This window comes from Pseudomonas koreensis (genome assembly GCF_024169245.1).
GTDB lineage: Bacteria > Pseudomonadota > Gammaproteobacteria > Pseudomonadales > Pseudomonadaceae > Aquipseudomonas > Aquipseudomonas koreensis_F.
The window spans coordinates 1,771,029-1,886,371 of the sequence record NZ_JALJWP010000001.1 but is presented as its reverse complement, the minus strand read 5'-3'; the positions used below and the strand labels follow the sequence as shown (position 1 = coordinate 1,886,371).

Sequence of the window (115,343 nt, the reverse complement as noted above, 5' to 3'; positions counted from 1 at the left end):
GGGCCACTCAGGTCGAAGACCAGTCGCGTGTTGTCCGGCGCCCGCCACAGGCGCACGCTGTTGACCTTTGAATCGGCCACAGCGTTGACGGTTACTGCCATCAACATCAGTCCAGCGGCAGCCACCAACGCGCGAAAGCGCATACCAAACCCCATCATTTAATTGGATTCCAATGCCAAAGCGGCACACCAGGCCTCGCCGCGCGAGCCCTGGGCTAAAATTTTCAGCGAACGCCCGCTGTCTTGCGGGCCAATGGTAATGGTCAGGTCAGGCTTTGGCAAAAAGCCTGCACCTTTATCGGGCCACTCGATCAGACACAGGGCATCGTCTTCGAAGTAGTCGCGGATGCCGAGAAACTCCAGTTCCTCCGGATCGACCAGACGATACAGGTCAAAGTGGAAGGCGCGAATGTCACCGATTTCGTAGGGCTCGACCAAAGTGAAGGTAGGACTTTTTACCGCACCGACATGCCCCAGCCCACGAATGATGCCCCGCGACAGGGTGGTTTTGCCCATGCCCAGGTTGCCTTCGAGAAAAATCAGGCCATGGCCCTGGGTCACGCGGGCGATCCGTGCGCCAAAGTCGCTCATCGCCTGTTCGTCGGCCAGATACAGGGTTACTTCAGACACGGTGCATGCTCCTCCAACAACTGACGGATGGCTGGAATCAGATCACTGGCCGCCAGCCCACGGCCGAATTTCCCTTGTTGCACGCCGGCATTGGCGTGCAGCCAGACGGCCAGACTTGCAGCGGCGAACGCGTCCATGCCTTGCGCCAGCAACGCGCCGGTCAGACCCGCCAGCACATCGCCGAGCCCGCCAGTGGCCATCGCCGGATGGCCTTGATGACACAGGGCCAGACGCCCATCGGGATGGGCGATCAGACTACCGGCGCCTTTCAGAACCACTACCGCTGAATACTTTTTGCTCAACGCCAATGCAGCGGACAGGCGATCGGCCTGCACTTCAGCAGTGCTGATGCCGAGCAAGCGCGCCGCCTCGCCCGGATGCGGGGTGATCACGCAATCCTTGGGCAACTGGACAAAACCGCTGGCAAGCAGGTTCAACGCGTCAGCGTCCCACACCTGCGGCAACGCAGCATTGGCAGCTGCCGACAACAGGGCGCGACCCCAGCTTGCCTGGCCAAGGCCCGGCCCGACCACCAGCACTGAAACCTTTTCCAGCAGGCCCATCAGTTGATTGGCTGACGAGGTGCCGAGCACCATCGCCTCCGGCACCCGGGTCAGCGCCGGCGGCACATGCTCTGGGCGAGTCGCCAGCGACACCATGCCCGCGCCGCTGCGCAAGGCCATTTCAGTGCTGAGCAGAATCGCCCCGCCGAAACCGTGATCGCCGCCAATCAGCAGCACATGGCCAAAGCGGCCCTTGTGCGAGGTCGGCGCGCGGGGCACAAGTGCTGGAAGATTAGCGGCACTGAGGCGTCGAGCGCAGACAGGGATGTCACTGAAGGTTTCGGCAGTGGACTGCAGATCGTTGAAGACCAGTTCACCGACATGATCTGCCGCATCGCCGGTCAACAGCCCGACCTTCATACCAATGAACGTCACCGTGAGATCGGCGCGTACCGCGACACCCAGTTCCCGACCGGTATCGGCGCACAGCCCGGATGGAATATCGACGGCCGCCACCGGCAACCCGCTGGCATTGATGGCGGCGACGGCAGCGGCATACGGTTCACGCACTTCTCCACTGAGCCCCGTGCCGAGCAGGGCATCGAGGACGACACCGCACAGTTCGCTTTGCGCCTGCCAGCCCTGCACCACAACGCCTGCGGCCACGGATTCGGCATAGGCCAGTGCGGCATCACCCTGCAAACGTTGCGGATCGCTGACGGCGAGAACTCGCACCGCCCAACCGGCCCGCAGCGCCAACGCGGCGACCAGATAACCGTCGCCAGCATTGTTGCCGTGCCCGGCCAATATCGTCAGCTCGTTCGCTGTGGGCCACTTGCGCACCAGCGCGCGCCAGGTCGCGCGGGCGGCGCGCTGCATCAATTCGAAGCCCGGCGTGCCAGCGGCGATCAGCCGGGCGTCGAGTTCGCGCACCTGCGCGGCGCGGTACAGCGCGTCGGGTAATTCATCTTTCGTCTGCGGCATGCGTCTTCGGGCTCCGATGTCTGGCAGAATTATACGCACCTCAGCTCCGGTTTCTCTCGCCTCATGTCCGCCATCACCACAGACCTGCCTGCCCTCGCCCAATCGATCAAGGATTGGGGCCGCGAGCTGGGCTTCCAGCAAGTCGGCATCAGCGGTCTGGACCTGGCCGAGCACGAGCAGCATCTGCAACGCTGGCTTGAGGCCGGCTATCACGGCGACATGGACTACATGGGCGCCCATGGCAGCAAACGCTCGCACCCCGAAGAGCTGGTGCCGGGCACGTTGCGCGTGGTTTCCCTGCGCATGGACTACTTGCCGGGCGATACCGAAATGGCCAAACGCCTGGCTGAGCCGGAGAAGGCTTACGTGTCGCGTTATGCCTTGGGCCGCGATTACCACAAATTGATCCGTAAACGTGTTCAACAATTGGCCGACAGGATTCAGGCGCAGATCGGCCCGTTCGGTTTCCGTGCCTTTGTCGACAGCGCGCCGGTGCTGGAAAAAGCCATCGCCGAGCAGGCGGGACTGGGCTGGATCGGCAAAAACACCCTGGTACTGAATCGCAATGCCGGCAGCTACTTCTTTCTAAGTGAGCTGTTCGTCGACCTGCCGTTGCCGGTGGACGAACCACACAGTACCGAACATTGCGGGCGCTGCACGGCCTGTCTGGACATCTGCCCGACCAACGCCTTCGTCGGCCCGCACGTGCTGGACGCACGGCGTTGCATTTCCTATCTGACCATCGAGTTGAAGACCGCCATCCCCGAAGAGTTGCGCCCGCTGATTGGTAATCGGGTGTTCGGCTGTGATGACTGCCAGATCGTCTGCCCATGGAACCGCTTCGCCCGGCCTTCCGGAGAAAGCGATTTCAAGCCACGGCACAATCTCGACAACGCCGGGTTGGCTGAGCTGTTCATGTGGGATGAGGAAAAATTCTTGAGCAGTACCGAAGGCTCGCCATTACGACGGGCGGGGTATGAGCGCTGGTTGAGAAATCTGGCGGTGGGGCTGGGTAATGCGCCTTCAACGATCCCGGTGCTGGAAGCCTTGAAGGCGCGCCGCGATTTTCCTTCAGAGCTGGTGCAGGAACATGTTGAGTGGGCACTGAAACAACACGGAATCGGGTAACCCCTGTAGGAGCCTGCCGAAGGCTGCGATCATTTGATTTTGTTTTTAAGGGCAAGATCAAAAGATCGCAGCCTTCGGCAGCTCCTACACAGGGATCGCGTCACGGCGCGTCGTTGTAGACGAACTTGGGCATTTCCCAGTGAAAACGGATCGCCAGCAGGCGTAGCAGGAAGCCGCCAAACAGCGTAATCAGAATCGCTTGCTCGCCCGGCACGTTCAGATACAGGCACAGCATGTAGCACCACGCGGCGGCAAACGAGACGCTGGCGTACAGCTCGCGCCGGAAAATCAGCGGAATGTCATTACAGAAAATATCGCGAAGAATGCCGCCGAATACGCCGGTAATCACGCCGCTGACCGAGGCCACCAACATGCCATGGCCCATTTCCAGCGCGGTCATGCAGCCGATCAGGGTAAACGCAACCAGTCCCACGGCATCGAGCACCAGAAACAGCGAGCGCAAGTGACGCATCCAGCGTGCGGCAAACACAGTGAACATCGCCGCCACCGACGTCAGCACCAGATACTCAGGGTGTTTGACCCAGGTCAGCGGGTAATGCCCGAGCAGCACGTCACGCACCGAACCGCCACCCAGCGCAGTGATGCAGGCGATCAGCACCACACCAAACCAGTCCATGCCGCGTCGCCCGGCAGACAGCGCGCCGGTCATGGCTTCGGCGGTGATGGCGATCAGATAGAGCATCAGCAGCATGATGGCAGTCCAGGCAGGAAGGCGCGCAGTCTAGCCATTTCGGTCATGCGATCCAATGTAGGAGCTGCCGAAGGCTGCGATCTTTTGAATTTGATTTTAAACAAGATCAAAATATCGCAGCCTGCGGCGGCTCCTACACAGCGATCGCGTCAGAACTTGATGAAATGCTTGCGGTAGTGCTGCAGCTCGGCGATCGATTCGCGGATGTCGTCCAGCGCCAGATGGGTGCTGCCCTTCTTGAAGCTGTCGCGCACATCCGGCGCCCAGCGCGCGGCCAGTTCCTTGAGCGTGGAGACGTCGAGGTTGCGATAGTGGAAGTAGCTTTCCAGCGCCTTCATGTGGGTATAAAGGAAGCGACGGTCCTGGCAGATGCTGTTGCCGCAGATAGGCGACTTGCCCTTCGGCACCCATTGTTCCAGGAAAGCGATGGTTTCGGCCTCGGCCTCAGCCATGCTGATGCGGCTGTCGCGCACGCGCTGGGTCAGGCCCGAGTTGCCGTGGGTGCGGGTGTTCCACTCGTCCATGCGCGCAAGCACTGCGTCGCTGTGGTGGATGGCGATCACCGGGCCTTCGGCCAAGGTGTTGAGCTCACTGTCGGTGACGATGGTGGCCATTTCGATGATGACGTCGTTGTCCGGGTCCAGACCGGTCATTTCCAGGTCGATCCAGATCAGGTTCTGCGGGTTTTGCATATTCGGGCTCCTAGGCAATGCTGCGCAGTTTAGCCTAGGCCGGTGCCCGGGCGTGCTAAACTCGCGGCCGTTTTACCTAATCGCTGCATTCTTCAGACGGAACACCCATGGCCAAACGCCAACTCAATCGTCGTCAAAACTGGCGCATCGAAAAGATCCAGGGCGAGCGCGCCGCACGCGCCGCCAAACGCGAGTCCTCGGCGGTCGAAGCCCTCGAGGGCGGCGACCTTGGTCCTGAACAACACGGCCTGGTGATCGCCCACTTCGGTGTGCAGGTCGAAGTCGAGGCTGTCGACGGCGAACTCGCAGGACAAGTGTTCCGCTGCCACTTGCGCGCCAACCTGCCGGCGCTGGTCACCGGCGACAAAGTCGTCTGGCGCGCCGGCAACCAGGGCATCGGCGTGATCGTCGCGCAACTGCCGCGCAGCACCGAACTGTGCCGCCCCGACAGCCGTGGCCAGCTCAAGCCGGTTGCTGCCAACGTCGACATGATCGTCATCGTTTTCGCGCCGCTGCCCGAGCCCCACGCCAACCTGATCGACCGTTATCTGGTCGCCGCCGAACACGCTGGTATCCGCCCGCTTCTGCTGTTGAACAAATTCGACTTGATCGACGAGCAGAACGCCCCGGCGCTGAACGCGTTGCTGGCGGTGTACCGCACGCTGGGTTATCCGGTGCTGGAAGTGTCCGCCCACCACGGCAACGGCATGGAACAGTTGCAGCAGCAGCTCGACGGGCGCATCAGCGTATTCGTCGGCCAGTCCGGCGTCGGCAAATCGTCGCTGGTCAACAGCCTGCTGCCGGAGGTCGAAACCCGTGTCGGGCCGTTATCCGAGCTGTCCGGCCAGGGCACGCACACCACCACCACCGCGCGCCTGTTCCACTTCCCCGGCGGCGGCGAACTGATCGACTCCCCGGGCATCCGCGAATTCGGTCTCGGCCACGTCAGCCGCGCCGACGTCGAAGCCGGTTTCATCGAGTTCGACGACCTGCTCGGCACTTGCCGTTTCCGCGACTGCAAGCATGACCGTGAACCGGGTTGCGCGTTGCTCAAGGCCCTTGAAGACGGCCGCATCCAGCAGCAGCGGATGAACAGCTACCGCTCGATCATCGCCAGCCTGCCTGAAAACGGCTATTAAACAGTCGCGCCGGCAGCCCTTCGCCATGGGTTGCCGGTTGTCGGACTGCATCTGACTCACGCCTCTGCCTTTTAAACATCAGCTTCTTCTGTAGGCTTTTGCGCGACTGCTCGCAGGACCTTTCTGTTTTGTCGCGCAGACCTTGTAGGTCTTTGCCAGCGGCCTACATTCGTTTCCTCCTTCGCATACCGCGATCTCAGAGGAATCCAATGCAAAGCTGTCATTCATTCATCAGCCAATCGTCGCGTATCGCCCATGTGTGTAATCCGCACAGAATCGTCAGCGCGAACAGCCTGCTCACGGTGGTGTAACCATGCGCAAGGCACTGTTTATCGGCATCAATGACTATGCGCATATTTCCGGGCTGAGCGGCTGTTGCAACGACGCCATGGCCATGGCCTCGGTACTGAAAACCAACGCCAATGGCGACCCCAACTTCAAGAATGTCGTGTTGACGTCCGCCGAGGATTATCTCAGCCGGGAAAAGCTCGAAGACCAGATACGCGAACTGTTTTCCGGGGATTGCAACGTGGCTTTGCTGTACTTCGCCGGCCATGGCGGTTTCGATGCCGACACTGACGAAGGCATGTTGATCGCGCAGGATTACCGCAACGCTAAGGACGGCATCCGCATCAGCGACATCCTCAACTGGGCGGACAAAGCCACGCGGATCAAAAACAAGGTGATCATCCTCGACTGCTGCCAGAGCGGTTCAGCCGGCGAAGTCCGCGCCTTGCGCAGCGAAAGCAGCATGGTCAGCCAAGGCATGACGATCCTGACCGCCTGCAAAAAAGCCGAGCCGGCGATGGAGGGCGTGCAGCACGGTGTGTTCACCGGCCTGCTCCTGCAAGCGCTGCATGGCGGCGCAGCGAACATCCTCGGCAGGATCACTCCCGGCAGTCTGTATTCCTTCGTCGATAACGCTCTCGGTGCCTGGGAACAGCGCCCGGTGTTCAAGACCAATGTGTCGCAGTTCATTTCCCTGCGGGAAGTCTCGCCGCTGATCCCCAAGCAAATCCTGCGCAAATTGCCGGACTGGTTCGCCGAAGCCGAATCGGTGTTCCCCCTCGACCCCAGTTATGAGCCCACTGAAAAAGCGTTCGTGCCAGAACATGGCGAGGTTTTCGCCCAGTTGCAGAAGTGCAACCGCCACAGCCTGATCGAGCCGGTCGACGCCGAGCACATGTATTACGCCGCCATTCATTCGACCGGCTGCCGCCTGACGGCACTCGGCGCCTATTACCGCGAACTCGCCCTCAAAGGACATTTCTGATGCCAGTCTTTATCAGCTACCGCCACCTGGATCGCGCGCATGCGATCGCCATCAATACCCGTCTGACCCAGGCGAAGATCAGGACTTACCTTGATGTCCTCGACCCGGAATCGCAAACCACCGATGACATTACCGGAGTGATCACCCGCAACATCACCGAGTGCACGCACTTGCTGGCGGTGGTGTCGGAGAAGACCGCGCTGTCGTGGTGGGTACCATTTGAAATTGGCGAGGCGACGATCAGTAACCGGCGGATCTGTACGTTCAAAACCGGGCCGGCCGAACTGCCGATCTACCTGGACAAGTGGCCGAAGCTGAGCACGGCCAGTGATCTGGATTTTTTCATCGATGCGTATCGGGATGAGGTGTCGAACCAGCGCTCGATCACACTGGACTCGTTCAGCGACTCGGTGAAAGGGGCTTACAAGCGCGATGCAGAGATGTTTCATGAACAGCTGAAGAACCGGATTCGTCGCGGGTTCTAGAACGTCGTCACTTTCGAAAGGCCCCTCACCCTAGCCCTCTCCCAGAGGGAGAGGGGACTGACCGTGTCGCGTTCAAGAATAACGCCGACTTGAAATTACTCAGTCGAACTCAGGTTTTGGCCCCCCGGAAAATCGGCTCCCTCTCCCTCGGGAGAGGGCTGGGGTGAGGGGCAGAGGTCTGTCTGGCAACACAACTCTCAAGCCGAAAAAAAATCCTGACAAAAAAGCCAACATCACTGTCGGCTTTTTTGTCACTTACTGCTTCGGCGCAGGCGCTGGCGCGGCCCCACCCGGCTCAGCCGGCTTCGGCGCGGCGTCATCGAACAGATTCAAGCGTTCGCGCAACTCATGCGCCGGCACCGGCTGCCTGTCCGCCGGCAACGCATTCGGATCAACCGGGGCTGCCGGAGCAGCACCGTTCTGACCCTGATCCGCCGGCTTCGCCGCCTCAGGACCCTGCGCACCTTCAATCGCCGCCTGGGCTTTTTTGGTCAGCACGACAATGTCGATCCTGCGGTTCACCGGGTTGAACGGGTTTTCCCGGTCGAACAACGCCGAGGAGGCATAACCGACCACCCGCGCCACCTGTGCATCCGGATAACTGCCAGCGACCAGCGCGCGACGTGCCGCGTTTGCGCGGTTGGCCGAGAGCTCCCAGTTGCCGTAATCGCCAGTGCCGATGTATGGCTTGGCGTCGGTGTGGCCGCTGATGCTGATCTTGTTCGGCACCGCTTTGATGGTGTCGGCCATGGCCAGCAGGATGTCTTCGAAGTACGGTTTCAGGCGCGCGGAACCGGAGTCGAACATCGGCCGGTTTTCGGCGTCCATGATCTGGATGCGCAAGCCGTTCGGAGTGATTTCGAAGAGGATCTGATCCTTGAATTTCTGCAGCTGCGGGTTTTCGTCGACCTTGTTCTGCAGTTCTTGCAGCAGCAGTTCGAGACGCTCCTTCTCCACCTGCTCGGCCATGCCTTCCACCTGTTCAGTGTCGACCGTGACCTTGTCCGGTTGCGGCTGCGATTTCACTTCCGGGTTGAGGGTGTTTTCCGGCGCCAAGGTCGGCGTGCCACCGAGATCGATGATGTACGGCGTGCCGCTTTCGGAAAAGCCGACCGGGTCCTTGAAATAACCGGCGATGGCGATCTTCTGTTCTGGCGTGGCGGTGGACAGCAGCCACAGCACCAGGAAGAACGCCATCATCGCCGTGGCAAAGTCGGCGAAGGCGATTTTCCACGCCCCGCCGTGGTGCCCGGCGGCAATGCGCTTGACGCGCTTGACGATGATCGGCTGATTATTTTCCATGACTTAACGACCGCGAACCGCTTGTTCCAGCTCGGCGAAGCTTGGACGGTGCGCCGGGTACAGAACCTTGCGGCCGAACTCGACCGCCAGCGACGGCGGCATGCCGGACGCGGAAGCCACCAGCGAGGCCTTGATGGCTTCGTAGACGTTCAGCTCTTCCTTGGCATCGTGCGCCAGGGAGTGCGCCAACGGGCCGAAGAAACCGTATGCCGCGAGAATACCGAAGAAAGTACCGACCAGTGCCGCACCCACGTGCAGACCGATCGACGCCTGGTCGCCCTCGCCCAGCGAGGCCATGGTCACCACGATACCGAGTACCGCCGCGACGATACCGAAACCGGGCATGCCGTCGGCGATGCCGTTGACCGCGTGCGATGGGTGCTCGAGGTCTTCCTTGAGGCTGTACAGCTCCATGTCGAACAGGCCTTCCAGTTCGTGCGGAGCCATGTTGCCGGAGGACATGATGCGCAGGTAATCGCAGACAAACGCGGTCATGCGTTCATCCTTGAGCACCGCCGGGTACTTGGCGAAGATCGGGCTCGCGGCGGCATCTTCGATGTCGCCTTCAATGGCCATCATGCCTTCGCGGCGGCTCTTGTTGAGGATCTCGTAGATCAGCCCGAGCACTTCCAGGTAGAAGGTGTGGGTGAAGCGCGAACCGAACATGCTCAGGGATTTCTTGAGCACGTGCATCGTCATGTAACCGGGGTTGGCCTGGAGGAATGCACCGAGGGCCGCACCGCCGATGATCATCACCTCGAAGGGCTGGATCAGGGCGGCAATCTTGCCGTGGGAAAGCACGTATCCGCCGAGCACGCTCGCGAATACGACGATGATGCCGATAATTTTAGCCATAGGTAGAAGGTACTTGTTTAAGTCGGGTTCAAGGTCATATTCGGAAGTTAAAAAATCTCTTCTTCTACTTATCGGCAAAACTGCGCCAGACTATAGCCAGTTCAGGCGAAAAGCCAATTTAGCCCATGCCGGGCGCGTCTACAGTCAGTGAAGATCTCGTCCAGACATGGCTAATGAAACGAACGTCCCACACGCACAACCGACCACCCTCGACGGCTGGGTCAAGCTTCTCGACAGCGTCCTCCTGCCCGTGCCGCAAGAGGCTCACGACAAGGTCTGCCGGGCGATCCGCGACAATCGCAGCTCGCTGCGCGACATCGCCGACCTGATGCAGGACAGCCCGGCGCTGGCCTTGAGCATCATTCGTGAGGCGAATCGTCACACCCACGGCACCATGGCTGCGCCGGCGGAAAATCTTGAGGTAGCGATCAATCGCCTCGGCCTTGCGCGTACCGAAGAATTGCTCGCGCGCCTGCCTGCAGAACCGCACAGGCAGATCCCCAAGGCCTTGCGCCAATTGCAACTGATCAGCCAACACGCGACACAACAGGCCAACGGCTTTTTTGCCAGTCGCCTGGCGCGATTGTGGCAGGACATTCATTGGGGCAGCCTTCTGTTCTTGTCGCCGCTGTGGCCGTTGGCACTGACCTGTCCACAGTTGCTCGAAGAATGGGAACTGCGGGTGATCCACAAGGGCGAGTCGGCGCGTTTGGTCGAAAAGCAGTTGTTCGGCGTGCGCCTGTTGAGAATTGCCGAAGCACTGGTGCATGCCTGGCATTTGCCGATCTGGGTCGAGCAAGGCTACAAATTGCTGCTCAGCGAACAACGCGAACTGGTCAAGGTATTGCGCATCGCCCGTGACAGCGAACACCCGCTGCGCCAGCAGAATCGCCTCGACGATGACCCGACGCTGCGGCGCTGGCTCAATCAGCCGGCCAATACCGTGCTGCTGGCCAACGGCCTGGCGCTGTCGGCGCAACAGGCCTGGGACAGTCCGCACAGCAAGCGCTGGCAATACCTGACCAGCCTGTATTTGCAGATTTCCATGGACGAAGTGCAGCAACAGTTGCACCAGCAAGCCGCGAACAGCGCGCGCCAGCATGCAATGCCTGATTTGTGGCATCCGGCGGTTTCGCTGATCTGGCCGTGGGGCAGCCGTCGTTTGCCTGCCGGAATGCTGCCGGCAGCGGCACCGAATGTCGAAGATTTGAGCCAGTGGCGTCGGCAATGCGCCGAACTGCTCGCCGAGCCCAGTCGCTTCACCAATGCGATGAGCCTGACCGTCGCTGCCCGCGAGGCACTGGTGGCCAGCGGCATGCGCCGGGTGATGATTCTGATGGCTGACCGCACGCACTCGACTCTGCGCGTACATCAAACCGCCGGCCTGCCCAAGGACGCGGCGGCTCTGAGTTTTGTCGTCAGCCAAAGCAAGGTACTGCAACGCCTGCTCGCGCAGCAGGCGCAGGTGCGCATCACGCCAGAGAACAACGCGCAGTTCTCTGCCTTGTTACCCGCGAGCCTGCGCACACTGTTTCGCGGCGAGCATCTGTTCCTGCGGTCACTGGTCAACAACGGCCGGGTGATCATGATCGTCGTCGCCGATCAGGGCGGCGGGCCGTTTGCCGACATCACCGTGCAAGCCTTCGGCAAGACCGCGCAGTGCATCGAAAAAGCCCTGCACAGCTTTAGCAGCCGTGGCCAATGAGCCTGCGCTACAATCCTCCCCTTTGTGCTCTGGAGACCTCACATGTCTGACTTCTCTGGCTTGCCGCTCGTCATCGAGCCGAGCGACCTGCTGCCGCGTCTGGAGTCCCCGGAACTGATTCTGGTGGACCTGACCAGCCCTGCCCGGTATGCCGAAGGTCACTTGCCCGGCGCACGTTTTGTCGACCCGAAGCGCACTCAGCTCGGCCAGCCACCAGCGCCCGGGCTGATGCCGGCGAAGGCCGATCTGGAAGCGTTGTTTGGTGAGCTCGGTCATCGCAAAGATGCGGTCTACGTCGTGTATGACGATGAAGGCGGCGGCTGGGCCGGGCGCTTCATCTGGCTGCTCGATGTCATTGGCCACGACAAGTACCACTATATAGACGGTGGCCTGCCGGCCTGGCTGGCGGACGGCATGCCCATGTCGATTCAGGTGCCGGCCCCGGTCGGTGGACCGGTCTCGCTGACCCTGCACGACGAACCGACCGCCACCCGCGAATACCTGCAAAGCCGTCTCGGCGCGGCCGATCTGGCGATCTGGGATGCGCGCGGGCCGCTGGAATATTCCGGCGAGAAAGTTCTCGCAGCCAAGGGCGGCCATATTCCTGGCGCGGTCAATTTCGAATGGACCGCCGGCATGGATCAGGCACGCCAGTTGCGCATCCGCACCGACATGCCGCAGATCCTCGATAACCTCGGGATCACCAAGGACAAGGAAATCATCACCCACTGCCAGACCCATCACCGGTCGGGCTTCACTTATCTGGTGGCCAAATCCCTCGGTTATCCGCGGGTCAAGGGCTACGCCGGTTCCTGGGGCGAATGGGGCAACCACCCCGACACGCCTGTCGAGATTCAAGCTTCCAAGGACAACTAATGAAAGAGCGTCTGTTTATCCTCAGCCAATACCTGCTGCCGCATCACCTGCTGTCGCGCCTGGCCGGCTGCATCGCCGAATGCCGCGTGCGCTGGTTCAAGAATGCCTTCACCCAATGGTTTGCCAAGCGTTATCAGGTGGACATGTCGCAAGCACTGGTCGAAGACCTGACCGCTTACGAGCACTTCAACGCCTTCTTCACCCGCGCCCTGAAAGACGGCGCGCGTCCCCTGGACGAAACTCCGGGCGCGATCCTCAGCCCGGCCGACGGTGCGGTCAGCCAGCTCGGCCCGATCGAGCACGGCCGCGTGTTCCAGGCCAAGGGTCACAGCTTCAGCGTCCTCGAATTGCTCGGCGGTGACGCGGCAAACGCGGCGCCGTTCATGGGCGGCGACTTCGCCACCATTTACCTGTCGCCAAAGGATTACCACCGCGTGCACATGCCGCTGGCCGGCACCCTGCGGGAAATGGTCTACATCCCGGGACGAATTTTCTCGGTGAATCAGACCACCGCCGAAAACGTTCCCGAGCTGTTCGCCCGCAACGAGCGTGTGGCGTGCATTTTCGACACCGAGCGCGGGCCGATGGCCGTGGTGCTGGTCGGTGCGATGATTGTCGCTTCGATCGAAACCGTATGGGCCGGTCTGGTCACGCCCCCGAAGCGCGAGCTGAAAACCTTCCGCTACGACGAAGCCGCCCGCGCACCGATTCACCTGGAAAAAGGCGCGGAACTGGGGCGCTTCAAGTTGGGCTCGACGGCGATTGTGCTGTTTGGCCCGGATCAGGTGAAGTGGGCCGAAGAGCTGGTGGCCGGCTCGCCAGTTCAGATGGGCCAGGGTCTGGCGCTGCCGAAAATGTGACGGTCTTTGCGGAAGCGGCCAGTGCTGCTTCCGCAAACTGCGGCATTTGCTGCTATGGTTTGGGCATGAGCCAGACCCTCTTCTCTCCCAAGTTACGCGCTCCGACTCCTACGCAAACACGCCTGTCGTTTTGCGACGCCAGCCCGCGCGACCTCAAGCGCTGGATCGCCGGCCTGCCCAAGGCCAACATCGGCGAAACCGCGCGCCTGCTCTATCAGGGCCTGGGCGAACTCAACCTGCTGCTCACCCCCAGCGATAATCGCCTGCAACTGCTGGAGTTGCTGCGGCCCGAGGTGTATTTCGTCTGCCTGCATCTGGAACGGCATTTCCTGCATCAGGCGATCATGCTCGACGAGCGTTCGCGTAAGGTCAGCAACCTGTGCCAGGCGCTGCAAGGCCAGTTGGCCATCGGTTATAAGCAGATCGTCCTGCGTATCCTGCCGAAATACAGCAAGGACCGCGCGACGCTGGTCAGCACCGCCTTGCAGCGCGCCGCGCATGCCCTGAAGGCGCAACTGGTACGCGCCACGCAGCTGTACAGTTCACCGCCGGAACACGTGTGGCTCGAATTGCATCAGTTGTATCGCAGCGCTGCGCAATTACAGCTGCAACAACGGCGGCTGCGCGATGATCTGGCGTTTTTGACCAGCGAACTGAGCGTCGAACAGACCTACATTGCCGCTCTGCTCTTGGGCAGCGCCCGTTGCAATCAGTTACGCCAGAGCCAGATTGCCAGACTCGCCGAGGTGATCGAGCCGTGGAGCGCGCTGCTCACGCTGTATCCCGATCGCGCCAATGACGGTCTGTTTGCGGTCAGCGCGGAACTCGATGTCGGCCCGCGTTACCGCAAGATGTTTCGCAGCGAACAACAGAGCGAGCTGATGGGCTTCGACCCGCAACCGCTGGTGAATAACCTCGAAGCGCATTTACAGCAGCAACCGACAACCACGCCGTTGCCCCTCTCTGCAGGGCTCAGCGTCGACACCCTGCAACATCTGCACGCCACCTGGGGGCAGGCCGCCGAGCGCAGCTTTCAGCGCAGCGCCGGCCAAGGCACGTTGACCGTGTGCGTCGGCATGAGCGCCCTGCACTTCTACCTCGGCGGCGAGCGCACCTTCAGCGAATTGCTTAAACATCCGGTGGCCCGCGCGGCGAATTTCAGCCGCGTCGTAGCCAACGGGGAAAAGGACAGCTGGAGCCAGGCATTCGACGCGGCACCGCAAAGCAACGATGAGCTGTTGCCGTACGAGGAAATCCAGTACGACCAATTGGTAGAAGACGAAAGCCCCGGCAACACGCCAAACTATCCGCTTTATGCCTTGCCCGTGATCAATCATAGCCCCGGCGGTTATTGCCTGGCCTGGCCGAGCGAGGTGCCCGCCGAATTGCAGGCCGGGGAAATGCTCGGCATTCAGGACAGCGAAAGCAGAGGCTGGAGCATTGCAGTGATTCGCTGGATCCGCCAGGTACGCGGCAGCGGCACGCAGATGGGCATCGAACTGGTCGCGCCACACGCCCAGCCGTGTGGGCTGCAACTGGTGCGTTCAAAGGACGATCACGGCCATTATTTGCGCGCTTTGCTGCTGCCGGAGATCAGCGCGATCGACGTGCCGGCCACCGTACTTGCCCCGCGCCTGCCTTTTCAGGAAGGCAACAAGGTTTTGATCAACACTCAGGGCGAGGAACACCGCGCGGGGCTGGATCGGCGGGTGGCGAGTACGCACAGCTTCAACCAGTTCGCCTATCGCTCGCTGGATACTGCGCAGAATGGCGGGGGTGAAGAGGATTTCGATTCGTTGTGGAATTCGCTTTAGACCGAGGTGCGGCCTTCGCGAGCAAGCTCGCTCCCACATTCAAATGCATTTCAAATGTGGGAGCGAGCTTGCTCGCGAAGAGGCCAGATCAGCTTATCGAGATCTTAGAGCTGCCCGTCGCGATCGCGGAAACCCAGAAGATACAACACACCATCCAGACCCAGCGTTGAAATCGCCTGCTTCGCCGATTGCTTCACCAGCGGCTTGGCGCGGAACGCCACGCCCAGCCCGGCAATCGCCAGCATCGGCAAGTCGTTGGCACCGTCGCCGACAGCAATGGTCTGTTCCAGGCGCAAGCCTTCCTTGTGCGCCAGCTCCTTAAGCAAGTCAGCCTTGCGCTGTGCATCGACAATCGGCTCGATCGCCACGCCGGTGCACTTGCCGTCGACCACTTCCAGCTCGTTGGCGAACACGTAGTCGATGCCAAGCCTGGCTTGCAGCTGCTTGGCGAAATACGTGAAGCCACCCGAGAGAATCGCGGTTTTGTAACCCAGGCGCTTGAGTTCGGCAAACAGGGTTTCAGCGCCTTCGGTCAGGCGCAGCGAGGCGCCGATCGAGTCGAGCACACTGACGTCGAGGCCCTTGAGCAGCGCCAGACGCTCCTTGAAGCTGGCGCGGAAATCCAATTCGCCGGCCATGGCGCGTTCAGTGATCTCCGAAACCCGATCACCTACGCCGGCCGCCTTGGCCAATTCGTCGATCACTTCCGCTTCGATCAGCGTCGAGTCCATGTCGAAAACAGCCAGACGGCGGTTACGGCGGAATAGCGAATCTTCCTGAAAGGCGATATCGACGTTCAATTCCTGCGCAACGCTGAGGAATTCGGCGCGCAGGGCCTGCGGATCGGCCGCTTCGCCACGTACGGAAAACTCGATGCACCCCTTGCCCTTGTCGGCCGGCGTGTCCAGCGGCATGCGCCCCGACAGACGGTCGATATGGTCGATGTTCAGGCCATATTTGGCGGTGATCGCGCTAACCGCCTGCAACTGGCCAGCGGTGACCTTGCGCGTCAGCAGGGTAACGATATGGCGTTTCTTGCCCTGATTGCCCACCCACTGCTGGTAATCCTCTTCGGACACCGGGGTGAAGCGCACTTGCTGATCCAGTTCATAACCCTTGAACAGGATGTCCTTGAGCACCGACTTGCCCTGCTCGGAATCGGGAATCTCAACCAGGATGCCGAACGACAGGGTGTCGTGGATCACCGCCTGACCGATGTCGAGAATATTCACACCACCTTGTGCCAGAACACCGGTGATGGCCGCCGTCAGACCCGGACGGTCGACTCCCGTGATGTTAATCAGGACGATTTCGCGCAACGCGCACCCCCGCAACTGGAAAAAAACCGCATTCTACCCACTTTCAGTGACCATCGGGCACCGCGAGCGCTTTGCCGGTCTGGGGCCTGTCGCTATACTGCGCGTCAACTTCACGGACAAAGAGCCGAGCTCAAGTGAACCGGCCCACGCCAGTCAAAACCGATAACTTCTTCCTGCTGATCTTCCGTGCACTGCGCCACCGCCGTGTACCGATTGCATTGCGCATTGCCAGCCACAACGTGATCCTGGTCGCTCTGGCCCTGGTGATCTATGCCGGGGTGATGGGTCTGCAGTTCAAGCAGGCCATGCACGAGCAGGCCGATGCGCTGGGCGAAAGCCTGACCACGCAGACCGCCACCTCCGCCACCGAGCTGCTGGTGTCCAACGACATCCTCAGCCTCAACGTGCTGCTCAACAACCTGACCAAGAACAAGCTGGTCGCTCACGCGGCGATCTACAGTGTCGACAACCGCATCCTCGCCGAGTCCGGTCAGCGTCCCAAGCACAGCCTGCTGGGCGAAGCCGAGGGCATGTACGAGAGCAAGATCACTTTCCAGGACGTGACCGCCGGGCAACTGCGCATCAGCCTGGACATGGATCAGTTCCAGCAGCCGATGACCATCAGCCTGCAGAGCATGGGCATTTTGAGCGCGATTCTGCTGGCACTGTCGCTGGCCCTGAGCTTGCGCATGGGTCGTTATCTGTCGACGCCGCTGCTGCAATTGCGCGTGTGGCTGCGCCGGATCGACGCACACACGCCGGGCATCGATCGGCAGGATGAAATCGGCGATCTGGCGCGTCAGCTGCACGCCAGCTACGCCCCGGAACCGGAGCCTGAGCCTGAGCCTGAACCCGAGCCGGAATTCGCCGAGGATGAAGACGAGCCGGAATTCGAGGTGCGCAACCTGCGCGATCCGAGCTTCGACGAAAGCCGCCCGCTGGCCGCGAAGAAACCGGCACCGCGCCACTTGGTCAGCACCGTCGAAGACGATGATGACGATGACGCCTTCGCCGACCTGCGCGACGAATCGCTCAACAGCGCCGCCCAACCGCTGGCGCGCAAACCGACCCCTGACGTCCCGCAGCACACCGCCGTACTGGCCGTGCAACTGGGCTCGCAGGAACAATTGCGCCGCTTGCCTCGCGCACGTCTGGAAGAATTGCAGGAACGCTATCGCGACTGCCTTGAACAGGCCGCTTCGCTGTATCAGGGCGAAATCGAAACCCTCAACGATGGCAGCACACTGCTGCTGTTCCACACCGAAGATTGCGGCGACGACTACCTGACCAATGCCATCTGCTGCGGCGAACTGCTGCGTGCGCTGGGTCATCAGTTGCAGATCGAGGTTGCGGACAGCGGCATTACCCTGCAATTGCAACTGGGCCTGACCTTGGGCGATGAGTTGTTCGGTTTGAGCCAGATTGATTTGCTGCTGACCGATTCTGCGCAGGATGCACTGGCCTTGTCGCAACACAGCCGCAACCTGCTCCTGGTCGAGCGCAAGATCAGTGACGACGCGCTGATCCGCCAGCGTGCGCGGATCCGGCCGATCGCCAGCCCTGAAGGCGCTTGCTGTGTCGAGCGGTTGATGGAGCCTTATCCGTCGATGCTCGAACGACAGCTGGCGCGGATGCATGAGCGCCGGGCGTAGGGCTTAGATCCGATACGCAAAAGCCCGCAGACGAGTGATGGTCTGCGGGCTTTTTTGTGCACGGCGTAATTGGAATCGTGTGCATCCCTGAAAAGCCCCTCACCCTAGCCCTCTCCCAGAGGGAGAGGGGACTGATTGGGAGATATTCCAGAGTTACACCGACTTGAACGTCCTGCTTTGAATCCATAATCGCCAAAATCTGTCAGGTCAATGTATAGCGAAAGACACCTCGGTCGGCTCCCTCTCCCAGAGGGAGAGGGGACTGATTGGGGGATATTCCAGAGTTACACCGACTTGAACGCCCTGCCTTGAATCCATAATCGCCAAAATCTTTCAGGTCAATGTATAGCGAAAGACAGCTCGGTCGGCTCCCTCTCCCTCCGGGAGAGGGCTGGGGTGAGGGGTTGCTTTGGATTTTTACGCGGCCCCAGACACAACAAAGCCCGCACAAGGCGGGCTCTGTTCTGACTCGTTCCAGGCTCAGAAGCGAAACACTTCCATATCCGTACGAATCGGCGAGGCCATCGGAATCTTCGGTTGCTTCTCGGCATCCGCCGCTGGCGCAGCAGGTTTCGGCGCGGCTTTGCGTGTTGCCTCCGCCACTGGCGGCTGGTTGGCCAGCGGCTTGAGCGCCACCGACAGTTGCTCGGCCAGACGCTGCAACAGGATCCCCTGTGCCTGCACCTGCGAAGCGGTGCTGCCTGCGTGCAATTCCTGCAGATGAATGATGCGGTTATCGCGCACCTTGCCCCGGCGATCGATCAAACGCCATTGCGCATCGAGAATGGCCGGTTGTTTCGCCCCGGAATCCAGACGGGTGATGGTCAGCAGCACCTGCACATCCGGTGTGAACCCGGCGGTCGCAGGCGCCAGCACCACTCGCTGGCTGTCCAGGTGGCCCGCGACCTGACGCATCAGCAACTGATCGATATCCGACGAAAGGCTGCCAGCCCAACGACCGTCGGTCGCCGCTTGCAGGCTGCCGTCCGGTTGACGTTGCAGAAGAGTCTCGCGCTGAAGGTAATCGGCAACCACCACCGGCCCCAGCAAAACCGCCATGCCCGCGCTTTGCGCAGGCTGAACCGGACTTCCGCTGTCCAGTTGATACAGCGACACCGGCTGGTGAACGCTGCAACCCGCCAAGCCAAGAACGCCGGCGAGCAACAAAATAAGGGGGCGTAGAGCAGTCATCATCCCGTCCAGGTGGCCGCCACAAGGCTGACCACAGTGAAAATACTCAATAAATATGAAGAACGCTCGACCACGCCGGCGCTTGAAAGGCCATATCATCCGTGAATATGCGTTCCGACTCCAGCGCCAAAGCGTCGATCTACGCGTTTAATCGCAGATCGAACGCTCTAGGGTGGCGTTCTCGCCTAATTGAGGTTTTCGACGAGCAGCGCATCCACTCTCTGGAAGCCCCTTGGCAACTTGTTACCACGGCGTCCTCGCTCACCTTTGTAATGTTCGAGGTCGTCGGCCTTCAGTGACAGGGTCCGCTTGCCAGCCTGCAACACCAGGGTGGCGCCTTCCGGCAGGACGGCGATGTCCGTGACATATTCTTCGCGGCTGGCCACCCGCTCACCGGAAATACCGATGATCTTGTTGCCTTTGCCCTTACCCAATTGTGGCAGATCGCTGATCTTGAAGATCAGCAGGCGACCTTCGGTCGTGACCGAGGCCAGCCAGTTCTGCTCACGATCGGCCACAGGGCGCGGCGCGATGACCTTGGCGTTGTTCGGCAGACTCAACAGAGCCTTGCCGGCCTTGTTCTTGGCTTGCAGGTCTTCGCCTTTGACCACGAAGCCGTAACCGGCATCGGAAGCGATCACGTACAGCGCATCGTCTTCGGGCATCAGCACACATTCGAACGAGGCGCCCGGTGGCGGCGTCAGGCGGCCGGTCAACGGTTCGCCCTGGCCACGGGCCGACGGCAAGGTATGCGCGGCGACCGAATAGCTGCGACCGGTGGAATCGATGAACACGGCAAACTGATTCGAACGCCCCGCCGCCGAGGTCTTGAAGCCGTCCCCCGCCTTGTAGGAAAGACCGGTGGCGTCGATGTCATGGCCCTTGGCCGAACGCACCCAGCCTTTTTCCGACAACACGACGGTGACTTTCTCGTTCGGCAGCAGATCGTGCTCGGTCAGCGCCTTGGCTTCGGCGCGCTCGACGATTGGCGAACGGCGGTCATCGCCGTAGGTTTCGGCGTCCTTGAGCAGCTCGGTGCGCACCAATTTCTTCAGCTTCGCTTCACTGCCCAGCAGGGCTTGCAGCTTGGCTTGTTCCTTGAGCAGTTCGTCCTGCTCGTCGCGCAGCTTCATCTCTTCCAGTCGCGCCAACTGCCGCAGACGGGTGTCGAGAATGTAGTCGGCCTGAATCTCACTGAGGGCGAAACGCTCGATCAGTTTGGCTTTCGGGTGCTCCTCGGTACGGATGATGTGGATCACTTCATCCAGATTGAGATAGGCAATCAGCAAGCCGTCCAACAGGTGCAGGCGACGCTCGACCTTGTCGAGGCGGAATTGCAGGCGGCGACGCACGGTCAGCACGCGGAATTCCAGCCATTCGACCAGCAGCGCACGCAGATTTTTCAGCTGCGGCTTGCCATCCAGACCGATGATGTTGACGTTGACCCGGTAGGTCGACTCCAGCTCGGTGCTGGCGAACAGGTGCTGCATCAGCGCTTCGTGATCGACGCGGCTGTTGACCGGGATGATCACGATGCGGCACGGGTTTTCGTGGTCGGATTCGTCGCGCAGGTCGGCGATCTGCGGCGCTTTCGACGGTTTGGCCTGCATCAGCGCGGCGATCTGCTCCAGCACCTTGGCCCCGGAGACCTGATGCGGCAGCGCGGTGACGATGATGTCGCCGTCCTCAACATGGTAAACGGCGCGCATGCGCACCGAGCCCTTACCGGTTTCGTACATCTTCAGCAGGTCGGCGCGCGGCGTGATGATTTCCGCTTCGGTCGGATAGTCCGGCCCCTGAATGTGTTCGCAGAGCTGCTCGACCGTGGCTTTCGGCTCATCCAGCAAGCGCACGCAGGCGGTGGCGACTTCGCGCAGGTTGTGCGGCGGCACGTCGGTGGCCATGCCCACGGCGATACCGGTGGTGCCGTTGAGCAGAATGTTCGGCAGGCGCGCCGGCAGCACCAGCGGTTCCTGCAGGGTGCCGTCGAAGTTCGGGCCCCAGTCGGCAGTGCCCTGGCCCAATTCACTGAGCAGCACTTCGGAATAACGCGACAGCCGCGCTTCGGTGTAACGCATCGCGGCGAAGGACTTCGGATCGTCCGGCGCACCCCAGTTGCCCTGGCCGTCGACCAGCGTGTAGCGATAGCTGAACGGCTGCGCCATCAACACCATCGCTTCGTAGCAAGCCGAGTCGCCGTGAGGGTGGAACTTGCCGAGCACGTCACCGACGGTACGCGCCGATTTCTTGTGCTTGGAGTCGGCATCCAGCCCCAGCTCGCTCATGGCGTAGACGATACGCCGCTGCACCGGTTTCAGGCCGTCGCCGATATGCGGCAGGGCGCGGTCCATGATCACGTACATGGAGTAGTTGAGGTAGGCATTTTCGGTGAAGTCAGCCAGCGAGCGGCGTTCTACACCGTCCAGGCTGAGATCAAGGGAGTCGCTCATGCGGGCCTCATCGGTTCGTTGTCTGGCGCAGCAGCATGGTGCCACCGCGCTGGGTAAATTCAAGTTTGTTCAGGGCGCTCATGCCGAGCAGCACCTGATCGCCATGCAGCCCCGGCGCCACCAGTGCGCGGACATCCCGCAGCACAATGTCGCCCAATTGCAGGCGGGCAATCTTCGTTCGATAACCCTGGCTCAGGCCATTGGCCGTGCTCAGGGTCACGCCGAAACCTTCTTGCAGCTTCAAACGCTTGGCCAGATCCGCCGGAATCGCCACATCGGTAGCGCCGGTGTCGAGCATGAACTCGACCGGCTCACCGTTGATCTGGCCGCTGGCGACAAAATGCCCTTGGGCATTGCTCGCCAGTTTCACCTCGATAAATCCTTCGCCCTGCTCCGACGTGACCACGATGTTCGGATTCTGCTGGCGCTGTTCCCACTGCCCGAAAAATTTCGTCGCGAGAAACAGCGCCGCGCACCAGGCGAGAACCATCAACACCCGACCGGCACGCTTGCCCGGCGGTTGCCGACTCATGGCCTGGCGCTCCAGCCACCGTCCGGTGCGGCGAAGCGCCAGACCACCGGGCGGGCCTCGCCGTCGGCACGCGGGCCGAAATTATTATCGACGCCGATCCACGCGCCCTCGGCGTCAACGATCAGCGCTTCTTCCAGCCCGTAGTTCTGCGAGTAGCGTCGTTTTTCCTGCAACAGTTCACCGGCATACGACCAGCATTTCTCGACCCTGGCCGTCTGTGCATCGCGACGACAGATCTCATAAGCATTGCGTTCAAGAGTAAACAGCTTGCCGTTGAACAATGAAATGTCGGAAAAGTCGCGATGAACCGCTTTCGCCTTGGGAAACTGTGGCGGCTGCATCTCCTTGCCGCCCTCACTGAGCAGCACGCAGCGACCGTCGCAATCCCACACCGTCTGCTGGCGCTTGATCAGCAGCAGGCCGCGCTTTTGCCGTTCAGCGGCCAGCCAGATCTGATCACCGGCCGGGTTGATCGCCAGGCCCTCGAAGATCGAATTGAACTTCAGCAGCAGGCCGCTCGCCCGCGCTTCGTGAACCAGCAGCGGCGAGATTTTCAGCCAGTTCGCCGGGCCGCTGACCGGCACCTGCAATACCGCCGCATGCGCTTCACTGACGATGTAGCGATTACCGGCACTGTCGCAACTGATGCCTTCGAAATCCAGATCGCCCCCGCGAATGAACGACGCCGCCCAGGTGCGCGAACTCAAGCCCCACGGCAAGCCACTCTCGGGCACGGGCGGCACGTCGATGTGCACGGTTTGCGCTTGCCAGACCGGATCGCGGGTATCGAGCCGGTAAATCTGCTCATCATCGCGATCGGACACCGTCCACAGCTCGTTGCCGCACATGGCCAGACCCGACAGGTTGCCGCCACGCATGCCCTCCACCGGGTGCTCGGAAAGCAGCCGCAACTCTTGCAGCGGCTCGGCCGACACGCTCAGCGCACTCAGCAGCAACGCACCCGCCAAGGCCCAGCCAAACTGCATCAGGCCAGCACCTCGGCGAGGTTGCCTTTGGATTCCAGCCAGGATTTGCGGTCGCCGGCGCGTTTCTTCGCCAGCAGCATATCCATCATTTCCGAGGTTTCGGCGAAGTCTTCGCCCAGCGTCAACTGCACCAGGCGCCGGGTGTTCGGATCCATGGTGGTTTCACGCAGTTGCGGCGGGTTCATTTCACCCAGACCCTTGAATCGGGTGACCTGCGGCTTGCCGCGCTTCTTCTCGGCCACCAGGCGATCGAGAATGCCGTCGCGTTCGGCTTCGTCGAGGGCGTAGTAGATCTCTTTACCGAGGTCGATGCGGTACAGCGGCGGCATCGCCACATAGACGTGACCGGCATCCACTAACGGGCGGAAGTGCTGGACGAACAGCGCGCACAGCAACGTGGCGATGTGCAGACCGTCGGAGTCGGCGTCGGCGAGGATGCAGATCTTGCCGTAGCGCAGCTGGCTCATGTCCGCCGCGCCCGGATCGACGCCGATGGCCACAGCGATGTTGTGCACTTCCTGGCTGGCAAGCACTTCGCTGCCGTCGACTTCCCAGGTGTTGAGGATCTTGCCGCGCAACGGCAGGATCGCCTGGAATTCCTTGTCCCGCGCTTGCTTGGCCGAACCGCCGGCGGAGTCACCCTCGACCAGAAACAGCTCGGAACGCATCGGATCCTGCCCGGCGCAGTCAGCCAGTTTGCCCGGCAGTGCCGGGCCCTGGGTGACGCGTTTGCGCTCGACTTTCTTGCTCGCCTTGAGGCGGCGACCGGCATTGTTGATCGCCAGTTCGGCCAAGGCCAGACCGGTTTCCGGGTTGGCGTTGAGCCACAGGCTGAACGCATCCTTGACCACCCCGGAGACGAACGCCGCCGCTTCACGGGATGAAAGGCGCTCTTTGGTCTGGCCGGAGAATTGCGGTTCCTGCATCTTCATCGACAGGACGAACGCGATGCGCTCCCAGACGTCTTCCGGCGCCAGCTTCACGCCGCGCGGCAGCAGGCTGCGGAATTCGCAGAACTCGCGCATCGCATCGAGCAGGCCCTGACGCAAACCGTTGACGTGGGTACCGCCCTGCGCGGTCGGGATCAGGTTGACGTAGCTCTCCTGCACCGCGTCGCCGCCTTCCGGCAGCCACAGCAGCGCCCAGTCGACCGCTTCTTTATTACCGGCGAAGGCGCCGCAGAACGGCTCGTTCGGCAGCCGTTCGAATTCGCTGACCGCATCCACCAGATAGGAGCGCAGGCCGTCTTCGTAATGCCACTCGACTTTCTCGCCGGTGCCCTTGTCTTCGAAGCTCACCAGCAAGCCCGGGCACAGCACAGCCTTGGCCTTGAGCACGTGCTTGAGGCGGCTGATGGAGAATTTCGGCGAGTCGAAGTATTTCGGGTCCGGCGCGAAGTACACGCTGGTGCCGGTGTTGCGCTTGCCGACGGTGCCGACGATTTCCAGCTCGGAGGCTTTGAAGCCGTCCTTGAAGGTCATCTGGTATTCGTTGCCGTCACGTTTGACCCGTACACGCACTTCCGTGGACAGGGCGTTGACCACGGAAATACCCACCCCGTGCAAACCGCCGGAGAACTGGTAGTTCTTGTTGGAAAACTTGCCGCCCGCGTGCAGCTTGGTGAGGATCAGTTCGACACCGGATACACCCTCTTCCGGGTGAATGTCGACCGGCATGCCACGGCCGTCGTCGCTGACTTCCAGCGAATGGTCGGCGTGCAAGATCACCTGCACCGATTTGGCGTGGCCGGCCAGGGCTTCGTCGACGCTGTTGTCGATGACTTCCTGGGCGAGGTGGTTCGGCCGACTGGTGTCGGTGTACATGCCGGGGCGTTTGCGCACCGGGTCGAGGCCCGAGAGGACTTCGATGGCGTCGGCGTTATAAGAACTAGCGCTGGGAGTGGCCATAAGGTCTCGTCGTCAGTCATTCATGAAAGAGGGGCAAGACTTCACAGCGTGATGAAATCGATTGCCTGATACATATCGGCAGCCATGCCGGCAAAACTCAGCAACGCCGGCAATTGCCCGGCAAAGCCCTGAAAACTGTGGTCGCCGCCAGCCTGGATGCGCAAGGCACAGGCGCGGTAATACTGTTGGGCGAGGCGATAATCCAGCGTTTCGTCGCCGGTTTGCAACCAGACTTGGTAACGCTGCGGATCCTGCGGTGGTGGCACTTCCAGTTCGGCCAATGCCGTTACGTGGTCGTGGGTCAGTTCCCAGGTTTCATCGGTGTAGAGGTTTTTCTGCGTGCCCAGATAACCATCGAACATCCGGTGCGGGCTGACCGCCGGATTGACCAGCAGGGCTTTCAGGCCATGGCGCTCAGCCAGATGAGTCGCATAGTAGCCGCCGAGCGAACTTCCCACCAGCAACGGCCGGCCCAGCTCGGCGATTGCCTGTTCGAGCTGACCGATGGCTTCGCGCGGATGGTGATGCAGCGCCGGCACGCGCAATTGCTCGCTCAAGCCCAGCCGCTCCATGACCGCGACCAGCTGACAGGCCTTCTTCGAGGCCGGCGCGCTGTTGAAACCGTGGATATAGAGGATCGAACCGGACATTTGAGCTCCCTGGCTGTCGGTTTGGGTTTGCGGAGTTTACAGGGAGAGAAGATGGGATTGGGGGTGGTTTCGAGAAATTGGTCATTCAGCGGGAGCGGCCCTCACCCTAGCCCTCTCCCAAAGGGAGAGGGGACTGATTGGGGGATATTGAAGAGATACACCGACCTGAAAGTGATTTGGCGAATCCATAATCGCCACCGCCGTTGCAGGTCGGCGGATCGCGAAAGACACCTCGGTCGGCCCCCTCTCCCTCCGGGCTGGGGTGAGGGGCTTTTGATTGTCAGTTCAGTAGCCGTTGGAGCCGTAGTCAATGGTGAACTCGAAATCAGTAACGCGCTCAACCCCGGTTTCCAGACGCCCATCCGGCAACAGCCGCAGCCAGCGATACCCCGGCGCCTGCTCGCCGACCTTGAAATCCGCACTCCCCGGCTCGAACTGGATGCACGTCGAAGGCGAGGCCATCAAGCGCACGCCATTGCGCTCGCAGTCGATTTGCTGATGCACATGTCCCCACAGCACCGCGCGAACCTGCGGAAAGCGATCCAGCACTTCAAAGAACGCTTCAGGATTGCGCAGGCCGATCGGTTCCATCCACGCGCAGCCGATCGACACCGGATGATGATGAAAGCACACCAGATGATGGCGCTCCGGCGCTTCACTCAGCGCCCGGGCCAGCAACTGCAACTGGTCGTCCTGCAGATACCCCGGCACCGAACCCGGCACGGCCGAATCGAGCATCGTCACCCGCCAATTACCGATATCGACCACCGGCTCCAGCAACGTGCTCTGCACCGCCGCCTCGGCCATGACCATCGGCTCGTCGTGATTGCCGGGAATCCACCGCGCCGGTGCATCGATCTGCGCGCTCAGTTGGCGGAAGGCCTGATAGGACTCCAGCGTGCCGTCCTGGGAAATATCGCCGGTGGCCAGCACCAGGTCGATCTGCGCTTGTTGCGCCAACACCAGGTCGATGACCTTTTGCAGGCTCTCGCGGGTCTTCATGCCCAGCAGCGTGCCGTCCACCTCGGCGAACAGGTGGCTGTCGGACAACTGCACCAGCAGCGCCGGGTCGGCGCTGGTCAATGTCGATACGCTGGACAAAGCGTTCTCCCGGGCTAAGGCACGCAATGAATGGGTGCGGCAATTATGCTGGGGGATGACACAAAGGGGAAACCGCCGAAGCGGACGCAGTTCACAACTAGCGAACGACTTCGTACTCGTGCCCCAGCGCCAGGCAATGACTCAGCCATTCGCCCAGGAACACATTGAGCTGGGCCTTCTCATCGGGCTGGTGCATGGCGGCGTTCGGGTAAGGATAGATGCCGCGAAAGCGTCGTGCATGTTCGGCGCTGACCACTTCGGCCATGCGCGCGTCGTGATAGACCTGCACTTCCAGCTGCGGCACCGGCAACCAAGGCAGGCTGTGCTCCTGGCGCACCTGCAACGTCGTGGTGTACGGGCAGGTCTGCAGCACTTCGAGGGCGAGCACGCCGAGCATCTGCTCGCCCTGGGTCACGGCGATACGCCGCGCCTCGGGTTCGTTGCGCATGTCCGGCAGCAGTCGCATCAGGCGCGCGTAGTTGGCCTCGCAGGCGGCTTGCAGCCCCACGAGGTCAACCCGATAACGATCGCGCAGCTTGTTTACGACCATAGCCCCCTCACTTCGGCGCGGTTCAGCGCCAGCCACTGCAAGGCGATGATGCTCGCCGCGTTGGCAATACGTCCGTCACGAACGGCCTGCAAGGCATCTTCGAATGCCCAGACCGTTACGCGAATGTCTTCAGCCTCTTCTTCCAGCCCGTGCAGACCGCCGACGCCGTCGGTGCTGCAACGCCCCAGATACAAATGCACGAACTCGTTGCTGCCACCCGGCGACGGAAAATACTTGGTCATCGGCCACAACGCCTTGATGTCCAGCCCAGCTTCCTCCTGCGCCTCGCGGTGAGCAACTTCTTCCGGTTGTTCATCCTTGTCGATCAGACCGGCGACCAGTTCGACCAGCCACGGGTTGTCGGCCTTGCCCATGGCGCCGACGCGAAACTGCTCGATCAGCACCACTTCATCGCGCTGCGGATCGTAAGGCAGCACGCAGACGGCATCATGGCGCACGAAGATTTCACGGTTGATCTCGCGGCTCATGCCACCGGCGAACAACTCATGGCGCAGGTGCACACGGTCGAGCTTGTAGAAGCCCTCGTAGCATTTTTCGCGCCGCACGATATCGACGGCGGTCGGAATGGCGTTGGCAAAGTCAGTCATAAGCATCCTCTTTACTGCACATCCATCACGAGGCTGCGTGCGTTACCGGCAACCTCGACTTCGCGCCATCCTAACGCGCCCGCACCGTTTGATGCAGCCCCTTTACCGTCAGCGGGATGGACGGTGACAGTGAAACCCACTCTAATTAGCTTAGTGGCGAACTGACTGCCTCGTTGAGAGTCGAAGCGGTAACTTTTCGCCTTCCCCTGCTTTCGAAAGGACGCCCATGTCGCTTTTCAAAATCGCCTCTGTGGCCGCTATTGCCCTGACTCTGGGCGCCTGTGCCAGCCTGTTCCAGCCCAACTATCGCACGCCGCTGGAAACCACCCGCGACGCCTCGGAACAACTCAAACCCGGCTGTTCCAACCCCGATTGCCCGTTGGTGAACATCGACACCCTGCGCTTCCCGGATGAGCCGGCACTGGACGGCATCATCGAAAAGCGTCTGCTGCAAATGACCCGCACCGAGAAGAACGCACCCGTAGCGCCAACCCTGGCCGCCTACCGCGAGCAGTTCCTGGCCAGCGCCGGCCCGCGCAACAGCAGCTACCTGCAAGCGAAAGTACGCGAGCAGCATGACGGACTGGTGATCATCGAGCTCTCGAGCTACCTCGACACCGGCGGCGCCCATGGCACTCCGGGTCGCGGTTTCATCAACTATTCGCGCCAGCAGCACAAGGTGCTGAACCTGTCGGACATGTTGCTGCCGGGTCAGGAAGAGGCGTTCTGGAAAGCCGCGCAAGTGGCGCACAACAGCTGGCTGATCAGCACCAAACTCGATCAGGAGGCTGAATTCGTCGCGAACTGGCCGTTCGTGAAAACCCCGCACGTGGCGCTGACCTACGGTGGCGTGATCCTCAAGTACGACGTGACCACCATCGCGCCTTACGCGCTGGGCCACGTCGAACTGAAGATTCCTTATCCGCGCCTGAACGGCATTCTCAAGCCTGAGCTGTTTCCCGGCCGTAACTGAAAGCCCGGCCCAGGATTAATTGCAGCAGCCCTGCCAGCACCAGCGCCGGCAGGGTGGCGCCGACATCCGGATACAGATTCGCCAGCAAGTGGTAAGTGCTGACCCCACCCAGCCACGCCAGCAACGCCGGCCAGCGCAATGCGGCTGAAGCGACCTGAGCACTGCGCTTGCGCAGGATGAAGTGATCGACCAGCACCACGCCGAACAACGGCGCAAACACCGAGCCGATCAGCAACAGGAAATTCTGGTACTGCGCCAATGGCGCCAGCAGAGCGATAAGCGTGCAAATCACGCCGATAGCCAAGGCCAGGTGCTCGACTTTCAGGCGCAACAGAATCCCGCTCGATACCGCTGCCGAATGAATATCGGCGAAAGCGTTTTCCGACTCGTCGAGCAGAATCAGCAACAGCGGAATGCCCAGACCGGCGCCAGCCAAGGCCAACAGCAGCGCGTTGACTTCACCGCTCGGCGCGAACGCCAGGGTGTAGGCCACGCCAAGGCTCATCAGCCAGAAGTTGCCGATGAAAAAACCCACCGCCGTGCCACCGAATACGTTCTTCGCACGTTTGCCGAAACGCGAGTAGTCGGCAATCAGCGGCAGCCACGACAGCGGCATGGCGATAGCAATGTCGAAGCCCACGGCAAACGGCATCGAACCGTCACCGGCGCGCGCCCACAGTGCCGCGAGGTCGGCTTTGGCGAACAGGTTCCAGGTCAGCCACAGGCACGCCGCGAGCAGCAGCCAGATGCCCCATTTGCGCAGAATCTGCCGCACGAACGTCAACGGCCCGCTCACCGCGAGCAAGGTCGCCAGCGCCCCGAAGAACAGCGTCCACAGGATCGGATTGGCCCACAGCGAGCCTTCACTGAAGGCACGGGTGCCGAGCAGGCTGGCAGCATCGCGCATGACGATGATTTCGAACGAGCCCCAACCGATCAGTTGCAGCAGATTCAGCAATGCCGGCAGGCTCGCGCCTTTGCGGCCGAGGCTGAGCTTCAGCGCCGCCATCGATGACAGGCCGGTGTCGCTGCCGATCACGCCGACTGCAGCCAGCAACAGCACGCCGACCAGCGTGCCGAGGAAGATCGCCAGCAAAGAACCGGACAGACCCAGACCCGGCGCGAGCAATGCGCCGGTCTGCAAAACCATCAGGCCGATGCCGAGGGAGAACCACAGGGAAAACAGATCGCGCCCGCCAAAGACACGCCGATCGGCGGGTACGGCGAGGTCGGGAGAATAGGTGCCGGGTTGAATGCTCAAGGGTGTTATCTCAGAGGGACAATTGTTGTTGTGTCGACCGCATTCGCGAGCAGGCTCGCTCTTACAGAGGAACGCGTTCCAAAGTGGGAGCGAGCGTGCTCGCGAAGGGGCCTTCTCAGGCCAGGTCAGATTTTTTTGTACAGCTGACTGCCTTCCTTCCTGAACCGCTCGGCCTGTTCCGCGAGGCCTTTGGCGACGTCCACGTCGACCGCATCGATGCGTTGGTTGGCCGCGTATTCACGGACTTCCTGGGTGATTTTCATCGAGCAGAATTTCGGCCCGCACATCGAGCAGAAATGCGCGACCTTGGCCGAGTCCTTCGGCAGGGTTTCGTCGTGATAGGAACGCGCGGTGTCCGGATCCAGGCCGAGGTTGAACTGGTCTTCCCAGCGGAATTCGAAACGCGCCTTGCTCAGTGCGTTGTCGCGAATCTGCGCGCCCGGATGTCCCTTGGCCAGGTCCGCTGCGTGCGCGGCGATCTTGTAAGTGATGATCCCGGTTTTCACGTCATCCTTGTTCGGCAGACCGAGGTGCTCCTTCGGTGTCACGTAGCAGAGCATCGCGCAACCGAACCAGCCGATCATTGCCGCACCGATGCCGGAAGTGATGTGGTCGTAACCCGGGGCAATGTCGGTGGTCAGCGGGCCGAGGGTGTAGAACGGTGCCTCGTCGCAGCACTCGAGCTGCTTGTCCATGTTCTCTTTGATCAATTGCATCGGCACATGGCCCGGGCCTTCGATCATGGTTTGCACATCGTGCTTCCAGGCGATCCTGGTCAGCTCGCCGAGGGTTTCCAGCTCACCGAATTGCGCGGCGTCGTTGGCGTCGGCAATCGAGCCCGGACGCAGGCCGTCGCCGAGCGAGAAGCTGACGTCGTAGGCCTTCATGATTTCGCAGATTTCTTCGAAATGGGTGTAGGCGAAGTTTTCCTTGTGATGCGCCAGGCACCACTTGGCCATGATCGAGCCGCCACGGGAGACGATGCCGGTCACGCGTTTGGCGGTCAGCGGCACGTAACGCAGCAGAACTCCGGCATGGATGGTGAAGTAGTCGACGCCCTGCTCGGCCTGTTCGATCAGCGTGTCGCGGAACAACTCCCAGGTCAGGTCTTCGGCAACGCCGCCGACTTTTTCCAGCGCTTGATAGATCGGCACGGTACCGATCGGCACCGGCGAGTTGCGGATGATCCACTCGCGGGTTTCGTGAATGTGCTTGCCGGTGGACAAGTCCATGATGTTGTCCGCGCCCCAGCGAATGCCCCAGGTCAGTTTCGCCACTTCTTCTTCGATCGAAGAACCCAGGGCGCTGTTGCCAATGTTGCCGTTGATCTTCACCAGGAAGTTACGGCCGATGATCATCGGTTCCAGTTCGGTGTGGTTGATGTTGGCCGGGATGATTGCGCGGCCACGGGCGATCTCGTCACGGACGAATTCGGGGGTGATGATTTTCGGCACGCTGGCGCCGAAGCTGTGGCCGGGGTGTTGCTGATCGAGCAGGCCGGCGGCGCGAGCCACTTCCAGCTTCATGTTTTCGCGGATGGCCACGAACTCCATCTCGGGCGTGATGATGCCCTGCCGTGCGTAATGCATCTGCGTGACGTTGTGCCCGGCCTTGGCGCGGCGCGGATTGTTGACGTGGGCGAAGCGCAGTTTGGTCAGCTCCGGATCGGCCAGGCGTTCGCGGCCGAAGTTGGAGCTCAGACCGGCGAGACGCTCGGTGTCGCCGCGATCATCGATCCACGCCGAACGCACATCGGCCAGGCCTTTGCGCACATCGATGATGACATTCGGATCGGTGTACGGGCCGGAGGTGTCGTAGACAGTGACGGGCGCATTGATCTCGCCGCCGAAGTCGGTCGGGGTTACATCGAGGCTGATTTCGCGCATCGGCACGCGGATGTCCGGGCGCGAGCCCTGAACGTAGATTTTTTGCGAACGGGTGAACGGCTTGACCGATTGCTCGTCGACCTTGGCCGAGTCACTCAGGTTGATCGCGTTTTTTTCTTTTGTTGTCATCACGGGCTCTCCAGACAGCATCCAGCAGTGGATTGTCGGAGCAGAACCTGAAAGGCACGGACGCACCAGGACCGGTGCTGTGCATTCGTCGAGCGTTCGATTGTCGAACAATATCCCGGACGAAGCACAAGAGGACTCGCCGGGTGACGAGAAATCTTGTTCCCTACGCAGGCGCTAACCTGATCAGGTTCAACGGGATCCGAAATTATTCGATCTCAGCCTCATAGCAAGGCACCCCGACAAGAACCCGGCCAGTCTAGACACAACCGCCGAGGAACGCCAACACCGCAGCGAACGCCATGATGAATGGCGTAAATACACAGACTTGCCCGATTGTTGCCGGAGCAATGCGCAACTACACTCGCTTTGCCCCGCTCAGCCTTGACGCTGTGCGGGCTGCGCCTTACCTTTGGCGCCCGGATTACTTCCATAATATTCATGCTAGGGATCGCCTCATGCTGCGCAAACTTTCACTGGCTGTTGCCGTGTCCTGTGCGTCCAACACAATGGCCTGGGCAGCGGAAGCACCCTTGTCGACCAAAACCGATCTGGTCAGCGTCTACCAGGAAGCGGTCGACAACAACGCCGATCTGGCGGCGGCTCGCGCCCAGTACGGTGCGCAGAAAGAAGTGGTGCCGCAGGCCCGCGCCGGTCTGTTGCCGAACCTGTCCGGTGGCGCCGAAGTCGCCGACGTGCGCACCTCGATCGACCAGCCCTCGGCCATTGCCAACCGCAGCGCGCACTCCTATCAGGCGACGCTGGCGCAGCCATTGTTCCGCGCCGATCGCTGGTTCCAGTACCAGGCCGCCAAGGACGTCAACGAACAGGCCGCGCTGCAGCTCTCGGCCACTGAACAGAACCTGATCCTGCAGAGCGCCGAAAGCTACTTCAATGTGTTGCGCAGCCAGGACAATCTGGCCTCGACCAAGGCTGAAGAAGCGGCGTTCAAACGTCAGCTCGATCAATCCAACGAGCGCTTCGATGTCGGCCTCTCGGACAAGACTGATGTGCTGCAATCGCAGGCCAGTTACGACACCGCACGGGCCAACCGCATCGTTGCCCAGCGTCAGGTCGATGACGCCTTCGAAGCGCTGATCACCCTGACCAACCGTCAGTACAACTCGATTCAGGGCATCGTCCATACGCTGCCGATCCTGCCGCCAGCGCCCAACGATGCGAAATCCTGGGTCGATACGGCGGCGCGGCAGAACCTCAATCTGCTCGCCAGCAACTACGCGGTCAGCTCCGCCGAGCAGACGCTCAAGCAGCGCAAGGCCGGCCACTTGCCGACCCTCGACGCGGTGGCGAGATACGAGAAAGGCGACAACGACGCACTGGGTTTCGGCAACCCGAATTCCTTCGGCGTGCCCTACGGCGGCAACGTCGAGCAGAGCACCCTGGGCCTGCAGTTGAACATTCCGATCTACAGCGGCGGGCTGACCAGTTCGCAAGTGCGTCAGTCCTATGCGCAACTGGATCAGAGCGAACAGCAGCGCGAATCGCTGCGCCGGCAGGTAGTGGAAAACACCCGCAATCTGCACCGCGCGGTGAACACCGACGTCGAGCAGGTGCAGGCGCGTCGCCAGTCGATCATCTCTAACCAGAGCGCCGTGGAAGCCACTGAAATCGGTTATCAGGTCGGTACGCGCAACATCGTCGACGTCCTCGACGCGCAGCGCCAGCTGTACACCTCGGTGCGCAACTACAACAACACGCGCTACGACTACATTCTCGACAACCTGCGCCTGAAGCAGGCGGCGGGCACGCTGAACCCGGGTGATCTGGAAGATCTGCGGCGCTATCTGAAAGCCGATTACAACCCGGACAAGGACTTCCTGCCGCCGGATCTGGCCAAGGCTGCCGAGGCGCAGCTCAAGGCGCGGCCTTAAGCCTTAAAAGCAAAGATCGCAGCCTTCGACAGCACCTACAGTTGGAATGCATTTCCCTGCAGGAGCTGCCGAAGGCTGCGATCTTTTCACTTACTTGATCAACCTGCCCAAGCCATCCAGCAAACGCTGCAACGCGCCCTGATTGCGGCGCATCACCGCCAGCCCGGCCTCAGCCATGCGCTGCGCATCACGCGGCAATTCGAACAAGCGCTGCACTTCAATCGCCAAGCCTTCGGCGTCATCGACTTCGACCAACGCCCCGGCTTCGCGCATCTGCGCGGCGATATCGAGGAAGTTGAACAGGTGCGGGCCGCTGAGCACCGGTTTTGCCAGCGCGGCAGGTTCGAGCAGGTTGTGCCCGCCGCTCGGGACCAGACTGCCGCCGACAAAGGCACTGTCGGCCAGGGCATAGAGAAACAGCAACTCGCCCATGGTGTCGCCAAGCAGCACAGAAGTCTGTGGATCGACATTGGCCCCAGTCGAACGGCGCACCGTGGCGAAGCCTTCGCGCTGGCACAGTTCGAACACCGAGTTGAAACGTTCCGGGTGGCGTGGGACCAGAATCAACAATGCATCCGGGTGACAGGCCAACAGGCGACGATGGGCATTCAATACCACTTCGTCTTCGCCTTCGTGGGTGCTGGCGGCGATCCACACCGGACGATCCTGAGCCTGCCATTGGCTACGCAATTCGGCCGCACGTTGCAGCAGTTGCGGGTCGATTGTCAGATCGAATTTGATCGAGCCGGTGACTTCCACTGTTTCCGCACGTGCGCCGAGATCACGGAAGCGCTGGGCTTCGGCCTCGGTCTGTATGGCGAACAAACTTATTTCCGCCAGCATCGGCGCAGTGAGTTTGCGCAAGCGCCCATAACCACGTGCCGAACGCTCGGACAAGCGTCCATTGGCCAGCCCGACCGGTATCCCGCGCTTGGCACATTGATGAATATGGTTGGGCCACAGCTCGGTTTCCATGATCACTGCAAGCCTGGGCTGCACGCGATCAAGAAAGCGTGCCGCTGCGCAGGGCAAGTCGTACGGCAAATAACAATGCTGGATGCGCGGCTCGTTGGCGAACAGTGCCTGGATACGTTCCGAGCCGGTCGGGGTCATGCAGGTCACGGTGATGGGCAGCGTCGGATAGCGTTCCAGCAGAGCGCGAATCATCGGCGCGGCAGCAATGCTTTCGCCCACCGACACCGCATGCACCCAGATGCCGCCGGGCTGCAAGGTCGGCATGCCGTAAGTGAAGCGCTCGCCAATGCGCTTGGCATACGCTGGCGCCTTGCGCGCGCGCAGCCACAGCCGAATCGCCACCAATGGCAGCCCCAGATAAAACAGCGCGGTGTAGAGAGTTCTATTCATGGCGGCGGAGTTTATCGGCTTTTGTCGCCGATCGCCCGCAAGTGCACGGCAAAACGTTCCGCCAGCCAGCGTGCGGCCGGGCCGAGCGGTTCGTCGCGGCGCCAGACCAGCTCCACCACCAGCGCCGGCGGCGTCCATTCGCTGTCGAGCTCGACCATCAGGCCCTGATACGCCGAGTACTGCACAACGTGGCGCGGCAACCACGCCCAACCGAGATCGCGCACCAGCCATTCGGACATCACGTAAAAGCTGTCGGCGCGCCACACCTGTGGGCTGGCCGGCTCGTTGCCGGGGTAGACGCTTGTCTGCGTCGACATCAGCAGTTGCCGATGTTGCGCCAGTTGCTGACAGGTCACGTAAGGCTGCTGCGCCAGCGGATGCTTGACGCCGCAGACCGTGACCATTTCAACGCTGCCGAGCACGCGGCGCTCAAGGGCCTCGGGGATTTCATCGTGATAGAAGAGCAGGCCGAGATCGGCGCGACGCTCGACCAGTTTTCGCGCGACTTCGCCCTGGGCGGCGCTGGTCAGTTGCACTTCCAGGCTGGGAAACTGCTCGGCCAGTTCGCCGAAACTTTCCACCAGTGCCTGATACGGCATCGCCTCGTCCTGGGCCACACGTAGCTGCGCCTCCTGGCCGCGCAGCATGGCCATGGCGCGGCCATTGAGGCGCTCGCACTGGCGCAACACTTCGCGGGCCTCTTCCAGCAATGCCGCGCCCGCCTCGGTAAGAGTCGGCTGGCGGCCACTGCTGCGCTCGAACAGGCTCACGCCCAAATCCGCTTCGAGCATCGCCACAGCGCTGCTGATCGCCGATTGCGCCTTGCGCTGCCGCCGCGCCACGGCGGAAAACGAACGTTGCTCGGCAACGTCGACAAATATGCGCAACTGCTCAAGATTCCATTGCATGCCGGCTTCAAACCCATCTTCAGAACAGATAGGTAATGACTTTACCCCATCTGAGCAATCCCTAGAATGTCGCCTTAGCAAGCAACGATTTATCTGAGGGATTGAAATCATGAACGCCTACGTCTATCTGGCCATCGCCATCTGCGCCGAAGTGATCGCCACCGTTTCGATGAAAGCGGTCAAAGGCTTCAGCACGCCACTGCCATTGATTCTGGTCATTGTCGGTTACGCGATTGCGTTCTGGATGCTGACGCTGGTGGTACGCACCGTACCGGTGGGCGTTGCCTACGCTGTCTGGGCGGGGATGGGCATTGTCATGGTCAGCGTCGCGGCGCTGTTTATCTACGGGCAAAAGCTCGATGTACCGGCAATGCTGGGGATGGCGTTGATCGTGCTGGGGGTCGTTGTGATTCAGCTGTTCTCCAAGACCGCGGGGCATTAACCACAAACACATCTCCCCTGTAGGAGTGAGCCTGCTCGCGATAGCGGTCTGTCATTCAACATTCATGTCGCCTGCTACACCGCCATCGCGAGCAGGCTCACTCCTACAGGTTTCGCGCTCAGCCAGTTGATCATCGACAAATCCGCCCTTTTCCCGAGTCTGTATACTGCGCCCTCGTCTTGAACACTGAGGTCGCTGCATGCCATCCGTTATTTCCACCGACGTTCTGATTGTCGGCGCTGGTGTCGCCGGCCTCTGGCTGAATGCGCGCCTGCGCCGCCAGGGTTTTTCGACCGTACTGGTGGAAAGCGCCAGCCTCGGTGGCGGGCAGAGCGTGAAGTCCCAGGGCATCATCCATGGCGGCGCAAAATACGCGCTGCACGGTGCGCTGACCGGCGCCTCGGAAGCCATCGCCGATATGCCGCGCCGCTGGCGCGAGGCGCTGGCCGGCAATGGCGAGCTGGACTTGTCCGGCGTGCGCCTGCTGTCCGAAGCGCATTACCTGTGGTCGCCGGGCACCCTCGCCGGCAACCTCACCAGTTTCTTCGCCAGCAAAGCCGTGCGTGGCCGGGTCGATCAGGTCAAGGGCGACGAACTGCCGCCGGCCCTGCAAGACAAGCGTTTCAAGGGCAAGGTCTACCGTCTCGCCGAACTGGTGGTCGACGTACCGAGCCTGATCCAGCGTCTGGCCGAGCTGGCCGGTGACGGTCTGCTCGCCGGTCAGGTCATCGAGCCGCTGCTGGAAGCGGGCGTGCTGGTGGGCCTGAAAGTCGACGGCCGCGAGATCCGCGCCCAGCGCATCGTCCTCAGCGCCGGCGCCGGTACCGCCGAATTGCTCGAAGCCCTGGGCCTGAGCCGGCCGGCCATGCAACGCCGGCCGCTGCACATGATCCTCGCCAAAGGCCCCGGGCTGAAACCGCTGTACGCCCACTGCCTGGGCGGCGGCACCAAGCCGCGCATCACTGTGACCACGCACCCGGCGGCTGACGGCCAGTGGGTCTGGTACATGGGCGGCGACATTGCCGAAAGCGAAGGCGTGGCCCGCGAGCCGGCCGAACAGATCGCCACCGCGCAACAGGAAATCGCCCAATTGCTGCCGTGGATCGACCTCAGCACCACGCAATGGGCCACGCTGCGCGTCGACCGCGCCGAACCGCTGCAAACCGGCCTGACCCGCCCGGACAACGCGTTCCTCGCCGAGGAAGGTCGTCTGCTCGTCGGTTGGCCGACCAAACTGGCCCTGGCGCCGGACTTCGCCGATCGCGTCATCGCGTCCTTGCAACGCGACGGCATCCAGCCGCAAGCGACCGAGCCGTTGCCGCCACTGCCGAAACCGCCGCTCGGCGTGCCCGCCTGGGAGCAACTGCTGCCATGACCATCGCTACTCTGCACGAGCTGCATCGCCCGCTGGGCAGCACCGGCCTGTCGGTTTCGCCGCTGGGTCTGGGCACGGTCAAACTCGGCCGCGACCAGGGCGTGAAATACCCCAATGGTTTCCAGATTCCCGGTGATGACGAAGCGCGCATGCTGCTGCGTCAGGCGCGGGATCTGGGCATCAACTTGATCGATACCGCGCCGGCCTACGGGCGCAGCGAAGAACGTCTCGGCCCGCTGCTGCGTGGTCAGCGTCAGGACTGGGTGATCGTCAGCAAGGTCGGCGAAGAGTTTGCCGACGGTGTGTCGCGCCATGACTTCAGCGCCGCGCACACGCGGATGTCGGTCGAGCGCAGCCTGCAACGTCTGGAAACGGATTTTATCGATCTGATTCTGGTGCACTCCGATGGCAACGACATGGCCATCCTCGAGCACCAAGAGGTGTACGCCACCCTCGCGGCGCTGAAGGCCGAGGGCAAGATTCGCGGCTTCGGGTTTTCCGGCAAAACCGTCGAAGGCGGCTTGAAAGCGCTGGAGCAAGGCGACTGCGCGATGGTCACCTACAATCTGAACGAACAAAACGAAAAGGCAGTCATTGACTATGCTGCTGCCCACGCCAAAGCCATTCTGGTAAAAAAAGCCCTGGCCAGCGGGCATGTCTGTCTGAGCCCCGGAGTCGATCCGGTGCGCGCCAGCTTCGAGTTGCTGTTCGCTCAGCCCGGCGTCGCCAGTGCTATTGTCGGCACGATCAATCCGTTGCACCTCGCCCATAACGCCGCGACCGTTGCCCAGGTCCTGCGTGGTCACTGACGCCGCCCCGCGGCCTTAAGCAGGAGCCGATATGCCGCGCACGCTCATCCGCAAGAACCCGAGCAACTTCAAGACGCTGCCATTATTCGTCGAAGCCACGCCCGAGGGCCTGAGCTATCAGAGCGTCGGCATGCCGCTGAATTTCGCCCAGACCCTGCAACGGCGCAAACCGGTCAGCGTCGCCGACAGCGAGCGCTTTGCGCTGGAACTGGCCAACCTCGGCGTATCCGTGCGCTTGACATTGCATTGGCAGAATCGCGATTACTGGGTGCTGGTACGCCAACGCCGGCAGGATCGCGGCGATGTGGTGCTGAAGCTGATTTCCGGCTACGTGCCGGCCCACGAATTGAACATTCCGCTGCACACAGCAATTCAGGAAATTGCCGAAGAATGCCTGTTGGAAACCCCGGAAGGCTGGCTCGGCGGGCGCTTCAACGAAACCTGGCTGCCGGCACCCTACTCCGCTGCGCTGCACTATCGTGAGGCGCTGCCGTTTCGCCTGACTCCATTGTCCGGTTCGGCGCGTCCGGTGCGCTGCGCCAACCTGCAATTGCTGGAGCGACCACGGGCCTACGTGCACCTACCGACCGCGTCGCTGCAATTGATCTACGACTTGCGCCTGGAAGTGCCCAAGGAAGCCAAGTCCCTGAGTCTGTTTCATGTCGATGAACGCCTGGAGGGCGATCAGTTGGTCGCGCGGCTCGACCGCAAGCGGCCCGACCTGTATCTGATGCCCCTTAAGGACGGCGCGCCAACTGCGGAGCTGTTCATCCTCAAACGCGACAAGTTGATACCGGCCAGCACTCGCGGCATTCATCTGGCCGAGAGCTTCGCGACGCAACAGGGCTGGGTCGTGCACGATGAGCGCATTCGCTGGAAGGACTGGCTGGTGCAACAGGGCCTGCAACCGGCCAAGGCACCCCGCACCGGCCTCAAGCAGTTGAGCATCAAGGCGCTGCGCCTGGTCGGGCTGGGCAGGAAACGCGCAAGCCGCTAGCGGCGGCGATCCCACCAGGTGCGCAACGTCGCGAAGAAGTGAAAGTAACGGTTTTCGCGCTTGCCCATGCCACGCTTGGGTGAGAACGACTCTTCGGCAAATGCGCCGGTGATGCGCACGCGAGAGGCCTGGATCGGCAGTGTGCAAACCTTGGCGCCCGCCTCCAGTAGCGCGTATTTGAGCAAGCGCTCGGAGTGCAGCTTGCGGCCGGTCGCCTGGCAGAAATCGAAGATGCGTTCGATGCGTTTGCCGTAGGCGACATACGCATCGCGCCCGCATACGGCGAACCGGTCATTCAGACCGCCCCACCACTGCCAGTCCGGAATATAAACGTTGTGCCGCCGCGCCTCGGCATGGTTGAACACGTAGGCTGGCAGTGGGGTGTGGAAGAAATTGTCCGGCCGCACAAAAACAACGAAATCCGGATTGAAGGATTCGATTTCGCCGGTGACGGTGTACAACGAGTTGAGCTGATAAATCAGGTTGCGCAACGACGCATAGTCATCGGCCCAGGTATCGCCCTGTGCCTTGACCTGATCGAAATCCCAACGCTCCAGCACACCTTCGGTCGAGGTGAGAGCGCCGGTCATCGATTCGAAGGGCTGATAGTTGTCAGCCGCCAGCTCCCCCTTCTCGCCGGAACGCGAATTCTGCACTTCATCGACTTTATACAAGTGATAAAAGCACTGGATATCGCTGCCCGCAGGCAACTGTGCCAATACGTTCTGCTCGATGGAGGGGAAGCAAATCTGGGAATTCCTCGGAATCCCGAAAAATGCCACGGCAATTTTCAACACTCGATTGCACCTATGAAAAGTGATTCGGGCCAGCGGGTACCCGGCTGCAGCGTCGCTTATTTGCGCTGAAATAGTCTCTGCCACCAGTGGCGAGGTTGCAGCGGTATGACAATGACAGCGGACTTTTGCAACCAGTCCCGCTCGTAATCCCAGGCATGCCCGCCCCACAACTTCCCCGCTTCGTTGGAAAATCCCAGGGTCATCAGCTGATAGGAATAACCGACATGCTCGCGTAGCCAGTCGAACAGCACCAGCGTGTTGAAACCTGTAGACGGTCCGACATAACGCTTGCCGCCGGGGCGGTCGACCGGGTAGTTCCACAGCGGCGGTAACGGGATGCGATCCCAGTACATTGCCACGCGGGGCAGCGGGCACATCGGCGCCGCACAACCCACCAGCATGGTGAAGCAGCGCTCGCCCGCGCGGTCGAACAATCGCTGCACGTCCGCGCTGCAGGGCAGCCCGAAAAAGTAGGCATCCGGCGCGTTGTAGCCGTGCACAAAGACGTTGACGCTTTGCGCGTTGAGCAGCGATGCCTTGATGCAATGATTGAAACTGACGACGACATCATTGACGCCGATGTTCAGCGCCGCGAAGTCGGCTGCGGTAATGGCGGGATTATTGGCGATCAATACAACTCGCGCGGCGCGGCTCAGGCATTCACGAAGTGCATCGGGCAAGGCCTGCAAAACCGACTGGTCGCCACCGGGCAGCGCATCCAGCGCCATGTCGTCATCCGTCATTCAGGTCGGTACCTTCATGCCGTAACGCAGCTTGACCCAGAACCGGGTAAAACCCGACGGCGGCTGCCATGGGCGCATCTCGCGCTGGATGGCTTCGGCGAGTGCCTGGCCGACCCGAGCAAACGAATAGCGACTCTCGGCAAACGCCTGGCCGTTGCTGGCAATGCGTTGTGCCAGTTCGGGATCGTCCTGCAGCAGTTTGATCTTCGCCACCGCCTCGTCTTCGCTGCGGTAGAACACGGTGTTGTGCATGTCTTCGAAACCGAGCAATCGGTCCTCTTCGCCCTGGCTCCAGGCCAGCAGCACACAGCCGCACGCCATAGCCTCGAAGTTCTTGATCATGAATTCGTTCATGCCTATGTCGGCGCTGACGAAGATTTTGATGCGATTGAGCGTTTCCAGGTACTCGGCGCCGGACTTGGTGCGGGTCACGAGCATGCCGGTGCGCCGCGAGAGCGATTCAAGCATGGCCTTGCGCTCGGCGTACTCGGTACTTTTCAAGCTGCCGAGGAAGCCGATCGGGATGTCTCGCTCAACACCGGTGTTGTGTAGCATCTGCTCGTCGTAGCCTTTGGAAACGAACACCGTATCGATGCCCTCCGCCAGCATCTTGCGCGCGACCACCGCACCGGAGACCAGCGCCCGACAGCTCGGCAAGCGGCTATACAGACGCGAATACACGCCACGATACTTACTGGCGGGCATGTAGTTCTGATAAGCATCGTGTTCCAGAAACACCAGGCCCGGAATACACTTGAGCACCCGCAATTGCGGAGCCAGACGTTTGACCCGGGAGAAAATCACCACGCGGTCGAAGGTCTGGTACTCGACCGAAGTCAGAAAAGCTCCGAGGTTCATCTGCTGCTGCTTGCTCAGACGATAGATGAAACATTCATCGCAGTTCTGCTGAACGATGTCATAGAGCCGATCGAGAATGACCCGCTGCTCGTCCATCACCAGGAGCATGACTTTCATAAGTTAAATGACCACGTAACGTAGGCAGGCAAGCGCAGCGGATTCAAGCCTGCCAACTTCAACGGAAACGGTGAGATCCCCAAGGCAAAATCCGTTCACACGCGGTACACAACGGTAAAGATTCATCTGATCAGCGACTGCGGATTTTTTCGACAATCGCCGTCGTCGAGCTGTTTTCCACCAGTCCCAATACTTTCACGGTGCCGCCGTAAGCGGTCACGATATCGGCGCCGACCACTTGATCGATGCTGTAATCGCCGCCTTTGACCAGCACATCAGGCTTGACCTCGCGCAGCAGGTTCTCAGGCGTACCTTCCGGGAAACTGATGACCCAATCCACCGCGCCCAGACCTGCCAGCACCGCCATGCGTCGGTCGACGCTATTGATCGGGCGACCAGGGCCTTTCAGGCGACTGACCGAAGCATCGTCATTGACTGCGACAATCAGGCGATCGCCCTGAGCCCGCGCCTGTTCCAGATAGGTCACGTGGCCGGCATGAAGGATGTCGAAGCAGCCGTTGGTGAAAACGATTCTTTCGTTGTGAGCACGGGCATCGGCGACGGCAAGCACCAACTGCTCAAGCCCCAGCACGCCACGCTCGGAACCCTCTTCACGCTGAATGGCGCGACGCAGTTCCGGGGCGCTGATGGCGGCCGTACCGAGCTTGCCGACCACAATACCCGCAGCCAGGTTGGCCAAGGCCACGGCATGAGGCAGGTCTTCGCCTGCCGCAATGGCGGCGGCAAGGGTTGAAATCACCGTGTCGCCGGCACCGGTCACATCGAACACTTCGCGGGCGCGGGCCGGCAAGTGCAATGCGGGTTGATCAGGGCGCAACAGAGTCATGCCGTGTTCGCCACGAGTGACCAGCAGCGCGCCCAGCTCGAGGTCGTGCATCAGCGTCGCGCCCTTGCTGACGAGTTCGTGTTCGTCAACGCAACCGCCAACGATCGCTTCGAATTCGCTGAGGTTCGGCGTGATCAGGCTGGCGCCACGGTAGATCGAGAAATCCTTGCCTTTCGGATCGGCCAGCACCGGGATGTTTTTCGCCCGTGCCGCCTGAATCAGCGCCTGATGGTTTTTCAGCGCGCCTTTGCCGTAGTCGGAAAGGACCAGCACCTTGATACCTTCCAGAAGATCATCGACCTGCGAGCCAAGGGCCAGCGCATCGGTGGCGAACGGTTCTTCGAAGTCGATACGCAGCAGCTGCTGGTGCCGGCTCATGACCCGCAGTTTGACGATCGTCGGCTGATGCGCAATGCGCTGGAACAACGCGCGTACACCAGCGCCCTTGAGACTGTTGCCCAGGCTGTCGGCGGCTTCGTCATCACCGGTCACCCCGACCAGCGACGCCGGCGCACCGAGCGCGGCAATATTCAAGGCAACGTTTGCGGCACCGCCCGGACGATCTTCGATCTGCTCGACCTTGACCACCGGCACCGGCGCCTCAGGGGAAATCCGTGAGGTTCCGCCATGCCAGTAACGGTCGAGCATGACATCGCCGACTACCAAGACAGGGGCTTGATCGAAACGCGGCATGGACAACTTCATGGAGCAACCCACATACAAATGAACAGGGGCGCGATATTAACACAGGGTAAAGCGCCGTCCGCCTCAATCTGAAAGGTCGCGGACCCAGAACAGTTCATGGCGCCGCACTGCCTTGCGGAAAAACTCGTTACTGCCTGTAACCGGCCAGCGTCGTCCGGCAAGCCACTGTTGAATGACACGACGCAACTGGCGTTTGAATCCGAGCGAACCTTGCAGGTCGTGCTCCATCGCCAGCGCCATGGCCTTGTCGAGCTGCACATCCGCCGACAGCATCGGACTCCACAAATGGTCGGCCGGCAACGGCTCGATCGCCGGAGGCAGGGCGATACCAGCACCGGCCGGACCCATCGGCCATCGATCGTTGTCATGCAAGTGGTTGGCGTACATCAGCAAGGTCGACGGCTTCCACGTACTGGCGGCGATAGCTTCCAGCACGGCACGGGTGGAGGCTACGTGATCGCTGTGCGGGTCCAGCTCGGGATGCGGAGTGACGACGACTTCGGGGCGAAAGTGCTCAAGCAATGCTTGAATATCGCCGACGAGATTAACCCAGGTCGGCGCGCCATCGACATCGCCCGGCAAGCTCAGCGGATTGTGCTGGCGCACACTGCGCACATCGTTTTCGCAGGATTCGCGCGAACCGAATGCCTTGCCCGGTTCCTCGGCCATCGCCGGCAATTGCAGGCAGTAGTAACCCAACTGCACGCAATGGCTGGCCGGGACCCCGCCCCACAGCGGAATGCTCAGGCTGTCCCAGCTGCGCAACCGGCCCTTCAAGCGCGCCGCCTGGGCCTTGTCCAGCCCCAGACGCTGGAAGTCTTCAGCTTCGATTTCACCCTGGGTAAGGGTAACGATGCTGGCTTCCTCGGTTCGGCAGTAGAGACCGAACGCCGCCAGCTCGGCATCATCGGCGTGAGGCGCGATGACCATGACCCGTTGCTGTGCGTAATCGGGATTGCTCATCACCCACAGCGTACCGCTGGAACTCAGCGTGCAATGGCGACCACGCAGCGTCAGCGTATTTGCGCCAAGCGCTGCGGCTTGCCCGGACAGATTGAGAAAGCGCCGCCCGCTGACGCCACGCTCGAAGTCCTGACGATCGTCACCCAGCTCGACATAAGGGTCCAGCCAGCGCCCCAGCCAGGTGGTCTTGACCTGAAGCTCAAGCACCAGTGTTTCTCCCGAAGCCAGCGGTTCGCTCAGATGCACGATACCTGCATCCAGCTTCACGGCTTGACGCGGAGTATGACCGGGAAAGTTGTATTGATAGTCGTCGGCCGCGCTATAGAACAGATGGTCGGCAAACCACGCTTCGTGCGCCACCCAGGCCAAGACCAGCAGCACCGGCACCAGCCACCAGCCCAGCCCGACGCCGGCCGCCACCAGCGCGATCACAAACGCGATCAGGAACATTCGCTTGCTGCGGCGGTGAGCCTTGAGGAGCTGTTGCTTGCGAGCAGTCATGGTTTCAGACCTTGTAGACCGGCACCGTATGGCACCAGCGATCCTTGTATTCACGGTCGGCTCGGCCGAACGAATAACGCAGCGTCTTGCCCAGCGCCTGAGCATCCGCCCAGGCCTGCTGGGTGTTGACGAAACTCAATACACTGCCGGGGCTGAACTCACGGCTCTGTGGATCGACGCCGCCGTTGACGTATTCCAGCGACACCCATTGCGGCGCTTCGACACGGTAGAGAATCTGAATCGCCACTGGCGCCGATTCAAGCATCACTACCGACCCGGTCATGAACTCGCGCAGCAGGGTGAAGACTTCGACCAGCCCGGCCTTGCCAGGCACTTCGAAACCCCAGCGGCGCTGGAACAGATCACCATAGGCGGCGGCCTGTTCTTGCGGCGTCAAGTCGGACATCGGAATCAACGCACCACCCGCCTCTTCCAGCAGACGCTGTTCGCGACGCTGGTTGTAGCGAAACTTCTTCGAATAGTCCTCAGGCAGCCGCGCCAATGCCAGTCCTTCCGGCTGGACGCGCAGAGTGCTGATCTGCTCGGCGTTGAGTTGCGAAACATAAGCCATGCGCTGACGCACCGGAACGACGGCATCCGCGGCAATTGGCAAAATCAGCTCGGCGTTGCCCATATCGAGCAGCCCGCGCTTGCCTTCGCGCTTGAGCACTTCTTTGGACAGAGCGGCGTGCCTGCCCCAGCAGGCAACAGCCGCGACGACGTCACCATCGACGATCCAGCCCAGGTAGTGCAGCTTGATGCCGACGAACGTCGACAGCCGCTCCACCACGTCGGGATGAGTCGCAAAACTGCCGCCGAAGCGCTGCCAGGCTTGGGCATAAGCGGCCTGATCGATCTCGCTCCAGCCGCGCTCACGCCAGGCGCGAAACGCCGTCAGCATAGGTCGGTCACATGGGTCGGTTGCAGCTCGTCGCCTTCTTCGAATTCCTTGGTGTGCAAGCGGGCGTAATAGCCATTCTGCGCCAGGAGCTGGGTATGGGTGCCGCGCTCGACGATCTTGCCTTCGTCCATGACCAGGATAAGGTCGGCCTTTTCGATGGTGCTCAAGCGGTGAGCGATCACCAGTGTCGTGCGGTTTTGCACCACGTGATCCAAAGCCGCCTGGATATGGCGTTCGGATTCGGTATCGAGGGCCGATGTGGCTTCGTCGAGAATCAACAGCGGCGCATCCTTGAGCAACGCTCGCGCAATGGCGATGCGCTGACGCTGGCCGCCGGACAGCAGCACGCCATTCTCGCCAACCAGGGTTTCATAGCCCTGTGGCATCTTGATGATGAACTCATCGGCGTAGGCTTCGGTGGCCGCGCGCTTGACCTCGTCGAACGGTGCGCCCGCGAGATCGCCGTAGGCGATATTGTTGGTCACCGTGTCGTTGAACAGCGTGACCTGCTGGGTCACCAGGGCAATCTGCCGACGCAGGCTGCGCAGGGTCAGGTCCTGCACCTGCACGTCATCGAGCAAAATCTGCCCGTGCTCCTGCTCATGCTGGTAGAAGCGTGGAATCAGCCCGGCCAGAGTCGACTTGCCACTGCCGGAGCGACCGACCAGCGCCACCATTTGCCCTGGCTCGACGACGAAACTGATGTCGTCGAGGACCTTCTTCTCGCTGTCCGGATAGCTGAAACTGAGGTTGCGCACTTCGAGGCGACCTTGCAGACGGTCGCGCTCGACCGTCCCCTGATCGACTTCCGCCGGCTCGTCCAGCTGTTCGAAAATACTCTCCGCACCGGCCACGCCCTTCTGGATCGTCGAGCTGACTTCGGAAAGCTGGCGAATCGGCTTGGGCAGCAGGCCAGCCATGGTGATGTAGGCCACCAGATCACCCGGCGATGCATCACCACGAAGGTACAAGACCAAAAACATCACCACTGCCATGGCGCTGTACGTCACCAATTGCAGCATCGGTGTATACACCGCGCCGGTCTTGGTCATTGTCAGCTGTTTGTCGGTATTGCTCTGGCTGGCGTCATGGAAGCGTACCTTTTCATAGGTTTCGCCACCAAAACTGCGGACCACGCGGTAGCCGTGAATCGTCTCGGATGCGACGTGCGTGACGTTACCCATCGAGACCTGGATCTTTTTGCTCTGCTTGCGGAATTTCTTGCTGGTGCTGTTCACCATCAGACCGATGACCGGCAGGATGGCGACCATCACCAGGGTCAGCTTCCAGTTCATCCACAACAGGGTGCAGAACAGGAAGATCACCGTCATGCCTTCACGGATCACCACTTTGATCGCGTCGGTGGCGGCGCCGGTGACCATGGTCACGTTAAACGTGATACGGGAAATCAGGTGGCCGGAGTTGTTCTTGTCGAAATAGCTGTTGGGCAGATCCAGCAGCTTGTTGAACAGAACCACACGCAGGTCATGCACCAGCCCCAGAGAGACCCGCGCCAGAAAGTAGTTGCCCAGATACGAACCGACGCCTTGCCAAACAGCAATCAGCACGATTAGCAACGGCACGCTCTCGAGCAATTGCAACTTGCCCAGATAGGGGTTGCCGGGGAACAGGCTGGCCTCCGGGTTGGCCAGGCCATCGACGAAATACTTGAGAATGTAGGCGAGCATCGGTTGGGTCGATGCGAAGATCAGAAAGCCAACGATACTCAGAATGAACAGGCCGGCGTAAGGACGCACGTAAGCCAAAAGGCGGAAATAGATCGCCAGCGTCGACTGGGCTTTCGGTTCAGGACTGCTCATGGTAATCCGCGTAAATCAGTGAGGCGGCGATGATATCACAGGCCCTTTTGCGCCGATCAACATCACCGGGCGCCAGCCATTGGGCAAGTCGGTTAAGATAGCCGGCTCATGATGGGGAGTCAGGCATGCAATCGATTGATCACAGCACTTACGAGGCACTGCGCAAAGGTGCTCAGGTACTCGAAGCCGACGGTTCCGGCGACAAGGTGCTCAGGTTGGCCGACGGTCGCATGCTCAAGCTGTTCCGCCGCAAACGCTTGCTGAGTTCGGCGCTGTTCTTTCCCTACGCGCAGCGCTTCGCCAACAACACCAAGGCATTGCAGCAGCGCGGCATCCTCTGTCCGAACGTCATCGCGGTGTATCGGATTCCGAGTATCGAGCGCGACGGCGTGTATTACGCGCCGCTGGCGGGCGAAACCGTGCGGCAATTGCAGGGCACGCCCGAAGAAACCGAGACGTTGCGCAGTCAACTGGGAGCGTTCATTGCACAGCTGCATGAAAAAGGCGTGTATTTCCGGTCCTTGCACTTTGGCAATGTGGTGCAGACACCGGAGAATCAGCTCGGATTGATCGACATCGCCGACCTGCGTTGCCAGAGGCATGCGCTGAGCGACAGCAAGCGACTGCGCAACTTCGCCCACTTGCTGCGCTACAAACAAGACCGGCAATGGCTGCTCGGCGGCGACGCCGGGCACACTTTTCTGGAAGGTTATCGCCAGGCGCTGCCGAGCAAGCGACAGGCTGCGCTGATCGAACGCCTGCGCCTGCTGCTCGATTGAGCCTTACTTGCCGATCACCAGAATCGTCGCACCCTTGCGATTGGCGAAGCGTTCAATGATGCGCATCTTGTGCGCCACCAGCCATTCGCCCAGCCACGGCTCATCGCCCTTCCCTTCGATGAGAAAATAACGATACTCACCGGCGTGCTCCGGCGACATTGCCTGTTCACGGGTCAGCGTCGGCAGGACGTAACCCCGCCCCGCGTAATAGCTGATGCGACCGTCTTCGAACCAGGCGCTGGCCTCAGGTTCGACGTGCGCGGACATCCAGCGCCCGGCGGCCACGTAATGAGTCTTGCCTGCGCCGGTCGAAATCACATTCGACAGCATCACCAGCAACGCCGCCACGACCAGCACTTTGGTCCAGCGCGGAAACTGCCGGGCAAACGCCGCCAGCCCCATCGCCAGTAGCGGTACGACCAGCAGATTGAGAAAGCTCAGATAACGGGCATTCATGAATTGCTGCTTGATGAAAAACAGCATCAGCACGACCAGATACAGCAGTGCTGCCCAGGCGAAGGGACGATAGTCACGCCAGTAAACGCCCAACACCCCCCAGTTGCGGCGCAGTACGAACGGGGCAGCGAACGGCCCCATCAGCTTGACGAACGTGATCGTCATCGTCGCCAGCAGCCCGAAGAACACGATGCGCCCGGCTTCATCCTGGGAATACTTGTTGATCAGCGAGTTGCCAAATTGTTCGGACAGCATCTGAAACGAGGCGTAGACGCTGTGCGGTGCAATCATGTCCAGATAGAGCATGAAGCGCGCCGACATGAACACTCCAAACGCCGATGCAACCAACAGCCCCACCACCGGCAAAAGAGCAAACTGCAGCAAACGAGTGCGCTGGCCAGAGCGCCAGAGCCCCGGCATTTGCCACAGCCCGAGCGCCGGCAACAAGAGTAATGCCTCAAGCCGAAACAGCGCTGCAGCCACAATGGCCAAGTGAATGAGACCGGCTCTGAGCCAGCCGCCCAGGGCCTGCCAACGCAGTGCCTGCCATAACGCGAGGGTGCAGAAAAACCAGAAACCGCATTCGCGGATGATGTCGTTTCGAAAGGCATTGACCGCAGGCATCGCCAGCACAATCAGACACGCCCAGCCGGCAAGCTCGGGAGAGCGTCGGCGAATACAATCGACCATCAGGGCACTGGTGCCGGCGAAAAACAGGCCGCACCAGAGATAGGCGCTCAACTCCAGCGGCAGCAGCAGGAAGCGATGGGTCAGGGCCAGAAGAATGGAGAACCACGGCCAGTCGAAATGCACCCAGGCGACGTCGGGTCCATGCAAGACAACCTGATGGGCGATATCGATGTACAACGCGGCATCGCGCCCGACCGTTGCGGTACCCGACACGGCAATCAGCGACAGTAGAATACTTGCCCAGAAGGCCACACTCACCGGTCGCTCACTGATCAACTGAACAGCCCTGACCGCCAATTTACTGCCCGTACCTTTCACCCAGCCCCCTCACATCACGCGCCACAGGTACGCAAAAAACAACAATCAACTTATCTGAACAGCAGACGCAAGGCTTTGCGCATGTACGACCAGCGCCCAAGGATGCGCCAGTCAGCGCGTAGCGCTTGCATATAGAATGTTTTCGCCAACGCATATTCGCCATGCGAATAGCAATCGCGGAACAACGACAGACAACGCTGCGCCAGATAGGCCTGGCGCAGATCCTGAAACTCTTGCGGCATCCGTTGACTGGAAAACACTTCACCGACCACCTGCTCAGTACCCGCTGCCAGGCTCTGGCGCAGATCATGGCGCATGCTGTCGGCGTGCTTGTAAATGAGTGCCAGTGGCTGCTCGACCACGGTGCAGGGAAAGCGCGCCAACACCTGGGCAAACACCGGCAGATCTTCGACGTTGCGCAGGCACTCCGGATAGTTGCCCGGCGCGAATACCTCACGATGCATGGCACAGGCACCGTTTGAGATCGACACCGTCTTGTCCAGCAGATAGCCCCTGACTCGCTGTCGCAGCGTGGCTGGCAGCGGTTTGACAGCCTGCAGGCTGCGCTTGCCACCGGAGAAGATCGACCAATGAGCGCCAATGATCATCCGCGTTTCCGGGTGACTGGCGATGTGTTGCGATAATGCCGCCAGCGCACCGGGAGCCATCTCGTCATCTGCGTCGAGAAAAATCAGAAACTGCCCCGTGGTTTCCTCGATCCCGCGATTGCGCACTGAAGACAGCCCGCCATTGCTTTGGCGTATGGCACGAAAACGCCCGGCATGTTCAGCCAGCAACGCTTGCAACACCTCGGGCGTGGAGTCAGTGGAACCGTCATCGATAACCAACAGCTCCGCTGCCGCGTCGTGCAACTGCACCAGCACCGACTCCACGGCACGTGGCAGCGATCTGGCGTAGTTGTACGCGGGAATCACGACGCTGATCAGTGTCTCAGTCAAGACTGTTTCCTTGCACACCTTCTTTGACGACAAGAATATCTTCCATGATCAGATATTGCAGGTCAGAGCCGAAAAACATGTTCAGCGCGTCAGTCGGCGAGCAGATCATCGGCTCGCCACGACGGTTGAGCGACGTGTTCAGCGATACGCCGTTACCGGTCAGGTCTTCCAGCGCCTTCATCATGTCGTAGTAGCGCGGGTTGTACTCACGCTTGAGCACCTGAGCGCGTGAAGTACCGTCTTCATGGACAACTTCCGGCACGCGGGTTTTCCATTCCTCGGCGACTTCGAAGGTGAAGGTCATGAACGGCGCCGGGTGATCGATCTTGATCATCTGCGGCGCAACGGTGTCGAGCATCGACGGGCAGAAAGGCCTCCAGCGCTCGCGGAACTTGATCTGGTGGTTGATGCGGTCGGCCACACCGGGAATGCTCGGGCAACCGATGATCGAACGGCCGCCAAGTGCACGCGGGCCGAATTCCATGCGGCCCTGGAACCAGGCCACCGGATTGCCTTCGACCATGATCCTGGCGATTTCTTGCGGCATGTTGTCGAGCTTGCGCCAGGTCGGCTTGTTCTCATGACGAGCGCAGGCGGCAATCACATCTTCGTTGCTGTAAGACGGGCCAAGGTAGACGTGCTCCATCTTCTCGACCGGTACGCCACGGGCGTGCGACACGTAAGCGGCAGCGCCGACTGCGGTGCCGGCATCGCCGGACGCGGGCTGTACGAACAGCTCCTTGATGTCGTCGCGGGCGATGATTTTCTGGTTCAACTTGACGTTCAACGCACAGCCACCGGCGAACGCCAGCTTGCCGGTTTCCTTGAGCACATCGCCCAGATAATGATCGATCATCTGCAACGCCAGTTTTTCGAACAGCGCTTGCATGCTGGCGGCGTAGTGAATGTACGGCTCGTCGGCAATGTCGCCTTCGCGCTTGGGCCCCAGCCACTCGATCAGCTTCGGCGAGAAGTAAAAGCCTTTGCCCTTCTCTTTATAACGACGCAGGCCGATGACGTTGGCGTAGTCGGTATTGATCACCAGCTCGCCGTTCTCGAACGAGGCCAGACGCGAAAAATCGTACTTGCTGGCGTCGCCGTACGGCGCCATGCCCATGACCTTGAATTCGCCGTCGAGCATCTCGAAACCGAGGAATTCGGTGATCGCGCCATACAGACCACCAAGGGAGTCCGGATCGAAGAATTCCTTGATCTTGTGGATCTTGCCGTTTTCGCCATAACCGAAGAAGGTCGTGGCGTATTCGCCTTTACCGTCGATGCCGAGGATCGCGGTTTTCTCTTTGAAACCCGAGCAGTGATAAGCACTGGAGGCGTGAGCGAGGTGATGCTCGACCGGTTCGATCTTGATTTTCTTCGGATCGAAGCCCAGTTGCTCGAGGCACCAGACGATCTTGTTGCGATAGCGCTTGTAGCGACGGTTGCCCATCAGGATCGCATCGAGGGCGCGATCCGGGGCGTACCAGTAGCGCTTGGCATAGTGCCAGCGGGCCTTGCCGAACAGGCTGATCGGCGCGAATGGAATTGCCACAACATCAACGTCGGACGGCTTGATGCCGGCTTGCTCGAGGCAGAATTTCGCCGATTCGTAGGGCATGCGGTTCTTTGCATGTTTATCGCGTACGAAGCGCTCTTCTTCAGCTGCAGCGACCAGCTTGCCGTCGATGTACAGGGCTGCGGAAGGATCATGGCTAAGGGCGCCGGACAGGCCAAGAATCGTCAATGCCACAGGGGTCTAGCCTCTTTAGTCTGCGTGCAGGCGCGATGCGCCTTGAAAATTGATGTGCCCTCGCACAGGGCGAGTGACAGCTAAAGGGCGGGATTATAGCGTAAACATCAGGGGAATTACCCGGTGCGAATTGCACTACCGGTATTGGCCCGATTCAACGGGCACTAAAGCCTCAGTAGCCGTCCCTGCGCCAGTAAATACTCAGATTTCCGTCGGCAGCCTGGCGATAAATCGTGTAGGGCAGCGAAACCGTGTCGAACGCAGCGGACAACGGCAGATCAAACAATACGAAGGACACAATGCCACCAGGATTGGGCGGCGCGTTCAATATGCAGAAATCAAAGGCCAGGCCGCTGTAGATACGCGGGATGGATTGACAGTAAGTCTTCTGTTTGCGCAGCTTCCGAGCGGCATCTGCGTCGTGCTGCAACACCGTTGAAACACTGCCACAGCCTGATAGAACCGAGAACAAGACGCCTAGCGTCATAATTTTTTTCATGCCCGAGGCTCGTCATCCGAAATCGTCAGGCAAATTAGCATCGAGACTGAACAGCAGACAGTTCATGGCTTCTGGAGAAGCTGTAGGACAAGTCGCTGTTATTTGTCCGTAGCCGCCAACAGGCTCGCCCTCAGAGCAGGCCGAGCTATTGTGCGAGCCAGCCTGCTGCGAAAAGGCTCAGCCAGCGTCGGAGATATCCTTGGGCAACCGCTGATCGATGACTCGATACAACGCGCTGCTTTGCGGCCAGTTACGCATGAATCGCGCGCGATCGCGGGCATAAGCCGGGGCGAAACTTCCGACCGAGGCATGCTGACACATCGAATCGAGATCGATCAGCGCCCAGCGATCCGTCTGCCAGAACAGGTTGTGGCCTTTGAAATCGCCATGGCTGATGCGCTCGGCGATCAATCGGGCAAACAGTCGATCCAGCGCTTGCAACTCGGCTTCCGGCGCCTGGCCACTTTCCACGAACGGCGCAAAGCGCTCGATGATGTCCGGCCCCGGCAGGAACTCGGTTACCAGATACGCGCGGCCGCGCAGCCACAAAAAGCGCTTCTCCAATACCGCCAGCGGTCTCGGCGTAGCGATGCCAAGGAACGCCAGACGATTGCCTTCACGCCACGAATGCCAGGCCCGGCTCGGACGCCAGAAACGCTTGAGCCAATGGGCAAAGCCCTTGATGTTGTAGCGTTTGATCACCAGCGTGCGTCCGCCCGCCTGAACCTTGCCGACGCTGGCTGCGCCGCCGGTCTTGTACAGATGCCCCTGATCGAGCAGGGCGTCGGCCTGTTCGAGCACCGGCAGCATGGCGGCTTCTTCTTCGCGGCGGATGGCGCGCAGGGCAAACGCGCCGCGATGCACTGCAAACAATGTGCATTCGCGGCCGACCTTGATCAGGTAATCCCTGAGCCGCCATCTACGCACTTTGTCGATCTGTTTCTGCAACGCCTCCAGCGGTAACGCATGCTCGCTGTTGCTCAACAGGTAATACACCAGCAACTCTTCGGTGAACGGCTCGAGTGATTTGGGCAACTGGGCGAAAAACACGCCGAGGTTTTCCAGCACTTTTTGCCGGGACAAGGGCTGCCCCGCCGTCTCCGCGCGAACCCCGGCGCCATCGATCAAATACAGCTGACCGCCATGGCGCAGCAGATTGTCCAGGTGCAAGTCTTCCTGCCAGAGCCCTTTGCCATGCAGTCGACCAATGGCATCCAGCGCTTCGGCCAACACCGCCGTTTGCTCATCGGCCAGCGCCGGCAACGCCTCGACCTTCGCCCAGGCATCACCGAGGCTGTGCGCGCCTTCGAGAAACTCAAAGAGCAGCCAGCCACCTTCTCCGTCTTTCAGACCATCGACCAACAACAGCGGCGTGGTCATGCCCTGGGCCGCCAGCAGGCGCACGCCTTCGAGTTCACGCTGGAAATGCCGTGCTGCCTTGCTGCCGACCAGCAATTTGGCCAGTACCGGCCGGCCGCGCCAAACGCCGGCGCCAACATAGCGCTGCCCGGGCAAGACGCGCAGCAGGCTCAACAATTGCAGATCCGCCGTACCGGCCGCATCCGCCAGGGTCACGCTCAGCGGTAATGAGGGGCCGCGCCCTGTCCGCGCCAGCTCGGACAATTGCATCAACGGGTCTCCTTGTGACTGCGTCGGGCCGTCAGCCGGACCAGCCAGCTGTCGAGCAGATCACCGTCGATCGGCTGATCGAGGTACGCCGCGAGCAATTGGCGCAAGTCTGCCTCGCTCCACTGCGGCGCGCGGCGCTGCAACGGCTCCAGATCCTTGATCCGGTCGCGCATGCCGAACAGCAACGGCCGGGTCTTCTCCAGATCAATCAGTTGCGCCTCATAGCCGTCGCCGGTAGCGCGCAGAAAAATATGCTTGGGATAAAAGCAGCCATGCACCTGACGCGCGCCGTGCAGGCGCCGCGCCAACAGCCCGCAAGCCTTGAGAATGGCCGAATGCTGCGCCACGCTGAGTTGCGCCCAGCGGGCCAGCAACGATTCCAGATCGCTCCAGCCGTCCAGCGCGCGCGTGAGCAGTACCGCCCTGACTTCACCGTCGACCTTGCGCTCGCCAAAAAAAGCCGCTTGCAGCGCCGGAATGCCGAGCTTGCGATAACGGCTGATATTGCGAAACTCACGGGCAAAGCTGGGCTCGCCAAACGGCGCATGCAAGGTGCGCGTCAGGTAATTGCTCTGGCGCTTGAGGTAATAACCCTGGCCTTCCAGATCCAGGCGGAACACGCTGCTCCAGCCGCCACCGGAAGTATTGGGCTCATCCACCGCTTCCAGCTGTCTGGCCCACAACGCCTCGAAAGTGCCGAGACCGTGGCGCTCGAGCAGCGCACGGTCTTGTTCGGCGAGAAAATCAGTCATTCACGTCCCTCAAAAAATCTGACCACGTGCCGAATCCGTTTCTTGTCGGCAACATCGAGCCGATCGCACTGGCGGTATTGCTTATAGAAGCGCAGGCGCTGGGTATTGGACAGGTGATATTTGGCCAGCTTGTCGAGACAGGCCAGGTCCTTGGTGATCCGGTACTTGAGCCAGAAGCCGCGCCAGAATTCACCGTTGGGGCAATCGATCAGGAATATGCGCGCCTGATCGTCGATCAACAGATTGCGCCATTTCAAGTCGTTATGGGTAAAGCGGTGATCATGCATTGTCCGGGTATAACCGGCCAGTTGCCGGCTGACACCGTCGACCCAGGCGCGATCCTTGAGCTTCGAATCCTTGCGCTCGGCCAGCGCCGAGAGGTCTTCGGTGTTGGGCAACTCGCGGGTGATCATCGCGCCACGATCGTAGGCCGCACCACGCCTTTCCAGACCCCAGGCCACCACTTCGGCGGTGGGAATGCCCCACTTGGCGAAGCGCTTGAGGTTCTGCCACTCCATCTTCACGCGCGGCTTGCCGAGGTAGCGGCGCAGGCCCTTACCGGCACCGACGTAGCGCTTGACGTAGTAATTGACACCGTCGCGCTGCACGCGGATCACCTCCGACAGCGGATCGCGGGTCAGGCGTTCGCCCTGCAACGCAAACACCGCTTCGAGGCTGCCGAAATCTTCGGCAAGGTCGCTGTACTGCGGCTCTAGAGTCCAGCCCGCCATCAGAGCGCGTCCCCGTAACGCTGCTTACGCTCATAGAGCTTGTCGGCCTTGCCTTGCAGCCAGCTCAGCAGCGGCGCTTCCTGCGCCAGAATCTGCCGCAGCGGCTGCTGGAAATAGCCCTTGAGGAAACGCAGTTTGTCGCGGCGGGTCAGGCCGATGTCCAGCGCCGAAAAGTACAGCGCCGCCAGGTCCTTGTTGCGCCAGCGTTGAGTGATCTTCGCGCGGGTCTGAGCACGGTGCAGGTCGATCACCGAGAGCTTGAAATCTTCCGGCGTGACCGGCTTGTCGGTGTGCAGCAGGAAGTGGCAGATGTAGCAGTCGCGGTGGTTGACCCCGGCGCGGTGCATCATGCCGGTCATCCGCGCGACTTCGGCAATCAGCGCGCGCTTGAGCTTCGGCGCCGGCGGCTGCTTGACCCAGTCGATGCTGTAATCTTCCAGACTGATGGTCGGCGCCAGTTCTTCGGTGACGATAAACGAATGCTGATCCGCTGGGTTGCTGCCCTTCTCGCCATACGCGACGGCGGTCATGGTCGGCACGCCCACTTCCTGCAAGCGCTGAATGGCTCTCCACTCTTGCCCGGCGCCAAGCACCGGCAGTTTGGCGGTCAGCAGGTTCTTGAAGATTTCACCCCAGCCGATGCCACGGTGGATCTTGACGAAAAAACCATGCCCGTCGACTTCCGTGCGTAATGTCCGGCGCGCTTCCAGCTCGCGGTATACCTCGCCCTGCAAGCCTTCGACTGCGGCGAACGGGTCGCGTCCGGCCCAAAGGCTTTTGAACGGTTCAGCCAGCATCAACTTCATTAAGCGTGCTCCGCCAGAATCACATCGGCCGCGTGCTGCGGCATGCTGTAGAGGTCGGCCGTCTCGGCGAAGGCCAGACCGTTGCGGCTCCAGGCCGCACGTGCAGCGTCGTTGCTCAACATCTCGGTCAGGTACTGCGTCAGTTGCGCCTGCTCGAACGGCTCGTCCAGCACTCGCCCGGCATCAGCCTCGGCAATGTAATGGGCGTAGCCGCAGACCGCACTGACCAGCACCGGCAACCCGGCGACCAGCGCTTCAAGCAGCACGGTACCGGTGTTTTCGTTGTACGCCGGGTGAATCAACAGGTCGGCACCAAGCAGAAAACGCGGGATATCGCTGCGCCCTTTGAGAAAGGTCACGTTGTCGCCCAGGCCCAGCGTCGCACTCTGCATCTGGAACAATTTGGGGTCATCCTGGCCGATTACAAACAGCCGCGTGCGTTTGCGCAATTCGGCCGGCAATGCGGCCAGCGCTTTGAGGCTGCGATCGACGCCCTTGGTCTTGAAGCCGGAGCCGATCTGCACCAGCAGCAGTTCGTCGTCCTTGAGACTGAATTCGGCGCGGAACCCGGCGCGGATTTCATCAGCATTGGCTGGACGCCGACGATCCTGGGCGATGCCCGGCGGCAGCAGATGGAAGCGTTCGAGCGGCGTGTCGTAATACTTGATGAACAGCGGCTGCTGCACTTCGGAAATCATCAGCACTTCGGTCTTCGCGTCTTTGGCAAAGACCGCGCGCTCGTACTCGGCGAAATGGCGATAGCGGCCCCAGCGGCGGTACAGCGAATTACGCAGGTTCTGCGCCTTGTCTTCGAAGCAGCCATCTGCCGCGTAGTAGACGTCCAGACCCGGCATCTTGTTGAAACCGATCAGGCGATCGACCGGGCGCCTGGCCAGGTCCGCTGCCATCCACGCGCTGAGTTTTTCGTTGCGGCGGTGATTGAAGAATGCCTTGACCGGCGCCACCAGCACTTCGAAGCCCGGCGGTACGTCGCCTTCCCAGATCAGCGTGTAAACGCGAATCTGATGACCACGCTTCTGGCATTCGAGGGCGATGCGCATGAAGTCGCGCTGCAAGCCACCGAACGGGAAATATTTGTACAGGACGAATGCCAATTGCATCAACGCAGCTCCTCAGCCATCAACAACGTGCTCAGTCGGCTGGCGACACGCTCGGGGTTTACACGCGTGAAGCACAAAGGCTGCTCGCGTTTCAGGTCAAACTGACGGGCATCCTGCTCGGTCGGTTGATAAGTACATTTCTTCTGCAGGCAAGGCGCGCACGGGAAGTCGCTGGCCAGATGAACCTGCAATTTGCCGTAAGCGCCAGTCAGGCCCGGGTTGGTCGGGCCGAACAGCGAAATGGTCGGTACATCCAGCGCAGCGGCCAGATGGCCGAGTCCGGTGTCCACCGCTACGCAAGCCTGCGCGCCGGCGAGGACTTTGCCGGCGCCAGCCAGATTCAGCTTCGGCAACACTTCGGCGTGTTTGAAGCCGGCGGCGATACGTTCGGCGCGGGCCTTTTCCTGCGGGTTGCCCCACGGCAGCTTCACGCCAACGCCGAGGTAGCCGACCCGCTCGGTCAGCTCGCGCCAGTAGATTTCCGGCCAGTGCTTGGTGTCCCAGGTGGTGCCGTGCAGAAACACCACGTAGGCATTCCTGCGTGGCAACTCGACCAGCCGTTCAACACTGAGGCCGTAATCGCCGAGGCCTTTGGGCAAGTCGTATCCCAGAGCAATGGCGAACAACTGACGCACGCGTTCGACGGCGTGCTGGCCACGGGCGACGGCGAGTTTACGATCGTAGAAGCGTGCAGCCATCGGCTCGCGAGCCGAGGTTTTATCCAGGCCCGCCACTGGGGCTTTGACGTAGCGGGTCAGCCAGGCGCTCTTCAACAGGCCTTGGGCATCGATCACCAGATCGTATTTGTTCGCGCGCACGCTTTGCTTGAAGCGTTTCCACTCGCCGCTGGTGATGGTCTTCCAGATGTTTTTGCGCCAACGACGAATCGCCACCGGAATCACTTTGCCAACGGCCGGGTGCCAGGTCGGGATCTCGGCGAAGCCTTCTTCCACCACCCAGTCGAACTTGATCCCCGGGATCGCGCGGGCGGCGTCGGTCAGCGCCGGCAACGCGTGAATCACGTCGCCCAGCGATGAAGTCTTGATCAACAATACCCGCAAGTTATTGAACCTCGACCACGGAGCCCTGCAGTTTCTGCAAGGCATCGTTGACTGCTTCCGGCATCAACTGGCGCAGGCAGTTGTAATGGCCGAAACGGCAGGTGCGATCGAAGCAAGGGCTGCATTCGATGCCCAAGCGAACGATTTCCACCTGCTCAGCCAGCGGCGGAGTGAAACCCGGCGAGGTCGAGCCATAGACCGCGACCAGCGGACGGTTCAACGCGGCGGCGACATGCATCAGGCCGGAATCGTTGGACACCACCGAGTCGGCACAGGACAGCAGATCGATGGCCTCGGCCAGCGAGGTGCCGCCGCTGAGGTTGACCGACTCTTCGCGCAAACCCGGGATCAACCGAGCGCGGATGTCTTCGCCTACGGCATGATCGTTTTTCGAGCCGAACAGCCATACCTGCCAGCCTTCGCGAATGCGTGCTTCGGCAACTTTCGCGTAATGCTCGGACGGCCAGCGCTTGGATTCGCCGAACTCGGCGCCGGGGCACAGGGCCAGGACCGGGCGATCGAGGGTCAGCCCGAACTTGGCCAGTGCCGCTTCGCGGGTCACCGGGTCGATTTGCAGACTCGGGCGCGGGTACGGCTTCGGCAGCTCGGCGTTCGCTTCATAGGCCAGCGCCATGAAACGCTCGATCATCAGCGGATAGCGTTCTTTATCGAGAGTGCGCACGTCGTTGAGCAGGCCATAGCGGAATTCGCCGCGCCAGCCGGTGCGCTTGGGGATGCCGGCAAAAAACGGCACCAGTGCCGATTTCAGCGAGTTGGGCAGCAGGATCGCCTGATCGTACTGGCCGCGCAGGGATTTGCCGATGCGCCGGCGCGTCGCCAGTTCCAGCGCGCCATGGCCGAGCGGGAAGCTCAAGGCGTTGCGCACTTCGGGCATGCGCTCGAGGATCGGCCGGCTCCATTCGGGCGCCAGCACGTCGATTGCGCAGTGCGGGTGGCGCTGCTTGAGACACTGAAAGAGTGTCTGCGCCATCACCATGTCACCGACCCAACTGGGTCCAACGATCAGAATATTCATGTAGTTTCCAAAAACGAACCGGGGAGGCATTTACGCCTCCCCGCCTCGATAATCATTGTGGAAGCGGCGCAGCTGGCGATGGGTCACTTCCTTCAACATGACTGTCGACTGTCATTGCGCTATCGCGAGCAGGCTCACTCCTACATTGTTTGTTCATCCTGCTTCAGATCTACAGACACTGTAGATCTCCTGTGGGAGCGAGCTTGCTCGCGAAGGGGCCATCACATCCTACATCGGAGTCATCTGACACTCCGTCTTCGCGAGCAAGCTCGCTCCCACAGGGTATTGGGTGCTGCATAAACCGGCTTCAGCTTAGCCCCAACTCACGCCAAATCCGCAAAACCTGCCGGCGTTCGTCGGCAAACTGGTCGCCCGGTATCACCCCGGCATCTTTCTGCAAGGCCTGCCGGTGGGCGGCGGAGCGGTAGGCTTTATAGGCCTCGCGCAACAGGCTGGCATCTTCGGCGGGCATCAGCCCTTCGTGTTCCAGCTCTTCCAGAATGCGGATGTTATCGGTCCAGCGCAGCAGCGGCGGATGGCTGTGCGACCACGCCAGGGCCGCGTATTGCACCATAAATTCAATATCGACGATACCTCCGGCGTCCTGCTTGAGGTCAAACGGCACCGTCGCCTCGAAGGCATTCGCCGCTGTGCCGGCCGCTGTGCTGCGAGTGCCAAGGTTGTCGCGCATCTTGGCGCGCATCTCGCTGACTTCCTGTTGCAATTTTGCCAGATCGCGCGCCCTGCCCAAGACCTGCGCACGGACTTTCTCGAATGCCTGGCCGACATCCTGACTGCCCACCAGCACCCGCGCACGCACCAAGGCCTGATGCTCCCATGTCCAGGCTTCATTCTCCTGATAGCGCGCGAACGCGCCGAGGGAACTCACCAACAGCCCGGAAGCACCGGACGGACGCAGACGCATGTCCACTTCATACAGCTGGCCGGAATTGGTCTGTGCCGTGAGCAGGTGAATGATCCGCTGCCCCAGGCGCGTGAAGAACTGTGCGCCATCGATGGATTTCGGCCCGTCGGTTTCCGCCTGCGGATCGCCATCGTGGATGAACACCAGATCCAGATCCGAACCATGCCCCAATTCAATACCGCCGACTTTGCCATAACCGACAACGATGAAGCCGGGATCGCACAGCGTGCCATCGGTGCGCAGCGGCGTGCCGTACTTGGCCACGGTCTGGCGCCAGGACAGGGCCAGCACTTGTTCGAGAATCGCCTCGGCCAGCCAGGTCAGGTAATCGCTGACCTTCATCAACGGCAGACTGCCGGCGATTTCCGAGGCAGCCACGCGCAAGCGATGCGCCAGTTTGAAATGGCGCAGGGCTTCCATTTGTTGTTCGAGGTCGTCCTCGGGAATTCGCGTCAGTCGCTCGCGCAACTCGGCTGCCAGTTCCGGCGCCAGCGGCGGTTTGAACAGTCGACCTTCGTTGAGCAACTCGTCGAGCAGCAGCGGGAAGCGAGTGATCTGCTCGGCAATCCACGGGCTCGCCGCACACAGCGTCAGCAGACGGCGCAGCGCACCGGGGTTTTCCGTGAGCAACACCAGATAGGCCGAACGCCGCGCCACCGCTTCCACCAGCGGCAGCACACGCTCAAGCACCAGATCAGGATTGTCGTGTTCCACCGCTTGCGCGAGCAGCCGCGGAATGAAGGCATCCAGACGTTCGCGCCCCAGCCGTTGCATCGCGCGCAACTGCGGACTGCCGCGCAAACCGGCCAGCGCCTTGAGCGCTTTGCCGGCATCGACGAAACCGCCTTCCTGCAACTGCCGGCACGCGGCCTCTTCGTCTTGTTCTTCTTCCCACAGCGGCAGCCATTCACCGCCGACCACCACTTCGCTTTCGCTGCCTTCTTCCTCGTCGGGATCGGCAATCACCTGAGCGAAGTGCCAGGCCACGCGGCCACGCCAGAACATCAGTTTTTCGTGGAAGGCGGCCCAGTCGGCGAAGCCGAGCATGAAAGCAATGCGCGCCTGATCCTGCGCGCTGTCCGGCAGCATCTGCGTCTGACGGTCGGCAATCGCTTGAATGGCATGTTCGGTGTAACGCAGAAACTCGTAACCTTCGCGCAATTCACTGACCACCGCCGGCGGCAGATAGCCCTGCCCTTCCAGGGTGCTCAGCACCTTTAGTAGAGGACGCTGTTGCAGGCTCAGATCGCGGCCACCGTGGATCAGTTGAAAGGCCTGAGCGATGAACTCGACTTCGCGGATGCCGCCGGAGCCGAGTTTGATGTTGTCGGCCATGCCCTTGCGCCGCACTTCCTGCTGGATCAACTGCTTCATGGTGCGCAGCGCTTCGATCGCCGAGAAGTCCAGATAGCGCCGATAAACGAATGGGCGAAGCATGTCGAGCAACTGCGCGCCGGCGACCTGATCGCCAGCCACCACCCGCGCCTTGATCATCGCGTAGCGTTCCCAGTCGCGGCCCTGATCCTGGTAATACTGCTCCAGCGCATTGAAGCTGAGCACCAGCGCGCCCGACGATCCATATGGACGCAGGCGCATGTCGACGCGGAAAACGAAGCCGTCGACCGTCATCGGGTCGAGGGCCTTGATCAGACGCTGACCGAGACGAATGAAAAATTCCTGATTATCCAGCGAGCGCTTCACGCCAACGGTTTCGCCGCCTTCGGGGTAGGCGAAGATCAGGTCGATGTCCGAGGACAGATTCAGCTCGACCGCGCCGAGTTTGCCCATGCCGAGGATGACCATCTGCTGCGGCAGCCCGCTGCGCCGCCCGGTCGGTGTGCCGAATTGCTCGCAATGGCGGCTGTACAGCCACTGATAAGCCTGATCGATGGTGGCGTCGGCCATGTCCGAGAGGTCGCGGCAGGTCTGCACCAGATCGGCTTGGCGGGTCAGGTCGCGCCAGATGATCCGCACCTGATGGCGCGCACGCTGGCGGCGCAGGGCACGGCCGAGTTCATCTTCGCTCTGCGCGCTGTTCACCACGGCGGCGATCTGCGCGCGCAACTCGCCGGGTGCAAAGGGCCGATCGAGTTCGCCGGACGCCACCAGCGACAGCAACATCAAAGGGTCACGAACGCTCTGTTCAATGACAAACTCGCTGGCGGCGGTGACGCGGGAGAATTGCGCCCAGCGCTCCGGCGACCAGTTCGACAGGCCGTGATCGTCTTCAAGGGCGGCGACGGACGTACGGAACGACTGCTCGGATCGGCTGACCAACGGCAGGAGAATGGCGGGCAGTTCGGCAAGCGCGGGCAGGGTCATGGTCTATCCTTGATCGGCGTATAAAGGGCCGCTTGTAGTGAATGATGAAAACCCGCTACGTGAAGGACTGTCGAACAAAAGTTAGAAATAGCTGAAATTTCTTCTTCTTTGGCATCCAGCATCAAACTTTCACCTTATTCGGATGGAAAACGACCCGCCTTAACGATTATTCTCACAACGCAGTCGGAGGCCACAAGCCTTTCATCTGTAGTTTTACTACTCGTCTATACATTCGAAAGGCTGAAATGCCGGAAGATTTGTAGTAAAACTACACGCCGCCGGAACAACCTGTCGGCAATCCAAGAATTTTAAATCGTCTGCCCACAAGGCCAGTCGCAAACTCAGGCAACCGATTCTGGAAGCCTTTCCGCCCTGGAGCAAGCCATGCAAGACCTCGATCCCGTCGAAACCCAGGAATGGCTGGACGCCCTGGAATCGGTTCTCGACAAAGAAGGCGAAGACCGTGCTCACTATCTGATGACCCGTATGGGCGAACTCGCGACCCGCAGCGGCTCGCAGCTCCCTTACGCGATCACCACGCCTTACCGCAACACCATCCCCGTTACCCACGAAGCACGCATGCCTGGCGACCTGTTCATGGAACGCCGCATTCGCTCGCTGGTACGCTGGAACGCGATGGCCATGGTAATGCGCACGAACCTGCGAGATTCGGACCTGGGTGGTCACATCTCCAGCTTCGCTTCCAGTGCGACCCTGTATGACATCGGCTTCAACTATTTCTTCCAGGCCCCGACCGACGAACACGGCGGCGACCTGATCTACTTCCAGGGCCACACCTCGCCAGGCGTTTACGCCCGCGCATTCATGGAAGGCCGCATCACCGAAGACCAGATGAACAACTTCCGTCAGGAAGTCGATGGTCAAGGCCTGTCGTCCTATCCGCACCCTTGGCTGATGCCTGACTTCTGGCAGTTCCCGACCGTATCGATGGGTCTGGGTCCGATCCAGGCGATCTACCAGGCGCGTTTCATGAAGTACCTGGAACATCGCGGTTTCATCCAGCCGGGCAAACAGAAAGTCTGGTGTTTCCTGGGCGACGGCGAGTGCGACGAGCCGGAATCCCTGGGCGCGATCTCCCTGGCCGGCCGCGAGAAGCTGGACAACCTGATCTTCGTCATCAACTGCAACCTGCAGCGCCTCGACGGCCCGGTTCGCGGCAACGGCAAGATCATCCAGGAACTCGAAGGCGTGTTCCGTGGTGCGCAATGGAACGTGACCAAAGTCATCTGGGGCCGTTTCTGGGACCCACTGCTGGCCAAGGACGTCGACGGCATCCTGCAACGTCGCATGGACGAAGTCATCGACGGCGAGTACCAGAACTACAAAGCCAAAGACGGCGCGTTCGTTCGCGAGCACTTCTTCAACACGCCTGAACTCAAGGCAATGGTTGCCGACTTGTCCGATGACGAGATCTGGAAACTCAACCGTGGCGGCCACGACCCGTACAAGGTCTACGCGGCGTACCACGAAGCGGTCAACCACAAGGAACAACCGACCGTCATCCTCGCCAAGACCATCAAGGGTTATGGCACCGGTGCCGGCGAAGCGAAAAACACTGCGCACAACACCAAGAAGGTCGACGTCGAGAGCCTGAAGCTGTTCCGCGACCGCTTCGACATCCCGGTCAAGGACGAAGAGCTGGAGCACCTGCCGTTCTTCAAGCCAGAGCCGAACAGCGCCGAAGGCCGCTACCTGGCCGAGCGTCGTGCCGCACTGGGTGGTTTCGTGCCACAGCGCCGCGCGCAGAGCTTCAGCGTACCGACTCCGGATCTGGACACCCTCAAGGCCATCCTCGATGGCTCCGGCGACCGTGAAATTTCCACCACCATGGCTTTCGTGCGGATCCTTGCGCAACTGGTCAAGGACAAGGAAATCGGCCCGCGCATCGTTCCGATCATCCCGGACGAAGCCCGTACCTTCGGTATGGAAGGCATGTTCCGTCAGTTGGGCATCTACTCCTCCGTCGGCCAGCTCTACGAGCCAGTCGATAAAGACCAGGTGATGTTCTACAAGGAAGACCAGAAAGGTCAGATCCTCGAAGAAGGCATCAACGAAGCAGGCGCCATGAGCTCCTTCATCGCTGCCGGTACTTCGTACTCCAGCCACAACCAGCCGATGCTGCCGTTCTACATCTTCTACTCGATGTTCGGCTTCCAGCGTATCGGCGACCTGGCCTGGGCCGCTGGCGACAGCCGTACCCGTGGCTTCCTGATCGGCGGCACCGCTGGCCGTACCACCCTGAACGGTGAAGGTCTGCAGCACGAAGACGGTCACAGCCACTTGCTGGCCGCGACCATCCCGAACTGCCGCACCTACGATCCGACCTACGGCTACGAGCTGGCGGTGATCATTCAGGACGGCATGAAGAAGATGACCGAAGAGCAACAGGACATCTTCTACTACATCACCGTGATGAACGAGTCGTACCAGCAGCCAGCCATGCCGGCCGGTGCCGAAGAAGGCATCAAGAAAGGCATGTACCTGCTCGAGGAAGACACTCGCGATGCGGCGCACCACGTTCAGCTGATGGGCTCCGGCACCATCCTGCGCGAAGTGCGTGAAGCGGCGAAGATCCTGCGTGAAGAGTTCAACATCGGCGCTGACGTGTGGAGCGTTACCAGCTTCAACGAACTGCGTCGCGACGGCCTCGCTGTAGAGCGCAGCAACCGTCTCAAGCCTGGCCAGAAGCCGAAGCTGAGCTACGTCGAAGAGTGCCTGAGCGGCCGCAAGGGTCCGGTCATCGCCTCTACCGACTACATGAAGCTGTTCGCCGAGCAGATCCGTCAGTGGGTACCGTCCAAGGAGTTCAAAGTCCTGGGCACCGATGGTTTCGGCCGCAGCGACAGCCGCAAGAAACTGCGTCATTTCTTCGAAGTCGACCGTCATTTCGTGGTGTTGGCAGCCCTGGAAGCACTGGCTGACCGTGGTGATATCGAACCTAAAGTCGTGGCCGAGGCCATCGTCAAGTTCGGCATCGACCCGGAAAAACGCAACCCACTGGACTGCTGAGGAGACATTTTGTGAGCGAACTCATTCGCGTACCTGACATCGGCAGCGGTGAAGGTGAAGTAATTGAACTGTTTGTGAAGGTCGGCGACCGTATCGAAGCCGACCAGAGCATCCTGACCCTGGAATCGGACAAGGCCAGCATGGAAGTGCCGGCCCCGAAAGCCGGCGTCATCAAGAGCCTGAAAGTGAAGCTGGGCGACCGCCTGAAAGAAGGCGACGAACTGCTCGAGCTGGAAGTCGAGGGCGCCGCTGAAGCGGCCCCTGCACCTGCCGCTGCTCCTGCCAAAGCCGAAGAGAAACCGGCTGCCGCACCTGCTGCTGCCGCGCCGGCCGCTGCTCCTGCTGCCGCTTCGGTACAGCAAGTGCACGTGCCGGACATCGGTTCGTCGGGCAAGGCGCAGATCATCGAGATCCAGGTCAAGGTCGGCGACACTGTCGAAGCTGATCAATCGCTGATCACCCTGGAATCCGACAAGGCGAGCATGGAAATCCCGTCGCCTGCCGCTGGCGTGGTCAAGGCCATCAGCGTCAAGCTCAACGACGAAGTCGGCACCGGCGACCTGATTCTGGATCTGGAAGTGGCAGGCGCTGCGGCCCCTGCTGCCGCCGCCCCGGCTCAGGCTGCTGCGCCTGCTGCCGCCGCTGCGCCAGCCCCGGCTGCTGCTCCGGCAGCAGCGGCTGCTGACAGCGTTCAGGACATCCATGTCCCGGACATCGGTTCGGCCGGCAAGGCGAAGATCATCGAAGTGCTGGTCAAGGCTGGCGATACCGTCGAAGCCGACCAGTCGCTGATCACCCTGGAATCCGACAAGGCCAGCATGGAAATTCCATCGCCTGCCGCTGGCGTGGTCGAAAGCGTTTCGATCAAGCTGGATGACGAAGTCGGCACCGGCGACCTGATTCTCAAGCTCAAAGTCAAAGGCGCGGCACCTGCTGCGGCCCCGGCTCCGGCTGCTGCACCAAGCGCTCCTGCACCTGCCGCTGCTGCTCCGGCCGCCGCTGCACCTGCTGCCGCCGCTCCAGCCGCCGCACCGGCTGCTACACCAGCGAAACCGGGCGCCAAAGTTCACGCCGGTCCAGCCGTGCGTCAACTGGCCCGTGAGTTCGGTGTCGAGCTGAGCGCTGTTGGCGCCAGCGGTCCGCACGGTCGCATCCTCAAGGAAGACGTGCAGGTTTACGTCAAGGCGATGATGCAGAAGGCCAAGGAAGCGCCGGCCGCTGCTGGCGGCGCTACCGGTGGTGCGGGCATCCCGCCGATCCCGGTTGTCGATTTCAGCCGTTTCGGCGAAATCGAAGAAGTGCCGATGACCCGTCTGATGCAGGTCGGCGCTGCCAACCTGCACCGCAGCTGGCTGAACGTGCCTCACGTAACGCAATTCGACTCGGCGGACATCACCGAGCTGGAAGCCTTCCGTGTTGCGCAGAAAGCCGTGGCCGAGAAGGCTGGCGTCAAGCTGACCATCCTGCCGCTGCTGCTCAAGACCTGCGCGCACTTGCTCAAGGAACTGCCGGACTTCAACAGTTCGCTGGCACCAAGCGGCAAAGCGATCATCCGCAAGAAGTACGTGAACATCGGCTTCGCCGTCGACACTCCGGATGGCCTGCTCGTGCCGGTGATCAAGAACGTCGACCAGAAGAGCCTGCTGCAGCTCGCTGCCGAAGCAGCTTCGCTGGCTGAAAAAGCCCGCACCAAGAAGCTGTCCTCGGACGAGATGCAGGGCGCCTGCTTCACCATTTCCAGCCTCGGTCACATTGGCGGCACCGGCTTCACGCCGATCGTCAATGCGCCGGAAGTGGCGATTCTCGGTGTTTCCAAGGCAACCATCCAGCCAGTCTGGGACGGCAAAGCCTTCCAGCCGAAGCTGATGCTGCCACTGTCGCTGTCCTACGATCACCGTGTGATCAACGGCGCTGCAGCCGCACGCTTCACCCAGCGTCTGGGTAGCCTGTTGGGCGACATCCGCACCATCCTGCTGTAACCCAAACGGCCCTCCGGTAACGGAGGGCCGCTTGCTGCACCCTTTCGAGCGCCACACGCTCGTACCTCAACCCCGTCAATTGGCGGGGCTTTTTTTGCCTGAAATAAACCGGGCCGCGCACCTTTCCTACAACCTGCGCTGATATCGGCCACAGGTCTGGTCCACTTAACGCCAATATTTTCCGCCGCCGGCCAACTAACCTCTGCTCAGGAAAGTTGCATCAACGCGCTCCGCTTATTCATTTCTTATTTCTTAAACTTTCGAACGGAATCGATCATGTTCAAACCGACTATCGGCCCCATCGTGGGCCACACCACAACTAACGAGGTGCGCATTTTCATTCGCGGCGAACAACAGGACAACAAACGCGTATTCGCCGGAGTTCGTGCTCGCAAGGCCGGCGCGGAAAAATGGTCCAATAGCGTATTTGCACTTTTAAGTCCGGCCAATGACATGTCGGGTGTACTGGTATTGCAGGATCTGGAAGCCGATTGCGAATATGAATACCAGGCCGGCTGGTTGAGTCCGATGAACCCGGTGCATACGATCGACACGGTAGTGGAGTTCCCACTGCAATGGCCGCGCCAGCTCTACCGCTTTCGCACCCGCACCGCACAAGTCAGCCAGCCCCGGGGCTTTATCGTCGGTTCGTGTCGTTATCTGCGGATCACCGCTGGCATCGCCTCCTTACCGCAACTGGGTGATCGGATATTTGGCTCGATCAATCAACTCATCGAAAACAGTCAACCAGCGGTCAGTGCGGTGATCATGACGGGTGATCAAGTGTACGTAGATGATCTGAATCTCATCGCACCTGATCGCGAAGCAAAAGATATATTGAAGAAATATCGAACAGCCTTTTCGCAGCCGAACATTCAACGACTGATGTCCAACATATCGACTTACATGATACTCGATGACCATGAAATCGAAGATAACTGGCCTGCCAATGCCAAAGCGACTGACAGGGACTTATATCGCAACGCCATGGCCGCTTATGAACTTTATCAAGCCAGCCACGGCCCGGTTTACTCATGTAACAGCGAGGGCCAGATAGACCGGGATACCTTGAAGCATTACTGGTATCAGTTCGGCGACAGCGATATCGCCTGGTTCGTGACTGACAGTCGCACCCGGCGCAACTTGTCAAAGGATGACCGACGCATTCTCGACGCTGAACAGGAACAGGCGCTGCTTGAATGGCTGATCCACAGCCCGGCGCGGGTAAAGTTCGTGGTGACCAGCGTGATGTACTATCCCGACCGCAAGTTCAACGGTGATGATGCCTGGAAAGCATTTCCCGAGCAGAGACTGCGTCTGTTGGAAACCATCCGCACCCATCGGATCAAAAACGTGGTGTTCGTCTCCGGCGATGTCCATGGTTCTCTGACCAGTCGCCTCACTCACAGCGAGGACGCCGACTTTGAAGTGCATACCATCGTGTCCTCGCCGCTGCACAACAGCAAACTGTTGCCGTATGCCAAGGCTTCAACGTTCATCCTTGATGAACCGCTGGTGCGCACGGCTGCCGGTGACTACCGGCACGAGCTGACCAGTGTCGTAGTCAGTCAGGACAATTTCGCTCATGTGGTCGTCGAGGCTGACCGGATTCTGGTCAAGTATCACGATCGTGACGGCAAACTGCTGCAGTCGATCAGTATGAAATTGCGTTGAACCCGCGAAAGATCGCGGCCTTCGGCGGCTCCTGCACGGATATGCGCTCCCGGTGAGGTTGCGATCTTTTGTTCATTTCATTCGTGCACTGGAGAAATGTTCACTGCAGCCGACATATTCTTATAGCACTTGGCCTTCATCTCTCTTGTCAGTCGGGGCCGCAATGATGCAACCTTGCCGCAGCCAACAATCAAGAGGGCGAGAGCCCGGCGCATTCAGCATATTTCCAAGCGAGTTCCCTTCATGAAGAGCCAACCCGATGCCGCCAGCCGTATGGCGGCCGAGGTAGTGACGCAGTTGCCGGTGCCTTCGCGGCTCGGCATGCTGCGTTTCGAGCGCTTGAATGAAGCGAGTTGGGCGATGCTGTTCCTCGATCCCAATTGCGAACGCCAGTTCGGTCAGCCGGCCGTCGAGCTTTGCGCGCTGGTCGGTTCGCCCTACGCCAGCCTGATGGAACCGCAAGCGCGCTATCAACTGCACGACGCGATCCAGCAGCAACTGAGCAAAGGTGCGCATTACGCGGTGCGCTACACCCTGCACACCGCCGCGGGCGCGTTGAACATCCTCGAATTGGGCGAAGCCTATAAACAGCACAACCGGCACTTGCTGCGCGGTTATCTGCTGGCGGTCGACAGTATGTTCGATGAGGCCCAGGCGCTGTCTTCGGTCGATCTGGAAACCCAGAATTCACGTCTGCAAATAGCCCTTGAGCTGAACCAGCGCGCCCAGCAGGAACAGCTGCAGCATCTGGAACGCGTACGCGCGCAGCAGGATCTGATTCTGCTGCTCGCCCGCCAGCGTTACAGCACGCACAACTCATTGCAGGAAGCCGCTGAACTCATCACCCGTTGCGCCTGCGACATCTATGAAATCGACTGCGCCAGCCTGTGGAACCTTGAAGGTCAGCAGTTGCTGCCGATCTCCGCTTACCATCGCGCGACCCAGGAATACATCCTGCCGGATCCGATCGATATCAGCGGCTTCCCCGATTACATGGAAGCGCTGCACAGCAGCCGCGCCATCGATGCGAACAACGCCATGCATGACCCGCGCACGCGCGAAATGGCCGAGGCGATGCGCCCGCGTGACGTCAATGCAATGCTCGACGCGAGTATTCGTGTCGACGGCCAAGTGGTCGGTGTGCTGTGTCTGGAACAGACTGGCGCCACCCGCGCCTGGCAGTCCGATGAAATTGCCTTTGCCGGTGAACTGGCCGACCAGTTCGCGCAAGTCATCAACAACCACAACCGCCGCACCGCCACCAGCGCCCTGCACCTGTTCCAGCGCGCGGTCGAGCAAAGTGCCAACGCCTTTTTGCTGGTCAACTGCGACGGCGTTGTCGAGTACGTCAACCCCAGCTTCACCGCGATCACCCAGTACACCACCGAGGAAGTCCACGGCCAGCGCCTGTCGGAATTGCCGGCGCTGGAAAATCTCAGCGAGCTGCTGTTCGACGCGCCCTCGGCGCTGGCCCAGAGCAACAGTTGGCAGGGCGAATTCAAAAGCCGGCGCAAGAATCTCGAACCCTACTGGGGGCAGCTGTCGATCTCCAAGGTCTATGGCGACAACCGTGAGCTGACGCATTACATCGGCATTTACGAAGACGTTACGCAGACCAAACTGGCGCAGCAACGTATCGAGCGCCTCGCCTATACCGACAACCTGACCAATCTTGGCAACCGCCCGGCATTCATCCGTAACCTCGACGAGCGTTTTGCCCGCGACAGCGATGCGCCGATCAGCCTGTTGCTGGTCGACATCGACAACTTCAAGCGGATCAACGACAGCCTTGGTCACCAGACCGGCGACAAACTGTTGATCAGCCTCGCCCGGCGTTTACGCAACAGCCTGAGCCCGAGCGGCAGTCTTGCACGCTTCGCCAGTAACGAGTTTGCCGTGCTGCTGGACGACACCGATCTTGAGACCGGTCAGCAGATCGCCAGCCAGTTGCTGATGACCCTCGACAAGCCAATGTTCGTCGACAACCAGTTGATCAGCGTCACTGGCTCCGTCGGCCTGGCCTGCGCGCCGTTGCACGGGCGCGACCCGCAAACCTTGATGCGCAACGCTGGTCTGGCGCTGCATAAAGCCAAGGCCAACGGCAAGCATCAGGTGCAGGTATTTACCGAAGCGTTGAATGCCGAGGCCAGTTACAAACTGTTCGTTGAGAACAATCTGCGTCGCGCCCTGACGCAAAACGAGCTCGACGTTTTCTACCAGCCGAAACTGTGCCTGCGCAGCGGTCGTTTGCTGGGCATGGAAGCACTGCTGCGCTGGAATCATCCGGAGCGCGGCATGATCCGCCCGGACCAGTTCATCAGCGTCGCCGAGGAGACCGGCCTGATCATTCCGATCGGCAAGTGGATCGCCCGCCAGGCTTGCCGCATGAGCAAATCGCTGACCGCCGCTGGCCTGGGCAATCTGCAAGTGGCGATCAACCTGTCGCCGAAACAGTTTTCCGATCCGGATCTGGTCGCCTCCATCGCCAACATCCTCAAGGAAGAAGCACTGCCGGCCAATCTGCTCGAACTCGAGCTGACCGAAGGCCTGCTGCTGGAAGCCACCGAAGACACGCACTTGCAGCTTGATCAGCTCAAGCGTCTGGGTCTGACCCTGGCCATGGATGACTTTGGCACCGGGTACTCGTCGCTGAGCTATCTGAAGAAATTTCCGATCGATATCATCAAGATCGATCGCAGCTTTATCCATGAGATCCCGGACAACCAGGACGACATGGAAATCACCTCCGCGGTGATCGCCATGGCCCACAACCTGAAACTCAAGGTCGTTGCCGAAGGCATCGAAACTGCGGAGCAACTGGCGTTCCTGCGCCGGCATCGTTGCGACGTCGGCCAGGGTTATCTGTTCGACCGGCCGATTCCCGGTGACGAGTTGATCAAGGCCCTCAAGCGTTACCCCCGCGGACCGCTCTGTCTCTGAAACACCGTAGATCCCTGTAGGAGCTGCCGAAGGCTGCGATCTTTTGATCTTGTTTTTGAAGGACAGATCAAAAGATCGCAGCCTTCGGCAGCTCCTACATTGGATAGTGCGAAATCGGGCATCATTCGGCACACTGGCGGTCTGACTTTTACCTCCAACCTGACTGAGAGGAACGATCATGGTTCTGCGCTCGGAAATTCTGGTGAACAAAAACGTGCTTCCAACCAAAGAACAAGCCCTGCCCGGCCGCGAAACCCCGATGACCCTGCCGGAAAAACACTTCGTCTTCGAAGAAACCCCGCTGCTCGGTCCATTCTTTCAGGACGTCGACTTCGCGATTTTCGGTCTCGGTTGCTTCTGGGGCGCGGAACGACGCTTCTGGCAGCGCGAAGGCGTGGTCAGCACCGTGGTCGGTTACGCCGGCGGCTTCACGCCAAACCCGACTTATGAAGAAGTCTGCTCGGGCCTGACCGGCCACGCCGAAGTGGTCTTGGTGGTGTATGACAAGGCCCAAGTCAGTTACGAAGAACTGCTGGCGATGTTCTGGGAACTGCACAACCCGACTCAGGGCATGCGTCAGGGCAACGACATCGGCACCCAGTACCGCTCGGTGATCTACGCCACCACCCCGGAGCAACTGGATGCAGCGCTGAAGAGCAAAGCCGTGTATCAGGCTGAACTGGCGAAGGCTGGTCTGGGTGAAATCAGCACCGAGATCGACCAGGCCCCGACCGTGTACTTTGCCGAGGCCTATCACCAGCAGTATCTGGCGAAGAATCCTGAAGGTTACTGCGGCATTGGCGGCACCGGCGTGTGCATGCCACCGAGTCTGGCGGGTAATTAAATCCTGACAGCAAAAGATCGCAGCCTTCGGCAGCTCCTACAGGGAAACGCATTTCAACTGTAGGAGCTGCCGAAGGCTGCGATCTTTTGATCTTGCTGTTGATCAACTCTCGGCAATCAGCCAATCCATCTGCCAGCCACCCTGAGTCTGCCCAAGCTTCTTCGACAACCACGGCAGCAACTCACGCAACTCTTCCTCCAGCCCCCACGGCGGATTGGCGATCGCCAGCCCGGAACCGTTCAGGCTGTTCGGCGTGTCCAGCGGATGCACGAGCAACTCCACACGCAGCAGCTTCGGTGCACCCGTGCCTGCCAGGTCCTGATAGAAACGCCGCAGTGCACGCTGATCCTTCACCGGATACCAGATCGCTGCCACGGTCTGACGCATACGGCCGATGGCTTCTTTCATCGACGCCGCACAACGTTGCATCTCGTCGAGCTGCTCGAAAGGCGGATCGATCAGCATCACCGCGCGCTTCTCCTGCACCGGCAACATCGCCCGCGCCACGTGCCAGCCCTCACCCAGATGCACTTTCACCCGACGATCACCGGCCATGTTGTCCTTGAGCAACACACCGTCTTCAGGGTGTTTCTCGTTGAGCATCACCCGATCCTGCGGCCGGGTCAGACGCCGCGCCAGCTCCGGCGAACCCGGGTAGTAGCGCAACTGCCCATCCGGGTTCATCTCGTGCAGCACCTTCATGTAGTCGGCGGTCAGTGCCGGCAGGTCCGGCTTATCCCACAACCGCGCAATGCCTTCGAGGTACTCGCCGGTGCGATTGGCCTGATCGCCCTGCAAGTCATACAGACCAATGCCGGCGTGCGTGTCGAGATAGGCAAACGGCTGCTCCTTGCGCGACATCAGGGCGATGAGACGGGTCAAGGTCAGGTGTTTGAACACATCGGCGTGATTGCCGGCATGGAAGGCGTGACGATAATTCATGGCTGCTCCTGCGAAGGGCGCAAAGTTTACCTTTTACCGGGCGGCAAGTCAGGGGTTGGCGGCCGAGCGGACAAAAGCCTGCCCTCACCCTAGCCCTCTCCCGGAGGGAGAGGGGACTGACGGTGGTGATCTTGCGAGTTACATCGACCTGAATGATCGACGTGATCTCAGGCTTGGCCAAACGAAGTTCACCGCTGAAGTCGCAGGTCGGCGTACAACACCCAGACACCTCGGTCAGTCCCCAGAAAGAACACCACCATCCAGCCTTGGCCAAGCGAAGTTGACTGCTGAAGTCGCAAGTCTGCGTACATCACACAGACGACTCGGTCGGTCCCCTGAAAGAACACCTGGCCTGGCCAAGCGAAGTTCGCCACTGGAGTCGCAGGTCGGCGTACATCACCCAGGCAACTCGGTCAGTCCCCTCTCCCTCTGGGAGAGGGTTAGGGTGAGGGGCTTTGCTTTTGCTTATCAAACTCAAGATGCGTACATCTCTGACTGACTCCCTGATTTCAATCAACATCAAAAGATCGCAGCCTTCGGCAGCTCCTACATGGGATAGGCGCTCACTCTGTAGAAAGCTGCGATCTTTTGATCTTTTTCAGGCGGGTAAGCTGCGCAGGCGCTTGCCGATGACGTCCAGCACATCGCAGCCATCGCGCAGTGGAATCGCGCAGAGCAAGGCAAAGTCGCTGAGGATCACGGAGTCGCATTCGATCGAGCCGCGCATGCACATGTTTTCCAGGACCTGGGCCACCGCGCGGATGCGGTAGTTGGCGGCGTCCATGAGGATGTCGAGGGGCACGTGGGTGTCGATGAACAGGCTGGGCATGTCGCTGCAATTGCCGGTCAGGGCCATGAAGCGGTTGTCGGGGTGAGGCGTGATTTTCTTGTAGGGCGGATCATGTTTCGTCGTTGTCATTCTTGGCATCCCTGAAGTTCTGAGTGGAGCCGCCATTGACCTTCCTACGGGTTTGGGTGGCAGCCATGTACGGGAGTAGGAACTGAGAACTCCAAATCAGCCACGTCGAAACGTGTCCCGCACACAGCCGCCGTCAACTTGTCATGAATACGTTTTGCCCCTCGTATTCAGCCTGCGGCACTTATGCACTTCAGAGTTCGGGATCCTACCCCCTGTCACCGTTCTCGTGGCGACAACGAAAAGACTATCCCTGCAACCCACCGCGCACCAGTTCATGAAAACCGCCGCGATTCGAAGGAAACGTCCGAAGCGTTTGCCCCGAAAATTCACTCTGACTCTGCCAGCAAAAACTCCAGAAGCGTCGATCGTGACGAATCTTCCGACATCGATAATTTGAAAAACTGCCCGACCTTGCAGCGCAGCACCGCCTCGGGAAATGCCTCGAACATGGCTGGCTGTTCTTCGCTCAGCCATTGCAGAGCGTTAGCGACGCGTACGCTCTCATCAGTCTGCGCCAACACCGGTTTCGGCACGTTCCACCACGGAAAGACCCGCCCCGAAACCAGCGCCCGACCGCCGATTTCAAAGGCTTTCCCATTGATCAAACCTCGCGAGATCACCGGCAGCAATTGCGCGGAATTGACCTCGTCAGACTGCAAAAGAGGCAGCAGAAACCGACCATCCCAAAAGCGGAAAAACACCGCCTTACCGTCCGGCATCAGCACTTGAGTCAGGCTGCGAAAATGTTCGACCAGCACTTCAGGATCCGCCGAAGACACCGCCAGCCAACCCCAGTCCCGCGAGTCGGTTTCCGCTACCCAGCGTAAAAACTCACTGTCCGCAGCGACAATTCCCACATAGGGCATCACCGCATCCCACTCGGCATAAATGGTCTCGGCCCAGATCGGGTGAGCCGAGCCCTGCCAGGCTTCGAACGCATCGGCGTCGCTGGCGCGGCTGAAAATCGCGAACAGTTGTTCCGACGCCAGCAGCGGCTGACGCGCCAGCCAATCTTCGGGGGTTAATACTTCAGGCTGCACAAACACCGTCCTTGCACCGCTCACACTCTTCGCAGAATGGCGCATCACCTTTGAGACTCATGATCTGTGCAGCAGTGAGAATCGCCGCCGGCGCAGCGGCCAGTTTCTCCGGCAATCCCGGCGCCACTGGTGCCGCACTCATTGCCGCCATCGGCGCGCCGCCCACGACAATCGGCACGCTGCTGAAAATCCCGCCGGGGCCGATATTGATCCACTGCCCGCCGGCCTGAATCGTCGCGCTCGCGCCGCCATCGATGACCACTTGCTGGCCTGCGCTGATATGGATCTGCGCCGAGGCGCTGGTGGCCTGACTGTTCACCCGCACCTGCTGGTCGCCGAGCACGGACAAATGATCATCCTGCCTGACTTCGGTCTGGCGCTGGCCGTGAGTGATGCGCTGCTCGTCGGCTTTGAGTTCATGCCGGGCGGTGCCGGTGACCACCACACTGCGCTGATTATCGACCTGCAGCTGTTGGTCGTTGAGCACGTGCTGGGTCCAGTTGCGCTGGGCACGCAGGTAGATTTCCTCGGCGCCCTTTTTGTCCTCGATGCGCAGTTCGTTGTAACCGCCACCGCCGGGGCTGCTCTGGCTGCGGAAAACGCTGCGGGTCTTGTCCGCCGGCAGATCCAGCGGCACCGGTGTTGCGGCGTTGGGCAGGCACCCCATGACCAGCGGCTTGTCGGCATCGCCATCAATGAAACCGACCAGCACTTCCATGCCGACGCGCGGAATCAACACGCTGCCGTAGTGATCGTGAGCCCACCCGGTCGCGACGCGCAGCCAGCAACTGGAGTGCTCGTTCAATTCGCCATCACGGTCCCAGGCCAGTTGCACTTTGACCCGGCCGTATTCGTCGCAATGGATTTCCAGATCTTTCGGGCCGGTGACCACGGCAGGCTGGTAGCCCGACATGCGCGGTTTTTCCGGGAGCAGCGCCGGACGAAAGACCACGTCCCACGGCGTGGCGACGAAAGTATTGCGGTAGCCCTGGAAGGATTCGCCATCGCTGGTCACCGACTCCTCAAGCACCTGCGGCTGACGGCCGCGATGTTCGACGGCAGTGAGCAACCACAGATCATTCCAGTCGCCGCGCGGATGCTCGGTGAGCTGCAGGAAATGGCCGCAGACCAATGACGACTCGTCGCTGCTGCCCTCGGCCTGACGGTAATCGGCAACGTGCCGTTCCAGCGCACGTCGCGTCAGGTGTTTGCCGGTTTCACGATCATTGAATTGCCCGGGGAAGTGATAGTCCTCCAGCACCGGACGCTGTTCACCGTCGCTGCGACTTTCCAGCGACAGGCGTGGTTTCTCGAAATTGTAGTCGCGCCTCGTGACGACGCTGGTGCGGGTTTCCACGCGCACGTTGAAACGCTGAATCGCCGGCGCGCCCGCCGACATGCCGCTGCCCGGCAGATACAACGTTGGCGAGGGCAGCTTGGGGAATACGGTCTGGTCGTCGCCGAACACCAGCAAATGGCCTTCGGGGCTGTGTTGAAAGTGGTAATGAATGCCGACTTCGGCACACAGACGCTGGATGAAGGCCAGGTCGCTTTCGGCGTATTGCACGCAGTACTCGCGCTCCGGATATTCGCTGCCCAGGCGAAATTCAAAGGCATCGCGCAGGATCGAATGGTCCTTGAGAACCTGAGTGACAATTTGCGGCACGCTCTGATGCTGAAAAATCCGCTGATTGATGCGATGCCCCAGATACGTCAGACGCGGGACGATGCTGAGGTGATAGCGTGTCAGACGTTTCCCGGAATCGCCCTGTCCGACCTGATAAATCTGACCGTGAATACCGCAACCCTGAGCATCAAAACTCAGATATGCCTGACCATGCAGCAGGCTTTCCAGATCCAGGTCCGGCCGCTCGCTGACCAGTTCCAGTTCGAAGCGAAAGGGTTGGCTGATGGCTTCCCTGCCCGTGAACTCAAGGACCTTGAGGTCATGCTGGGCGCCTTCGAGGGTCAACGTGAAACGCGGTTGATTGGCAGGCGCGAACATCCGATGTCTCTCTGCAGTGTGAGGGCGGGCGATTCTGCATGAGGGGCAAGGGACGATGAGCAGGTGACGGGAAATTCAGATTTGCCCTACGTTGTTTGCTGAAAGGACCTGAGAACGCGGCGCCTTCGACTACAGACAAATCCCCCGAACTCCCAACCATCCCTGTAGGAGTGAGCCTGCTCGCGATAGCTGCGTGTCAGCCAACATCAATGTTGAACTTAGAACCGCTATCGCGAGCAGGCTCACTCCTACAGGGGATCGCTGTGAATCAGAGGAATCACAGGCAATAAAAAAACGGCCCGCCTCCGGTAGGAGACGGGCCGTTCTCATGTGAGCCGAAGCTCAGCGCATCACTTGTTCAGATGGAAGTCTTTTTCCGCTGCCTGGAAACGCTCAACCATGCCGCGAGTCGGCTCACCCGCCTTGCTGACAAAGTAGATGGCCAGGCTGGCGAAGATGAAGCCAGGAATGATTTCGTACAGACCCAGCAGTTCGAAATGCTTCCAGACCACCACGGTGATCGCACCGACCAGGATACCGGCCAGTGCGCCGTTGCGGGTCATGTCTTTCCAGATGACCGAGATCAGCACTACCGGACCGAACGCAGCGCCGAAACCGGCCCAGGCGTAGGACACCAGGCCCAATACGCGGTTGTCCGGGTTGGCCGCCAGTGCGATAGCGATCAGCGCCACCAGCAGGACCATGGCACGACCGACCCAGACCAGCTCCAGTTGCGAAGCGGACTTGCGCAGGAAGGTCTTGTAGAAGTCTTCGGTCAGCGCGCTCGAGCACACCAGCAACTGGCAGCTCAGGGTGCTCATCACCGCCGCCAGAATCGCCGACAGCAGCACACCGGCAATCCATGGATTGAAGAGGATTTTCGCCAGTTCGATGAACACACGCTCGTGGTTCTCGGTCACAGGACCGGCCACTTCCGGGTGCGCCGAAAAGTAGGCGATACCGAAGAAGCCGACGGCCACGGTGCCGCCCAGGCACAGGATCATCCAGGTCATGGAGATGCGACGGGCATTGGCGATCGATTTCACCGAATCCGCTGCCATGAATCGCGCAAGGATGTGCGGCTGACCGAAGTAACCCAGACCCCAGCCCAACAGCGAAATCACGCCGATGAAGGTGGTGCCCTTGAGCATGTCGAAGTTGCTTGGATCGTTGGCTTCGATCGCCAGGAACGTGGTATCGACGCCGCCGGTTGCCAGCAGAACGATGATCGGCGTGAGGATCAGCGCGAAAATCATCAGCGTGGCTTGCACGGTGTCGGTCCAGCTTACCGCGAGGAAACCGCCGACGAAGGTGTAAGCAATGGTCGCCGCAGCACCAGCCCACAGCGCCGTCTCGTAGGACATGCCGAAGGTGCTTTCGAACAGACGTGCACCAGCAACGATGCCGGAAGCGCAGTAGATGGTGAAGAACACCAGAATCACTACTGCCGAGATAATCCGCAGCAAGCCGCTTTTATCTTCGAAACGGCTGGAAAAGTAGTCCGGAAGGGTCAGGGCATCGCCGTTGTGCTCGGTCTGCACGCGCAGACGGCCGGCGACGAACAGCCAGTTCAGGTAGGCACCGACGATCAGGCCGATGGCGATCCAGCTTTCGGACAGACCGGACATGTAGATGGCGCCCGGCAGGCCCATCAACAACCAGCCACTCATGTCGGAAGCACCGGCCGACAACGCGGTGACGACACTGCCGAGGCTGCGACCGCCGAGAATATAGTCGGAAAGGTTGTTGGTGGAGCGATAGGCCATGAAGCCAATCAGCACCATTGCTGCGATGTAGATCACGAACGTGATCAGGGTTGGATTGCTTACGCTCATTGAGTTACGCCCTGGCTTTGTTTTTATGTAGCGGCGGTGGTGAACCGCTCGCAAACGACGACGTTTGGCAGACGATCCGGGATCCCGCGCATTTAAGACTGATGTTTCCCCAGGAAAGCCATCAGCCGGTACACCGGGTTATTCCCGGTTGCACCTTGGCGGCGAATGCTATGCAACAAAGCAAATAAGGTGCAACCAGTTTCGCCCGAATTAGTTGCACCCAGTCGGATTAATCGACAATCACCGTGTTTTTGCTCCCTTTTGTGGCAGTCATGGCGCTTTGCTAGAAGCAAAAGCACCAAGCAGGAGCAGTACTTTAGTTCCAGAATTCAATTCCTGACGAGCTGCGTATTATTCCGGCAAAAAAAGGGTTGCACCCGGTTGCACCTCATTCGGCGCACGGCTAATCTTGCGGCCAGCTGATGCCACGCAACTGTGGCAACCATGAGGATAAAAATATGGCTACCACCACCCTTGGGGTCAAACTCGATGACCCGACCCGCGAGCGCCTGAAGGCTGCCGCAACCTCGATCGATCGCACGCCGCACTGGCTGATCAAGCAGGCAATTTTCAATTACCTGGAAAAACTCGAGGGTGGTGCAACCCTGACCGAGTTGAACGGTTTGACCGCCAAAGACGCCGATGACGCAGGCGAAGTGCAGACCGATCACGCTCACCAATGCTTCCTCGAATTCGCCGAAAGCATCCTGCCGCAATCGGTACTGCGCGCTTCGATCACCGCTGCTTACCGCCGTCCTGAGCCGGAAGTGGTGCCAATGCTGATCGAGCAGGCACGCCTGCCGGCCCCGATGGCCGAAGCCACCAACAAGCTCGCGGCGACCATCGCAGAAAAACTGCGCAACCAGAAGAGTGCCGGTGGTCGTGCCGGTATTGTTCAGGGCCTGCTGCAGGAATTCTCCCTGTCGTCCCAGGAAGGCGTGGCGCTGATGTGCCTGGCCGAAGCGCTGCTGCGCATCCCGGACAAAGGCACCCGCGATGCGCTGATCCGCGACAAGATCAGCACCGGCAACTGGCATCCGCACCTGGGCAACAGCCCTTCGCTGTTCGTCAATGCCGCCACCTGGGGCTTGCTGCTGACTGGCAAACTGGTCTCCACCCACAACGAAGCCGGCCTGACTTCGTCGCTGAGCCGCATCATCGGCAAGAGCGGCGAGCCGATGATCCGCAAGGGCGTCGACATGGCCATGCGCCTGATGGGCGAGCAGTTCGTCACCGGCGAAACCATCGCCGAAGCGCTGGCCAATGCGAGCAAGTTCGAAGCCAAGGGCTTCCGCTATTCCTACGACATGCTCGGTGAAGCGGCACTCACCGAAGTCGATGCACAGAAATACCTGGCCTCGTACGAACAGGCGATCCACTCGATCGGCAAAGCGTCCCACGGTCGTGGGATTTATGAAGGCCCGGGTATTTCCATCAAGCTCTCGGCGCTGCACCCGCGCTACAGCCGTGCGCAATACGAGCGCGTAATGGACGAGCTGTATCCGCGCCTGCTGTCGCTGACCCTGCTGGCCAAGCAGTACGACATCGGCCTGAACATCGACGCCGAAGAGGCCGACCGCCTCGAGCTGTCGCTGGATCTGCTCGAACGTCTGTGCTTCGAGCCGCAGTTGACTGGCTGGAACGGCATCGGTTTCGTTATCCAGGCTTATCAGAAGCGTTGCCCGTACGTGATCGATTACGTGATCGATCTGGCCCGCCGCAGCCGTCATCGCCTGATGATCCGTCTGGTAAAAGGCGCGTACTGGGACAGCGAAATCAAGCGCGCCCAGGTTGAAGGTCTGGAAGGTTATCCGGTCTACACCCGCAAGGTGTACACCGACGTTTCCTACATTGCGTGCGCGCGCAAACTGCTGTCGGTGCCGGAAGTCATCTATCCGCAGTTCGCCACGCACAACGCCCACACCCTGTCGGCGATCTATCACATCGCCGGTCAGAACTATTACCCGGGCCAGTACGAATTCCAGTGCCTGCACGGCATGGGCGAACCGCTCTACGAACAGGTTGTAGGCAAAGTAGCCGAGGGCAAGCTGAACCGTCCGTGCCGCGTGTACGCTCCGGTCGGCACCCACGAAACCCTGCTGGCGTACCTGGTGCGTCGTCTGCTGGAAAACGGCGCCAACACCTCGTTCGTCAACCGCATCGCCGACCAGTCGATTTCGATTCAGGAACTGGTGGCCGATCCGGTTGCACAGATCGAGCAGATGGCGACCGTGGAAGGTGGTTTCGGCCTGCCGCACCCGCGCATTCCGCTGCCGCGTGACCTGTACGGTGCCGAGCGCGCCAACTCGAGCGGCATCGACATGGCCAACGAACATCGTCTGGCCTCGCTGTCCTGCGCCTTGCTCGCCACTGCGCACAATGACTGGAAAGCCGCGCCGATGCTTGGTGGCGCGTCCAGCAACGAAACGCCGGTCGCCGTGCTGAACCCGTCCGATCACCGCGATGTGGTCGGTCACGTTCAAGAAGCTACCGTCGAAGACGTCGACAACGCCATTCAATGCGCGCTGAATGCCGCGCCGATCTGGCAGGCCACCCCGCCGGCCGAACGTGCAGCAATTCTGGAACGTGCCGCTGACTTGATGGAAGGTGAAATCCAGCCACTGATGGGCCTGCTGGCTCGCGAAGCCGGCAAGACTTTCGCCAACGCCATCGCCGAAGTCCGCGAAGCGGTCGATTTCCTGCGTTATTACGCAGTGCAGGCGCGCAACGATTTCAGCAACGACGCCCACCGCCCACTGGGTCCGGTGGTGTGCATCAGCCCGTGGAACTTCCCGCTGGCGATTTTCAGCGGCCAGGTCGCTGCGGCATTGGCTGCCGGTAACCCGGTACTGGCCAAACCTGCGGAGCAAACCCCACTGGTCGCCGCGCAAGCCGTGCGCTTGCTGCTCGAAGCCGGGATTCCGGAAGGCGTGCTGCAACTGTTGCCAGGTCGCGGTGAAACGGTCGGCGCTGGTCTGGTAGGTGATGAGCGCGTCAAAGGCGTGATGTTCACCGGCTCGACCGAAGTCGCGCGCCTGCTGCAACGCAACATCGCTGGGCGCCTCGACAGCCAGGGCAGGCCGATTCCGCTGATCGCCGAAACCGGTGGCCAGAATGCGATGATCGTCGACTCCTCGGCACTCACCGAACAAGTCGTGATCGACGTGGTGTCGTCGGCGTTCGACAGTGCCGGTCAGCGCTGCTCGGCGCTGCGCGTACTGTGCCTGCAGGAAGATTCCGCCGATCGCGTCATCGAAATGCTCAAAGGTGCCATGGCTGAAAGCCGCCTCGGCAACCCGGAGCGCCTGTCCGTGGACATCGGCCCGGTGATCGACGCCGAGGCCAAGGCCGGCATCGACAAGCACATCCAGGGCATGCGCGACAAAGGTCGCAATGTTTACCAGGTGGCGATTGCCGACAGCGAAGAGGTCAAGCGCGGCACCTTCGTCATGCCGACCCTGATCGAACTGGAAAGCTTCGACGAGCTGCAACGCGAGATTTTCGGGCCAGTGCTGCACGTGGTTCGTTACAAGCGCAAAGAGCTGGATCAACTGATCGGCCAGATCAACGCCTCCGGTTACGGCCTGACGCTGGGCGTGCACACGCGCATCGACGAGACCATCGCCAAGGTGATCGACAACGTCAACGCCGGTAACGTCTACGTCAACCGCAACATCGTTGGTGCGGTGGTCGGCGTGCAGCCATTCGGCGGCGAAGGCCTGTCGGGTACTGGCCCGAAAGCCGGCGGCCCGCTGTATCTGTACCGTCTGCTGTCGACGCGTCCGACCGACGCCATCGAACAATCCTTCGCTCGCGGTGACGCCATCGTCGCCCCGGACGTGCGCTTGCGCGATGCCATGAGCCAATCGTTGAACGCTCTGAAAGCCTGGGCCGACAACAACAAGTTCGCTGATCTGAGCACCCTGTGCGTGCAGTACGCGGCGCAATCGCAGAGCGGCATCACCCGCGTGCTGGCCGGCCCGACCGGTGAGAAAAACAGCTATGCGATCCTGCCGCGTGAGCACGTGCTGTGCCTGGCGGAGGTTGAAGGTGACCTGCTGACGCAATTGGCGGCGGTATTGGCGGTAGGCGGTTCGGCGGTATGGCCGGAGTCCGACATCAGCAAGGCATTGTTCGCACGCCTGCCGAAGGAGATTCAGGCGCGAATCAAACTGGTTGCCGACTGGAATAAAGACGAGGTGGTGTTTGATGCGGTTCTGCATCACGGCCATTCCGACCAGTTGCGCGGCGTTTGCCAGCAGATTGCCAAGCGTGCCGGCGCGATCATTGGGGTTCAGGGCTTGTCCCAGGGCGAAACCAACATTGCGCTGGAGCGTCTGGTGATCGAACGCGCGCTGAGTGTTAACACTGCGGCGGCGGGTGGTAATGCCAGCCTTATGACCATCGGCTAAACCGCTGTAACTCCAGGCGCCCGCAACGGTCGCCTGGAATGAAATCCCCTGTAGGAGTGAGCCTGCTCGCGAAGACGGAGTGCCAGACGACATGAATGTTGCCCGACCCACCGCTTTCGCGAGCAGGCTCGCTCCCACAGAAGATCAAAAGATCGCAGCCTTCGGCAGCTCCTACATGGAACCGCATTCCAAATGTAGGAGCTGCCGAAGGCTGCGATCTTTTGCTTCTGCATCACGCTCATCAATCTTCCTGTTCAGCCCTCACCAGCACACCTAGACTCGGCCCAACTCCAATTTCAGGTAGGCCGCCATGTCCGAGACGCTGCTCAGTTCCCGCAATCTGGCTTTCGAGCTGTACGAAGTCCTCGATGCCGAGGGCCTGACCCGGCGTGAGCGCTTTGCCGAGCACAATCGCGAGACCTTCGACGCCGCCATCGGCACCGCGCGCAACATCGCCGAAAAATATTTCGCCCCGCACAACCGCAAGGGCGATGAAAACGAGCCGCGCTATGAAGATGGCCAGGCCATTCTGATTCCCGAAGTGAAACCGGCCGTGGATGCCTTCCTCGAAGCGGGTTTTCTCAACGCCGCACGTAGTTTCGAGGCCGGCGGCATGCAACTGCCGACCCTGCTGTCGCAAGCCTGCTTTGCGCATTTCCAGTCAGCCAACGCCGCGTCGACCTCGTACCCGTTCCTGACCATGGGCGCGGCCAACCTGATCGAGAGCTTTGGCAGCGAAGAGCAGAAACAGCGCTTCCTGCAACCGATGATCGACGGCCGCTTCTTCGGCACCATGGCCCTGACCGAGCCCCATGCCGGTTCGTCACTGTCGGATATTCGTACCCGCGCCGAGCCAGCATCCGACGGCACCTATCGCCTCAAGGGCAACAAGATCTTCATTTCCGGCGGCGATCACCCGCTCTCGGAAAACATCGTGCACATGGTGCTGGCCAAGCTGCCCGACGCGCCGCCGGGGGTGAAAGGCATTTCGCTGTTTATCGTGCCGAAGTTTCTGGTCAACGGTGACGGCAGCCTCGGCCCGCGCAACGACGTGCTGCTGGCCGGACTGTTCCACAAGATGGGCTGGCGCGGCACCACCTCCACCGCGCTGAACTTCGGCGATAACGGCGAGTGCGTCGGCTATCTGGTGGGCAAGCCACATCACGGTTTGAGCTACATGTTCCAGATGATGAACGAGGCGCGGATCGGCGTCGGCATGGGGGCGGTGATGCTCGGTTATGCCGGTTACCTGTATTCACTGGAGTACGCACGCGAACGACCACAGGGTCGGGTGCCGGACAGCAAGGATCCGACCACGGCGCCGGTGGCGATCATTCAGCACGCGGACGTCAGACGCATGCTGCTGACGCAGAAATCCTACGTCGAAGGCGCATTTGATCTTGGCCTGTATGCCGCGCGACTGTTCGATGACACCACCACGCTTGAGTCCGAAGCCGAGCGAAAACAGGCTCACGAGTTGCTGGATCTGCTGACGCCGATCGTTAAATCCTGGCCATCGGAGTTCTGCCTCAAGGCCAACGAACTGGCGATCCAGATTCTTGGTGGCCACGGCTATACCCGCGAATACCCGGTGGAGCAGTATTACCGCGACAACCGCTTGAACCCGATTCACGAAGGTACCCACGGCATCCAGTCGCTGGACTTGCTCGGGCGCAAACTGGCGCAGAACGGCGGCGCCGGGTTGAAGCAATTGATCCGCTTGATCGCCAACACCGCCGAACGCGCCACTGCGTACGACTCGCTGACCGCACTGCGCGAACCGCTGGAAAAACTCGTTGCCCGCCTGCAAACCGTGACCATGGGCCTGCTGACCGATCTGGCCCAGGGCAAGGTCAATAGCAGTCTGGCGAATTCGGCGCTGTACCTGAAAGTGTTTGGCCACGCAGTGATCGGCTGGCGCTGGCTGGAGCAGGCGATTCGCGCTGAGGAAGGCTTGGCCAAAGGCAATGCGGCGGATGTCGACTTCTATAAGGGCAAGTTGCAGGCGGCGCGGTATTTCCTGACGTGGGAGGTGCCAGGGTGCCAGCATGAGCTGGACCTGCTGGAAGCGCGGGATGATACGTGTCTGGGGATGCGCGAGGAGTGGTTCTGATCGACGACCGGGGTGAGTTCGTGACCCTCACCCCCAGCCCTCTCCCAGAAGGAGAGGGAGCCGATTGGGGGATATTTGAGAACTACGCCGACTTGAAATGACCTTACCGAATCCATCATCGACAAGTCATTCAGGTCGACGCATGACGCAAGAGGACAAGGTCGGTCCCCCTCGGGCCTACTCTCTCTGCTTCAACCCTGACTGATCGTCTTGGCAATGGTCTCGACCGTGGCGCTGACTTGCTCTTGATAACGCTCGAGTTCTTCTTTGTGCTGCTTCTTCATTTCGATCTGCTGCGAGCACAGATTCATCGCCGCCAGGACCAGCAAGCGATCGCCGATCAGCGTCGGGTATTTGCGCTTAGTGTCTTCCAGCGCTGCCTTGAGCATCATCGCCGCGTCGAGCAGGGTCTGTTCTTCCCCGGCCGGTGCCTTGATCGAATAGTCCTCGCCGAGAATGGAGATGACTTTTACCCCTGCTGTGCCGTGGTTCATGCGCTGACGGGACCGGCGTTGACGCGATCAACCAGCGCCTGGATACGGGCGGCGGTGGCGCCGTGTTTTTCTTCCTGCTCCATCAGGTTCAGTTGCAGGTTTTCGTTTTCATCCTTGGCCTGGGCCAGTTCCATGGACAGGGTCTGGTTGGTCTGCAGCAAGGTCTGGTTCTGTTGCACCAGATCGCTGACGAGCTGTTCCAATTGGCTGAGGGATGCTTCCAACATTTTGATCTTCCAAGCGTTTTTCAAAGGGCGCGTACGATAAAGAAAAGTCACCACGGATGCCAGGGTTAAACCGGCGCAAGGCCTTGATTTGCCTGGCGGGCAAGCGTTCTCGCGAGTTCAAAAGACTGTGATTGGTCGATCTGGTTCCTGCACTTCGTCGCTCAGGGCTGTCTGCGACAAATACGCACACCACCTCAAGACTTTAGTCGTATGACCGATAAGTCACCCATACAGCAGTCTCAGCCCGCATGGATGCGGCCCTTTTCGGTATCCGCCCATGTCCCTTCGCAATATGAATATCGCCCCACGGGCGTTCACCGGTTTCGCCCTGATCGGCGGCCTGATGTTGATTCTCGGCGTGTTTGCGCTGAACCAGATGAGCAAGATCCGCGCGGCCGGCGAAGACATCGCCACCGCCAGCGTGCCATCGATCAAGGCCCTCGACGAATTCACCCAACTGACCCTGCGCCTGCGCGTGCTGTCCTATCGCTTGCTGATCAACCGCGAACCCGACGTGCAGCAGAAAACCATCGAACTGTTCGACATGCGCAACCGCCAGATCAGCGATGCGCAACGTGCCTACGAGCCGCTGATCTCCGGCCCTGAAGAACGCGCGGCGTACGATCAATACGTGCAGTTGCTGGCGCAGTACCGTCAGCTTGAAGAGCGCATGAAAACCCTGTCGCGCAACAACCAGATCGCCGAGTTGCAGCAGATGCTCAACAACGATTTGCTGAGCAATTCGGAAGCGGTGAATACCGCGCTGGCGCGTCTGCTGGAGATCAATACCCAGCAAATTGCCGAGACCGATCAGGGCGCCAAGGATCAATACTCGATGTCATTCGATCTGGTCGTCACCCTGCTGGTGATCGCCAGCGGCCTGACTCTCCTGTTCGCCTGGCTACTGACCGTGAGCATTACCAAACCGATTTCCAAGGCGCTTGAGGCTGCGGAAACCATCGCCGAAGGCAACCTGACCCAGCCGATCCATGTCGATGGCGAAGATGAAGCCGGGCGCCTGCTGGCCGCCATGGCGAAGATGCAATCGAAGCTGCGCGACACCCTGCAGCGCATCTCCGGTTCGGCCACGCAGCTGGCCTCCGCCGCTGAAGAACTCAACAGCGTCACCGACGAAAGTGCTCGCGGCCTGACCCAGCAGAACAACGAAATCGAGCAGGCGGCCACTGCCGTCAACGAGATGACCAGTGCCGTCGAAGAAGTCGCGCGCAATGCAGTCAGCACTTCGGAAGCTTCGAAAAACGCCACCACTTCGGCGGGCGACGGTCGTGATCTGGTGCAGGAAACCGTCAGCGCCATCGAACGCATGAGCGCTGATGTGCAGAGCACGGCATCGCTGATCGGCGATCTGGCCAATGAATCCCGCGATATCGGCAAGGTACTCGACGTCATCCGTGGCCTCGCCGACCAGACCAACCTGCTGGCACTGAACGCAGCGATCGAAGCGGCCCGTGCCGGTGAGGCCGGTCGCGGTTTCGCCGTAGTGGCCGACGAAGTGCGCGCTCTGGCCCATCGCACCCAGCAGTCGACCAGCGAAATCGAACGCATGATCGGCAGCATCCAGAGCGGCACCGAACACGCCGTGGATTCGATGCGCAACAGCACCGAGCGCGCCGAATCGACCTTGAACATCGCCCGAGGCGCGGGTATGTCGCTGGACACCATCAACAGCGCCATCGTTGAAATCAACGAGCGCAACCTGGTCATCGCCAGCGCCGCCGAAGAGCAGGCGCAGGTGGCGCGGGAAGTCGATCGCAATCTGGTCAACATCCGCGATCTGTCGGTGCAATCGGCGACCGGGGCGAATCAGACCAGCGCGGCGAGCAACGAGCTGTCGCGCCTGGCGCTGGATCTGAACAATATGGTTGGGCGGTTCAGCCTGTAAATTTTGAGATCAAGATCAAAAGCCCCTCACCCCAGCCCTCTCCCAGAGGGAGAGGGGGAAAGGGAGCAGATCTCTGTGCTGTTCAAACCTGAGTCCGACGCGCAATTGCAGGTCGGCGTAATTCGAACAAACACCGCGGTCAGTTCCCTCTCCCTCCGGGAGAGGGCTAGGGTGAGGGCCGCAATCGTCCGCCTGCCGCAAATCCTGATGCCACACTTAAAAGCTTTTTGACAGCATCACATTTCAACAGGTTAGAATCGCTGGCACGCAGACTGCATGGTCAGTTTGTGCCCCCGTCTTTACGCTTCTGGAGTACTGCCTTTGAATGCGACGACCATCAACAGCCTGTTCTTGATCGGCGCGTTGCTGGTAGGCGCAAGCATTCTTGTCAGCTCACTTTCTTCACGTCTCGGCATTCCGATTCTGGTCATCATCCTCGCGGTCGGCATGAGTGCCGGGGTCGATGGTGGCGGGATCATTTTCGATAACTACCCGACGGCCTATCTGGTCGGCAACCTCGCTCTGGCGGTGATCCTGCTCGACGGCGGTTTACGTACGCGGGTTTCCAGTTTCCGCGTGGCGTTATGGCCGGCGCTGTCGCTGGCCACGGTCGGGGTGTTGATCACCACCGGGCTGACCGGCATGGCCGCGGCGTGGCTGTTCGACCTCAATCTGATTCAGGGCCTGCTGATTGGCGCCATCGTCGGTTCGACTGACGCCGCTGCGGTGTTCTCGTTGCTCGGCGGTAAAGGCCTCAACGAACGGGTCAGCGCCAGTCTGGAAATCGAATCCGGCAGCAACGACCCGATGGCGGTGTTTCTCACCGTCACCCTGATCGACATGCTCGCCAGCGGCGAAACCGGCCTGCACTGGAGCCTGCTGACCCACCTGATCCGCGAATTCGGCATTGGTGGGGTGATCGGTCTGGGCGGCGGCTGGGTGATGCTGCAACTGGTCAACCGCATCAACCTCGCGGCCGGGCTCTATCCGATCCTGATCATCGCTGGCGGTCTGGTGGTGTTCGCGCTGACCAACGCCCTGCACGGCAGCGGCTTCCTCGCCGTCTATCTGTGCGGTCTGGTCATCGGCAACCGCCCGGTGCGCAGCCGCCACGGCATTCTGCACATGCTCGACGGCATGGCCTGGCTGGCGCAGATCGGCATGTTCCTGGTCCTGGGCCTGCTGGTCACGCCCCACGATCTGTTGCCGATCGCCCTGCCCGCCCTCGGTCTGGCGCTGTGGATGATCCTGTTCGCGCGGCCGCTGTCGGTGATGGTCGGCCTGCTGCCGTTCAAGGCCTTCCATGGTCGCGAAAAAGCCTTTATTTCCTGGGTCGGTCTGCGCGGTGCGGTGCCGATCATTCTGGCGGTGTTCCCGTTGATGGCCGGATTGCCGCAAGCGCAGCTGTATTTCAATCTGGCGTTCTTCATCGTACTGGTCTCGCTGTTGGTGCAGGGCACGAGCCTGCCGTGGGTGGCCAAATTGCTCAAGGTAACGGTGCCGCCGGAGCCCGCACCGATTTCCCGGGCAGCGCTGGAAGTGCACGTGACCAGCGAGTGGGAACTGTTCGTTTACAAGCTCGGCGCGGAGAAATGGTGCATCGGTTCGCCCCTGCGAGACCTGAAAATGCCCGAAGGCACACGCATCGCCGCCCTGTTTCGTGGCCAGCAATTGCTCCATCCGTCGGGTAGTACGGTGCTGGAAGTCGATGATTTGCTGTGTGTTATTGGCCACGAACACAACTTGCCGGCCCTCGGCAAACTGTTCAGCCAGGCGCCGCAACGCGGCCTCGATCTGCGTTTCTTCGGCGACTTCGTGCTCGAAGGAGACGCCCAGCTTAAAGCGGTTGCAGCGCTGTATGGCTTGCCGGCCGAAGGCATCGATCCGGACATGACTCTGGGCGCGTTCATTGCCCAGAAAGTCGGTGGTGCACCCATCGTCGGTGACCAGGTGGAGTGGAACAACACCCACTGGACGGTCGCGGTCATGGACGGGAACAAGATCGGCAAAGTGGGCGTCAGATTCCCCGAAGGAAGTCGCCCGGGTCCCGGGCTCTTCCTCTAAACTGCCTCCACTCTCACTTGCTTGACCGGTCTCTATGCCTACCCTGCGCTCCTTTTTCGCCGCGGCCCTGCTGGGCCTCAGTCTTGTCGTCGGCCCGCTGCATGCTGCCGAACCACCGTCCAGCGACGCCGTGCAGGCCAGCCTCGACAAGCTGGCCGACAGCAAACTGCCGGACGCTGACAAGAAGACCCTGCAGACCGTCCTGCAGAACACCCTCAATCAGCTGAACAACCAGCGTGATTACGAGCAGAAGCTGATCGATCTCAAGCGTCAGCTGGCCAATGCGCCGAAGCTGACGATCGAGAACACCCGCGAACTCAGCCGCCTCAAGGCCACCGCACCAGTGCCGGTCGCGCAGCGTTTTCCGAAAGAGTCGATCCAGCAACTGGAGCAGATCCTCACCGACCGCTCCACCCAGCAAAGCGATCTGCAAAAAGCCCTGGCCGAAGCCAACAGTCTGATCATCACCGCACAGACTCGCCCCGAGCGCGCGCAGGCGGAGATTTCCGCCAGCCAGACGCGCATCCAGCAGATCAACACCATCCTCAAATCCGGCAAGGACACGGGCAAAACGGTCACCGCCGAACAGCGCGACCAGTTGAACGCCGAACTGGCCGCACTCAATGCGTTGATTCCGCTGCGCCGTCAGGAACTGGCCGGCAACACCCAATTGCAGGATCTGGGCAATGCCCAGCATGACTTGCTCTCGGAAAAATCCGACCGCCTCGACCGCGAAATTCAGGAACTGCAAACCCTGATCAACCAGAAGCGTCTGGCGCAGTCACAGGAAACCGTTACCCAGCAATCGATCGAAGCGCAGAAGGCCGGCGGCAGCAGCCTGCTGGCAAGCGAGAGTGCGACCAACCTCAAGCTTTCCGACTATTTGCTCAAGAGCACTGACCGTCTCAACGAAGTCACGCAGCAGAACCTGCAGACCAAACAGCAACTCGACACCCTGACCCAGAGCGATTCGGCACTGGACGAGCAGATTAGCGTGCTCAAGGGCAGCCTGTTGTTGTCGAAGATTCTCTATAAGCAGAAACAGGCGTTGCCGCACTTGAAGGTCGACCGCGACCTCGCTGACCAGATTGCCGATATTCGCCTGTATCAATTCGATGTCAGCCAGCAACGCGAGCTGCTGAGCAACCCGGCGACTTATGTCGACAATCTGCTGGCCACGCAGCCGCCGGAGCAGGTCACCCCGCAGTTGCGCAAGAGCCTGCTCGATCTGGCCAACACCCGCGCCGATCTGCTCGAGCGGCTGAACCGCGAATTGAGCGCGATGCTCAATGAGTCGATCACCCTGCAGCTCAACCAGAAACAACTGCTGAGCACTGCCCAGAGCCTGCGCGCGACCCTCGACGAACAGATGTTCTGGATCCCCAGCAACAAGCCGCTGGACGTGGAATGGATGCGCGGCGTGCCGGAGCGGCTGGAGCGGCAGGTCAACACCCTGCCCTGGGCGTCGAGCCTGAGCGAACTGACTGACGGCCTGACCCAGCGCCCCTTGCTGTTCCTGCCGTTAGCATTGCTGATCGGCGCCCTGCTGTGGCGACGCAAGGCACTGTACGGGAGACTCAACAAGGTTCACCAGGACATCGGCCACTTCAAGCGCGACAGCCAATGGCATACGCCGCAGGCGATTCTGATCAATATTCTGCTGGCGATGCCGGTGGCGCTGGGTCTGGCGCTGTGCGGTCTGGCCTTGCAGATCGACGCGCGCGGGCAGAACGCCAATATGGGCGCGGCACTGTTGCAGATGGGACAGGCCTGGCTGGTGTTCTACACCGCTTACCGGATCCTCGCGCCCGGCGGTGTGGCGGAATTGCACTTCCGCTGGGAGAAACCGCAGGTCGAGTTCCTTCAGGGCTGGGTGCGTCGATTGGGTCTGGTGGTCATGGCGCTGGTGGCTGTGGTGGCCGTTGCCGAGTTGCAACCGGCGGCGCTGGCCGATGATGTGCTGGGCATGCCGGTAGTGCTGACCTGCTACGCCTTGATGGCGTGGCTGCTCAGTCGCCTGCTGATCAGCAGCCCGACGCACCAGAATGCTTCACTGTTCCGCAAGGCAGTCGGGGTGATGTTCACCCTGCTGCCGATCGCCCTGTTCGTCGCGGTGTGCTTCGGCTACTACTACACCGCGCTGAAACTCAGTGACCGCTTGATCAATACCCTGTATCTGCTGATGTTCTGGCTGGTGATCGAGGCGACTTTCGTGCGTGGCCTGAGCGTTGCCGCACGGCGTCTGGCTTACCAGCGCGCGCTGGCGAAACGGCAGGCGGCGAAAGAGGCCGGCGACGGCGAAGCGGTAATCGAAGAGCCGACGCTGGACATCGAAAAGGTCAACGAACAGTCCCTGCGCCTGATCCGTCTGGCCCTGCTCGGCGGTTTCATCGCCGCGCTGTACTGGGTCTGGTCGGACCTGATTTCGGTGTTCTCGTATCTGGACAACATCACCCTCTACGAATACACCAGCGGCACCGGTGCCAACATGAGCATGGTGCCGATCAGCATCGGCGACATGCTCGGCGCGCTGATCATCATCGGCATCACCTTCGCGCTGGCGCGCAACTTGCCCGGCCTGCTCGAAGTGTTCGTGCTGTCCAAGCTGAATCTGGCCCAGGGCAGTGCCTACGCAACCACGACGCTGCTGTCCTACGTGATTGCCGGCGTCGGCTTCGTCACCACCCTGTCGACCCTCGGCGTCAGTTGGGACAAGCTGCAATGGCTGGTGGCGGCGCTGTCGGTGGGTCTGGGTTTCGGTATGCAGGAGATCTTCGCCAACTTCATCTCCGGCATCATGATCCTCTTCGAACGCCCGGTGCGGATCGGCGACACCATCACCATCGGCAACCTCTCGGGCACGGTGAGCAAGATCCGCATCCGCGCCACGACGATCACCGACTTCGACCGCAAGGACATCATTGTCCCGAACAAGACGTTCATCACCGGGCAACTGATCAACTGGTCGCTGACCGATACCATCACCCGGGTAACGTTGAAACTCGGCGTCGATTACGGCTCGGACCTGGACCTGGTCAAGGAGCTGCTGCTCAAGGCAGCCCGGGAGAACCCGCGCGTGCTGAAGGAACCGGAGCCGCACGTTTACTTCCTCAACTTCGGCGAAAGCACCCTCGACCACGAACTGCGCATGCATGTGCGTGATCTCGGTGACCGCAACCCGGTGCTCGATGAGGTCAACCGCTTCATCAACCGCGAGTTCAAGAAGCAGCACATCAACATCTCGTTCCGGCAGATGGAGGTTTACCTGAAGAACCTCCACGGTCAGGAATACAAGATGGTGCCGGTGGAACCGGAGAACAAAACCATCGTGCCGATCGTCGACGGGCAGAAACCGTTGTCGGAACCGCCGCCGGGCAAACTCGACTAACCGTCATGATCCCAGCAGAATGCTCGGACATTCTGCTGGAGCCGGCCCGTGAAAGCCCTCGACGAACTGACTTTCGACAACCGCTTCGCTCGTCTCGGCGACGCGTTCTCTGCGCACGTACTGCCGGAGCCGATCGACAATCCGCGTCTGGTGGTCGCCAGCCCGGCCGCCCTGGCTCTGCTGGATCTCGATGCGGCCAGCGCCGAAACCGAAGAATTCGCGCAACTGTTCGGCGGCCACAAGCTCTGGGCCGACGCCGAACCGCGGGCGATGGTGTATTCCGGGCATCAGTTCGGCGGCTACACCCCGCAACTGGGGGACGGGCGCGGCCTGCTGCTGGGCGAGGTCTACAACAACGCCGGCGAGCATTGGGACTTGCACCTCAAGGGCGCCGGACAGACGCCATTCTCGCGCATGGGCGATGGCCGCGCCGTGTTGCGTTCCTCGATCCGTGAGTTTCTCGCTTCTGAAGCGCTGTATGCGCTGAACATTCCATCTTCGCGGGCCGCCTGCGTGATCGGCTCCGACACGCCGGTCTGGCGTGAGAAGCAGGAACGCGCGGCGCTGGTGCTGCGCCTGGCGCCGAGCCATATCCGCTTCGGCCACTTCGAATATTTCTACTACACCAAACGCCCCGAGCAGCAGAAACAGCTCGCTGAGCATGTGCTGGCGATGCACTTCCCCGAATGCCTTGAGCAACCGGAACCGTATCTGGCGATGTTCCGCGAAATCGTCGAGCGCAACGCCGAACTGATCGCCAAGTGGCAGGCCTATGGCTTCTGCCACGGCGTGATGAACACCGACAACATGTCGATCCTCGGCATCACCTTCGACTTCGGCCCGTTCGCTTTCCTCGATGACTTCGACGCGCATTTCATCTGCAACCACTCGGATGATCAGGGCCGCTACTCGTTCAGCAATCAGGTGCCGGTCGGCCAGTGGAACCTCAGCGCCCTCGCCCAGGCACTGACGCCGTTCATCAGCGTCGAGGCCCTGCGTGAAACCCTCGGCCTGTACCTGCCGCTGTTCCAGGCGCACTACCTCGACCTGATGCGTCGCCGCTTCGGCTTCACCACCGCCGAGGACGATGACCAGCAACTGCTGGAAAACCTGCTGCAACTGATGCAGAACAGCGGAGTCGACTACACGCTGTTCTTCCGCCGCCTCGGTGAAGAATCAGCCGAACAGGCCATCGCCCGCCTGCGCGACGACTTCGTCGATATCAAGGGCTTCGATGCCTGGGGCGAACGCTACGTCGCCCGGGTGGCCCGCGACGGCGATGCCGATCAGGCACAACGCCGCGCACGGATGCATGCGGTCAATCCGCTGTACATCCTGCGCAATTACCTTGCGCAAAAAGCTATTGATGCAGCTGAGCAAGGCGATTATTCCGAGGTGCGCCGGCTGCACGAAGTCCTGAGCAGACCGTTCGAAGAACAGCCGGGAATGGAAGGTTATGCCGAGCGGCCACCGGAGTGGGACAAGCATTTGGAGATCAGTTGTTCTTCCTAAAGCTTTTCATAGGTGAATGCCCGGAAGGCAGGTCATAACCTAAAGCCATATAGTCGCAATGGAAAATTGCAACCAAGCGCGCTCAGAAAAACAACTATTCACCACGTACGTTCGACTTGCTCAGCGAAAATAATTGAGAAGAGTATCGACATCTGTAATAGAGCGTCGAACATCCGCGAATAGCTCTCTCATCTCCTTTTCAACACCATCGTACTCCCATAAGACCCGATCATTCTCATCCAAGATTGCGATCACATTCGTATAGGACCAGTAAAACTCCTCTTCATCGGTATAGTGGCGATATTTAACCTCGTAGAGAGCGATTCTTTTCCCCTTAAATCTAGTCTCTACAAAAAGAGGAAAGTAATTATTAGTACCCTGCTTAATTGTCAACGGCACGTCGCTTACCGCCCACCTGATTGAGCGCCGTGAAGTCTCCTCAATTAGGCGAACGACCATATTTCTCGCGGTAGAATTTTTCATACTCGAGCTGCCTCATTATCTTTTGCATAACTGTCAAGTAAAACCGAAAATCTATTCAGTTCGCGCTGCACTCGCCATGCACGGGCCGGATTAAGGTCAGGCGCCCTTCGAAATAGTGTTTTATCTTCACTCATTAAGGCAAGAAGCTCGTCCGCACATTCCTTTTGCAACACTTCGAGGCTAGGCCTGATACTTTGCACATGCCCTTTAGCTTTGTAGATAAGCGTTATAGCCTCATGTTTGTATTCTAAATGCTTCTTCGCTTCCTCGGGATCCTCTAAACCTTCGAGCGCTTCCCAATTCTTAATTCCTTCCCGTATTGCGGGCAATAGCGCCTCCAATACAGAATGAACTTCGGGAACGCGAATTTTCTTCTTGAGCAAACTACTTATTCGGCCGACATAAACGAAGGTTACAACCGTAAAAATCGTACCAAATATGGTAAATACAATTCCTACCTGATTGGCTCCACCCCAAAAACTATCACTGCCCCAGCCTAAAGCAGCTGCACCCAACAACAGGCAAAGAAACAACCATTTTGGCAAAGAAATACGCCCCAGCATCTCCATTTCGCTAACCTTCCCAAAAAACAGAACCTTACAACCTCATATTGCCGGGAGTCTACCCCAATCAAAACGAAGAAAATCCGACATTATCTGACAGAAATTTCTTACGCGTTAGAAATGCGATGGAGCTGACGTGTAGAAAGACCAGATCCGGCCGATGGCAGCGCTGAATATAGAATTCTTGAAATCCCCGTTTATGCCTCCAAGATACAAAAATTACGAACACAGTGTTGGTATCACAATGGCTCTTCTAATACCCTGCCCCACCTGCAACGGCCTCAACCGTATCCCCGCCGAGCGCCTGGCTGACCAGCCCAAATGCGGGCGCTGCAAGTCTGCGGTGCTGTTGAGCAAACCGTTCGAACTCAAGCAAGGCGATTACGCCAGTCAGATCAAAGGTGATCTGCCGTTGCTGGTAGATGTCTGGGCGGACTGGTGCGGGCCGTGCAAGTCGTTTGCGCCGGTGTTCGAACAGGCCGCGGCGCAGCTGGCGGGCAAGTGTCGGCTGGCCAAGCTCGACAGCGAGGCGAACCCGCAGTTGTCGGCGCAGTTGGGGATTCGCTCGATTCCGAGCCTGATTCTGTTTAAAAACGGCAGGGAAGTAGCGCGGCAGAGCGGTGCGTTTCCATTGCCGCAGTTGATGGCGTGGCTGCGTAGCCAAGGGATCTGACCCAGCACAAATCCAATGTAGGAGTGAGCCTGCTCGCGATGAGGCCGTAACATTCAACATTTGAGTTGGCTGAAAGGGCGCTATCGCGAGCAGGCTCACTCCTACAGGGGAACAGTGTGTATTCCGGGAATCAGTGGTCTTCCAGCAGATTGTGCAGTTCTACAAACTGCTGGGTCAGCTTGTGCCGTGGATCGAGGTGGATCAGCGGCATGCTGGCCTGGTGCGACTCGCGCATGCGTACCGAGCTGCTCAGATACACCGGCAGCACCGGCAGGCCCTCAGCGATCAGCTCATCAAGCATCTGCTGTGGCAGGCTGGCCCGGGCCTGAAACTGATTGACCACAATGCCTTCGACTTCCAGGCCTTCGTTGTGGTCGTCCTTCAATTCCTCGATTTCGGCGATCAGCCCGTACAGCGCCTGACGCGAGAAACTGTCGCAGTCGAAAGGAATCAACACCCGATCCGCCGCAATCAGCGCCGATACCGCGTAGAAATTCAACGCAGGCGGGGTATCGAGATAAATTCTGTCGTAATCCTCGTCCAGCTCATCAAGCAATTTGCGCAGCTTGTTGATCTTGTGTTTCGCCTCGAGTTTGGGCTGCAGATCGGCCAGCTCGGCGGTGGCGGTGATGATGTGCAGGTTGTCGAACGGGGTTTCGTAGATGTCGGCCTGATTCTTTTTCGAGAACGGCCCTGAAGACAGGGTCTGTTTGAAGAAGTCGGCGATCCCCATGGGGATGTCGTCACCGGTGAGCCCGGTCAGGTACTGGGTGGAATTGGCTTGGGCATCGAGGTCGACCAACAACGTGCGATAACCCTCGCTGGCGCTGACCGCCGCCAGGTTGCAGGCGATGCTGGATTTGCCCACGCCACCTTTCTGATTGAACACCACGCGCCGCATGACCAAACCTCCGTGTATCAAAGAATGACCGAGTGTAGTTGCCGTCGACCGCGCTTCGCTACCTTCACGGACATGGACTACGCCGTCAGGTGTAAATATCGACGCTTAGCCATGGAAAAAACCGCCAGCCATCGCGGAGACTCCTGACAGACAGGCCGCGGGGAATATGGATAATGGCCAAGTGATAGCCACCCCAGCGAACCGCTCGGTACATTTTGTTGGGCAAAATGTAACCAGCATTTGCTACACACCCGTCGCACCGGGATAATGCGCGCCACCCGGCGCCCTGCGCCAAGCCAAGCCTGCTGCGGCGCTGGCGACTCAACGCGTCAACGAAAGCCCGCAGGGGCGGGATGAATGTCCGTGATCAACTTCAACATCGCCCAATGGCGCGCGTGGGCCCCGGGGCTCGACAGCGTGGACGCCTGGCAGGCCTGGAGCCGACAACCGGTCGTGCTCCAGAGCAGTGATGCCGCGCCCGATGTGTCGTTTCTGCCGGCCATGCAACGCCGTCGCCTCAGCCGCCTGGCGCGCATGGCCTTCAGCGTTGGCTGGCCGCTGGCCGACGGACGGGACAATCTGCCGCTGGTGTTCGTCTCCCGGCACGGGGAAACCCCGCGCACCTTTGAAATCCTTCGCGACCTGGCCACCGAACAGCCGCTGTCGCCGACCCAATTCAGCCTCTCAGTGCACAACGCCATCATCGGTTTGTGGTCGATCATGCGCGGCGAAACCAGCGAAATGACTGCCCTCGCAGCTGCTGGGGACGGCCTCGAACACGGCATGCTCGAAGCCGCTGCGTTGCTGGATGAAGGCGCCCCGGCGGTGCTGCTGGTGATCACCGAAGAGCAACCGCCCGAGGCCTATTCACAGTGGGTCGATGATGTGCCGTTCCCTTATGCACTGGGTTTGTTGCTCACGCCCGGTACCGACTGGCGGCTGACCCTGAACAGCAGCACCGAAACCCGGTCAAAGGCGCACTGGCCGCACGCGCTCAACCTGCTGCGAACCCTGCTCGGCCAGCAACCTGACTGCCAACATGCGTGGAAAAATCGTGTATGGACCTGGCATCGCAACCCGTGACCGCCAAACACCGCGACGCCTACTACTGGCGCCTGCTGGCCACTGCTGCGAGCTTCGCGTTGTTCGGGCTCGGCGGGCTGTGTCTGCGCCTGTTGGTGTTTCCGCTGCTCGGCTGCCTGCCCGGTGACTCGCTGGCACATCGCCTGCGCGCCCGGCGCACGGTCAGCCGGCTGTTCTGGTTTTTTGTACGCTTCATGGCTCGCACCGGCGTGCTCACCTACGACATCGAGGGCGCAGAACGCCTCGGCCGGCCGGGGCAGATGATCATCGCTAACCACCCGTCGCTGATCGATGTGGTATTTCTCATCGGTCTGGTGCGCCACGCCAATTGCGTAGTGAAGAAGACCCTGTGGGAAAATCCCTTCACCCGTGGCCCGCTGCGCCGCACCGAATACATCAGCAACGACGGCAGCATGGACATGCTCGACGCCGCCGCGCAGTCGTTGCAGGAAGGCCAGACCCTGATCATCTTCCCCGAAGGTACGCGCACCCAGCCGGGACAGGCGCCGGCCTTTCATCGGGGGGCGGCGGCGATTGCCCTGCGCGGTGCGAAAATCGTTACGCCGGTGATCATCAAAGTCAGCCCGACCACCCTGACCAAAGCCGAGCCGTGGTATCGCATCCCCCATCGCCGCGTGCACTTCAGTTTCCGCGTGGGGGCCGATATAGACCCACAGACCTTCGCCGCGCAAGGCCCCGCACCGCAGGCCTCGCGCAAGCTCAACGATTATTTGCATGACTATTTCATTAAGGAGCTCGCCGCAGATGAGCGAACTGAACACCGTTAGCCTGGTGCGTGACATCAAACTGCTGATCATCGACGCCCTCGGCCTCGAAGACATCAGCCCCGAGGACATCGGCGACGAGCAGACACTGTTCGGCGAAGGCCTCGGCCTGGACTCCGTGGACGCACTGGAACTGGGCCTGGCGATCCAGAAAAAATACGGCATCAAGATCGACGCCGATGCCAAAGACACCCGCAACCATTTCACCAACGTGGCCAGCCTTGCGGCGTTCGTCACGGCAAAACAGGCAGCTTGAGACCGGACCATGCAAACTCGTGACGATATTTTCAACACCCTGCGCGATGCCCTGGTCGAGCTGTTCGAACTGGATCCGGCCCGTGTAAGCATGGACGCCAATCTGTATCAGGATCTGGAAATCGACAGCATCGATGCCGTCGACCTGATCGATCACATCAAACGCCAGACCGGCAAGAAGATCGCCGCCGAAGAATTCAAATCAGTGCGCACCGTCGGTGACGTGGTCGAGGCGGTGTTCCGTCTGGTTCAACCGGCCGCATGAGCCGCCTGATCGGCCTGGGCCTGCTGCTGGCCGGTCTGCTGTACCCCTTTGCGGTGTATTTCGGCATGGAGCATTTCGCCCCGTGGCAATTTGCGCTACTGCTGGGCAGCCTGTGGCTGGCGCGCGCCCTGACAGGCGAACGCAAACCCGGCAGCCTGTGGATGGCTTGCGTAGCGATCGGGTTCTGCCTGTTGCTGGCGGTGTTCGACAGCCCGCAATTGCTGCGCTGGTACCCGGTGCTGATCAGCGCGTTCATGCTGGTGCTGTTCGGCGTGAGCCTGAAATACGGCCCGCCAATGGTCGAGCGTCTGGCGCGCCTGCGCGAGCCGGAGCTGCCGGACATCGCCATTCGCTACACGCGCAAGGTCACGCTGGCCTGGAGCGTGTTTTTCTTCTGCAACGGTTTGTGCGCCGCCCTCCTCACCCTGTGGGCGCCGCTGGATTGGTGGATGTTGTACACCGGCCTGATCTCCTACGGATTGATCGGCCTGATGTTTGCCATTGAATGGCTGATACGACAACGGGTAAGAGGCCGTACATGAATTGGATGAAACTTGAGCAGCTGTTGCTCAAGGCGATGCCGGCACGGGCGATCTGCCAGGCGCCGGCACTGGATCACGCGCAACTGCAAGCGCAGGCCTTGAGCGTTGCCGCCGGCCTGCAAGCACGCGCAGTAAAAAGCCTGGCCGTGCATCTGGAAGATGCCGCCGACCTCGCCATCGCTCTGCTCGGTGCGTGGCGTGCCGGCGTCAGCGTGTTGCTGCCGGCGGATCTGCAAGCGCAGACGCGCCAGCGCTGGTCCCATGAAGTCGACCTGTGGCTGACCGATCAGCCGGGGGACGCACAGCTCGATGACTTCACCCAACCCGGATTACCAGGGGCCGAACTGGATCTCGATCAATGCCGACTGAGCCTGTGCACCTCCGGCTCCAGCGGCGAACCCAAGCGCATCGACAAGACCTTGCGCCAGTTGGCCAATGAAGTCGAAGCGCTGGAACAGCTGTGGGGCGCAGACCTCGGTGAGGCTTGCATCATCGGCAGTGTCGCCACGCAACACATCTATGGCCTGCTGTTTCGCGTGTTGTGGCCATTGTGCGCCGGGCGCCCGTTCGTGCGCCGGCAACTGGCGTTCTCCGAAGACTTGCAGCGCGCCAGCCGCGAACAGCCGGCGTTCGCCTGGGTCGCGAGCCCGGCGCTGCTCAAGCGCATGGGCGACAACCTCGACTGGCCGGCCCTGAGTGCCGTGCGCCGGGTGTTTTCTTCCGGTGGCGCGTTGCCGCTGGCGGCCGCGCAAAGTCTGCAACAGCGCTTGCAGCAATGGCCAACGGAAATTCTCGGCAGTTCGGAAACCGGCGGCATCGCCTGGCGCCAGGGCGAATCGTTGTGGCAGGCGTTCGCTGGCGTCGAGCTGAGCCAGGATAGCGACGGCGCCCTGCTGATCGCCTCGCCTTACCTGCCTGCCGGCCACGTCGAACACAGCGCCGACGCTGCGCGCATTGCCGCTGACGGTCGCTTCGAACTGCTGGGGCGGCTCGACCGAATCGTCAAACTGGAAGAAAAACGCATCTCGTTGCCGATGCTCGAACAGGCGCTGGTCGCTCATGACTGGGTCGCTGAAGCGCGCCTCGGTATCGTCCAGGAAAACCGCGCCTCGCTCGGTGCACTGCTGGTGCTCAGCGAATCTGGTCTGTTCGCCCTGCGCGAACACGGCCGCCGGGGTCTGACCGAAACCCTGCGCAAACATCTCAGCCAACATTGCGAAGCCCTCGCCCTGCCCCGGCGCTGGCGCCTGCTGCGGCAAATGCCATTGAACAGCCAGGGCAAACTGGCGCAAGCCGCTGTCGATGCGTTGCTACTGGCCGCGCGGCCGAAAGCTCCAGAAGTGCTCGAGCAAAGCGAAAGCGCTGGCGAGTGGAGCCTGCAACTCAGCGTACCGCCGGATCTGGCGTACTTCAGCGGGCACTTTCCCAAGGCGCCGGTTTTGCCCGGCGTGGTGCAGGTGGAGTGGGCGCTGAATCTGGGTCGGCAGTTGCTGAATCTGGACGGGGCATTTGCGGGAATGGAAGTGCTGAAGTTTCAGCAACTGGTGCGGCCCGGTGATGAAATCCAGCTGCACCTGCGTTTCGATGCCGAGCGCGGCAAGTTGTATTTCGCTTATCGCAACGACACGGCGACCTGCTCCAGCGGGCGGATTTTGTTGGGGCCTACCCATGCATAACCCCTGCGCCGTAATCCCGGTGTACAACCACGAAACCGCGATCACTACCGTGGTCGATGCCCTGCTCGCGCAAGGTCTGCCGTGCATTCTGGTGGACGACGCCAGCGAGCCGTCTTGCGCGCGGGTGCTCGATGCGCTGGCCCAGGGCGACAGGGTTTTTCTGGTGCGTCTCACGGCCAATCAGGGCAAGGGCGGCGCGGTGATGACCGGTCTGCGCGAAGCCTCGCGTCTGGGCTACAGCCATGCCTTGCAGGTCGATGCCGACGGCCAGCACGATTTGCACGACGTCGCGCGCTTCGTCGGCGAATCCCGCGCCCATCCCGAGGCGATGATCTGCGGCTATCCGCTGTTCGACGAGAGCGTGCCGAAAGGGCGTTTGTACGCGCGCTACCTGACCCACGTGATGGTGTGGATCAACACCCTTTCGCTGCAGATTCGCGACTCGATGTGCGGCTTCCGCGTTTATCCGCTGGCGCCGACCCTGGCGGTGATCGACTCGGCCAAGGTCGGCAAGCGCATGGATTTCGACTCGGACATTCTTGTGCGCCTAGCCTGGCGCAATCAGCCGATGCGCTGGTTGCAGACCAGCGTGCACTACCCGCTGGACGGCGTGTCGCACTTCCGCCTGTTCCACGACAACGCGCTGATTTCCAGCATGCACACGCGGCTGTTCTTCGGCATGTTGCTGCGTTGGCCGCTGATCCTCTGGCGGCGGTGGAAACCATGAGCGAAGAAGCCGACAAAAAGCACTGGGCCGACCGCGAAGAGCGCGGCAGTTTCCTGCTGATGAAATTCACCGCATTCGCCGCCAAAGTGCTTGGCCGGCGCCTGCTGAGTCCGTTGCTGTACGCCATCGTGCTGTATTTTTTCCTGTTCGGCCGCATCGCCCGGCGCAGTGCCTGGCAGTACCAGCAGCGTCTGGCCGAGTGGAGTCAGCGTGACGACCTGCGCCCGAGCCACTGGCGGGTGTTCGGCCAGTTCATGACATTTGCCGATTCGCTGCTCGACAAGCTCGATGTGTGGAACGGCAAACTGAGCATCGAGCAGATCGAGATCATCGACCCGGCGCTGCTGCGCAAGCAGTTGCGCGGCAGTCGCGGGCAACTGCTGGTCGGCGCGCATCTGGGCAATCTCGAAGTGTGCCGGGCGTTGGCGGAGATCGGCGAAAAGGTCACGATGAACGTGCTGGTGCACACCAAGCACGCCGAGCAGTTCAACCGCTTGCTTGGTGAGGCCGGGGCGACCAACCTGCGCCTGATCCAGGTCAGCGAACTCGACCCGGTGATCATGCTGCAACTGCACGAACGCCTGGAGCGCGGCGAATGGCTGGCGATCGCCGGCGACCGCGTGCCGCTGCACGGCGGGCGCAGTGTCACTGTGGATTTTCTCGGCCACCCGGCGCCGTTCCCGCAAGGCCCGTGGTTGCTGGCCGGTCTGCTCAAGTGCCCGGTCAATCTGCTGATGTGCCTCAAGCAACCCGACGGCCATTATCGCCTGACCCTCGAACCGTTCGCCGACGCGGTGGTGTGGACGCGCCGCGAGCGCGAGCAGGTCATTCATCAGTGGGCCACCCGCTACGCGCAGCGCCTGAGTCACTATTGCCTCGAAGCCCCGCAGCAATGGTTCAACTTTTACCCTTTCTGGAAAACCGATGACGACGCCAACCCATGAGCCGGTAACCTTCGGCGAACGCCCTTTGCGCATCGAAGACGTGCTGGCCCTGGCCAACCGTCAGGCGCCCGTGCAGTTGCAGGCTGACGCCGACTATCGCGAGCGCATCGCCAAGGGCGCGCGGTTTCTCGATTCGCTGCTGGACAAGGAAGGCGTGATCTACGGCGTCACCACTGGTTACGGCGATTCCTGCGTGGTCGCGGTGCCGCTGCATCATGTCGAGGCGCTACCGCGTCATCTCTATACTTTCCATGGTTGCGGCCTCGGCAAGCTGCTCGACGCGCAAGCCACCCGCGCGGTGCTGGCGGCGCGTTTGCAGTCGTTGTGTCACGGCGTCTCCGGGGTTCGGGTCGAGCTGCTGGAGCGTCTGCACGCGTTTCTTGAATACGACATCCTGCCGCTTATTCCCGAAGAAGGCTCTGTCGGCGCCAGCGGCGATCTGACGCCACTGTCCTACGTCGCCGCAACCCTGTCCGGCGAGCGCGAGGTGATGCTCCGTGGCGAACGTCGTCAGGCTGCCGACGTGCATCGCGAGCTCGGCTGGACACCGCTGGTGCTGCGTCCGAAAGAGGCGCTGGCGCTGATGAACGGCACAGCGGTGATGACCGGCCTCGCCTGCCTCGCTTTCGCTCGCGCCGATTACCTGCTGCAACTGGCCACGCGCATCACTGCGCTCAACGTCGTCGCGCTGCAAGGCAATCCGGAGCACTTCGACGAACGCCTGTTCGCCGCCAAACCGCATCCGGGGCAGATGCAGGTGGCCGCATGGCTGCGTAAGGATCTGGCGATCGACGCGCCGACTGCACCGCTGCATCGTCTGCAGGATCGTTACTCGCTGCGTTGCGCGCCGCATGTGCTCGGCGTGCTGGCCGACAGCCTGAACTGGCTGCGCGGCTTCATCGAAACCGAGCTGAACAGCGCCAACGACAACCCGATCATCGACGCCGAAGCCGAGCGGGTTTTGCACGGCGGGCACTTCTACGGCGGCCACATCGCCTTCGCCATGGACAGCCTGAAAAACCTTGTGGCCAACGTCGCCGATCTGCTCGATCGGCAACTGGCGCTGCTGGTCGACGAGCGCTACAACCACGGTTTGCCAAGCAACCTGTCCGGCGCGCCCGCCGATCGGGCGATGATCAATCACGGCTTCAAGGCGGTGCAGATCGGCACCAGTGCCTGGACCGCCGAAGCGCTGAAAAATACCATGCCGGCCAGCGTGTTCTCGCGCTCCACCGAGTGCCACAACCAGGACAAGGTGAGCATGGGCACCATCGCCGCCCGTGATGCGATTCGCGTGCTGGAGCTGACCGAGCAGGTCGCCGCCGCCACGCTGCTCGCCGCCAATCAGGGCGTGTGGCTGCGCGCTCAAGCCTTCGATGCGCGTCCGCTGCCGCCGGCACTGGCGGCGATGCACGCAGAGCTGGGCAAAGACTTCCCGCCGGTCATCGAAGACCGCGCGCTGGAAGGCGAACTGCGCCTGTGCCTGCAACGCATCGCCGCGCAACACTGGAGGCTGCATGCGTAGTGCCGGAGTGATTCACGCCGATACCGAGATTCTGGTGCCGTTTTTCGACGTCGACACCATGCATGTGGTCTGGCACGGCCATTACGTCAAATACCTCGAAGTGGCGCGCTGCGCGCTGCTGGACAAGATCGGCCACAACTACACGCAGATGGTCGAGTCCGGTTACGCCTGGCCGATCATCGACCTGCAACTGCGCTACGTGCGCAGCGCGGTGTTCGGCCAACGGCTGAACGTGCGCGCCAGCCTGGTCGAGTGGGAAAACCGCCTGAAGATCAATTACCTGATCACCGACCTGCAAAGCGGCGAACGCCTGACCCGCGCCAGCTCGGTGCAGGTCGCCGTGGAAGTCAGCAGCCGCGAGATGCAGCTGGCTTCACCGAAAGTCTTCACCGATGCCGTGGAAAGGATGCTGCGATGAATGTGTTTTTCAGAAGCCTTGGCGTGTTGACGCTGCTGGCCGTGTCGTCATGGGCCAATGCCTTCGACCTGCAACAACTCAGTGAACAACTGGCGAAACCGGACGTTATCCACGGCCAGTTCATTCAGGAAAAACACCTGCGCGCCCTGCCGCAGCCGCTGATCAGCAAGGGCAGTTTCGTCCTCGCCAAAAATCATGGCCTGCTGTGGCTATTGAAAACTCCGCTGCAACAGGATTATCGGATCACCGCCAAAGGCATCGCACGCCGCGACAACAACGGCTGGCAACTGCTGCCGAACAAGAGCGCCGGCGCCGAGCAGAACCGCCTGTTCCTCGCCGTGCTGCAAGGTGACAGCAGCGGTCTGCAGCGGGATTTCGAACTGGCCCTGAGCGGCACGGCGCAGCAGTGGCAACTGACCCTGACGCCGCGCTCGGTGCTGCTCAAGCAAGTGTTCAAGCAAATCAATATCGACGGTGGCGCCCTCGTGCAAGCAATCGAGCTGCTGGAAACCCAGGGCGACAGCACTCTGCTGCGCATGCAGGACAGCACCGCCGAGCAACCTCTGAGCGAAGCGGAGCAACATGACTTTGCCGAGTGAACGCAGGCTGCCCTGGCTGTTTCTGAGCCTGCTGCTGGCCGTCGTCGCGCTGGCTGCCTGGCAGTGGCGCGACGGTGCGCCGCTGTCGGCCAATCTCATGGAGCTGGTGCCCGGCACCAATCCCGACGCGCTGGAATTGCGTGCCGAGCAGCGTATGCAAGAACCGCTCAACCGCGAAATGCTGGTGCTGGTCGGCCATGCTGATCGCCAGCAAGCACTGGCCATGGCCCGGCAATTGGGCGAGCAATGGCGGGCCAGTGGTCTGTTCGAAACCGTGCAGTGGAACCTGCAAGCCGACTTGCCGGCGCTGCGCACGCAATTGCTGCAAGGGCGACTGGCGATGCTCTCGGCGGATGATCGGCAACTGCTCAGCGAACACCCCGAGGTTTTCGTCCAGCAGCGGGTGCAGGCGCTGTTCGACCCGTTCAACGGCTTTACCCTGGTGCCGAGTCAGGACGATTGGCTGGGCCTGACCGGGCGCATCCAGAACAGCCAGCCGAAACACGGCGCGGTGCAACTGGACATCGGCAGCGGCGCACTGGTCGCCGATGCCGACGGCAAGAGCTGGGTGATGCTGCGTGCGCGCACCACCGGCAACGCCTTCGACATGAACCTGCCGCTGCAGGTCGCGGATCTGCTCCAGCACAGCCGCGAACAGGCGGCGCAAAGCGACGTGCAGTTGCTCGCCGCCAGTGGCCTGCTCTACGCCGCCAACGGCCAGCAACAGGCCACCCGCGAAATGACCTGGGTCGGCGGTGGTGCCACGGTCGGCATTCTGCTGTTGCTGCTGTTGGCGTTTCGTCGCTGGCGCGTGCTGCTGGCCTTCGTTCCCGTGCTGGTGGGCATGCTGTTCGGCGCGGTGGCCTGCGTGGCGCTGTTCGGTCACATGCATGTGATGACGCTGGTGCTCGGTTCGAGCCTGATCGGCGTCGCCGTCGATTACCCGCTGCACTATTTGTCCAAAAGCTGGAGTCTCAAGCCCTGGCGCAGCTGGCCGGCCCTGCGCCTGACTTTGCCGGGGCTGACCCTGAGCCTGATCACCAGCGTCATCGGCTATCTGGCGCTGGCGTGGACACCGTTCCCGGCACTGACGCAGATCGCGGTGTTTTCGGCCGCCGGTTTGCTCGGTGCCTATCTATCGGCGGTCTGTCTGCTGCCGGCGTTGCTGAAAAATGTCGAACTGCGCCCGGCGCAATGGCCGCTGCGTCTGGCCCAACGCCTGATTCAGCTGCGTGAAGCGCTGCTCGGTTGCATAAGCACGCCCGCGCTGCTGGCCCTGCTGATCGCCTTCTGCGTTGGCGGCCTGATGCAGTTGCAGAGCAAAAACGACATCCGCCAATGGGTCGGGGCGCCGCAGCATCTGACCGACGAAGCGCAGACCATCGCGCGCATCACCGGTTTCCAACCGACCAGCCAGTTCTTCCTCATCCGCGCCGCCAATCAGGAGCAATTGCTTGAGCGCCAGGCGGCGCTGAGCGAGCGTCTGCAGCAACTGGTCAACCTGGACAAGCTGCAGGGCTTTCTGGCACTCGATCAACTGGTCAGCGCGCCGAGCCAGCAACAGCAAGTGCGCGAATCATTGAACAGGCTGCCATCGTTCTGGCAACCGCTGCTCGACCTCGGCGTGCCAGCGGCGGCTTTGCAAAACGAATTGCAGCAATTGCAGACCCTGCCCGCCGAAGACATCGACGCGGCGCTGGCCGGCCCGCTCGGCGAGCCGTATCGCACACTATGGCTCGGCCCGACGGAAGACGGCGTTGCGGCGATGACCAGCCTGCAAGGCTTGAACAATCCGTCGTTGCTGCGCGTGCAAGCGCTGGACTTGCCGGGGGTGGTGCTAGTTGATCGCCTCGGTGATCTGAACAAGGTGTTCGCCGCCACGCAGATCAGCGCTGCCGAATTGAAACTGGCCTCCTGTGTGCTGATCGTGCTGGTGCTGATCCTGCCGTTCGGCTTGACCGGCGCGCTGCGTATCGTCGCCCTGCCGCTGCTGGCGGCGCTGTGCAGTCTGGCCAGCCTCGGCTGGCTCGGGCAGCCGCTGACCCTGTTCAGCCTGTTCGGCCTGCTGCTGGTGACGGCGATCAGCGTCGACTACGCGATCCTCATGCGTGAGCAGGTTGGCGGCGCGGCGGTGAGCCTGCTCGGCACCCTGCTCGCGGCGCTGACAACGTGGTTGTCGTTCGGCCTGCTGGCGGTTTCCAGCACGCCTGCGGTGAGCAATTTCGGCCTGTCGGTAAGCCTCGGTCTGGCGTTCAGCTTCATGCTCGCGCCGTGGGCCGGGCGCCATGAAGCGGTTGCGGAGACAGCAGCATGATGGTTGTCGGCTTCTGGTTGCTGGCCCTGGCGCTGTTTGCCCTGGCGACCCGGCTAGGCCGCCGTTTCGGCCTGATCCCGATCGTCAGTCAGTTGCTGCTGGCGAGCTTCGGTTTGCCGCTGTTGATGTACTTCTGGATCGAGCCGGGCTGGCAGCTCGGTGGCGCACAATTGATCGCGCCGCACTGGCTGAAGAATCTTTACAGCCTGAGTTTCGCCTTGTTGCTCGGGCATATCCTCAGCGATGTGATCGACCTGCGTCTGGACCGCCAGAGTGTGAAAATCGCTGTGCCGAGTTTCGCTGTGCCGTTCGCTTGCGGGCTGGCGGTCGCGTACTGGTTGCTGCCGGCGCAGCCGTGGCTCAACTCGCTGGCCATCGGACTGGTGTTCGCGATTACCGCAATCCCGGTGTTGTACCTGTACTTGCGCCACATCGATTACCCGCCCGCCGCCACTCGTCGATTGGTGCAGACCGCCATCCTCATCGATCTGACCTGCTGGACGCTGTTCGGCCTCGCCCAGGGGAGCCTGCACCTCAGCAGCCTTTTACTGCCCGTGGCCATGGCCGGCGTGCCGCTGCTCTTGTATGTGCTGCGAGTGCGCCGTCCGTTGACTTACAGCCTCGGCTTCTTCGCCCTGCTGGTGCTGGCCGAGCATTACAAACTCAACGCGCTGATTTTCGGCATCGGCTATCTGCTGTGCATGGCGCTGCTGAAAGTGCCGTTGGTGCTGCCGCTGCCGGCGCGCTGGATGAGCCGTTTGCAAACGTGGATCGCGATCCCGCTGATCCTCACGTTCGGCATCGTTCAGATCGACGTGCACAGCGCCCTGGCCAGTCTTGGCGCCGGGCAATGGGCGGCGCTGCTGCTGTTGCCGATCGCCAGTAAACTGCTCGGCAACTGGCTCGGCCTCGGTTGGGCTGGCGCCTCGTTCGCTGGCGCCAGCCGCTGGCGCGAGAGCGTGCTGCTGAACATTCGCGGCCTGAGCGAAATCGTCTTTCTCAATCTGCTGTTGCAACAACAGCTCATCACTCCGGCGCTGTATTTCGCGCTGATGCTGATGGGCCTGATCGCGACGCTGCTGCCGGCCCTGATCGGCCTGCATCGCGCGCCCCTGAATCTGAACAGTCCTCTGCCCCGGAGCTCACGTGCCAATCGTTGAAATGGAATCCCGTCAGGTCGTGATCATCGGTGCCGGCCCGTCCGGCGCTATCGCCGCCGCCCTGCTCAAACGCAAGGGCCACGATGTGCTGGTGCTCGAGCGCCAACACTTCCCCCGTTTCTCCATTGGCGAGAGCCTGCTCAGCCACTGCCTGGATTTCGTCGAAGAAGCCGGCATGCTCGACGCCGTCAACGCCGCTGGTTTCCAGCGCAAGACCGGCGCGGCGTTTGCCTGGGGCGAGCGCTACAGCGCCTTCGATTTCAGCGACACCTTCACCGCCGGCAAGCCGACCACGTTCCAGGTGCAGCGCGCCGATTTCGACAAGTTGCTGGCCGATCAAGCGGCGCTGCAAGGCGCGGAGATCCGCTATGGCGATGCGATCGTCAGCGTCGATTTCGATCAGGCGAAACCACAACTCGAGGTGCGCCGCGAAGATGGCAGCGAGTACCGCGTGGAGGCCGATTTCGTGCTCGATGCCAGCGGCTACGGCCGCGTGTTGTCGCGCTTGCTCGACCTCGAAGCACCGTCGAATTTCCCGGTGCGTCAGGCGGTGTTCACCCATGTCGAAGATCACATCGACAACCCGGCGTTCGACCGCGAAAAGATCCTTGTCACCACCCATCCCGAGCATCGCGATGTGTGGTTCTGGACCATTCCGTTCAGCAACGGCCGCTGCTCGGTGGGCGTGGTGGCGGCCGAGGAGCATTTCCAGGGCCGCGACAGCGATCTCGATGCCTGCCTGCGCAGTTTCATCGCCGAAACGCCAAGCCTCGCCGGGGTTCTGAACAACGCGGTCTGGGACACTCCGGCGCGCACCCTTGGCGGTTACGCGGCCAACGTGAAAACCCTGCACGGCCCGGGCTTCGCGCTGCTGGGCAACGCCGCAGAATTCCTCGATCCGGTGTTTTCCTCCGGCGTGACCATCGCCATGCGTTCGGCGAGCATGGCCGCCGGCGTGCTGCATCGTCAGTTGCAGGGTGAAACGGTCGACTGGCAACGGGAATTTGCCGAACCGCTGAAACGCGGCGTCGACACCTTTCGCTGCTACGTCGAAGGCTGGTACGCCGGCACCTTCCAGGACGTGATTTTCTACGAGGACGGCCAGGCGGACATTCGCCGGATGATCTGCTCGATCCTCGCCGGCTACGCCTGGGACGAGCGCAACCCGTTCGTCAGCGAAGCGCGGCGCCGGCTTAAGATGATTTCCGAACTCTGCGCGCAGGACAACCCATGAATTACCTGAGCGACAGTTACGTCGAGGAAACCCGCTTCGGCTTCTGGTTCCTGCGCAGCCACACCTGGCAGCACCACGTGCTGCGCGTGGCGATCAACGATTTGCGTGGATTATTCAGTGAAGCGCTGCCGGAACACCCGGTGCTGCTGGACGCCGGTTGCGGTCAGGGCAAGTCGTTCGGTCACCTGCGCCAGACCTTTGCCCCGCAGCGCCTGATCGGCGTCGACGCCGACCCGCGCAGTTTGCAGCTCAGCGCCGAAGAGGCCGCGCGCCTGGGCCTGCCAGTCGAGTTGATCGGCAGCGATTGCGCTACGCTCCAGATCGCCGATGCTAGTGTCGATCTGCTGTTCTGTCACCAGACCTTCCACCACTTGGTCGAGCAGGAAAAGGCCTTGGCCGAGTTCTATCGCGTGCTCAAGCCGGGCGGCTATCTGCTGTTCGCCGAGTCCACCGAGGCTTACATTGATACCTGGGTGATTCGCTGGCTGTTCCGCCATCCGATGCACGTACAGAAGAGCGCCGCCGGGTATCTGCAGATGATCCGCGAGCAGGGTTTCGAGTTTGCCGAGCGTAATGTGTCCTATCCGTATCTGTGGTGGAGCCGGTCGAAGGACTTTGGCTTGCTGGAGAGGTTGGGGTTGAGCAAACCCAAGCCATTCGGCGAGCGGGAAGAGACGCTGGTGAATGTCGTCGCGCGCAAGCCGCTTGCAGGTGCTATCTGATGCAACGCATAACCTGTAGGAGTGAGCCTGCTCGCGATAGCGGTGGGTCAGCCAATGACTATTTTGAATGCATGACCGCTATCGCGAGCAGGCTCACTCCTACAAAGGTTGTGGCATGTCTGATGATGGTGTTCTGCGCCCTGTTGCTCAGCGCCTGCGCCAGCCAGCCACCGCTGCCAGCGGCCAACCCTACACTGCCTCTGCCACTGCAACTGCACATCGAGCGCGAGCAAGCCGGGCAGCGTCAGGACTGGCTGCTGGTGATCCAGCGCGAAGGCGCCGGCACGCGTTGGTCGATGATGGATCCGCTGGGCATTCCCCAGGCGCGTCAGCAACTGATCGACGGGCATTGGCAGGCCGACGGTCTGCTACCGCCCAATCCCGAGGCGCGGGAGTTGTTCGCCGCATTGCTGTTTGCCCTGACGCCGTCTGCCGAGCTGCTGCGCAATTATCCCGACGCCCGGCAACAGGCCGATCAGCGTTCACTGCCGGCGCGCTGGGACATCCGTTATTCACAACCGTTGAGCTTCGAATTGAATCTGCCTCAAGGCCCGCACTACCGCGTTTCCCAGTTAGGTGAATCGACGCCATGACCGCTTACCTGAATGCCCTCGGCGTGATCTGCGCCCTGGGCCGCGACAAGTCTGAAGTCGCGCGCAATCTGTTTGCCGGCGACTGTTCGGGAATGCGCCGCGAGTCCGGCTGGGTCGCTGAACGTGAGCTGCCCGTCGCCGGCGTGCACGGCGTACTGGCGGCAATCCCTGCCGACCTGATCGAGCACAGCAGCCGTAACAACCAACTGCTGCTGGAAGCCGCCCTGCAGATCCGTGACGACATCGACCGCGCGATCCAGACCTATGGCCGTGAACGCATCGGCGTGGTGCTCGGCACCAGCACGTCGGGCATCGACGAGGCCAGCCGTGGTCTGGCGCATTACATCCGCGAGCAAGAGTTTCCCCGCGAGTATGACTATCGCCAGCAGGAACTCGGCGCTCCGGCAAATTTGCTCGCCGAGTGGCTGCAACTGAGCGGCCCGGCCTACGTGATTTCCACTGCTTGCACTTCCAGCGCCCGCGCTTTGATGAGTGCCCAGCGTCTGCTCGATCTGGGCTTGTGCGATGCGGTGCTGTGCG

General features: G+C 60.9%; 95 protein-coding genes, 1 pseudogene and 1 riboswitch (2 of these 97 cut by a window edge). Of the genes and pseudogenes, 46 read left to right on the top strand and 50 right to left on the bottom strand.

All coding sequences use genetic code 11. The features are described 5' to 3' along the window. The 3 genes in view from J2Y90_RS08575 to J2Y90_RS08565 are tightly spaced (at most 51 nt apart) and all read right to left on the bottom strand, a layout consistent with a single transcriptional unit that may run on beyond the window. Positions 1–107, bottom strand: partial view of an N-acetylmuramoyl-L-alanine amidase gene (locus tag J2Y90_RS08575; protein ID WP_370593506.1) — the 5' end (the start) only. 1,273 nt of this gene lie to the left of the window's left edge; only the first 107 of its 1,380 coding nucleotides appear in the window; it begins with the start codon at positions 105–107; its stop codon lies beyond the left edge, outside the window. Positions 108–158: 51 nt separating this feature from the next. Further along, complete coding sequence (gene tsaE, locus J2Y90_RS08570) at positions 159–629, bottom strand: tRNA (adenosine(37)-N6)-threonylcarbamoyltransferase complex ATPase subunit type 1 TsaE (protein WP_130910048.1); 471 nt, start codon at positions 627–629, stop codon at positions 159–161. Beyond that, entirely contained in the window at positions 617–2,116 is a 1,500-nt protein-coding gene (locus tag J2Y90_RS08565; protein ID WP_253498508.1) for an NAD(P)H-hydrate dehydratase, read from the bottom strand. Before J2Y90_RS08565 ends, tsaE begins: the two co-directional genes overlap by 13 nt. 63 nt (positions 2,117–2,179) lie before the next feature. Here J2Y90_RS08565 and queG point away from each other — a divergent pair, with 63 nt between their 5' ends. Next, positions 2,180–3,244 carry a tRNA epoxyqueuosine(34) reductase QueG gene (gene queG / locus J2Y90_RS08560; RefSeq protein ID WP_253498505.1) on the top strand — a complete coding sequence of 355 codons (1,065 nt, stop codon included), beginning with the start codon at positions 2,180–2,182 and terminating at the stop codon, positions 3,242–3,244. Positions 3,245–3,344: 100 nt separating this feature from the next. Here queG and J2Y90_RS08555 read toward each other — a convergent pair whose 3' ends face one another. Together J2Y90_RS08555 and orn are read right to left on the bottom strand one after the other, a co-directional pair. Further along, positions 3,345–3,959, bottom strand: coding sequence for a trimeric intracellular cation channel family protein (locus J2Y90_RS08555; protein ID WP_253505098.1), 615 nt, complete (start codon positions 3,957–3,959; stop codon positions 3,345–3,347). A 146-nt stretch (positions 3,960–4,105) separates the two neighbouring features. Beyond that, positions 4,106–4,648 (bottom strand): oligoribonuclease, encoded by a 543-nt coding sequence (gene orn, locus J2Y90_RS08550; protein ID WP_253498502.1) that lies wholly within the window; start codon positions 4,646–4,648, stop codon positions 4,106–4,108. A gap of 107 nt (positions 4,649–4,755) precedes the next feature. Here orn and rsgA point away from each other — a divergent pair, with 107 nt between their 5' ends. From rsgA to J2Y90_RS08535, 3 genes are all read left to right on the top strand, one after another. Next, on the top strand, positions 4,756–5,787 hold the full coding sequence (gene rsgA / locus J2Y90_RS08545; protein WP_090280736.1) for a small ribosomal subunit biogenesis GTPase RsgA: 1,032 nt from the start codon (positions 4,756–4,758) through the stop codon (positions 5,785–5,787). 313 nt (positions 5,788–6,100) lie between these two features. Continuing rightward, on the top strand, positions 6,101–7,060 hold the full coding sequence (locus J2Y90_RS08540; RefSeq protein WP_253498499.1) for a caspase family protein: 960 nt from the start codon (positions 6,101–6,103) through the stop codon (positions 7,058–7,060). Then, the gene (locus J2Y90_RS08535) at positions 7,060–7,545 is read left to right on the top strand and encodes a toll/interleukin-1 receptor domain-containing protein (RefSeq protein WP_253498496.1); all 486 of its coding nucleotides are present in this window, start codon (positions 7,060–7,062) and stop codon (positions 7,543–7,545) included. Before J2Y90_RS08540 ends, J2Y90_RS08535 begins: the two co-directional genes overlap by 1 nt. Positions 7,546–7,800: 255 nt before the next feature. Here J2Y90_RS08535 and motB read toward each other — a convergent pair whose 3' ends face one another. Then, on the bottom strand, positions 7,801–8,847 hold the full coding sequence (gene motB, locus J2Y90_RS08530) for a flagellar motor protein MotB (protein ID WP_253498493.1): 1,047 nt from the start codon (positions 8,845–8,847) through the stop codon (positions 7,801–7,803). 3 nt (positions 8,848–8,850) lie between these two features. Further along, entirely contained in the window at positions 8,851–9,702 is an 852-nt protein-coding gene (gene motA / locus J2Y90_RS08525; protein ID WP_024011357.1) for a flagellar motor stator protein MotA, read from the bottom strand. Positions 9,703–9,868: 166 nt separating this feature from the next. Between motA and J2Y90_RS08520 the strand changes: the two genes are divergently transcribed. The 4 genes from J2Y90_RS08520 (at position 9,869) to J2Y90_RS08505 (ending at position 14,957) form a co-directional block, all read left to right on the top strand. Beyond that, positions 9,869–11,407, top strand: a complete 1,539-nt coding sequence (locus J2Y90_RS08520; protein ID WP_253498491.1) for an HDOD domain-containing protein — start codon at positions 9,869–9,871, stop codon at positions 11,405–11,407. A 42-nt stretch (positions 11,408–11,449) separates the two neighbouring features. Next, a complete protein-coding gene (gene rhdA, locus J2Y90_RS08515) occupies positions 11,450–12,283 on the top strand; it encodes a thiosulfate sulfurtransferase (RefSeq protein ID WP_253498488.1) in 834 nt (277 codons plus the stop codon). Then, positions 12,283–13,143: an archaetidylserine decarboxylase gene (asd, locus tag J2Y90_RS08510; protein WP_253498485.1), complete on the top strand. Its 861-nt coding sequence runs from the start codon at positions 12,283–12,285 to the stop codon at positions 13,141–13,143. Before rhdA ends, asd begins: the two co-directional genes overlap by 1 nt. Positions 13,144–13,208: 65 nt before the next feature. Beyond that, positions 13,209–14,957 (top strand): molecular chaperone, encoded by a 1,749-nt coding sequence (locus J2Y90_RS08505; protein ID WP_253498482.1) that lies wholly within the window; start codon positions 13,209–13,211, stop codon positions 14,955–14,957. Positions 14,958–15,061: 104 nt separating this feature from the next. On the opposite strand, the gene serB is transcribed toward J2Y90_RS08505, so the two are convergent. Continuing rightward, entirely contained in the window at positions 15,062–16,276 is a 1,215-nt protein-coding gene (gene serB / locus J2Y90_RS08500; protein WP_041477650.1) for a phosphoserine phosphatase SerB, read from the bottom strand. A gap of 134 nt (positions 16,277–16,410) precedes the next feature. Between serB and J2Y90_RS08495 the strand changes: the two genes are divergently transcribed. Next, positions 16,411–17,928: an AhpA/YtjB family protein gene (locus J2Y90_RS08495; RefSeq protein WP_253498479.1), complete on the top strand. Its 1,518-nt coding sequence runs from the start codon at positions 16,411–16,413 to the stop codon at positions 17,926–17,928. Positions 17,929–18,408: 480 nt separating this feature from the next. On the opposite strand, the gene J2Y90_RS08490 is transcribed toward J2Y90_RS08495, so the two are convergent. From J2Y90_RS08490 to J2Y90_RS08450, 9 genes are all read right to left on the bottom strand, one after another. Next, positions 18,409–19,119, bottom strand: a complete 711-nt coding sequence (locus tag J2Y90_RS08490; protein ID WP_253498476.1) for a PqiC family protein — start codon at positions 19,117–19,119, stop codon at positions 18,409–18,411. Between the two features lie 185 nt (positions 19,120–19,304). Further along, positions 19,305–21,569 carry a DNA topoisomerase IV subunit A gene (gene parC / locus J2Y90_RS08485; RefSeq protein WP_130909839.1) on the bottom strand — a complete coding sequence of 755 codons (2,265 nt, stop codon included), beginning with the start codon at positions 21,567–21,569 and terminating at the stop codon, positions 19,305–19,307. Positions 21,570–21,576: 7 nt separating this feature from the next. Then, positions 21,577–22,101, bottom strand: coding sequence for a retropepsin-like aspartic protease family protein (locus tag J2Y90_RS08480; protein WP_042607784.1), 525 nt, complete (start codon positions 22,099–22,101; stop codon positions 21,577–21,579). Continuing rightward, complete coding sequence (locus J2Y90_RS08475; protein WP_253498473.1) at positions 22,098–23,087, bottom strand: esterase-like activity of phytase family protein; 990 nt, start codon at positions 23,085–23,087, stop codon at positions 22,098–22,100. Before J2Y90_RS08475 ends, J2Y90_RS08480 begins: the two co-directional genes overlap by 4 nt. After that, the gene (gene parE / locus J2Y90_RS08470) at positions 23,087–24,994 is read right to left on the bottom strand and encodes a DNA topoisomerase IV subunit B (protein WP_024011346.1); all 1,908 of its coding nucleotides are present in this window, start codon (positions 24,992–24,994) and stop codon (positions 23,087–23,089) included. The genes J2Y90_RS08475 and parE overlap by 1 nt, the downstream gene beginning before the upstream one ends. A 41-nt stretch (positions 24,995–25,035) precedes the next feature. Then, a complete protein-coding gene (locus J2Y90_RS08465; RefSeq protein ID WP_253498470.1) occupies positions 25,036–25,644 on the bottom strand; it encodes a YqiA/YcfP family alpha/beta fold hydrolase in 609 nt (202 codons plus the stop codon). A 285-nt stretch (positions 25,645–25,929) separates the two neighbouring features. After that, on the bottom strand, positions 25,930–26,745 hold the full coding sequence (gene cpdA, locus J2Y90_RS08460; protein ID WP_253498467.1) for a 3',5'-cyclic-AMP phosphodiesterase: 816 nt from the start codon (positions 26,743–26,745) through the stop codon (positions 25,930–25,932). Positions 26,746–26,842: 97 nt separating this feature from the next. Continuing rightward, positions 26,843–27,295, bottom strand: a complete 453-nt coding sequence (locus J2Y90_RS08455; protein ID WP_016771972.1) for a DUF1249 domain-containing protein — start codon at positions 27,293–27,295, stop codon at positions 26,843–26,845. Then, complete coding sequence (locus tag J2Y90_RS08450; RefSeq protein WP_024011344.1) at positions 27,286–27,903, bottom strand: NUDIX domain-containing protein; 618 nt, start codon at positions 27,901–27,903, stop codon at positions 27,286–27,288. Before J2Y90_RS08450 ends, J2Y90_RS08455 begins: the two co-directional genes overlap by 10 nt. 226 nt (positions 27,904–28,129) lie before the next feature. On the opposite strand from J2Y90_RS08450, the gene J2Y90_RS08445 reads away from it, so the two are divergent. Further along, positions 28,130–28,876, top strand: coding sequence for an RsiV family protein (locus J2Y90_RS08445; protein WP_016771974.1), 747 nt, complete (start codon positions 28,130–28,132; stop codon positions 28,874–28,876). Here the strand turns inward: J2Y90_RS08445 and cytX are convergent. After that, positions 28,845–30,137 carry a putative hydroxymethylpyrimidine transporter CytX gene (gene cytX, locus J2Y90_RS08440; protein ID WP_253498457.1) on the bottom strand — a complete coding sequence of 431 codons (1,293 nt, stop codon included), beginning with the start codon at positions 30,135–30,137 and terminating at the stop codon, positions 28,845–28,847. The genes J2Y90_RS08445 and cytX overlap by 32 nt on opposite strands. 125 nt (positions 30,138–30,262) lie before the next feature. Then, entirely contained in the window at positions 30,263–32,152 is a 1,890-nt protein-coding gene (gene thiC, locus J2Y90_RS08435) for a phosphomethylpyrimidine synthase ThiC (protein ID WP_253498456.1), read from the bottom strand. 143 nt (positions 32,153–32,295) lie between these two features. Beyond that, positions 32,296–32,401: riboswitch (TPP riboswitch) on the bottom strand. 206 nt (positions 32,402–32,607) lie between these two features. Between thiC and J2Y90_RS08430 the strand changes: the two genes are divergently transcribed. After that, positions 32,608–34,041, top strand: a complete 1,434-nt coding sequence (locus tag J2Y90_RS08430) for a TolC family outer membrane protein (protein WP_042607778.1) — start codon at positions 32,608–32,610, stop codon at positions 34,039–34,041. A gap of 90 nt (positions 34,042–34,131) precedes the next feature. Here J2Y90_RS08430 and waaA read toward each other — a convergent pair whose 3' ends face one another. Then, entirely contained in the window at positions 34,132–35,406 is a 1,275-nt protein-coding gene (gene waaA, locus J2Y90_RS08425; RefSeq protein ID WP_253498455.1) for a lipid IV(A) 3-deoxy-D-manno-octulosonic acid transferase, read from the bottom strand. 11 nt (positions 35,407–35,417) lie between these two features. Then, positions 35,418–36,314 carry a LysR family transcriptional regulator gene (locus tag J2Y90_RS08420; RefSeq protein WP_253498449.1) on the bottom strand — a complete coding sequence of 299 codons (897 nt, stop codon included), beginning with the start codon at positions 36,312–36,314 and terminating at the stop codon, positions 35,418–35,420. 109 nt (positions 36,315–36,423) lie between these two features. On the opposite strand from J2Y90_RS08420, the gene J2Y90_RS08415 reads away from it, so the two are divergent. The 4 genes from J2Y90_RS08415 (at position 36,424) to J2Y90_RS08400 (ending at position 39,937) form a co-directional block, all read left to right on the top strand. Further along, the gene (locus J2Y90_RS08415) at positions 36,424–36,756 is read left to right on the top strand and encodes a DMT family transporter (RefSeq protein WP_253498446.1); all 333 of its coding nucleotides are present in this window, start codon (positions 36,424–36,426) and stop codon (positions 36,754–36,756) included. Between the two features lie 199 nt (positions 36,757–36,955). Further along, on the top strand, positions 36,956–38,131 hold the full coding sequence (locus J2Y90_RS08410) for an NAD(P)/FAD-dependent oxidoreductase (protein ID WP_253498443.1): 1,176 nt from the start codon (positions 36,956–36,958) through the stop codon (positions 38,129–38,131). Then, positions 38,128–38,940, top strand: coding sequence for an aldo/keto reductase (locus J2Y90_RS08405; RefSeq protein WP_253498439.1), 813 nt, complete (start codon positions 38,128–38,130; stop codon positions 38,938–38,940). Before J2Y90_RS08410 ends, J2Y90_RS08405 begins: the two co-directional genes overlap by 4 nt. A gap of 31 nt (positions 38,941–38,971) precedes the next feature. Continuing rightward, on the top strand, positions 38,972–39,937 hold the full coding sequence (locus tag J2Y90_RS08400; RefSeq protein ID WP_253498436.1) for a metal ABC transporter ATPase: 966 nt from the start codon (positions 38,972–38,974) through the stop codon (positions 39,935–39,937). On the opposite strand, the gene J2Y90_RS08395 is transcribed toward J2Y90_RS08400, so the two are convergent. From J2Y90_RS08395 to msbA, 7 genes are all read right to left on the bottom strand, one after another. Next, positions 39,934–40,734: a hypothetical protein gene (locus J2Y90_RS08395; RefSeq protein WP_253498433.1), complete on the bottom strand. Its 801-nt coding sequence runs from the start codon at positions 40,732–40,734 to the stop codon at positions 39,934–39,936. The genes J2Y90_RS08400 and J2Y90_RS08395 overlap by 4 nt on opposite strands. A 56-nt stretch (positions 40,735–40,790) precedes the next feature. Further along, positions 40,791–41,462, bottom strand: coding sequence for a hypothetical protein (locus J2Y90_RS08390; protein WP_253498430.1), 672 nt, complete (start codon positions 41,460–41,462; stop codon positions 40,791–40,793). A 15-nt stretch (positions 41,463–41,477) separates the two neighbouring features. Continuing rightward, positions 41,478–42,452, bottom strand: a complete 975-nt coding sequence (locus J2Y90_RS08385; protein WP_253498427.1) for a glycosyltransferase — start codon at positions 42,450–42,452, stop codon at positions 41,478–41,480. A 130-nt stretch (positions 42,453–42,582) separates the two neighbouring features. Then, positions 42,583–44,004, bottom strand: a complete 1,422-nt coding sequence (gene hldE / locus J2Y90_RS08380; protein WP_253498424.1) for a bifunctional D-glycero-beta-D-manno-heptose-7-phosphate kinase/D-glycero-beta-D-manno-heptose 1-phosphate adenylyltransferase HldE — start codon at positions 44,002–44,004, stop codon at positions 42,583–42,585. 63 nt (positions 44,005–44,067) lie between these two features. Beyond that, entirely contained in the window at positions 44,068–45,468 is a 1,401-nt protein-coding gene (locus tag J2Y90_RS08375) for a PIG-L deacetylase family protein (RefSeq protein WP_253498421.1), read from the bottom strand. Positions 45,469–45,472: 4 nt separating this feature from the next. After that, the gene (locus J2Y90_RS08370) at positions 45,473–46,369 is read right to left on the bottom strand and encodes a GNAT family N-acetyltransferase (RefSeq protein WP_253498418.1); all 897 of its coding nucleotides are present in this window, start codon (positions 46,367–46,369) and stop codon (positions 45,473–45,475) included. Beyond that, positions 46,363–48,189: a lipid A export permease/ATP-binding protein MsbA gene (msbA, locus tag J2Y90_RS08365; RefSeq protein ID WP_253498415.1), complete on the bottom strand. Its 1,827-nt coding sequence runs from the start codon at positions 48,187–48,189 to the stop codon at positions 46,363–46,365. Before msbA ends, J2Y90_RS08370 begins: the two co-directional genes overlap by 7 nt. Positions 48,190–48,314: 125 nt before the next feature. Here msbA and J2Y90_RS08360 point away from each other — a divergent pair, with 125 nt between their 5' ends. Then, positions 48,315–48,968: a lipopolysaccharide kinase InaA family protein gene (locus J2Y90_RS08360; protein ID WP_253498412.1), complete on the top strand. Its 654-nt coding sequence runs from the start codon at positions 48,315–48,317 to the stop codon at positions 48,966–48,968. A gap of 3 nt (positions 48,969–48,971) precedes the next feature. On the opposite strand, the gene J2Y90_RS08355 is transcribed toward J2Y90_RS08360, so the two are convergent. The 13 genes from J2Y90_RS08355 to J2Y90_RS26495 all read right to left on the bottom strand — a co-directional run bounded on the left by J2Y90_RS08355 (position 48,972) and on the right by J2Y90_RS26495 (position 64,142). Further along, positions 48,972–50,372: a hypothetical protein gene (locus J2Y90_RS08355; RefSeq protein ID WP_253498409.1), complete on the bottom strand. Its 1,401-nt coding sequence runs from the start codon at positions 50,370–50,372 to the stop codon at positions 48,972–48,974. A 110-nt stretch (positions 50,373–50,482) separates the two neighbouring features. Continuing rightward, complete coding sequence (locus J2Y90_RS08350; protein ID WP_253498406.1) at positions 50,483–51,391, bottom strand: glycosyltransferase family 2 protein; 909 nt, start codon at positions 51,389–51,391, stop codon at positions 50,483–50,485. Continuing rightward, complete coding sequence (locus J2Y90_RS08345; protein ID WP_253498403.1) at positions 51,384–53,138, bottom strand: carbamoyltransferase family protein; 1,755 nt, start codon at positions 53,136–53,138, stop codon at positions 51,384–51,386. The genes J2Y90_RS08350 and J2Y90_RS08345 overlap by 8 nt, the downstream gene beginning before the upstream one ends. A 172-nt stretch (positions 53,139–53,310) precedes the next feature. Continuing rightward, complete coding sequence (locus tag J2Y90_RS08340; RefSeq protein WP_253498400.1) at positions 53,311–53,637, bottom strand: YceK/YidQ family lipoprotein; 327 nt, start codon at positions 53,635–53,637, stop codon at positions 53,311–53,313. A 177-nt stretch (positions 53,638–53,814) separates the two neighbouring features. Next, positions 53,815–55,266 (bottom strand): lipopolysaccharide kinase InaA family protein, encoded by a 1,452-nt coding sequence (locus J2Y90_RS08335; protein ID WP_253498397.1) that lies wholly within the window; start codon positions 55,264–55,266, stop codon positions 53,815–53,817. After that, positions 55,266–56,018 carry a lipopolysaccharide kinase InaA family protein gene (locus J2Y90_RS08330; RefSeq protein ID WP_253498394.1) on the bottom strand — a complete coding sequence of 251 codons (753 nt, stop codon included), beginning with the start codon at positions 56,016–56,018 and terminating at the stop codon, positions 55,266–55,268. The genes J2Y90_RS08335 and J2Y90_RS08330 overlap by 1 nt, the downstream gene beginning before the upstream one ends. Continuing rightward, positions 56,015–56,749, bottom strand: coding sequence for a lipopolysaccharide kinase InaA family protein (locus tag J2Y90_RS08325; protein WP_253498391.1), 735 nt, complete (start codon positions 56,747–56,749; stop codon positions 56,015–56,017). The genes J2Y90_RS08330 and J2Y90_RS08325 overlap by 4 nt, the downstream gene beginning before the upstream one ends. After that, the gene (rfaP, locus tag J2Y90_RS08320) at positions 56,749–57,555 is read right to left on the bottom strand and encodes a lipopolysaccharide core heptose(I) kinase RfaP (protein WP_253498388.1); all 807 of its coding nucleotides are present in this window, start codon (positions 57,553–57,555) and stop codon (positions 56,749–56,751) included. The genes J2Y90_RS08325 and rfaP overlap by 1 nt, the downstream gene beginning before the upstream one ends. Next, a complete protein-coding gene (locus J2Y90_RS08315) occupies positions 57,555–58,676 on the bottom strand; it encodes a glycosyltransferase family 4 protein (RefSeq protein WP_253498385.1) in 1,122 nt (373 codons plus the stop codon). The genes rfaP and J2Y90_RS08315 overlap by 1 nt, the downstream gene beginning before the upstream one ends. Beyond that, on the bottom strand, positions 58,676–59,737 hold the full coding sequence (gene waaC, locus J2Y90_RS08310) for a lipopolysaccharide heptosyltransferase I (RefSeq protein ID WP_253498382.1): 1,062 nt from the start codon (positions 59,735–59,737) through the stop codon (positions 58,676–58,678). Before waaC ends, J2Y90_RS08315 begins: the two co-directional genes overlap by 1 nt. Before the next feature lies 1 nt (position 59,738). Beyond that, positions 59,739–60,773 (bottom strand): lipopolysaccharide heptosyltransferase II, encoded by a 1,035-nt coding sequence (gene waaF, locus J2Y90_RS08305; RefSeq protein ID WP_253498379.1) that lies wholly within the window; start codon positions 60,771–60,773, stop codon positions 59,739–59,741. 307 nt (positions 60,774–61,080) lie between these two features. After that, entirely contained in the window at positions 61,081–64,020 is a 2,940-nt protein-coding gene (glnE, locus tag J2Y90_RS08300; RefSeq protein ID WP_253498376.1) for a bifunctional [glutamate--ammonia ligase]-adenylyl-L-tyrosine phosphorylase/[glutamate--ammonia-ligase] adenylyltransferase, read from the bottom strand. Beyond that, a complete protein-coding gene (locus J2Y90_RS26495) occupies positions 64,017–64,142 on the bottom strand; it encodes a hypothetical protein (protein WP_301291621.1) in 126 nt (41 codons plus the stop codon). The genes glnE and J2Y90_RS26495 overlap by 4 nt, the downstream gene beginning before the upstream one ends. 262 nt (positions 64,143–64,404) lie before the next feature. On the opposite strand from J2Y90_RS26495, the gene aceE reads away from it, so the two are divergent. From aceE to msrA, 5 genes are all read left to right on the top strand, one after another. Then, complete coding sequence (gene aceE, locus J2Y90_RS08295) at positions 64,405–67,050, top strand: pyruvate dehydrogenase (acetyl-transferring), homodimeric type (protein ID WP_253498373.1); 2,646 nt, start codon at positions 64,405–64,407, stop codon at positions 67,048–67,050. An 11-nt stretch (positions 67,051–67,061) separates the two neighbouring features. Next, entirely contained in the window at positions 67,062–69,029 is a 1,968-nt protein-coding gene (aceF, locus tag J2Y90_RS08290) for a dihydrolipoyllysine-residue acetyltransferase (protein ID WP_253498370.1), read from the top strand. A 276-nt stretch (positions 69,030–69,305) separates the two neighbouring features. Beyond that, positions 69,306–70,703, top strand: coding sequence for an alkaline phosphatase D family protein (locus tag J2Y90_RS08285; protein WP_253498367.1), 1,398 nt, complete (start codon positions 69,306–69,308; stop codon positions 70,701–70,703). A 243-nt stretch (positions 70,704–70,946) separates the two neighbouring features. Continuing rightward, complete coding sequence (locus tag J2Y90_RS08280) at positions 70,947–73,643, top strand: putative bifunctional diguanylate cyclase/phosphodiesterase (protein WP_253498364.1); 2,697 nt, start codon at positions 70,947–70,949, stop codon at positions 73,641–73,643. 178 nt (positions 73,644–73,821) lie between these two features. Continuing rightward, complete coding sequence (msrA, locus tag J2Y90_RS08275; protein WP_253498361.1) at positions 73,822–74,487, top strand: peptide-methionine (S)-S-oxide reductase MsrA; 666 nt, start codon at positions 73,822–73,824, stop codon at positions 74,485–74,487. Between the two features lie 102 nt (positions 74,488–74,589). Here the strand turns inward: msrA and J2Y90_RS08270 are convergent, their stop codons facing one another. The 5 genes from J2Y90_RS08270 to putP all read right to left on the bottom strand — a co-directional run bounded on the left by J2Y90_RS08270 (position 74,590) and on the right by putP (position 81,228). Next, on the bottom strand, positions 74,590–75,429 hold the full coding sequence (locus tag J2Y90_RS08270) for a 23S rRNA (adenine(2030)-N(6))-methyltransferase RlmJ (protein WP_253498358.1): 840 nt from the start codon (positions 75,427–75,429) through the stop codon (positions 74,590–74,592). 598 nt (positions 75,430–76,027) lie between these two features. Continuing rightward, complete coding sequence (locus J2Y90_RS08265; protein WP_253498355.1) at positions 76,028–76,348, bottom strand: hypothetical protein; 321 nt, start codon at positions 76,346–76,348, stop codon at positions 76,028–76,030. A gap of 326 nt (positions 76,349–76,674) precedes the next feature. After that, entirely contained in the window at positions 76,675–77,388 is a 714-nt protein-coding gene (locus J2Y90_RS08260; protein WP_253498352.1) for a DUF4123 domain-containing protein, read from the bottom strand. After that, the gene (gene tssI, locus J2Y90_RS08255; protein ID WP_253498349.1) at positions 77,378–79,393 is read right to left on the bottom strand and encodes a type VI secretion system Vgr family protein; all 2,016 of its coding nucleotides are present in this window, start codon (positions 79,391–79,393) and stop codon (positions 77,378–77,380) included. The genes J2Y90_RS08260 and tssI overlap by 11 nt, the downstream gene beginning before the upstream one ends. Positions 79,394–79,743: 350 nt before the next feature. Then, the gene (gene putP / locus J2Y90_RS08250; RefSeq protein ID WP_253498346.1) at positions 79,744–81,228 is read right to left on the bottom strand and encodes a sodium/proline symporter PutP; all 1,485 of its coding nucleotides are present in this window, start codon (positions 81,226–81,228) and stop codon (positions 79,744–79,746) included. 458 nt (positions 81,229–81,686) lie between these two features. Here putP and putA point away from each other — a divergent pair, with 458 nt between their 5' ends. Both putA and J2Y90_RS08240 read left to right on the top strand, forming a co-directional pair. Continuing rightward, entirely contained in the window at positions 81,687–85,640 is a 3,954-nt protein-coding gene (gene putA, locus J2Y90_RS08245) for a trifunctional transcriptional regulator/proline dehydrogenase/L-glutamate gamma-semialdehyde dehydrogenase (RefSeq protein WP_253498343.1), read from the top strand. A gap of 310 nt (positions 85,641–85,950) precedes the next feature. Then, positions 85,951–87,753: an acyl-CoA dehydrogenase gene (locus J2Y90_RS08240; protein WP_253498340.1), complete on the top strand. Its 1,803-nt coding sequence runs from the start codon at positions 85,951–85,953 to the stop codon at positions 87,751–87,753. Positions 87,754–87,944: 191 nt separating this feature from the next. Here J2Y90_RS08240 and J2Y90_RS08235 read toward each other — a convergent pair whose 3' ends face one another. Together J2Y90_RS08235 and J2Y90_RS08230 are read right to left on the bottom strand one after the other, a co-directional pair. Continuing rightward, positions 87,945–88,247 (bottom strand): cell division protein ZapA, encoded by a 303-nt coding sequence (locus tag J2Y90_RS08235; RefSeq protein WP_039756738.1) that lies wholly within the window; start codon positions 88,245–88,247, stop codon positions 87,945–87,947. Next, positions 88,244–88,474, bottom strand: coding sequence for a hypothetical protein (locus tag J2Y90_RS08230; RefSeq protein ID WP_253498337.1), 231 nt, complete (start codon positions 88,472–88,474; stop codon positions 88,244–88,246). The genes J2Y90_RS08235 and J2Y90_RS08230 overlap by 4 nt, the downstream gene beginning before the upstream one ends. A 277-nt stretch (positions 88,475–88,751) precedes the next feature. Between J2Y90_RS08230 and J2Y90_RS26725 the strand changes: the two are divergent. The 5 genes and pseudogenes from J2Y90_RS26725 to selO form a co-directional block, all read left to right on the top strand. After that, positions 88,752–89,474: pseudogene (locus J2Y90_RS26725) on the top strand (MCP four helix bundle domain-containing protein); the annotation flags it as partial. Positions 89,475–89,504: 30 nt separating this feature from the next. Continuing rightward, the gene (locus J2Y90_RS26720; protein WP_370695130.1) at positions 89,505–90,377 is read left to right on the top strand and encodes a methyl-accepting chemotaxis protein; all 873 of its coding nucleotides are present in this window, start codon (positions 89,505–89,507) and stop codon (positions 90,375–90,377) included. A gap of 321 nt (positions 90,378–90,698) precedes the next feature. Next, the gene (locus J2Y90_RS08220; RefSeq protein ID WP_253498331.1) at positions 90,699–92,441 is read left to right on the top strand and encodes a potassium/proton antiporter; all 1,743 of its coding nucleotides are present in this window, start codon (positions 90,699–90,701) and stop codon (positions 92,439–92,441) included. 34 nt (positions 92,442–92,475) lie between these two features. After that, on the top strand, positions 92,476–95,829 hold the full coding sequence (gene mscK, locus J2Y90_RS08215; protein WP_253498328.1) for a mechanosensitive channel MscK: 3,354 nt from the start codon (positions 92,476–92,478) through the stop codon (positions 95,827–95,829). A gap of 48 nt (positions 95,830–95,877) precedes the next feature. Next, positions 95,878–97,341: a protein adenylyltransferase SelO gene (gene selO, locus J2Y90_RS08210; RefSeq protein WP_253498325.1), complete on the top strand. Its 1,464-nt coding sequence runs from the start codon at positions 95,878–95,880 to the stop codon at positions 97,339–97,341. Between the two features lie 479 nt (positions 97,342–97,820). Here selO and J2Y90_RS08205 read toward each other — a convergent pair whose 3' ends face one another. Next, entirely contained in the window at positions 97,821–98,393 is a 573-nt protein-coding gene (locus J2Y90_RS08205; protein ID WP_253498322.1) for a hypothetical protein, read from the bottom strand. 232 nt (positions 98,394–98,625) lie between these two features. Between J2Y90_RS08205 and trxC the strand changes: the two genes are divergently transcribed. Then, complete coding sequence (gene trxC, locus J2Y90_RS08200) at positions 98,626–99,060, top strand: thioredoxin TrxC (protein WP_253505094.1); 435 nt, start codon at positions 98,626–98,628, stop codon at positions 99,058–99,060. A 130-nt stretch (positions 99,061–99,190) separates the two neighbouring features. Here the strand turns inward: trxC and J2Y90_RS08195 are convergent, their stop codons facing one another. Beyond that, entirely contained in the window at positions 99,191–99,961 is a 771-nt protein-coding gene (locus J2Y90_RS08195) for a ParA family protein (protein WP_253498319.1), read from the bottom strand. A gap of 357 nt (positions 99,962–100,318) precedes the next feature. Here J2Y90_RS08195 and J2Y90_RS08190 point away from each other — a divergent pair, with 357 nt between their 5' ends. The 17 genes in view from J2Y90_RS08190 to J2Y90_RS08110 are tightly spaced (at most 9 nt apart) and all read left to right on the top strand, a layout consistent with a single transcriptional unit that may run on beyond the window. Continuing rightward, positions 100,319–101,044 (top strand): beta-ketoacyl synthase chain length factor, encoded by a 726-nt coding sequence (locus J2Y90_RS08190; protein ID WP_041477598.1) that lies wholly within the window; start codon positions 100,319–100,321, stop codon positions 101,042–101,044. After that, positions 101,020–101,832: a lysophospholipid acyltransferase family protein gene (locus tag J2Y90_RS08185; protein ID WP_253498316.1), complete on the top strand. Its 813-nt coding sequence runs from the start codon at positions 101,020–101,022 to the stop codon at positions 101,830–101,832. The genes J2Y90_RS08190 and J2Y90_RS08185 overlap by 25 nt, the downstream gene beginning before the upstream one ends. Next, the gene (locus J2Y90_RS08180) at positions 101,810–102,085 is read left to right on the top strand and encodes a phosphopantetheine-binding protein (RefSeq protein ID WP_253498313.1); all 276 of its coding nucleotides are present in this window, start codon (positions 101,810–101,812) and stop codon (positions 102,083–102,085) included. Before J2Y90_RS08185 ends, J2Y90_RS08180 begins: the two co-directional genes overlap by 23 nt. 9 nt (positions 102,086–102,094) lie before the next feature. Further along, positions 102,095–102,349, top strand: a complete 255-nt coding sequence (locus tag J2Y90_RS08175; RefSeq protein ID WP_016772026.1) for an acyl carrier protein — start codon at positions 102,095–102,097, stop codon at positions 102,347–102,349. After that, positions 102,346–102,891: a hypothetical protein gene (locus tag J2Y90_RS08170; RefSeq protein ID WP_253498310.1), complete on the top strand. Its 546-nt coding sequence runs from the start codon at positions 102,346–102,348 to the stop codon at positions 102,889–102,891. Before J2Y90_RS08175 ends, J2Y90_RS08170 begins: the two co-directional genes overlap by 4 nt. After that, positions 102,888–104,567, top strand: a complete 1,680-nt coding sequence (locus J2Y90_RS08165) for an acyl-CoA synthetase family protein (protein WP_253498308.1) — start codon at positions 102,888–102,890, stop codon at positions 104,565–104,567. The genes J2Y90_RS08170 and J2Y90_RS08165 overlap by 4 nt, the downstream gene beginning before the upstream one ends. Continuing rightward, positions 104,560–105,294 (top strand): glycosyltransferase family 2 protein, encoded by a 735-nt coding sequence (locus J2Y90_RS08160; RefSeq protein ID WP_253498305.1) that lies wholly within the window; start codon positions 104,560–104,562, stop codon positions 105,292–105,294. Before J2Y90_RS08165 ends, J2Y90_RS08160 begins: the two co-directional genes overlap by 8 nt. Next, positions 105,291–106,238, top strand: coding sequence for an LpxL/LpxP family acyltransferase (locus J2Y90_RS08155; RefSeq protein ID WP_253498302.1), 948 nt, complete (start codon positions 105,291–105,293; stop codon positions 106,236–106,238). Before J2Y90_RS08160 ends, J2Y90_RS08155 begins: the two co-directional genes overlap by 4 nt. Further along, complete coding sequence (locus J2Y90_RS08150) at positions 106,219–107,763, top strand: HAL/PAL/TAL family ammonia-lyase (RefSeq protein WP_253498299.1); 1,545 nt, start codon at positions 106,219–106,221, stop codon at positions 107,761–107,763. The genes J2Y90_RS08155 and J2Y90_RS08150 overlap by 20 nt, the downstream gene beginning before the upstream one ends. Continuing rightward, a complete protein-coding gene (locus tag J2Y90_RS08145; protein ID WP_253498296.1) occupies positions 107,756–108,181 on the top strand; it encodes an acyl-CoA thioesterase in 426 nt (141 codons plus the stop codon). Before J2Y90_RS08150 ends, J2Y90_RS08145 begins: the two co-directional genes overlap by 8 nt. Further along, the gene (locus J2Y90_RS08140) at positions 108,178–108,780 is read left to right on the top strand and encodes an outer membrane lipoprotein carrier protein LolA (RefSeq protein WP_253498294.1); all 603 of its coding nucleotides are present in this window, start codon (positions 108,178–108,180) and stop codon (positions 108,778–108,780) included. Before J2Y90_RS08145 ends, J2Y90_RS08140 begins: the two co-directional genes overlap by 4 nt. After that, entirely contained in the window at positions 108,764–111,094 is a 2,331-nt protein-coding gene (locus tag J2Y90_RS08135) for an MMPL family transporter (protein WP_253498291.1), read from the top strand. The genes J2Y90_RS08140 and J2Y90_RS08135 overlap by 17 nt, the downstream gene beginning before the upstream one ends. Beyond that, positions 111,091–112,254 (top strand): sodium:proton antiporter, encoded by a 1,164-nt coding sequence (locus J2Y90_RS08130; protein ID WP_253498289.1) that lies wholly within the window; start codon positions 111,091–111,093, stop codon positions 112,252–112,254. The genes J2Y90_RS08135 and J2Y90_RS08130 overlap by 4 nt, the downstream gene beginning before the upstream one ends. Further along, the gene (locus tag J2Y90_RS08125) at positions 112,241–113,488 is read left to right on the top strand and encodes an NAD(P)/FAD-dependent oxidoreductase (protein WP_253498286.1); all 1,248 of its coding nucleotides are present in this window, start codon (positions 112,241–112,243) and stop codon (positions 113,486–113,488) included. Before J2Y90_RS08130 ends, J2Y90_RS08125 begins: the two co-directional genes overlap by 14 nt. Continuing rightward, the gene (locus J2Y90_RS08120; RefSeq protein WP_253498283.1) at positions 113,485–114,210 is read left to right on the top strand and encodes a class I SAM-dependent methyltransferase; all 726 of its coding nucleotides are present in this window, start codon (positions 113,485–113,487) and stop codon (positions 114,208–114,210) included. Before J2Y90_RS08125 ends, J2Y90_RS08120 begins: the two co-directional genes overlap by 4 nt. Further along, positions 114,210–114,803, top strand: a complete 594-nt coding sequence (locus tag J2Y90_RS08115; protein WP_253498280.1) for a hypothetical protein — start codon at positions 114,210–114,212, stop codon at positions 114,801–114,803. The genes J2Y90_RS08120 and J2Y90_RS08115 overlap by 1 nt, the downstream gene beginning before the upstream one ends. Further along, positions 114,800–115,343, top strand: partial view of a beta-ketoacyl-[acyl-carrier-protein] synthase family protein gene (locus tag J2Y90_RS08110; protein ID WP_253498277.1) — the 5' end (the start) only. Its footprint extends 653 nt past the window's final position; 544 of the gene's 1,197 nt are visible here — the first part of the coding sequence; its start codon is at positions 114,800–114,802; its stop codon lies off the right edge, out of view. Before J2Y90_RS08115 ends, J2Y90_RS08110 begins: the two co-directional genes overlap by 4 nt.

Bases quoted from the DNA above. Each gene is read 5' to 3' on its own strand.
- J2Y90_RS08115 (WP_253498280.1), top strand. From the start codon at position 114,210: ATGCAACGCATAACCTGTAGGAGTGAGCCTGCTCGCGATAGCGGTGGG.
- J2Y90_RS08135 (WP_253498291.1), top strand. From the start codon at position 108,764: ATGACTTTGCCGAGTGAACGCAGGCTGCCCTGGCTGTTTCTGAGCCTG.
- rfaP (WP_253498388.1), bottom strand. From the start codon at position 57,555: ATGAAGTTGATGCTGGCTGAACCGTTCAAAAGCCTTTGGGCCGGACGC.
- motA (WP_024011357.1), bottom strand. From the start codon at position 9,702: ATGGCTAAAATTATCGGCATCATCGTCGTATTCGCGAGCGTGCTCGGC.
- msrA (WP_253498361.1), top strand. From the start codon at position 73,822: ATGGTTCTGCGCTCGGAAATTCTGGTGAACAAAAACGTGCTTCCAACC.
- J2Y90_RS08475 (WP_253498473.1), bottom strand. From the start codon at position 23,087: ATGCAGTTTGGCTGGGCCTTGGCGGGTGCGTTGCTGCTGAGTGCGCTG.
- asd (WP_253498485.1), top strand. From the start codon at position 12,283: ATGAAAGAGCGTCTGTTTATCCTCAGCCAATACCTGCTGCCGCATCAC.
- J2Y90_RS08385 (WP_253498427.1), bottom strand. From the start codon at position 42,452: ATGAAAGTCATGCTCCTGGTGATGGACGAGCAGCGGGTCATTCTCGAT.
- J2Y90_RS08415 (WP_253498446.1), top strand. From the start codon at position 36,424: ATGAACGCCTACGTCTATCTGGCCATCGCCATCTGCGCCGAAGTGATC.
- J2Y90_RS08330 (WP_253498394.1), bottom strand. From the start codon at position 56,018: ATGACTGATTTTCTCGCCGAACAAGACCGTGCGCTGCTCGAGCGCCAC.
- thiC (WP_253498456.1), bottom strand. From the start codon at position 32,152: ATGACAACAAAAGAAAAAAACGCGATCAACCTGAGTGACTCGGCCAAG.
- J2Y90_RS08195 (WP_253498319.1), bottom strand. From the start codon at position 99,961: ATGCGGCGCGTGGTGTTCAATCAGAAAGGTGGCGTGGGCAAATCCAGC.
- J2Y90_RS08120 (WP_253498283.1), top strand. From the start codon at position 113,485: ATGAATTACCTGAGCGACAGTTACGTCGAGGAAACCCGCTTCGGCTTC.
- J2Y90_RS08430 (WP_042607778.1), top strand. From the start codon at position 32,608: ATGCTGCGCAAACTTTCACTGGCTGTTGCCGTGTCCTGTGCGTCCAAC.
- putP (WP_253498346.1), bottom strand. From the start codon at position 81,228: ATGAGCGTAAGCAATCCAACCCTGATCACGTTCGTGATCTACATCGCA.
- J2Y90_RS08140 (WP_253498294.1), top strand. From the start codon at position 108,178: ATGAATGTGTTTTTCAGAAGCCTTGGCGTGTTGACGCTGCTGGCCGTG.
- queG (WP_253498505.1), top strand. From the start codon at position 2,180: ATGTCCGCCATCACCACAGACCTGCCTGCCCTCGCCCAATCGATCAAG.
- waaF (WP_253498379.1), bottom strand. From the start codon at position 60,773: ATGAATATTCTGATCGTTGGACCCAGTTGGGTCGGTGACATGGTGATG.
- tssI (WP_253498349.1), bottom strand. From the start codon at position 79,393: ATGTTCGCGCCTGCCAATCAACCGCGTTTCACGTTGACCCTCGAAGGC.
- J2Y90_RS08160 (WP_253498305.1), top strand. From the start codon at position 104,560: ATGCATAACCCCTGCGCCGTAATCCCGGTGTACAACCACGAAACCGCG.
- J2Y90_RS08445 (WP_016771974.1), top strand. From the start codon at position 28,130: ATGTCGCTTTTCAAAATCGCCTCTGTGGCCGCTATTGCCCTGACTCTG.
- J2Y90_RS08170 (WP_253498310.1), top strand. From the start codon at position 102,346: ATGAGCCGCCTGATCGGCCTGGGCCTGCTGCTGGCCGGTCTGCTGTAC.
- J2Y90_RS08145 (WP_253498296.1), top strand. From the start codon at position 107,756: ATGCGTAGTGCCGGAGTGATTCACGCCGATACCGAGATTCTGGTGCCG.
- J2Y90_RS08150 (WP_253498299.1), top strand. From the start codon at position 106,219: ATGACGACGCCAACCCATGAGCCGGTAACCTTCGGCGAACGCCCTTTG.
- mscK (WP_253498328.1), top strand. From the start codon at position 92,476: ATGCCTACCCTGCGCTCCTTTTTCGCCGCGGCCCTGCTGGGCCTCAGT.
- J2Y90_RS08180 (WP_253498313.1), top strand. From the start codon at position 101,810: ATGAGCGAACTGAACACCGTTAGCCTGGTGCGTGACATCAAACTGCTG.
- J2Y90_RS08155 (WP_253498302.1), top strand. From the start codon at position 105,291: ATGAGCGAAGAAGCCGACAAAAAGCACTGGGCCGACCGCGAAGAGCGC.
- rhdA (WP_253498488.1), top strand. From the start codon at position 11,450: ATGTCTGACTTCTCTGGCTTGCCGCTCGTCATCGAGCCGAGCGACCTG.
- J2Y90_RS08335 (WP_253498397.1), bottom strand. From the start codon at position 55,266: ATGCAATTGTCCGAGCTGGCGCGGACAGGGCGCGGCCCCTCATTACCG.
- J2Y90_RS08265 (WP_253498355.1), bottom strand. From the start codon at position 76,348: ATGACAACGACGAAACATGATCCGCCCTACAAGAAAATCACGCCTCAC.
- J2Y90_RS08480 (WP_042607784.1), bottom strand. From the start codon at position 22,101: ATGAGTCGGCAACCGCCGGGCAAGCGTGCCGGTCGGGTGTTGATGGTT.
- glnE (WP_253498376.1), bottom strand. From the start codon at position 64,020: ATGACCCTGCCCGCGCTTGCCGAACTGCCCGCCATTCTCCTGCCGTTG.
- putA (WP_253498343.1), top strand. From the start codon at position 81,687: ATGGCTACCACCACCCTTGGGGTCAAACTCGATGACCCGACCCGCGAG.
- J2Y90_RS08505 (WP_253498482.1), top strand. From the start codon at position 13,209: ATGAGCCAGACCCTCTTCTCTCCCAAGTTACGCGCTCCGACTCCTACG.
- J2Y90_RS08540 (WP_253498499.1), top strand. From the start codon at position 6,101: ATGCGCAAGGCACTGTTTATCGGCATCAATGACTATGCGCATATTTCC.
- msbA (WP_253498415.1), bottom strand. From the start codon at position 48,189: ATGAGCAGTCCTGAACCGAAAGCCCAGTCGACGCTGGCGATCTATTTC.
- J2Y90_RS08390 (WP_253498430.1), bottom strand. From the start codon at position 41,462: ATGGCGCTGGATGCGCTGCCCGGTGGCGACCAGTCGGTTTTGCAGGCC.
- J2Y90_RS08450 (WP_024011344.1), bottom strand. From the start codon at position 27,903: ATGACTGACTTTGCCAACGCCATTCCGACCGCCGTCGATATCGTGCGG.
- J2Y90_RS08185 (WP_253498316.1), top strand. From the start codon at position 101,020: ATGGACCTGGCATCGCAACCCGTGACCGCCAAACACCGCGACGCCTAC.
- motB (WP_253498493.1), bottom strand. From the start codon at position 8,847: ATGGAAAATAATCAGCCGATCATCGTCAAGCGCGTCAAGCGCATTGCC.
- J2Y90_RS08410 (WP_253498443.1), top strand. From the start codon at position 36,956: ATGCCATCCGTTATTTCCACCGACGTTCTGATTGTCGGCGCTGGTGTC.
- J2Y90_RS08235 (WP_039756738.1), bottom strand. From the start codon at position 88,247: ATGAACCACGGCACAGCAGGGGTAAAAGTCATCTCCATTCTCGGCGAG.
- J2Y90_RS08230 (WP_253498337.1), bottom strand. From the start codon at position 88,474: ATGTTGGAAGCATCCCTCAGCCAATTGGAACAGCTCGTCAGCGATCTG.
- J2Y90_RS08420 (WP_253498449.1), bottom strand. From the start codon at position 36,314: ATGCAATGGAATCTTGAGCAGTTGCGCATATTTGTCGACGTTGCCGAG.
- rsgA (WP_090280736.1), top strand. From the start codon at position 4,756: ATGGCCAAACGCCAACTCAATCGTCGTCAAAACTGGCGCATCGAAAAG.
- J2Y90_RS08240 (WP_253498340.1), top strand. From the start codon at position 85,951: ATGTCCGAGACGCTGCTCAGTTCCCGCAATCTGGCTTTCGAGCTGTAC.
- J2Y90_RS08405 (WP_253498439.1), top strand. From the start codon at position 38,128: ATGACCATCGCTACTCTGCACGAGCTGCATCGCCCGCTGGGCAGCACC.
- J2Y90_RS08520 (WP_253498491.1), top strand. From the start codon at position 9,869: ATGGCTAATGAAACGAACGTCCCACACGCACAACCGACCACCCTCGAC.
- J2Y90_RS08400 (WP_253498436.1), top strand. From the start codon at position 38,972: ATGCCGCGCACGCTCATCCGCAAGAACCCGAGCAACTTCAAGACGCTG.
- parE (WP_024011346.1), bottom strand. From the start codon at position 24,994: ATGGCCACTCCCAGCGCTAGTTCTTATAACGCCGACGCCATCGAAGTC.
- J2Y90_RS08325 (WP_253498391.1), bottom strand. From the start codon at position 56,749: ATGGCGGGCTGGACTCTAGAGCCGCAGTACAGCGACCTTGCCGAAGAT.
- J2Y90_RS08490 (WP_253498476.1), bottom strand. From the start codon at position 19,119: ATGACTGCTCTACGCCCCCTTATTTTGTTGCTCGCCGGCGTTCTTGGC.
- J2Y90_RS08315 (WP_253498385.1), bottom strand. From the start codon at position 58,676: ATGCAATTGGCATTCGTCCTGTACAAATATTTCCCGTTCGGTGGCTTG.
- J2Y90_RS08285 (WP_253498367.1), top strand. From the start codon at position 69,306: ATGTTCAAACCGACTATCGGCCCCATCGTGGGCCACACCACAACTAAC.
- J2Y90_RS08370 (WP_253498418.1), bottom strand. From the start codon at position 46,369: ATGCTGACGGCGTTTCGCGCCTGGCGTGAGCGCGGCTGGAGCGAGATC.
- J2Y90_RS08465 (WP_253498470.1), bottom strand. From the start codon at position 25,644: ATGTCCGGTTCGATCCTCTATATCCACGGTTTCAACAGCGCGCCGGCC.
- J2Y90_RS08175 (WP_016772026.1), top strand. From the start codon at position 102,095: ATGCAAACTCGTGACGATATTTTCAACACCCTGCGCGATGCCCTGGTC.
- J2Y90_RS08165 (WP_253498308.1), top strand. From the start codon at position 102,888: ATGAATTGGATGAAACTTGAGCAGCTGTTGCTCAAGGCGATGCCGGCA.
- hldE (WP_253498424.1), bottom strand. From the start codon at position 44,004: ATGAAGTTGTCCATGCCGCGTTTCGATCAAGCCCCTGTCTTGGTAGTC.
- J2Y90_RS08280 (WP_253498364.1), top strand. From the start codon at position 70,947: ATGAAGAGCCAACCCGATGCCGCCAGCCGTATGGCGGCCGAGGTAGTG.
- J2Y90_RS08205 (WP_253498322.1), bottom strand. From the start codon at position 98,393: ATGGAGATGCTGGGGCGTATTTCTTTGCCAAAATGGTTGTTTCTTTGC.
- J2Y90_RS08565 (WP_253498508.1), bottom strand. From the start codon at position 2,116: ATGCCGCAGACGAAAGATGAATTACCCGACGCGCTGTACCGCGCCGCG.
- J2Y90_RS26720 (WP_370695130.1), top strand. From the start codon at position 89,505: ATGGCGAAGATGCAATCGAAGCTGCGCGACACCCTGCAGCGCATCTCC.
- J2Y90_RS08455 (WP_016771972.1), bottom strand. From the start codon at position 27,295: ATGGTCGTAAACAAGCTGCGCGATCGTTATCGGGTTGACCTCGTGGGG.
- J2Y90_RS08190 (WP_041477598.1), top strand. From the start codon at position 100,319: ATGTCCGTGATCAACTTCAACATCGCCCAATGGCGCGCGTGGGCCCCG.
- J2Y90_RS08535 (WP_253498496.1), top strand. From the start codon at position 7,060: ATGCCAGTCTTTATCAGCTACCGCCACCTGGATCGCGCGCATGCGATC.
- waaA (WP_253498455.1), bottom strand. From the start codon at position 35,406: ATGAATAGAACTCTCTACACCGCGCTGTTTTATCTGGGGCTGCCATTG.
- parC (WP_130909839.1), bottom strand. From the start codon at position 21,569: ATGAGCGACTCCCTTGATCTCAGCCTGGACGGTGTAGAACGCCGCTCG.
- J2Y90_RS08375 (WP_253498421.1), bottom strand. From the start codon at position 45,468: ATGACTGCTCGCAAGCAACAGCTCCTCAAGGCTCACCGCCGCAGCAAG.
- J2Y90_RS08340 (WP_253498400.1), bottom strand. From the start codon at position 53,637: ATGAAAAAAATTATGACGCTAGGCGTCTTGTTCTCGGTTCTATCAGGC.
- J2Y90_RS08360 (WP_253498412.1), top strand. From the start codon at position 48,315: ATGCAATCGATTGATCACAGCACTTACGAGGCACTGCGCAAAGGTGCT.
- orn (WP_253498502.1), bottom strand. From the start codon at position 4,648: ATGCAAAACCCGCAGAACCTGATCTGGATCGACCTGGAAATGACCGGT.
- aceE (WP_253498373.1), top strand. From the start codon at position 64,405: ATGCAAGACCTCGATCCCGTCGAAACCCAGGAATGGCTGGACGCCCTG.
- J2Y90_RS08270 (WP_253498358.1), bottom strand. From the start codon at position 75,429: ATGAATTATCGTCACGCCTTCCATGCCGGCAATCACGCCGATGTGTTC.
- J2Y90_RS08130 (WP_253498289.1), top strand. From the start codon at position 111,091: ATGATGGTTGTCGGCTTCTGGTTGCTGGCCCTGGCGCTGTTTGCCCTG.
- J2Y90_RS26495 (WP_301291621.1), bottom strand. From the start codon at position 64,142: ATGCTGGATGCCAAAGAAGAAGAAATTTCAGCTATTTCTAACTTTTGT.